At 49.1% G+C, this 112,729-nt stretch carries 132 protein-coding genes and 2 pseudogenes (2 of these 134 running past the window's edge); 57 read left to right on the top strand and 77 right to left on the bottom strand.

Going from position 1 to position 112,729, the window contains the following annotated elements; translation table 11 throughout:
* From FZP57_RS03015 to FZP57_RS09580, 9 genes are all read left to right on the top strand, one after another.
* Positions 1-350 carry the end of an FprA family A-type flavoprotein gene (locus FZP57_RS03015; RefSeq protein WP_074358710.1) on the top strand. It extends 880 nt beyond the left edge of the window, so the window shows 350 of its 1,230 coding nt (coding positions 881-1,230); its start codon lies off the left edge, out of view; the stop codon is at positions 348-350.
* Entirely contained in the window at positions 351-764 is a 414-nt protein-coding gene (locus FZP57_RS03010; protein ID WP_074358709.1) for a hypothetical protein, read from the top strand.
* A 224-nt stretch (positions 765-988) separates the two neighbouring features.
* Positions 989-2,626, top strand: coding sequence for a thermosome subunit alpha (gene thsA / locus FZP57_RS03005; protein WP_074358708.1), 1,638 nt, complete (start codon positions 989-991; stop codon positions 2,624-2,626).
* A gap of 150 nt (positions 2,627-2,776) precedes the next feature.
* Complete coding sequence (gene acs, locus FZP57_RS03000; protein ID WP_074358707.1) at positions 2,777-4,681, top strand: acetate--CoA ligase; 1,905 nt, start codon at positions 2,777-2,779, stop codon at positions 4,679-4,681.
* A gap of 45 nt (positions 4,682-4,726) precedes the next feature.
* A complete protein-coding gene (locus tag FZP57_RS02995; protein ID WP_191216440.1) occupies positions 4,727-5,320 on the top strand; it encodes an acetate uptake transporter in 594 nt (197 codons plus the stop codon).
* A gap of 106 nt (positions 5,321-5,426) precedes the next feature.
* On the top strand, positions 5,427-6,146 hold the full coding sequence (locus FZP57_RS02990; RefSeq protein ID WP_370518335.1) for a DtxR family transcriptional regulator: 720 nt from the start codon (positions 5,427-5,429) through the stop codon (positions 6,144-6,146).
* A 12-nt stretch (positions 6,147-6,158) separates the two neighbouring features.
* The gene (gene feoB / locus FZP57_RS02985; RefSeq protein ID WP_191216438.1) at positions 6,159-8,069 is read left to right on the top strand and encodes a ferrous iron transport protein B; all 1,911 of its coding nucleotides are present in this window, start codon (positions 6,159-6,161) and stop codon (positions 8,067-8,069) included.
* 226 nt (positions 8,070-8,295) lie between these two features.
* A complete protein-coding gene (xth, locus tag FZP57_RS02980; RefSeq protein WP_191216437.1) occupies positions 8,296-9,069 on the top strand; it encodes an exodeoxyribonuclease III in 774 nt (257 codons plus the stop codon).
* A 53-nt stretch (positions 9,070-9,122) separates the two neighbouring features.
* Positions 9,123-9,245: a hypothetical protein gene (locus tag FZP57_RS09580; protein ID WP_255477826.1), complete on the top strand. Its 123-nt coding sequence runs from the start codon at positions 9,123-9,125 to the stop codon at positions 9,243-9,245.
* Between the two features lie 15 nt (positions 9,246-9,260).
* On the opposite strand, the gene FZP57_RS09350 is transcribed toward FZP57_RS09580, so the two are convergent.
* The 8 genes from FZP57_RS09350 to FZP57_RS02955 form a co-directional block, all read right to left on the bottom strand.
* Positions 9,261-9,626 (bottom strand): hypothetical protein, encoded by a 366-nt coding sequence (locus FZP57_RS09350; protein WP_238337974.1) that lies wholly within the window; start codon positions 9,624-9,626, stop codon positions 9,261-9,263.
* Positions 9,627-9,649: 23 nt separating this feature from the next.
* Positions 9,650-9,808 carry a hypothetical protein gene (locus FZP57_RS09345; RefSeq protein ID WP_238337973.1) on the bottom strand — a complete coding sequence of 53 codons (159 nt, stop codon included), beginning with the start codon at positions 9,806-9,808 and terminating at the stop codon, positions 9,650-9,652.
* Between the two features lie 23 nt (positions 9,809-9,831).
* Entirely contained in the window at positions 9,832-10,089 is a 258-nt protein-coding gene (locus FZP57_RS09340) for a hypothetical protein (protein WP_238337972.1), read from the bottom strand.
* Positions 10,090-10,106: 17 nt separating this feature from the next.
* The gene (locus FZP57_RS02970; protein WP_340222553.1) at positions 10,107-11,456 is read right to left on the bottom strand and encodes an ATP-binding protein; all 1,350 of its coding nucleotides are present in this window, start codon (positions 11,454-11,456) and stop codon (positions 10,107-10,109) included.
* A 50-nt stretch (positions 11,457-11,506) separates the two neighbouring features.
* Positions 11,507-11,668, bottom strand: coding sequence for a hypothetical protein (locus tag FZP57_RS09695; RefSeq protein ID WP_315901945.1), 162 nt, complete (start codon positions 11,666-11,668; stop codon positions 11,507-11,509).
* A 14-nt stretch (positions 11,669-11,682) separates the two neighbouring features.
* On the bottom strand, positions 11,683-12,363 hold the full coding sequence (locus tag FZP57_RS02965) for a TIGR02253 family HAD-type hydrolase (protein WP_074358703.1): 681 nt from the start codon (positions 12,361-12,363) through the stop codon (positions 11,683-11,685).
* A gap of 249 nt (positions 12,364-12,612) precedes the next feature.
* Positions 12,613-13,281 (bottom strand): DNA polymerase PolB subunit 2, encoded by a 669-nt coding sequence (polB2, locus tag FZP57_RS02960; RefSeq protein ID WP_370518342.1) that lies wholly within the window; start codon positions 13,279-13,281, stop codon positions 12,613-12,615.
* Between the two features lie 50 nt (positions 13,282-13,331).
* On the bottom strand, positions 13,332-13,715 hold the full coding sequence (locus tag FZP57_RS02955; protein ID WP_074358701.1) for a 30S ribosomal protein S8e: 384 nt from the start codon (positions 13,713-13,715) through the stop codon (positions 13,332-13,334).
* 166 nt (positions 13,716-13,881) lie between these two features.
* Here FZP57_RS02955 and hypE point away from each other — a divergent pair, with 166 nt between their 5' ends.
* From hypE to FZP57_RS02920, 7 genes are all read left to right on the top strand, one after another.
* The gene (gene hypE / locus FZP57_RS02950; RefSeq protein WP_191216436.1) at positions 13,882-14,892 is read left to right on the top strand and encodes a hydrogenase expression/formation protein HypE; all 1,011 of its coding nucleotides are present in this window, start codon (positions 13,882-13,884) and stop codon (positions 14,890-14,892) included.
* A 19-nt stretch (positions 14,893-14,911) separates the two neighbouring features.
* On the top strand, positions 14,912-15,313 hold the full coding sequence (locus FZP57_RS02945) for an RDD family protein (RefSeq protein WP_074358699.1): 402 nt from the start codon (positions 14,912-14,914) through the stop codon (positions 15,311-15,313).
* A 93-nt stretch (positions 15,314-15,406) separates the two neighbouring features.
* Positions 15,407-16,030, top strand: coding sequence for a 5-formyltetrahydrofolate cyclo-ligase (locus tag FZP57_RS02940; protein ID WP_074358698.1), 624 nt, complete (start codon positions 15,407-15,409; stop codon positions 16,028-16,030).
* 299 nt (positions 16,031-16,329) lie between these two features.
* Positions 16,330-17,607 (top strand): DEAD/DEAH box helicase, encoded by a 1,278-nt coding sequence (locus tag FZP57_RS02935; protein WP_074358697.1) that lies wholly within the window; start codon positions 16,330-16,332, stop codon positions 17,605-17,607.
* Positions 17,608-17,803: 196 nt separating this feature from the next.
* A complete protein-coding gene (locus FZP57_RS02930) occupies positions 17,804-18,238 on the top strand; it encodes a hypothetical protein (protein ID WP_074358696.1) in 435 nt (144 codons plus the stop codon).
* A 27-nt stretch (positions 18,239-18,265) separates the two neighbouring features.
* A complete protein-coding gene (locus FZP57_RS02925) occupies positions 18,266-18,889 on the top strand; it encodes an energy-coupling factor ABC transporter permease (protein WP_074358695.1) in 624 nt (207 codons plus the stop codon).
* Positions 18,890-18,897: 8 nt separating this feature from the next.
* A complete protein-coding gene (locus tag FZP57_RS02920) occupies positions 18,898-19,371 on the top strand; it encodes a hypothetical protein (protein ID WP_074358694.1) in 474 nt (157 codons plus the stop codon).
* Between the two features lie 3 nt (positions 19,372-19,374).
* Here the strand turns inward: FZP57_RS02920 and FZP57_RS02915 are convergent, their stop codons facing one another.
* The 10 genes from FZP57_RS02915 to FZP57_RS02870 all read right to left on the bottom strand — a co-directional run bounded on the left by FZP57_RS02915 (position 19,375) and on the right by FZP57_RS02870 (position 29,389).
* Positions 19,375-20,073, bottom strand: a complete 699-nt coding sequence (locus FZP57_RS02915) for a CDGSH iron-sulfur domain-containing protein (RefSeq protein WP_370518334.1) — start codon at positions 20,071-20,073, stop codon at positions 19,375-19,377.
* Positions 20,051-21,448 carry an MFS transporter gene (locus FZP57_RS02910; RefSeq protein WP_191216435.1) on the bottom strand — a complete coding sequence of 466 codons (1,398 nt, stop codon included), beginning with the start codon at positions 21,446-21,448 and terminating at the stop codon, positions 20,051-20,053. Before FZP57_RS02910 ends, FZP57_RS02915 begins: the two co-directional genes overlap by 23 nt.
* A gap of 135 nt (positions 21,449-21,583) precedes the next feature.
* Complete coding sequence (locus tag FZP57_RS02905; protein ID WP_191216434.1) at positions 21,584-23,083, bottom strand: glutamate synthase-related protein; 1,500 nt, start codon at positions 23,081-23,083, stop codon at positions 21,584-21,586.
* A gap of 1 nt (position 23,084) precedes the next feature.
* Positions 23,085-24,155 carry a Coenzyme F420 hydrogenase/dehydrogenase, beta subunit C-terminal domain gene (locus FZP57_RS02900; RefSeq protein WP_191216433.1) on the bottom strand — a complete coding sequence of 357 codons (1,071 nt, stop codon included), beginning with the start codon at positions 24,153-24,155 and terminating at the stop codon, positions 23,085-23,087.
* Positions 24,155-24,844, bottom strand: a complete 690-nt coding sequence (locus tag FZP57_RS02895; RefSeq protein ID WP_191216432.1) for a GXGXG domain-containing protein — start codon at positions 24,842-24,844, stop codon at positions 24,155-24,157. The genes FZP57_RS02900 and FZP57_RS02895 overlap by 1 nt, the downstream gene beginning before the upstream one ends.
* Before the next feature lie 8 nt (positions 24,845-24,852).
* Entirely contained in the window at positions 24,853-25,770 is a 918-nt protein-coding gene (locus FZP57_RS02890; RefSeq protein WP_191216431.1) for a glutamine amidotransferase family protein, read from the bottom strand.
* Positions 25,758-26,336 carry a pyridoxal 5'-phosphate synthase glutaminase subunit PdxT gene (gene pdxT / locus FZP57_RS02885; RefSeq protein WP_074358687.1) on the bottom strand — a complete coding sequence of 193 codons (579 nt, stop codon included), beginning with the start codon at positions 26,334-26,336 and terminating at the stop codon, positions 25,758-25,760. The genes FZP57_RS02890 and pdxT overlap by 13 nt, the downstream gene beginning before the upstream one ends.
* 529 nt (positions 26,337-26,865) lie before the next feature.
* Positions 26,866-27,837 carry a malate dehydrogenase gene (locus tag FZP57_RS02880; protein WP_074358686.1) on the bottom strand — a complete coding sequence of 324 codons (972 nt, stop codon included), beginning with the start codon at positions 27,835-27,837 and terminating at the stop codon, positions 26,866-26,868.
* An 11-nt stretch (positions 27,838-27,848) separates the two neighbouring features.
* A complete protein-coding gene (locus FZP57_RS02875; protein ID WP_074358685.1) occupies positions 27,849-28,406 on the bottom strand; it encodes a HEAT repeat domain-containing protein in 558 nt (185 codons plus the stop codon).
* Positions 28,407-28,498: 92 nt separating this feature from the next.
* Positions 28,499-29,389 carry a lipopolysaccharide assembly protein LapB gene (locus FZP57_RS02870; protein ID WP_074358684.1) on the bottom strand — a complete coding sequence of 297 codons (891 nt, stop codon included), beginning with the start codon at positions 29,387-29,389 and terminating at the stop codon, positions 28,499-28,501.
* Between the two features lie 125 nt (positions 29,390-29,514).
* Between FZP57_RS02870 and aksF the strand changes: the two genes are divergently transcribed.
* On the top strand, positions 29,515-30,507 hold the full coding sequence (gene aksF, locus FZP57_RS02865; protein WP_074358683.1) for a homoisocitrate dehydrogenase: 993 nt from the start codon (positions 29,515-29,517) through the stop codon (positions 30,505-30,507).
* 141 nt (positions 30,508-30,648) lie between these two features.
* Here aksF and argB read toward each other — a convergent pair whose 3' ends face one another.
* The 10 genes from argB to FZP57_RS02815 form a co-directional block, all read right to left on the bottom strand.
* On the bottom strand, positions 30,649-31,530 hold the full coding sequence (argB, locus tag FZP57_RS02860; protein WP_191216430.1) for an acetylglutamate kinase: 882 nt from the start codon (positions 31,528-31,530) through the stop codon (positions 30,649-30,651).
* Between the two features lie 40 nt (positions 31,531-31,570).
* Positions 31,571-32,770 carry a bifunctional ornithine acetyltransferase/N-acetylglutamate synthase gene (gene argJ / locus FZP57_RS02855; RefSeq protein ID WP_191216429.1) on the bottom strand — a complete coding sequence of 400 codons (1,200 nt, stop codon included), beginning with the start codon at positions 32,768-32,770 and terminating at the stop codon, positions 31,571-31,573.
* 96 nt (positions 32,771-32,866) lie between these two features.
* Complete coding sequence (locus FZP57_RS02850) at positions 32,867-33,151, bottom strand: hypothetical protein (protein ID WP_074358681.1); 285 nt, start codon at positions 33,149-33,151, stop codon at positions 32,867-32,869.
* A 51-nt stretch (positions 33,152-33,202) separates the two neighbouring features.
* The gene (locus FZP57_RS02845; RefSeq protein ID WP_191216569.1) at positions 33,203-34,408 is read right to left on the bottom strand and encodes a hypothetical protein; all 1,206 of its coding nucleotides are present in this window, start codon (positions 34,406-34,408) and stop codon (positions 33,203-33,205) included.
* Positions 34,408-35,433 (bottom strand): Zc3h12a-like ribonuclease, encoded by a 1,026-nt coding sequence (locus FZP57_RS02840; protein ID WP_191216428.1) that lies wholly within the window; start codon positions 35,431-35,433, stop codon positions 34,408-34,410. Before FZP57_RS02840 ends, FZP57_RS02845 begins: the two co-directional genes overlap by 1 nt.
* A gap of 39 nt (positions 35,434-35,472) precedes the next feature.
* Positions 35,473-36,204, bottom strand: coding sequence for a metallophosphoesterase (locus FZP57_RS02835; RefSeq protein WP_191216427.1), 732 nt, complete (start codon positions 36,202-36,204; stop codon positions 35,473-35,475).
* A complete protein-coding gene (locus FZP57_RS02830) occupies positions 36,204-36,557 on the bottom strand; it encodes a nascent polypeptide-associated complex protein (RefSeq protein WP_013295449.1) in 354 nt (117 codons plus the stop codon). The genes FZP57_RS02835 and FZP57_RS02830 overlap by 1 nt, the downstream gene beginning before the upstream one ends.
* Positions 36,558-38,495, bottom strand: a complete 1,938-nt coding sequence (tgtA, locus tag FZP57_RS02825; RefSeq protein WP_013295448.1) for a tRNA guanosine(15) transglycosylase TgtA — start codon at positions 38,493-38,495, stop codon at positions 36,558-36,560. It abuts the gene before it with no gap.
* Between the two features lie 178 nt (positions 38,496-38,673).
* The gene (locus FZP57_RS02820; protein WP_013295447.1) at positions 38,674-39,879 is read right to left on the bottom strand and encodes a tRNA (5-methylaminomethyl-2-thiouridine)(34)-methyltransferase MnmD; all 1,206 of its coding nucleotides are present in this window, start codon (positions 39,877-39,879) and stop codon (positions 38,674-38,676) included.
* Between the two features lie 41 nt (positions 39,880-39,920).
* Positions 39,921-42,284, bottom strand: coding sequence for a PAS domain S-box protein (locus FZP57_RS02815; protein ID WP_074358675.1), 2,364 nt, complete (start codon positions 42,282-42,284; stop codon positions 39,921-39,923).
* Between the two features lie 92 nt (positions 42,285-42,376).
* Between FZP57_RS02815 and FZP57_RS02810 the strand changes: the two genes are divergently transcribed.
* Positions 42,377-43,513, top strand: a complete 1,137-nt coding sequence (locus FZP57_RS02810) for a glycosyltransferase family 4 protein (RefSeq protein ID WP_191216426.1) — start codon at positions 42,377-42,379, stop codon at positions 43,511-43,513.
* 34 nt (positions 43,514-43,547) lie between these two features.
* On the opposite strand, the gene FZP57_RS02805 is transcribed toward FZP57_RS02810, so the two are convergent.
* From FZP57_RS02805 to glmS, 4 genes are all read right to left on the bottom strand, one after another.
* A complete protein-coding gene (locus tag FZP57_RS02805; protein WP_013295444.1) occupies positions 43,548-44,489 on the bottom strand; it encodes a glycosyltransferase family 2 protein in 942 nt (313 codons plus the stop codon).
* Between the two features lie 98 nt (positions 44,490-44,587).
* Positions 44,588-45,724: a glycosyltransferase gene (locus FZP57_RS02800; protein ID WP_013295443.1), complete on the bottom strand. Its 1,137-nt coding sequence runs from the start codon at positions 45,722-45,724 to the stop codon at positions 44,588-44,590.
* Positions 45,725-45,757: 33 nt separating this feature from the next.
* Positions 45,758-46,636, bottom strand: a complete 879-nt coding sequence (locus FZP57_RS02795) for a bile acid:sodium symporter family protein (protein WP_191216425.1) — start codon at positions 46,634-46,636, stop codon at positions 45,758-45,760.
* Positions 46,637-46,641: 5 nt separating this feature from the next.
* Complete coding sequence (gene glmS, locus FZP57_RS02790) at positions 46,642-48,414, bottom strand: glutamine--fructose-6-phosphate transaminase (isomerizing) (RefSeq protein ID WP_191216424.1); 1,773 nt, start codon at positions 48,412-48,414, stop codon at positions 46,642-46,644.
* A 129-nt stretch (positions 48,415-48,543) separates the two neighbouring features.
* Between glmS and purC the strand changes: the two genes are divergently transcribed.
* The 8 genes from purC to FZP57_RS02750 are packed head-to-tail and all read left to right on the top strand — an operon-like array spanning position 48,544 to position 54,187.
* On the top strand, positions 48,544-49,290 hold the full coding sequence (gene purC / locus FZP57_RS02785) for a phosphoribosylaminoimidazolesuccinocarboxamide synthase (protein ID WP_191216423.1): 747 nt from the start codon (positions 48,544-48,546) through the stop codon (positions 49,288-49,290).
* Positions 49,291-49,299: 9 nt separating this feature from the next.
* Positions 49,300-49,554, top strand: coding sequence for a phosphoribosylformylglycinamidine synthase subunit PurS (purS, locus tag FZP57_RS02780; RefSeq protein WP_191216422.1), 255 nt, complete (start codon positions 49,300-49,302; stop codon positions 49,552-49,554).
* A gap of 3 nt (positions 49,555-49,557) precedes the next feature.
* Positions 49,558-50,208 carry a phosphoribosylformylglycinamidine synthase subunit PurQ gene (purQ, locus tag FZP57_RS02775; protein WP_191216421.1) on the top strand — a complete coding sequence of 217 codons (651 nt, stop codon included), beginning with the start codon at positions 49,558-49,560 and terminating at the stop codon, positions 50,206-50,208.
* Between the two features lie 29 nt (positions 50,209-50,237).
* Positions 50,238-50,954 carry a uroporphyrinogen-III C-methyltransferase gene (gene cobA / locus FZP57_RS02770; protein WP_191216420.1) on the top strand — a complete coding sequence of 239 codons (717 nt, stop codon included), beginning with the start codon at positions 50,238-50,240 and terminating at the stop codon, positions 50,952-50,954.
* Positions 50,920-51,714, top strand: coding sequence for a uroporphyrinogen-III synthase (locus FZP57_RS02765; protein ID WP_191216419.1), 795 nt, complete (start codon positions 50,920-50,922; stop codon positions 51,712-51,714). Before cobA ends, FZP57_RS02765 begins: the two co-directional genes overlap by 35 nt.
* 59 nt (positions 51,715-51,773) lie before the next feature.
* A complete protein-coding gene (locus FZP57_RS02760; RefSeq protein WP_238337971.1) occupies positions 51,774-51,986 on the top strand; it encodes a signal recognition particle subunit SRP19/SEC65 family protein in 213 nt (70 codons plus the stop codon).
* A gap of 12 nt (positions 51,987-51,998) precedes the next feature.
* The gene (gene recJ, locus FZP57_RS02755) at positions 51,999-53,393 is read left to right on the top strand and encodes a single-stranded-DNA-specific exonuclease RecJ (protein ID WP_191216417.1); all 1,395 of its coding nucleotides are present in this window, start codon (positions 51,999-52,001) and stop codon (positions 53,391-53,393) included.
* Complete coding sequence (locus FZP57_RS02750) at positions 53,393-54,187, top strand: MarR family transcriptional regulator (protein WP_191216416.1); 795 nt, start codon at positions 53,393-53,395, stop codon at positions 54,185-54,187. Before recJ ends, FZP57_RS02750 begins: the two co-directional genes overlap by 1 nt.
* A 30-nt stretch (positions 54,188-54,217) precedes the next feature.
* Here the strand turns inward: FZP57_RS02750 and FZP57_RS02745 are convergent, their stop codons facing one another.
* The 12 genes from FZP57_RS02745 to FZP57_RS02690 form a co-directional block, all read right to left on the bottom strand.
* A complete protein-coding gene (locus FZP57_RS02745; protein ID WP_013295432.1) occupies positions 54,218-54,649 on the bottom strand; it encodes an ACT domain-containing protein in 432 nt (143 codons plus the stop codon).
* A gap of 15 nt (positions 54,650-54,664) precedes the next feature.
* Complete coding sequence (locus FZP57_RS02740; protein WP_191216415.1) at positions 54,665-55,960, bottom strand: phenylacetate--CoA ligase family protein; 1,296 nt, start codon at positions 55,958-55,960, stop codon at positions 54,665-54,667.
* 177 nt (positions 55,961-56,137) lie between these two features.
* Positions 56,138-56,746 carry a superoxide dismutase gene (locus FZP57_RS02735; RefSeq protein ID WP_191216568.1) on the bottom strand — a complete coding sequence of 203 codons (609 nt, stop codon included), beginning with the start codon at positions 56,744-56,746 and terminating at the stop codon, positions 56,138-56,140.
* Between the two features lie 13 nt (positions 56,747-56,759).
* On the bottom strand, positions 56,760-57,437 hold the full coding sequence (locus FZP57_RS02730; RefSeq protein WP_074358660.1) for a peroxiredoxin: 678 nt from the start codon (positions 57,435-57,437) through the stop codon (positions 56,760-56,762).
* A 13-nt stretch (positions 57,438-57,450) separates the two neighbouring features.
* Positions 57,451-57,960 carry a ferritin gene (locus FZP57_RS02725; protein WP_074358659.1) on the bottom strand — a complete coding sequence of 170 codons (510 nt, stop codon included), beginning with the start codon at positions 57,958-57,960 and terminating at the stop codon, positions 57,451-57,453.
* Positions 57,950-59,125 carry an FprA family A-type flavoprotein gene (locus tag FZP57_RS02720; protein ID WP_074358658.1) on the bottom strand — a complete coding sequence of 392 codons (1,176 nt, stop codon included), beginning with the start codon at positions 59,123-59,125 and terminating at the stop codon, positions 57,950-57,952. Before FZP57_RS02720 ends, FZP57_RS02725 begins: the two co-directional genes overlap by 11 nt.
* Positions 59,126-59,287: a rubredoxin gene (rd, locus tag FZP57_RS02715; RefSeq protein ID WP_074358657.1), complete on the bottom strand. Its 162-nt coding sequence runs from the start codon at positions 59,285-59,287 to the stop codon at positions 59,126-59,128. It abuts the gene before it with no gap.
* A 15-nt stretch (positions 59,288-59,302) separates the two neighbouring features.
* The gene (locus FZP57_RS02710; protein ID WP_074358656.1) at positions 59,303-59,464 is read right to left on the bottom strand and encodes a rubredoxin; all 162 of its coding nucleotides are present in this window, start codon (positions 59,462-59,464) and stop codon (positions 59,303-59,305) included.
* A 316-nt stretch (positions 59,465-59,780) separates the two neighbouring features.
* Positions 59,781-59,969, bottom strand: coding sequence for a hypothetical protein (locus FZP57_RS02705; RefSeq protein ID WP_238337970.1), 189 nt, complete (start codon positions 59,967-59,969; stop codon positions 59,781-59,783).
* Positions 59,970-60,061: 92 nt separating this feature from the next.
* Positions 60,062-60,457: a universal stress protein gene (locus FZP57_RS02700; protein WP_074358654.1), complete on the bottom strand. Its 396-nt coding sequence runs from the start codon at positions 60,455-60,457 to the stop codon at positions 60,062-60,064.
* Between the two features lie 19 nt (positions 60,458-60,476).
* Positions 60,477-61,028, bottom strand: coding sequence for a flavin reductase family protein (locus FZP57_RS02695; protein WP_074358653.1), 552 nt, complete (start codon positions 61,026-61,028; stop codon positions 60,477-60,479).
* Positions 61,029-61,032: 4 nt separating this feature from the next.
* Positions 61,033-62,739, bottom strand: a complete 1,707-nt coding sequence (locus FZP57_RS02690) for an ABC transporter ATP-binding protein (protein WP_074358652.1) — start codon at positions 62,737-62,739, stop codon at positions 61,033-61,035.
* 113 nt (positions 62,740-62,852) lie between these two features.
* On the opposite strand from FZP57_RS02690, the gene FZP57_RS02685 reads away from it, so the two are divergent.
* The 7 genes from FZP57_RS02685 (at position 62,853) to FZP57_RS02655 (ending at position 67,555) form a co-directional block, all read left to right on the top strand.
* Positions 62,853-63,380 (top strand): nicotinamide-nucleotide adenylyltransferase, encoded by a 528-nt coding sequence (locus tag FZP57_RS02685; RefSeq protein WP_074358651.1) that lies wholly within the window; start codon positions 62,853-62,855, stop codon positions 63,378-63,380.
* Positions 63,381-63,429: 49 nt separating this feature from the next.
* Positions 63,430-63,861 (top strand): molybdenum cofactor biosynthesis protein MoaE, encoded by a 432-nt coding sequence (locus FZP57_RS02680; RefSeq protein ID WP_074358650.1) that lies wholly within the window; start codon positions 63,430-63,432, stop codon positions 63,859-63,861.
* A 14-nt stretch (positions 63,862-63,875) separates the two neighbouring features.
* On the top strand, positions 63,876-65,096 hold the full coding sequence (locus FZP57_RS02675; RefSeq protein ID WP_074358649.1) for an HD domain-containing protein: 1,221 nt from the start codon (positions 63,876-63,878) through the stop codon (positions 65,094-65,096).
* A 122-nt stretch (positions 65,097-65,218) separates the two neighbouring features.
* The gene (locus tag FZP57_RS02670) at positions 65,219-65,806 is read left to right on the top strand and encodes a UbiX family flavin prenyltransferase (RefSeq protein WP_074358648.1); all 588 of its coding nucleotides are present in this window, start codon (positions 65,219-65,221) and stop codon (positions 65,804-65,806) included.
* Entirely contained in the window at positions 65,803-66,360 is a 558-nt protein-coding gene (gene cbiT, locus FZP57_RS02665; RefSeq protein WP_074358647.1) for a precorrin-6Y C5,15-methyltransferase (decarboxylating) subunit CbiT, read from the top strand. Before FZP57_RS02670 ends, cbiT begins: the two co-directional genes overlap by 4 nt.
* A gap of 50 nt (positions 66,361-66,410) precedes the next feature.
* Positions 66,411-67,169 carry a hypothetical protein gene (locus FZP57_RS02660; protein ID WP_074358646.1) on the top strand — a complete coding sequence of 253 codons (759 nt, stop codon included), beginning with the start codon at positions 66,411-66,413 and terminating at the stop codon, positions 67,167-67,169.
* A 182-nt stretch (positions 67,170-67,351) separates the two neighbouring features.
* On the top strand, positions 67,352-67,555 hold the full coding sequence (locus FZP57_RS02655; RefSeq protein ID WP_074358645.1) for a pseudomurein-binding repeat-containing protein: 204 nt from the start codon (positions 67,352-67,354) through the stop codon (positions 67,553-67,555).
* On the opposite strand, the gene FZP57_RS02650 is transcribed toward FZP57_RS02655, so the two are convergent.
* The 14 genes and pseudogenes from FZP57_RS02650 to cbiM all read right to left on the bottom strand — a co-directional run bounded on the left by FZP57_RS02650 (position 67,545) and on the right by cbiM (position 78,605).
* Positions 67,545-68,099 (bottom strand): molybdenum cofactor guanylyltransferase, encoded by a 555-nt coding sequence (locus tag FZP57_RS02650; protein WP_238337969.1) that lies wholly within the window; start codon positions 68,097-68,099, stop codon positions 67,545-67,547. The genes FZP57_RS02655 and FZP57_RS02650 overlap by 11 nt on opposite strands.
* A gap of 56 nt (positions 68,100-68,155) precedes the next feature.
* Positions 68,156-69,637 (bottom strand): IMP dehydrogenase, encoded by a 1,482-nt coding sequence (gene guaB / locus FZP57_RS02645; protein ID WP_074359721.1) that lies wholly within the window; start codon positions 69,635-69,637, stop codon positions 68,156-68,158.
* 18 nt (positions 69,638-69,655) lie between these two features.
* On the bottom strand, positions 69,656-70,366 hold the full coding sequence (locus tag FZP57_RS02640) for a (5-formylfuran-3-yl)methyl phosphate synthase (protein ID WP_074358643.1): 711 nt from the start codon (positions 70,364-70,366) through the stop codon (positions 69,656-69,658).
* 102 nt (positions 70,367-70,468) lie between these two features.
* Positions 70,469-71,662 (bottom strand): LUD domain-containing protein, encoded by a 1,194-nt coding sequence (locus FZP57_RS02635; protein WP_074359720.1) that lies wholly within the window; start codon positions 71,660-71,662, stop codon positions 70,469-70,471.
* Entirely contained in the window at positions 71,655-72,344 is a 690-nt protein-coding gene (locus FZP57_RS02630) for a (Fe-S)-binding protein (RefSeq protein WP_191216414.1), read from the bottom strand. The genes FZP57_RS02635 and FZP57_RS02630 overlap by 8 nt, the downstream gene beginning before the upstream one ends.
* 103 nt (positions 72,345-72,447) lie before the next feature.
* Entirely contained in the window at positions 72,448-73,587 is a 1,140-nt protein-coding gene (locus FZP57_RS02625; RefSeq protein ID WP_074358641.1) for a glycosyltransferase family 4 protein, read from the bottom strand.
* 219 nt (positions 73,588-73,806) lie between these two features.
* Positions 73,807-74,136: a DUF2304 domain-containing protein gene (locus FZP57_RS02620; RefSeq protein WP_191216413.1), complete on the bottom strand. Its 330-nt coding sequence runs from the start codon at positions 74,134-74,136 to the stop codon at positions 73,807-73,809.
* The gene (locus tag FZP57_RS02615) at positions 74,137-74,835 is read right to left on the bottom strand and encodes a glycosyltransferase family 2 protein (protein ID WP_074358639.1); all 699 of its coding nucleotides are present in this window, start codon (positions 74,833-74,835) and stop codon (positions 74,137-74,139) included.
* A gap of 20 nt (positions 74,836-74,855) precedes the next feature.
* Positions 74,856-75,437, bottom strand: a complete 582-nt coding sequence (locus FZP57_RS02610; protein WP_074358638.1) for a flavodoxin family protein — start codon at positions 75,435-75,437, stop codon at positions 74,856-74,858.
* Positions 75,438-75,461: 24 nt separating this feature from the next.
* Positions 75,462-75,920: a riboflavin synthase gene (ribC, locus tag FZP57_RS02605; RefSeq protein ID WP_074359719.1), complete on the bottom strand. Its 459-nt coding sequence runs from the start codon at positions 75,918-75,920 to the stop codon at positions 75,462-75,464.
* A gap of 15 nt (positions 75,921-75,935) precedes the next feature.
* Positions 75,936-76,768 (bottom strand): annotated as a pseudogene (locus FZP57_RS02600) (ATP-binding cassette domain-containing protein).
* Between the two features lie 84 nt (positions 76,769-76,852).
* Positions 76,853-77,620 (bottom strand): cobalt ECF transporter T component CbiQ, encoded by a 768-nt coding sequence (gene cbiQ / locus FZP57_RS02595; protein WP_191216412.1) that lies wholly within the window; start codon positions 77,618-77,620, stop codon positions 76,853-76,855.
* Between the two features lie 22 nt (positions 77,621-77,642).
* Positions 77,643-77,927, bottom strand: a complete 285-nt coding sequence (locus FZP57_RS02590) for an energy-coupling factor ABC transporter substrate-binding protein (protein ID WP_074358635.1) — start codon at positions 77,925-77,927, stop codon at positions 77,643-77,645.
* Between the two features lie 3 nt (positions 77,928-77,930).
* A complete protein-coding gene (cbiM, locus tag FZP57_RS02585) occupies positions 77,931-78,605 on the bottom strand; it encodes a cobalt ECF transporter S component CbiM (protein WP_074358634.1) in 675 nt (224 codons plus the stop codon).
* A gap of 170 nt (positions 78,606-78,775) precedes the next feature.
* On the opposite strand from cbiM, the gene pyrF reads away from it, so the two are divergent.
* Positions 78,776-79,426: an orotidine-5'-phosphate decarboxylase gene (gene pyrF, locus FZP57_RS02580; protein ID WP_191216411.1), complete on the top strand. Its 651-nt coding sequence runs from the start codon at positions 78,776-78,778 to the stop codon at positions 79,424-79,426.
* Between the two features lie 101 nt (positions 79,427-79,527).
* On the opposite strand, the gene FZP57_RS02575 is transcribed toward pyrF, so the two are convergent.
* From FZP57_RS02575 to FZP57_RS02560, 4 genes are all read right to left on the bottom strand, one after another.
* Entirely contained in the window at positions 79,528-80,034 is a 507-nt protein-coding gene (locus FZP57_RS02575) for a hypothetical protein (RefSeq protein WP_238337968.1), read from the bottom strand.
* A 45-nt stretch (positions 80,035-80,079) separates the two neighbouring features.
* A complete protein-coding gene (locus tag FZP57_RS02570; RefSeq protein ID WP_074358631.1) occupies positions 80,080-81,000 on the bottom strand; it encodes a deoxyhypusine synthase in 921 nt (306 codons plus the stop codon).
* A 120-nt stretch (positions 81,001-81,120) separates the two neighbouring features.
* Complete coding sequence (locus FZP57_RS02565) at positions 81,121-82,002, bottom strand: CBS domain-containing protein (protein WP_074358630.1); 882 nt, start codon at positions 82,000-82,002, stop codon at positions 81,121-81,123.
* Between the two features lie 86 nt (positions 82,003-82,088).
* Complete coding sequence (locus FZP57_RS02560; protein WP_074359718.1) at positions 82,089-82,274, bottom strand: hypothetical protein; 186 nt, start codon at positions 82,272-82,274, stop codon at positions 82,089-82,091.
* A gap of 117 nt (positions 82,275-82,391) precedes the next feature.
* Between FZP57_RS02560 and FZP57_RS02555 the strand changes: the two genes are divergently transcribed.
* The 3 genes from FZP57_RS02555 to FZP57_RS02545 all read left to right on the top strand — a co-directional run bounded on the left by FZP57_RS02555 (position 82,392) and on the right by FZP57_RS02545 (position 85,119).
* Entirely contained in the window at positions 82,392-83,402 is a 1,011-nt protein-coding gene (locus FZP57_RS02555; RefSeq protein ID WP_238337967.1) for a B12-binding domain-containing protein, read from the top strand.
* Between the two features lie 101 nt (positions 83,403-83,503).
* A complete protein-coding gene (locus FZP57_RS02550) occupies positions 83,504-84,568 on the top strand; it encodes a sensor histidine kinase (protein WP_191216408.1) in 1,065 nt (354 codons plus the stop codon).
* A gap of 86 nt (positions 84,569-84,654) precedes the next feature.
* Positions 84,655-85,119 (top strand): NUDIX domain-containing protein, encoded by a 465-nt coding sequence (locus FZP57_RS02545; protein WP_191216407.1) that lies wholly within the window; start codon positions 84,655-84,657, stop codon positions 85,117-85,119.
* 1 nt (position 85,120) lies between these two features.
* On the opposite strand, the gene FZP57_RS02540 is transcribed toward FZP57_RS02545, so the two are convergent.
* On the bottom strand, positions 85,121-85,345 hold the full coding sequence (locus FZP57_RS02540; RefSeq protein WP_191216406.1) for a TIGR04165 family Cys-rich peptide: 225 nt from the start codon (positions 85,343-85,345) through the stop codon (positions 85,121-85,123).
* Between the two features lie 85 nt (positions 85,346-85,430).
* On the opposite strand from FZP57_RS02540, the gene FZP57_RS02535 reads away from it, so the two are divergent.
* Positions 85,431-85,940, top strand: a complete 510-nt coding sequence (locus FZP57_RS02535; RefSeq protein ID WP_191216405.1) for a nitroreductase family protein — start codon at positions 85,431-85,433, stop codon at positions 85,938-85,940.
* A 165-nt stretch (positions 85,941-86,105) separates the two neighbouring features.
* Entirely contained in the window at positions 86,106-87,095 is a 990-nt protein-coding gene (locus tag FZP57_RS02530) for an ATP phosphoribosyltransferase (protein WP_074358625.1), read from the top strand.
* Here the strand turns inward: FZP57_RS02530 and FZP57_RS02525 are convergent, their stop codons facing one another.
* Entirely contained in the window at positions 87,096-87,359 is a 264-nt protein-coding gene (locus FZP57_RS02525) for a hypothetical protein (protein WP_191216623.1), read from the bottom strand.
* A 173-nt stretch (positions 87,360-87,532) separates the two neighbouring features.
* On the opposite strand from FZP57_RS02525, the gene FZP57_RS09335 reads away from it, so the two are divergent.
* The 3 genes from FZP57_RS09335 to FZP57_RS09325 all read left to right on the top strand — a co-directional run bounded on the left by FZP57_RS09335 (position 87,533) and on the right by FZP57_RS09325 (position 88,392).
* Positions 87,533-87,862: a hypothetical protein gene (locus FZP57_RS09335; RefSeq protein WP_238337966.1), complete on the top strand. Its 330-nt coding sequence runs from the start codon at positions 87,533-87,535 to the stop codon at positions 87,860-87,862.
* An 81-nt stretch (positions 87,863-87,943) separates the two neighbouring features.
* The gene (locus FZP57_RS09330) at positions 87,944-88,174 is read left to right on the top strand and encodes a hypothetical protein (protein WP_238337965.1); all 231 of its coding nucleotides are present in this window, start codon (positions 87,944-87,946) and stop codon (positions 88,172-88,174) included.
* 125 nt (positions 88,175-88,299) lie between these two features.
* Positions 88,300-88,392: a hypothetical protein gene (locus tag FZP57_RS09325; RefSeq protein ID WP_074359716.1), complete on the top strand. Its 93-nt coding sequence runs from the start codon at positions 88,300-88,302 to the stop codon at positions 88,390-88,392.
* Positions 88,393-88,570: 178 nt separating this feature from the next.
* On the opposite strand, the gene FZP57_RS02515 is transcribed toward FZP57_RS09325, so the two are convergent.
* The gene (locus FZP57_RS02515; RefSeq protein ID WP_074358622.1) at positions 88,571-89,314 is read right to left on the bottom strand and encodes a SagB/ThcOx family dehydrogenase; all 744 of its coding nucleotides are present in this window, start codon (positions 89,312-89,314) and stop codon (positions 88,571-88,573) included.
* 53 nt (positions 89,315-89,367) lie between these two features.
* Positions 89,368-89,934, bottom strand: coding sequence for a heme-binding protein (locus FZP57_RS02510; protein ID WP_074358621.1), 567 nt, complete (start codon positions 89,932-89,934; stop codon positions 89,368-89,370).
* Positions 89,935-90,115: 181 nt separating this feature from the next.
* On the opposite strand from FZP57_RS02510, the gene FZP57_RS02505 reads away from it, so the two are divergent.
* Positions 90,116-90,268: a TIGR04165 family Cys-rich peptide gene (locus FZP57_RS02505; RefSeq protein ID WP_084531153.1), complete on the top strand. Its 153-nt coding sequence runs from the start codon at positions 90,116-90,118 to the stop codon at positions 90,266-90,268.
* A gap of 8 nt (positions 90,269-90,276) precedes the next feature.
* Complete coding sequence (locus tag FZP57_RS02500; RefSeq protein WP_191216404.1) at positions 90,277-91,287, top strand: TIGR04083 family peptide-modifying radical SAM enzyme; 1,011 nt, start codon at positions 90,277-90,279, stop codon at positions 91,285-91,287.
* A 128-nt stretch (positions 91,288-91,415) separates the two neighbouring features.
* Here the strand turns inward: FZP57_RS02500 and FZP57_RS02495 are convergent, their stop codons facing one another.
* The 3 genes from FZP57_RS02495 to FZP57_RS02485 form a co-directional block, all read right to left on the bottom strand.
* Complete coding sequence (locus FZP57_RS02495; RefSeq protein WP_191216403.1) at positions 91,416-91,703, bottom strand: hypothetical protein; 288 nt, start codon at positions 91,701-91,703, stop codon at positions 91,416-91,418.
* A gap of 260 nt (positions 91,704-91,963) precedes the next feature.
* On the bottom strand, positions 91,964-92,533 hold the full coding sequence (locus FZP57_RS02490; RefSeq protein ID WP_074358620.1) for a zinc dependent phospholipase C family protein: 570 nt from the start codon (positions 92,531-92,533) through the stop codon (positions 91,964-91,966).
* Positions 92,534-92,714: 181 nt separating this feature from the next.
* Positions 92,715-93,095 (bottom strand): hypothetical protein, encoded by a 381-nt coding sequence (locus FZP57_RS02485; RefSeq protein ID WP_074359715.1) that lies wholly within the window; start codon positions 93,093-93,095, stop codon positions 92,715-92,717.
* A gap of 221 nt (positions 93,096-93,316) precedes the next feature.
* Between FZP57_RS02485 and FZP57_RS02480 the strand changes: the two genes are divergently transcribed.
* A complete protein-coding gene (locus tag FZP57_RS02480) occupies positions 93,317-93,538 on the top strand; it encodes a hypothetical protein (RefSeq protein ID WP_074358619.1) in 222 nt (73 codons plus the stop codon).
* A 165-nt stretch (positions 93,539-93,703) separates the two neighbouring features.
* Here FZP57_RS02480 and FZP57_RS02475 read toward each other — a convergent pair whose 3' ends face one another.
* A complete protein-coding gene (locus FZP57_RS02475; RefSeq protein WP_074358618.1) occupies positions 93,704-94,252 on the bottom strand; it encodes an ArsR family transcriptional regulator in 549 nt (182 codons plus the stop codon).
* Positions 94,253-94,402: 150 nt separating this feature from the next.
* On the opposite strand from FZP57_RS02475, the gene FZP57_RS09320 reads away from it, so the two are divergent.
* The 3 genes from FZP57_RS09320 to FZP57_RS02465 are packed head-to-tail and all read left to right on the top strand — an operon-like array spanning position 94,403 to position 96,995.
* Complete coding sequence (locus tag FZP57_RS09320; RefSeq protein WP_238337964.1) at positions 94,403-94,654, top strand: hypothetical protein; 252 nt, start codon at positions 94,403-94,405, stop codon at positions 94,652-94,654.
* Positions 94,655-94,658: 4 nt separating this feature from the next.
* Positions 94,659-95,126: a tributyrin esterase gene (locus FZP57_RS09315; RefSeq protein WP_238337963.1), complete on the top strand. Its 468-nt coding sequence runs from the start codon at positions 94,659-94,661 to the stop codon at positions 95,124-95,126.
* A 9-nt stretch (positions 95,127-95,135) separates the two neighbouring features.
* Complete coding sequence (locus tag FZP57_RS02465) at positions 95,136-96,995, top strand: glutamate synthase-related protein (protein WP_191216402.1); 1,860 nt, start codon at positions 95,136-95,138, stop codon at positions 96,993-96,995.
* A gap of 437 nt (positions 96,996-97,432) precedes the next feature.
* Here the strand turns inward: FZP57_RS02465 and FZP57_RS02460 are convergent, their stop codons facing one another.
* The 3 genes from FZP57_RS02460 to FZP57_RS02450 are packed head-to-tail and all read right to left on the bottom strand — an operon-like array spanning position 97,433 to position 99,922.
* Positions 97,433-98,176 carry an MIP/aquaporin family protein gene (locus FZP57_RS02460; protein ID WP_074358614.1) on the bottom strand — a complete coding sequence of 248 codons (744 nt, stop codon included), beginning with the start codon at positions 98,174-98,176 and terminating at the stop codon, positions 97,433-97,435.
* Position 98,177: 1 nt separating this feature from the next.
* Positions 98,178-98,387 carry a DUF2180 family protein gene (locus FZP57_RS02455; RefSeq protein WP_074358613.1) on the bottom strand — a complete coding sequence of 70 codons (210 nt, stop codon included), beginning with the start codon at positions 98,385-98,387 and terminating at the stop codon, positions 98,178-98,180.
* Between the two features lie 35 nt (positions 98,388-98,422).
* Positions 98,423-99,922: a DUF2193 domain-containing protein gene (locus tag FZP57_RS02450; RefSeq protein WP_074358612.1), complete on the bottom strand. Its 1,500-nt coding sequence runs from the start codon at positions 99,920-99,922 to the stop codon at positions 98,423-98,425.
* Between the two features lie 322 nt (positions 99,923-100,244).
* On the opposite strand from FZP57_RS02450, the gene FZP57_RS02445 reads away from it, so the two are divergent.
* From FZP57_RS02445 to FZP57_RS09300, 9 genes and pseudogenes are all read left to right on the top strand, one after another.
* Positions 100,245-100,550: a DUF2769 domain-containing protein gene (locus FZP57_RS02445; RefSeq protein WP_191216401.1), complete on the top strand. Its 306-nt coding sequence runs from the start codon at positions 100,245-100,247 to the stop codon at positions 100,548-100,550.
* A 257-nt stretch (positions 100,551-100,807) separates the two neighbouring features.
* Entirely contained in the window at positions 100,808-101,503 is a 696-nt protein-coding gene (locus FZP57_RS02440) for a radical SAM protein (RefSeq protein WP_202879479.1), read from the top strand.
* A 102-nt stretch (positions 101,504-101,605) separates the two neighbouring features.
* Complete coding sequence (locus FZP57_RS02435) at positions 101,606-102,130, top strand: hypothetical protein (RefSeq protein WP_191216399.1); 525 nt, start codon at positions 101,606-101,608, stop codon at positions 102,128-102,130.
* 295 nt (positions 102,131-102,425) lie between these two features.
* A complete protein-coding gene (locus tag FZP57_RS02430) occupies positions 102,426-102,953 on the top strand; it encodes a hypothetical protein (RefSeq protein ID WP_191216398.1) in 528 nt (175 codons plus the stop codon).
* 94 nt (positions 102,954-103,047) lie between these two features.
* Positions 103,048-103,941 carry a hypothetical protein gene (locus FZP57_RS02425; RefSeq protein WP_074358608.1) on the top strand — a complete coding sequence of 298 codons (894 nt, stop codon included), beginning with the start codon at positions 103,048-103,050 and terminating at the stop codon, positions 103,939-103,941.
* 475 nt (positions 103,942-104,416) lie between these two features.
* Positions 104,417-104,575, top strand: a complete 159-nt coding sequence (locus FZP57_RS09310) for a hypothetical protein (RefSeq protein WP_238337962.1) — start codon at positions 104,417-104,419, stop codon at positions 104,573-104,575.
* Positions 104,576-104,631: 56 nt separating this feature from the next.
* Entirely contained in the window at positions 104,632-107,082 is a 2,451-nt protein-coding gene (locus FZP57_RS02420; protein WP_238337961.1) for an FmdE family protein, read from the top strand.
* Positions 107,083-107,513: 431 nt separating this feature from the next.
* Positions 107,514-107,573, top strand: a pseudogene (locus tag FZP57_RS09305) (hypothetical protein); the annotation flags it as partial.
* Complete coding sequence (locus FZP57_RS09300; protein WP_238337960.1) at positions 107,574-107,807, top strand: hypothetical protein; 234 nt, start codon at positions 107,574-107,576, stop codon at positions 107,805-107,807.
* Between the two features lie 84 nt (positions 107,808-107,891).
* Here the strand turns inward: FZP57_RS09300 and FZP57_RS02410 are convergent, their stop codons facing one another.
* The 4 genes from FZP57_RS02410 to FZP57_RS02395 all read right to left on the bottom strand — a co-directional run.
* Complete coding sequence (locus FZP57_RS02410) at positions 107,892-109,127, bottom strand: LL-diaminopimelate aminotransferase (RefSeq protein ID WP_202879485.1); 1,236 nt, start codon at positions 109,125-109,127, stop codon at positions 107,892-107,894.
* A gap of 281 nt (positions 109,128-109,408) precedes the next feature.
* Complete coding sequence (gene gltX, locus FZP57_RS02405) at positions 109,409-111,031, bottom strand: glutamate--tRNA ligase (protein WP_074359712.1); 1,623 nt, start codon at positions 111,029-111,031, stop codon at positions 109,409-109,411.
* 41 nt (positions 111,032-111,072) lie between these two features.
* Complete coding sequence (gene idsA / locus FZP57_RS02400; RefSeq protein WP_074359713.1) at positions 111,073-112,050, bottom strand: short chain isoprenyl diphosphate synthase IdsA; 978 nt, start codon at positions 112,048-112,050, stop codon at positions 111,073-111,075.
* Positions 112,050-112,729: the 3' portion of an RNase J family beta-CASP ribonuclease gene (locus FZP57_RS02395; RefSeq protein ID WP_074358606.1), read on the bottom strand. It continues 673 nt past the right edge of the window; 680 of the gene's 1,353 nt are visible here — the last part of the coding sequence; its start codon lies off the right edge, out of view — the gene reads right to left on this strand; the stop codon is at positions 112,050-112,052. Before FZP57_RS02395 ends, idsA begins: the two co-directional genes overlap by 1 nt.

The raw sequence follows: 112,729 nt of genomic DNA, 5'->3' as shown, positions 1-112,729 counted from the left end.
ATGATGATGAGAGGAGTGAAATCGTGAAGAATATACTTGAAAGCAGGGCCGTCTTCATCGGAAGCCCCACAATGTTTAACGGACCCTTCCCGAGCCTCGGAGACATCATGTACTATTTAAGGGGTTTGTCATTCGACAGGACAGGAATTAAAAGACTTGCAGTTGTCTTCGGGTCCAGGGGATGGGGAGGCGGTGCCGTGAAGGCACTCACAGATGAACTCTCCTCAACCGGTTTTGAGGTTGCTGAGACGGTCGAGGTCAACTATGTGCCTGGCGAGGATGAACTTGAGCGCTGCTACGAGATAGGTAAAAATATAGGGGCCAGGATAAAGGAGATGAAGGCGATTTGAATGGAGACCGTTGAATTTAAAGGTAGCCACGACCCTGAGAAGAAGATAGTGGTGAGTCTGTTCTGGACCGTGAGGAAGACCATAAGGGAAGAGGGCTGTGCACCCGTCCATATAAAGAGGATCAGAACATCAAGGAATGTCTATGAACCGGAGGGTAGGAAGCTCCTGAAACTGTCAGATGATATCATGGAGGATATACTCCGTGACATGGAGATGGGAAACACAGTTGAATTTGAGATGACAATGGGCACCGAATCCCTCAGGGTCCTCATTGATGATAAGCGGTTCTCTGTTGAGGCAACAAGGACGCCTGAAATCGAGAAGGAGATCGTTGAGAAGCTTGAACATGAGACCTCAAAGCTCACACCCGACTTCTGTCAGACGTTCCTCCCCAGGATATTCCCCAACCAGTGACCCTCTCCTTCATGAGACCGAAAATTAATTAAAAATCTTTATTTTTTTATTTAATGGAGCTGAACCACATATTAAACCATCTCAAACCCCTGATCAATACATTAAGCAGGAATCCATGAAAAATCACTGCACCCCTAAAACCACAGACCATAACTGCACAAACTATTTATAGAACCTCAAACCCATGGATAATTGCATACTTTATTTATTCAAGAGGTGATTGAATGGCACAGGGACAGCAGCCCATATTAATATTACCCCAGGATACAAGCCGTTACGTTGGAAAAGAAGCCCAGAGGATCAACATACTTGCAGGTAAGATCCTTGCAGAGACCGTGAGAACAACCCTTGGACCCAAGGGTATGGACAAGATGCTGGTTGACTCCCTCGGGGACATCGTGATTACCAATGATGGAGTTACAATCCTGAAGGAAATGGACATCTCCCACCCTGCAGCAAAAATGCTGGTGGAGGTCGCCAAGACCCAGGAAGACGAGGTGGGTGACGGGACAACCACAGCAGTCATAATAGCCGGGGAACTCCTGAAGGAGGCTGAAAACCTCATCGAGATGGGTGTCCACCCGACAATAATAGCGCTGGGTTACAGGCAGGCAGCACTGAAGGCTCAGGAGATACTTGACAGGATATCAATAGAGGCCAGTGACAGGGAAACCCTCAGGAAGGTTGCGGTGACAGCCATGACCGGTAAGGGTTCAGAGAGGGCTAAGGATAAACTTGCAGAACTCGTTGTCGAGGCAGTTCTTCAGGTTGAAGAGGACGGTGAAATGGACAAGGACAACATCAACATCCAGAGGATACAGGGAGCCTCAGTCAACGAGTCAAGAATAGTAAACGGTATAGTGATAGACAAGGCAAGGGCAGATAATTCAATGCCAAAGAGGATTGAAAACGCTAAAATAGCCCTCCTGAAGTATCCAATAGAGGTTAAGGACCTTGAAACTGATGCAAAGATCAGGCTCACCGACCCATCACAGATGCAGGCCTTCATTGAACAGGAAGAACAGATGATCCGCGACATGGTTGACAAGATAGTCAGCACCGGTGCCAACGTCGTCTTCTGCCAGAAGGGCATCGATGACCTTGCACTCCACTACCTCTCACGTCAGGGTATAATGGCCCTCAAGAGGGTTAAGAAGTCCGATATCAAGCGCATCGAAAAGGCCACAGGTGCAAGGCTCGTTACAAACATAGAAGACCTCACCGAGGAGGACCTTGGAGAGGCCGGAGTTGTCTATGAGAAGAAGATCTTCGACGATGTCCTTACCTTCGTTGAAAAATGCAGGGACCCCAAGGCCATATCCATAATCCTCAGGGGCAGCACAAAGCATGTTGCAGAGGAGATGGAGAGGGCCCTTGAAGATGCTATAGGCGTTGTATCAGCAACACTTGAGGACGGGCATGTTGTGGCTGGAGGAGGAGCACCTGAAGTTGAAATAGCAAGGGAACTCCGTGAATACGCTGAAACCATAAGTGGAAGGGAGCAGCTTGCAGTATCCGCCTTTGCAGACGCCCTTGAAATAGTTCCAAAGACCCTCGCAGAAAACGCGGGTCTTGACAGCATCGACATACTGGTGGACCTGAGGGCAGCCCATGAGGAATCACCCTACATGGGACTCGATGTCTTCAACGGTGAAGTTGTTGACATGGAAAAGGAGGGTGTCCTTGAACCCCAGAGGGTCAAGAAACAGGCTATACAGTCTGCAGCCGAAGCAGCTGAAATGATCCTCCGTATCGATGATATGATCGCTGCCAGGGGCTTCGATGTATCCTCAAAGGATGAGGATGATATGGAAGGAATGGGTGGAATGGGAGGCATGGGCGGAATGCCCCCCATGATGTAACACCCTTAATTTTTTAGATGTAATTAATAAAAAAGTTTAAATATATATTATATATCATGATTAATTACCTATCTATCATGATTAATAATAGTAAAATATATAAGTCTGGAAGAACTTACTACCATCTAAGAAACAATGGCGGTATGAAAAATGTCAAAGGATACCTCAGTTCTCCTGGAAGAAGACAGGGTGTTCAAGCCCCACTACACCATAGTGGAGGAGGCCCACATAAAAAACTGGGAGGCTGAAATCGAAAAGGGAAAGGACCATGAGAAATACTGGGAAGAAAAGGCCAGAATGTTTGACTGGTTCAAAAAGTGGGACATGGTCCTTGATGAAAGCAACAAGCCATTCTACAAGTGGTTCGTCAACGGCAAAACCAACATGACACACAACGCCGTTGACAGATGGATCGAAACCGACAAACGAAACCAGGTCGCCATCCTCTACGTGAATGAAAGGGGTGAGGAAAGGAAACTCACCTACTATGAACTCCACCGTGAGGTCAACAGGACCGCGAACGTGCTTAAAAGGCTCGGGATCAGGAAGGGCGATGCGGTGGCAATGTACCTGCCCATGTGCCCGGAACTCGTAATATCAATGCTTGCATGTGCAAAGATCGGAGCTGTGCACAGCGTCATATACTCAGGCCTCAGTGTCGGTGCCCTGGTGGAGCGCCTCAACGATGCAAAGGCCAAGATAATCATAACTGCAGATGGAACCTACAGGAGGGGCAAGGTAATCAAATTAAAACCAATAGTGGACGAGGCAATACTGCAGTGCCCCACCATTGAAACAACGGTTGTCGTGAAACACACTGACATCGAAATTGAAATGTCAGATATAAGCGGCCGTGAAATGCTCTTCGATAAACTCATTGAGGGGGAGGATGACGAGTGCGAGACAGAGGAAATGGATGCAGAGGACCCCCTCTTCATACTCTACACATCAGGGAGCACAGGCAAGCCAAAGGGGGTCCTCCATACAACAGGGGGATACATGGTCGGTGTTGCATCAACCCTCCAGATGACCTTTGACATCCACAACGGGGACCTCTGGTGGTGTACGGCAGATATTGGATGGATCACAGGACACAGCTACGTTGTCTACGGACCCCTGCTCCTTGGAACAACAACACTACTCTATGAGGGAGCCCCCGACTACCCTGACCCAGGGGTGTGGTGGAGTATAGTTGAAAGGTACGGTGTCACCAAGTTCTACACAGCACCCACCGCAATAAGGCACCTCATGAGGTTCGGTGATAAACACCCCAGGAAGTACAACCTCAAATCACTGAAGATCCTCGGAACCGTGGGGGAACCCACAAACCCCGAGGCATGGATCTGGTACTACAAAAACATTGGAAGGGAAAGATGCCCCATAATAGACACCTGGTGGCAGACAGAAACAGGAATGCACCTCATAGCACCGCTTCCCGTAACACCGCTGAAACCAGGATCGGTCACAAAGCCACTGCCGGGTATAGAGGCAGACATAGTTGATGAAAACGGTAAACCCGTCCCCCTGGGTAAGGGCGGATTCCTTGTAATCAAGAAGCCCTGGCCGGCAATGTTCAGGACACTCTTCAACGATGAAGAGAGGTATATAAACGTCTACTGGAAACAGATCCCCGGAGGGGTCTACACCGCGGGTGACATGGCAAGAAAGGACGAGGACGGTTACATCTGGATCCAGGGAAGATCAGATGACGTGCTTAACATAGCAGGTCACAGGATAGGCACCGCAGAGGTTGAATCAGTGTTTGTAGCCCACCCTGCAGTTGCAGAGGCAGCTGTTATAGGAAAGGAAGACCCTATTAAGGGGGAGGTTATAAAGGCCTTCCTTATACTTAAAAAGGGTCATCAGCTGAACGCAGCCCTCATAGAGGAACTGAAGAGACACCTGCGCCATGAACTTGGACCGGTAGCGGTTATAGGTGAAATGGTCCAGGTTGAACAGCTTCCAAAAACAAGGTCCGGGAAAATAATGAGGAGAATCCTCAGGGCAAGAGAGGAGGGCAGGGACCCTGGAGATACCTCAACACTTGAGGAGTAAGGTTCCATGTCTAGTTTAAATGGTAAAATGCATAGGTGAAAAACAATGACAGATAAAGAAGTGGTTATATCTGACAGAACCGCCAATCCAGCTCCCCTCGGGCTTCTTGGGTTCGGTATAACCACTGTACTGCTGAACCTGCACAATGCAGGTCTTTTTCCCATAAACAGCATGATAATTGCAATGGGGTTTGCCTACGGGGGTATAGCCCAGATACTTGCAAGTGTAATGGAGTACAGGAAGGGTAACACCTTCGGGACCGTGGCCTTCGGTTCATATGGACTTTTCTGGTGGTCACTGGTACTCCTACTGATGATACCGAACATCAGGTTCATTGAGACAACTGGTACGGCGGCGGCCGCAGCAGACCCCACCTCAATGGCAGCTTACCTATTCATGTGGGGCCTTTTCACGCTGGCGATGTTCATCGCAACACTCAAACTCAAAAGGGGAATACAGGTGATATTCATAAGCCTTGCCATCCTGTTCTTCCTGCTTACAGCCGGTGAAATCACAGGTTCAGCCATGATAACAATGGTTGCAGGTTATGAGGGGATATTCACGGGTGCTGCTGCCATGTACGTTGGCCTTGCAGAGGTCATCAACGAAGCCTATGGAAGGAACGTGCTCCCAACATGAATATCCTTTCCAAACTCCCCCTTTATTTTTTAGATTAACCATATTTAGAAAGATTTATATTGAATTAGGTTCAACTAAATCAACATCAGGGATTTAGGTGAACCTAATGAAGCATCTCAGTGAAAGTATAGAGGAATACCTTGAAACCATTTACAGGCTCATTGAATCTGGAAGGACCGCAAGTACCACGGAGATATCAAGAACAATGAACATAGCACCCGCCAGTGTCACCCAGATGCTCAAAAAACTGGATTCCGAGGGATATGTGAAATACTCACCCTACAGAGGAGCCGTGCTGACCGAGAGGGGATACAGGGTAGCCCGCAGGATGACAAGAAAACACAGGATACTTGAAAGGTTCCTCCATGACATACTTAGAATAAAAAGGGAAAAGATACACAGACAGGCCTGTGAAATGGAACACTCCCTATCTGATGATGCTGAAAGGGCCCTCTGCCATCTTCTCAACGTACCAGGGGAATGCCCCGATAAAAACCCCATCCCCGCATGTGACTTCAAATTCAGCACCTGCGAGGAATGCCTTGAAATGAAGGACGCGGACATCGAAGAGATAGGGTGCAGGGATGAGAAACTCAGATCCCTCAGGGAAATGGATGAAGAAGAAACAGGAAGAGTGTCCTTCATAAGGGGAGATTACAGGGTCGTTAGGAGGCTCATGGACATGGGGATAACCATAGGAGTGCCACTGAAGGTAATCAAGAAGGCCCCTCTCAACGGACCCGTTGAGGTGGAGGTCAGGAGTTCAAGGGTGGCCCTTGGAAGGGACATAGCAGACAATGTATTCATAGACACAGAAGAAGAGTGAAGGGTGCCCTCCATGAAAAAATCAGAGATAACCGTTGCACTTGCAGGGAACGCAAATGTGGGTAAAAGCGTGATCTTCAACCAGCTGACAGGATCCAACCAGATAGTCGGTAACTGGCCCGGTAAAACCGTTGAAAGGGCAGAGGGCTATCTCCAGTTCCACGGTCGCAGCATCCACATAATAGACCTCCCGGGCATATACTCATTCTCAACATACTCAATGGAGGAAATAGTATCCCGGGACTTCATAATCAAGGAGAAACCGGATGTGGTGGTTAATGTCCTGGATGCATCGGTACTTGAGAGGAACCTCTTCTTCACACTCCAGCTAATTGAAATGGAAGTGCCGATGGTCATATGCATCAACCAGGTGGACATGGCAAAACAGAAGGGGATAGTCATAGATGAGGAGAAACTTGAAAAGGCCCTGGGAGTCCCTGTGGTGTCCACGGTGGCTGTTAAGGGTCAGGGACTCCAGGAACTTCTCAGGAAAACCCTTGAAGCTGCAGACAAAAATATAAAACCCCATGTAATAGAATACGGGAAGGAAGTTGAGTCAGGAATAAGGGAACTCATGGAGCACCTCCCCGAACTCCCTGAGGGATACTCAAGGCGATGGGTGGCTATAAAGCTCCTTGAAAATGACCCTGAAATAACAGAGATGATGCCCTGTGAAGTCAGGGACCTTGCAAAAAGACTCGCCGGGGAGGTTGAAAGGATACATAATGAACCATCCTTCTCTGTTATAACATCAGAGAGATATGCTCTGTCAAACGTGATAGCCTCAGGGGCCCAGGAACAGACTGACATCAGCACATCCTTCTCAGAGCGACTTGACAGCTTCCTGACGCATCCCGTCTATGGCTACATATCCTCGGCCCTTGTTGTGGGCGGCCTCCTCCTCTGGACCTTCGTTGTTGGCGAATTCTTCTCAGACATCCTCACAGGGATATTCGGGTTCTTCCAGCCAGTCGACCCCCAGTTCTCAGGTTCAGTAACATCAATAATATGGAACGGTGCCTTTGGAGGCGTGGTCGCCGGACTGACCCTTGTCATACCCTTCGTCATACCCTTCTACCTCATGCTATCCTACATTGAAAATTCAGGACTCCTGACAAGGGTCGCCTTCATGATGGACGCCTTCATGAGGAAGATAGGGCTCCACGGGAAGGCGCTTATACCCCTCATCCTCGGATACGGGTGCAGTGTCCCAGCCATCGACAGCACCAGGATACTGGAAACCCAGAGGGAGAGGCTCCTTGCAGCCTTTGCAATATCCTTCGCCCCCTGCGCGGCAAGGACCATCCTCATACTTGGACTTGTAGCACTCTTTGTGAATGTATGGTGGGCCATAGGACTCTACGCCCTAGACCTCCTCATAATATTCATCATGGGAAAATTCGCCCTCAAGGCACTCCCAGGGGAAACCACAGGCCTTATAATGGAGATGCACGCCCTGAAAATGCCCTCATTCAGGGTGATTGCAAGGCAGACATGGACAAGGACAAAATCCCTCATATACCTCGTATTCCCCATATACATAGTTGGAAGCGCCCTGATACAGGTACTCTACGCCTTCGGAGTACTGGACCCAATAAGCAGTTTCATAGCCCCCCTGACGGTGGGGTGGCTTAAACTCCCGGTGTTCGCAGGTATACTTCTAATACTTGGTGCAGTGAGGAAGGAGTTCATACTGCTTGGCCTTGTATCCCTTGTAGGTACCAACATCGGCGCAGCCCTCACAGCCCAGCAGATACTTGTACTGACACTTGTGGGGATGCTGTACTTCCCGTGCCTCTCAACAATCGCCATACTTGCAAGGGAATTCGGGTGGAAGTCAACATCGGTGATAACCCTCGCAAACCTTGGATCAGCAATACTGATTGGGGGTATATTTGCAAGGATACTGCCCTTCATCCTATAGTAGTGACATTACCCGGTGACCTCATAATACCACAACCCATTCACCGCCCTCGAGTGATCGGCCGTACTTGCATTACCCAGTGACCTCATAATAGCACATAGAAGAAAGAAAACACCACTCAATGCCCCCCCCCAGAATACCATCCTCCTATAAGAGGGATAAAACCACTCGGTGATCCTCCAAAGATTTTAACCATGAGACACAGAAGAGATAAACAGTGATCCCCATGACCGTCATAAGGATAATATCATGGAACGTTAATGGTTTGAGGGCTGTCTATCGTAAGGGCTTCCTTGACTGGTTCCTTGAGGAAAAACCGGATATTCTATGCCTCCAGGAGATCAAGGCAAGGCCTGAACAGTTACCCCGAAGACTGAGACACGTTGATGGTTACGGGAGCTTCTTCACCCCATCATCAAGGAAGGGATACAGTGGAGTTGCCATGTACACCCGCCTTGAGCCTGAATCACTAAGGGATGGCTTCGGTATAGAGAGGTTCGATAATGAGGGCAGGATTCAGATAGCTGATTTTGATGACTTCCTCCTCTACAACATATACTTCCCCAACGGTAAAATGTCAGAGGAACGGCTTAAATATAAACTCGAATTCTATGATGCATTCCTTGAGGACGTGAACAGGGAGAAGGACTCCGGTAGAAACGTGGTGATCTGCGGTGACCTCAACACGGCCCATAAGGAGATTGACCTTGCAAGGCCAAGGGAGAACAGCAACGTCTCAGGATTCCTGCCGGTTGAAAGGGCCTGGATTGATAAATTCATTGAAAACGGCTATGTTGACACCTTCAGGATGTTCAACAAAGAACCTGGTCAGTACACGTGGTGGAGTTACAGGACCAGGGCACGTGAAAGGAACGTTGGCTGGAGGCTCGACTACTTCTTCGTGAATGAGGAATTCAAGGAAAAGGTTAAAAGGTCATGGATACTCTCTGATGTGATGGGTTCAGACCACTGCCCCATAGGACTCGAAATAGAGATATAGATGCGCCCATAAAAGCAAGAAAGAACTGATGCCCCTGCAGGTAACCGGAAAGCATGAGACATCCAGAAAACATAACTTCACAGGACCAACCTGGAGGAGAGGTCACATGGAGGGTGTGCAGTAGGGTGAACATCCATGATGAACTTGGAATAGGCAGGGAGCAGATGACGCCATGAACTCAAAAAACAGGTTCATTGAGATTCAGAGATACCCTCACCGCCTTTCCATGAGAGAACAGAGGATATCACCTCATCCAGATAGGTTACCGCGTCCTCATGGTCACTGAGGGCTGCTGCCAGCTTACCCCTCATTTTCCTGTCATCAGTTACCTGGAGGTAGACGATTATATCCCTGAATATGTCCTCCTCAGAGTACTTCTCAGGCGGTTCAAGGCCCCAGAGATTCACAAGGGCCCATTCCTGACTGTGACTTTTAAGGTTCTCCAGGTCAATCTCCCTGTTACTGAAAACCCTTTCCTGCACGTATTTCAGTATATCCCTGTTCCTTATCGCCCATATCCTGAAATCAGAATACTTATCCCTGAGGTCCAGAAGCATGTTCCTTTTATGATTCCTGAGCCTTATGAACTCCTCCTCTTCCCGGTTAGGGTAAAGTGACCTTGACCGTCTGCCCTTCCCTGTGACACCATTTTATCCATCATCTCCCTGGCAGCCTCAATATGGAGTATCTCATCATCGTTCAGCTCCCTCATCTCCATGCGTTCCTTCTGGGACTCCACCTCCTCCTTCCACCTGGAGTACTTTAAAAGTTCAAGTTCATGTATCCTTGAATTGAAGAGGTCCCTGATAACTTCAAGGCCATGAAACGCTTCCAGGGTGAGCCCTCAAAGAGGAGTTCAAGGTAGTATGCGACCTCAATAATGTTACCTGGCCTTGACCTGAGGTGCGCGGCAAGTCTTCCTGCCTCCACCGGCATCAAAACAGGGATGAATTCAAGAATAATCCATACTCCAATGGATACTCCGGCAGAAACAGCTGCAGCGAGGATCAGATAATTCATCCAGACACCATGCCCTCTCAGTCCCTGTATTCAAGGATGGTCTTCTTGATCTCACGCTGTGTCTCCGAGATCACCTCAACCCTTTCAGCGGAAACACCATTTACCTGAAGATGTTCAAGGAGCTGTGATGGGCTTATGGAGTCCTCAAAGTCTGCAAGAACAGCCCCCTTCTCCAGGGCAACCGTAAGGGCCCCGTAGAGTTTCAGTACCTCCACGGCCCTCTCAGAATCTCCTGTTATGATCCGGAACGTCCTTATACTGTGATGGACCTGGCTTATGTCAATGTCCATCCTCTGGAGTGCTATGAGGACATGTTTTTCAAGGGCCCTCTCAATAACCTCAAGGTCTATCCTATCCCTTCCCATGTTTATCCTCACGGCCTGTGCTATCTGGGCAATGTCCCTTGCATGGGCATAACTTGGCTGAAGACCCTCCCCTCCATCGGCAACAGGAGTGTATACCCTTTTAAATCTCTCAATAACCTCCTCATCGTATTCCTCACCGGTATAATCTAGGTTTCGCCTGAAAACCTCTGCAACGTTCTCAACCGGGGGATGCTTGAGGGATATGTGCATGGGGGCCCTTCTGAGGTGGGCTTCATCCATTATGCTGACATCAAGGTTGGTTGAGAAGGCTGGTATGAAGTGTGTGTGGAATATCACCGGAACGCCCCTCACATATATGACATCCTTCCGGTTCTCAAGGGGGACTATGAGGCGGTTCAGGATAACCTCATGGTCATCGCGCTGTCTCCCGAGGTCATCAATGAGCAGCACACCACCATTGGCCTTTATGAGGGGTGAGGTTTCATAGACACCCTTGTTCATGTTATAGGTCGTCTCGAGTTCATTTAAGCTGAGCTCCGATCCAGTGAAGACAAAGGGTGCGTGTATCTTAATCCACCTCGGATCATCAGGCTCCTCAGGGCAGGGCCTGTGGAAGTCAGGGTCAAAGATCTGTATAACCCTTCCGCTGAACTCTATGAAACGCGGTATAACGATTGGGGGTAAGAGGTCCGATGCCTTGCTGATTATGAAGGTCTTGCCGGTCCCAGGGGCCCCATATACAAATATACCCTTACCTATGGTGCATGCCTCAACAAGGCACTCCTTTGCATAGGAGAGCCCCACAACATCCCTGAATGTTTTTTCAATAACCTCTTCAGGGATTTCAATTGGAAAACGGTTCTTAAGCTGCTTATCCATAAGTTCAAAGTACCTGTCGTAGGGGACTGGTGCCATTCCCATGTAAGGGTTTTCCTCCATGACAAGCCTTGCCTTCTCTACCCCCCTGGGTGTCAGGGTGTACTCAACACTTGAGAAGAGGAAACTGCCGCCTACCTGGGCGCAGAACCCGTCCTTCTCCATCTGGTTAAGGACTTCCTCAAGTATGTCAAGGTGTATGCCTGTGATCTCAGTTATTCTCTGGACCTTAAGGTGCCGTAGGTTAACATTATCTTTAGAACAAGATCCCTGACAAAGAAGTAGGACAGTCCAAGTTCTTCAAGCGTCTTTGGTTGCTGGAGATCCTCAAAGGTCTCCTCCATGTTTTCATCATGATAGTACTCCATGCAGTTCAATAAAAACACCCCCCCTAAAGTATCTCCCTGATCTCACCGATTTCCTGGACTACGGTAACATCAAGTCCCTCCCTCTTTATGCGGTCCCTTTCATCATCGCTGAGCTCTGAGTTAACGAGTATGGCTGACATCCCCGCATTTATGGCTCCGAGTATATCCTCAGTGAACTTGTTACCCACCATGACCGACCTTTCTGGCCTGCACCCCATCCTCCTGAGGGCCTCCCTGAATATCTCTATATCCGGTTTCTCGGAGTTCACCTCCTCTGATGTTACCACCTCATCAAAGAAGTGGTGAATCCCGAGTCTTATCAGTTTCTCCCACTGCTTTATTGTTATACCGTTGGATATTGCGCCCAGCCGGTAGCCCTTCCCTTTAAGGTGGATCAGGGTGGATATTGTGTTGGGGAATGGTCTCAGGAGTGCGAACTTAACGTTGTGGTATGTTATCATGCCCAAAGCGATGAGGAGCGGTTTCTCCTCACCAAGGACCCTTTCTGTGAGTACGTTGAAGTGTTTATCATAGTTGGATCCCTTCTCGGCGATTATCTCCCGCAGGAGACGGTAGGCCTCCTCCCTTGATAATGGAAGACCGGCATCTATCATCACATTCAGGGCCGCCTTTCTTGCGAGCCTGGCAAATCCCGAGGTATCATAAAGGGTGTCGTCAATATCAAAGAAAACCGCCTTGAGCATCTTCCCACCTGCCGTGTGTAATGAAACTTCTATAATTACTCAATTATAATATTGTTGGTTTGGCTTCGGATATTAAAAAACCGTGAGATATGACTAAAACCAGACGACACAGACCGAAAATGAAGAAACTACATCCAGTAAAATAAAAAAACCAAAAAACATGAAAATACAGCTAAGAAACAGCCCGGATAGATTACAATGTTAAAAAAATTAATTTAATTGAAAACCGATTCAATATGGAGTTTAATGTTAGAAAAAGGCGTCAAGACTGCTCTGCCTTTCACTGGAGCAGAGGGAATTCATATCCTCGGTTGAGTAGCCGAGGGATGACATTATACGTGACACAGCAGCCATCACCTGGTTTTCAACATAATAATCAGGGTCATAGTCCATTCCGGCGGCGTCCTCAACAGGAACCGCCCTCTGACTTATGGGACCCCTCCCCTTCACAATGATGTATCTAACTATGGAGCCCGGTTCGATGCGTCTTCCCCTCTCAAGGGACCTCTTTGCGGCTATCACATGGGGGCCTATCTGGCGGTACTCAGAGAGCTTCCTTGTGATCTGGGTGTGGATAACAAGGTCATCCATCTCAATCTCACCGCTCTTTATCCTCTTTACAACTTCCCTTATGATTTTCCTGGCCTTTTCAGGTGAACCATCCTTTAGAAGTGCCAGAAGTACTTTTCTCTGAGTCTTTTTAGCTATGGGTGCCCAGTCACGCCTTACAAGTTCAAGTCCCTTTGCAACAATCGTGTCATCTTCAATGAGGGCGTACCTCTTCTTGGTGACAAAGAAGCCCCTCCTGTAGAAGCCCTCGAACTCTAGCTCCATACCCTCGGGGAGGTTGCTGTTGATGTAGCTGAGAAATTTTTCAACCTGGGAGAGTATTTCACCCTCCAAGTCTTCCCTCAAAATAAACACCCTGGAGATTCAGAACACTGGAGAGTATTTACACCCTCCACTGCCTATTCCCTGATGAGAACCCCGTTTATAACACCGTCCTGGCCAGGCCTTGATGTTACCCTGACGTTTCCAAGGTCTGTTTCAACAACAGCACCCTTTGTTATGATGTTCCTCCTTACAAAGTGGGGGTTTGCGGTGTTCTCTATAACATTCCTTATCTCTGCAACCTCAACCTTTCCTGTTTCAGGGTCAACGACGTTTATCCTTGTATCGGCTGCAAGCCTCACCTTATGGTTACCTCCACGTGTCCTTATCATCCTGACGCGCCTGTCACCAATCTTTGTCTCGGCAGGCTCTCTGCCCAGTTCATATTTCCTTTTACCACGGTTCATCTTGGCTCTTCCGCCGCTTGGTTTTTTCATTGACTTACCTTGCCAAATTGCCATTATTTCACCTCATAATCATTCTATGTCAGAATCAGTAAAACTGAGTTGAGCTTCTGGCTCAGTATAGTATAATATAAATCCCTCATTTAAAAAGATTGTGCTTCCATGAAAGGTTTTATATCATCAGCAAGATACCTTAATCAGCAAGAGATGCAAAGGTGAATCTATGAAAATCGGCATGTCCCATGGTGCAGGCGGAGAACTGATGCAGGACCTGATATCAGATATAATATTATCAAACATCAGGAATACAAGGGTTAACGGGGGAGTGGGCCTCGAAGACCTTGATGATGGTGCAAGCATACCCCTGGGTGAATATGAAATAGTCATAAGTACAGATGGTCACACCATTGACCCCCTCTTCTTCCCTGGAGGGGATATTGGTAAAATAGCTGTTGCAGGGACCGTGAATGACATATCTGTGATGGGTGCAAGGCCCATTGCAATTGCAAGTGCAATGGTCCTCAGTGAAGGTTTCAGGGGCGAGGAACTTGAAAGGATAGTCCGGTCCATGGATGCCGTCTCAGAGGAGACCGGTGTATCCATCATCACAGGCGACACCAAGGTCATGGAGAAGGACAAACTCGACAGGATGATCATAACAACCACAGGGATAGGTGTTGTGAAGCGTGGCGAGATAGTAAGGGACTCTGGACTGCGGCCAGGTGACATGATAATCCTCACCGGAAGCGTCGGGGACCATGGGATGGCCCTCATGGCATTCCGTGAAGGCTTCGGCTATGACACCGAACTCGAATCAGATGTTGCGCCGGTATGGGAGATGGTTGAAGCCGCCCTCAGCACCGGCGGTGTCACCGCAATGAAGGACCCCACCAGGGGTGGTATAGCCAATGCACTCAATGAACTCGCAGAAAAGTCTGGTGTGGGTATGGTTGTTGAGGAGGAGAGGATCCCTGTTAAGGAGGAGGTCCTGGCTGTTTCGGAGATGCTGGGTATAGACCCCTATGAGGTTGCAAATGAGGGCAAGGTCATCATTGGCGTTGACCCTGAATATGCTGATGAAGTCCTCGATGCAATCAGGAAGACCAGATATGGAGGGGAGGCCCAGATAATCGGTGAGGTTAACAGCGAGCGACATGTGATCCTTGAAACACGCCTTGGAGGCAGGAGAATCCTTGAGGCCCCCGTGGCCGATCCGGTGCCGAGGGTCTGTTAAGTTTTATGGTGGTGTCTTCATGGAGGAACTTACAAAGAGAAGGGCCTATGCATTCATCATAGATTTCCTGATTGTAACCCTGATTATGTACGCCCTGACCATCATAGTCTACCCCTTGGTGCTCCTGGGAGGCTTTTTTTCAGTCTACGGTTACTGGTTTATCCTCCTGGGGATTGTCACACTCCTATACTTCAGCTACCTTGAGTACCGTGGAGGCACCCCTGGTAAGAGGCTGCAGAAGCTTACCGTTGTCTCAGAGGAGGGTGAACTGAAACCCTGGCAGGTGGTTGTAAGGAACCTTTCAAAGGTGCTCTGGATTCCTCTCATCCCTGATATCCTCATTGGATACTTCACCTCCTCATTGAGGCTGATGGACTCCCTAGCAGGCACAGGGGTTGTGATGGCTGAAAGGGTTAAGTAAATTGGGAGAAAGCCTCATGGGCTGGGTGAAGAGGATAAAGTGTGGATCATGCCACCGATCCATGGCCATGAAACTGAAACCAGCTGAAGGGAGATGGGATTGAAGGAAAAGGTTGATCTCCGCGGTTACATCTGGGATCTTCTGAAGAGGAGGGGTATTAGCAGAAGACCCCATGGCCGCATACCAGACTTCACCGGATCATGGGATGCTGCCCGGAGGCTTTCAAGGACCATCGAATGGAAAAGGTCTGTTAGGGTGTTTTCATCCCCTGATTCTGCACAGCAACCTGTAAGGGAGCTTGCCCTGAGGTGTGGAAAGGACCTTATAATGCCAACACCCAGAATAAAGGATGGGTATCTCTTCATATCCCATGAGGTCCCTGATAAGCGTGCTGCGTCAACCATACAGGGTGCCTATCGTTACGGTTCATCCATTAGGGATTTCCCCAGGGTTGATCTTGTGGTTGAGGGATCCGTGGCCGTTGATCTGAGGGGTAACCGCCTTGGTAAGGGTGGTGGCTACGGCGACCGGGAGCTCCATGAACTGAGATCCCAGGGCGCCATTGACAGCAGGACACCCGTGGCAACCACCGTTGATGAACTTCAGATAGTTGAATCGGTGCCCTCCGAGGAGCATGACGAGAAAATAAACATGATCGTAACCCCCCTGAGGGTTATAAGATTATTCCTTGATGAGAGGATACCCATCGTGAGGTGAAAACGTTATTACCCTAAGAAAACCGGTGGATGCTCATCATCAGATGGTTATTAAGATACGGATGCCCCCACATATAAACCATCCACTCCAACAATCCCATGATACCGGGAATCCGGGAGAACATGGAAAAAATGCTCTACTTTAAATACCAGCAGATACAATATCATACTGTGCTGATTTTTAATTATTTTTCTGCGGTGGCAGGAATAGTTGACAGTCCGGTCAGGTCCTCAATTATACTCTGCCAACTGGCAGTTTAATAATTGATAATCGATTTTTAAGAATTTAAGGAAGATAAAATGATAGGATTAGAATTCAGTGAATTTGACATCTCAGGGGAGGTTAACAGGGCCCTTGAGGATATGGGATTTGAGAGGACAACTCCGATCCAGTCAATTACGTTACCTGTTACACTTGATGGTATGGACGTCGTTGGAGAGGCCCAGACAGGGACCGGGAAGACCGCGGCATTCTCCATACCTATACTTGAAAATCTTGAACCTGAAAGGGTTGTCCAGGCCCTTGTGCTCTGCCCGACCCGTGAACTCTGTCTCCAGGTCTCAGAGGAGATCAAAAGGATAGGGAAATACATGAATGTCAGGGTGCTTGCTGTTTACGGTGGTCAGAGCATAGGTAACCAGATATCACAGCTCAGGAGGGGTGTCCATGTGGTTGTTGCAACACCCGGAAGACTCCTGGATCACATTGAAAGGGGCACCGTGGACCTTGGAAGTGTCTCAATGCTGGTGCTTGACGAGGCAGATGAGATGCTCAACATGGGCTTCATTGATGATATTGAAAGGATACTAAAGAATGTCCCTGAAAAGCGCCAGACAATGCTCTTTTCTGCAACCGTGTCAAAACCAATACTCAGGATCGCCGATAGGTACATGGACAAACCACAGGTCATGCGTGTTGAGAAGAAGCACAGCCCTAGAATAGAGGAGTTCTACTTCAAAACGAGGGAAGAGGATAAAATCGAACTCCTTGACTGGATAATCTCATCAAATGACATTAAAATGGGCCTGATATTCTGTAACACCAAGAAGAGGGTTCAGAGACTGCGGAAGCAGCTGGAACGTATGGGTTACTCTGCAGATGAGATCCATGGGGATCTTTCACAGTCCAGGCGTGAGCGTGTCATGGACCGGTTCAAGAAGGGACGTTTCAACCTCCTTGTTGCAACTGATGTTGCAGCCAGGGGTATACATGTACCCGATGTTGAGGCCGTGATAAACTATGATCTCCCCTTTGAGAACGAGTACTACCTCCACCGTATCGGGCGTACCGGACGTGCAGGTTCAAGCGGAAAATCATTCACCCTTGTTGTTGGAAGGGAGGTTCACCGACTCAGGAGAATCCAGTCCTTCACAGGAAACAGGATAAAGAGGAAGAACATGCCTACGAGGGAGGAGATACGGAGGGACTATGAGAGGGACCTGAGGGAGATCCTCAGGAAGAACCTTGAATCAAAGAGTTACACCGACTCTGAACTCATAGGCGACCTCAGGGGTGAGGGCTACAGTTTCAGGGATATCTCCCATGCCCTCCTGGATGTACTTGAATCCTCAAAGTGAACTCCCCCCAACCCCTTTCATCCCGGGATTAACAATCAACCGGTTGACAATCACCACCCCCTACTTATTTTTCATGCGCCCATGAGCCTCCATGACAGGTTAACGGCAGATAGTATTACTTTTTCCATGAATACCTCCTGAGAGTAATAAAAGATTTTATATATTGAAGATTCAAAATGGTTCTAATGGTGATGATATGAAAAGGTTCCTTATACTCCTGATTGCCGTGGCACTGGTACTCAACATTTCAGGTCATTCAGTGGCGCACCCGGGCCACGGATACTACATTGAAGAGCCATCCGACCCAGGTGATAAGACATCAGACACATCAACTTCAACGTCCTCAGGCACATCAAAGAACTCTGCTACATCAACAACCGGCAGGTCTTCATCCTCAAAACCGGCCACCGTCAGCCATGAAACAGGTTCCACAGTTAAAGATCCGGTGGAGGTTTCAGATCACGGAGAGCAGAGCAAAAAGAACGAAACTTCCTCAGATAGGAATGAGAGCCGTGAAGAAAACATCACAAGTGATAATAACCATGTAAATGGCGGCTATGGATTTATACCTGCTGTAGCAGGGCTCTGCCTTGTTTTTGGTTTAACCGCCCTGAAATTTCCAAGAAAATGAAACATCCCCCTCATGGAGGTTGATTGATTGCATATACCCGACGGAATCATACCATTATGGCAGTCCGCAGTCTACTGGGCTGTGGCCCTCATTAACATAGGCATATTCTTCTATATATTCTCAGATAAACCCGGAAAGGATAGGAGAATGGTTGCAACAGGACTCTTCGCGGCTGCAGCGGCGGCTGTCTCCTCAGTATCTGTACCCTCACCCCTGGGTGTCCCGGTGCACTTCTTCCTCATACCCCTTGCAGCCATAATCCTCGGCCCCATGACAGCGGTCCTTGTCGCCACACTCTGCCTCATCATCCAGTTCTTCATACTGGGGATGGGTGGAATCACGAGTATGGGTGCCAACATCCTCACAATGGGTATCGGGCTTGGAATAGGCACATACGCTGTTTACAGGGTTGTCAGTGAACTTGACGGTACACTGGCCGTCTTCTCAGCCACATTCCTAGGTATAATGGCTGCAGCCGCACTTCATATCCTGATACTCCTTGCAGCCGGTGTTGCCGGTCCTGAGATACTCATGGCAACCCTGATACCCTTCTACATATTCGTGGCTGTGGTTGAGGGCGCTGCCAACATATTCATAGTCTCATTCCTTGAAAGGGTGAAGCCGGACCTAATAGCAATGGAGAAGGTGTAGGTGATTGGATGAAAGAGGCGTTCACTGTACTTTTAATGTTCCTCCTTGTTGGTGGCGTGGCTGCCCATGGAATCGAGATAACACCCGAGTCCTTCATTGTAATAGCCGATAACTCAACAGGAAAACTGGCGCGTTCAGTGGCCGATGAAACAGGGGTCAACGTAACCGTCTACAGGTTCCAGAGCGCCGCAGACGTTGAACATGAACTTGAACATGCCCTGGGAAACCCCAACAAGAAGATACTTGCAGTTGCCTACCAGGAGACGGTTAAAGAATTCCTCAACAGGCACCCTGAGCTTTCCGACCGTGTGGCCTACTGCAGTGCAGATGAAAACTCCATAAGGGAGAACCTCCTTAAACTGGACTCTGCAGATGTGGGTGCCGGGAGTGACTTCCTCACACCCTTCTCATCAGGGGCCCTCATAGGGGTTATACTCGGGATGGTCCTAGGTGCCCTGTGGATGAAGAGGAAGATATCATGATGTTTATTCAAGGCCCCACTTCCTTCTGAATTTAATTTTCTCCTCAGCATTCATCCAGTGGCTGCCATCACAGAAGGGCTTGTTTTCAGATAGCCCGCAGCGGCAGAGGGTGACCCTGTTCCTCACCTCATAGATGGTTCCATCGGATGATTCTATGGGTATGCCCCCGCGGACCCAGAGGGGCCCCTCACACTTCTTCTGCCTGTCATGTACAACCACGATGGACTTTTCAAAGTCCCTCTCATAGGGTTTTCCTGTTTTCCTGTCCCAGAGGACCAGCCTCCCGGATGGACAGATCATGGCCTCCTCGATGGCCATCTGGATGCTCTCAGGGTCTCCCTTCTTTAAAAGTTCCCTTATACCTCCTGCCCTGAGACAGAACCTTGAGTGGTCGCAGAGTTCCGGGACATCTGTAAGTTCAAGGTCCCCTGAACTGAAGACCCTGGCCCTTTCAATGTAGGGCTTCCTTGATGCGGTCTCTGTACCGTCAAAGCCTGTTTCAAGGTGTGTACCGTCACAGTAGGGTTTGTTACCTGATTTTCCGCATCTGCAGAGAACATATTTCTCCTTCAGGGGGAACTTTCGCTTTTCAACAAATTCCCTTGTATGTCCCGCCTCATCGGTTACTATAACCTCCTCGTAGAGGGGCACCGACCCCTCAACAAGGTATGGTCCGTCCTTAAGAACCTTTATCCTTTTCATGCGCATCATTCCTCCTGGCTATTGCGGCGAATATGCCTATAAAGCACAGGACACCAAAGATCAGGAAGCATATCCTGGTGCTCTTTATAAGGAGCTCATAGTTGGCGGGTGAGATGGGGACCCTTCCTATGAGGAAGGCGAAGATAAGTGTAACAATACCTATGCTGAAGGCCTGACCGATAAGCCTCATTGAACTCACGGTTGCAGATGCTATTCCATAGTCCCGCCTCTCAACGGACCCCATTATCGCATTGGTGTTGGGTGATGAGAAAAGTCCAAACCCGAGGCCAAGGATCAGCAGTGACAGTATTATCATGGCAACGGGGGTTCCCCTTCCAAGGAGGCTCAAGCTTATAAGGGCCACCGATATTATTGCCATGCCCAGACCTGCAAGTGTCTGGGGGTTGAACCTGTCAGAGGCCCTCCCTGCAAGCGGTGCAACCAGGGCCATGACAACAGGCTGTGTTACGAGTATAAGGCCGCTTGAACCCGGGTCAAGTCCCTTGATGTACTGGAGATGATAGCTTAGAAGGAGGGAGACTGCAAATGTGGCGCTGTAATTTATAAGGGCCGCGAGGCTTGAGAAGGCGAACCTTAAATTTTTAAATAGTCTGACATTGAAGACAGGGCTTCCTGAGGCAAGCTCCATCCTCAGGAACACCAGAAATGCCACAACACTCATAAGTATCATTATCGCCCCAATCATATCAGGGAGGGCTGAGAAACCGTACATGAGGAGGAAGAGGAATATGCAGTAGGTGATTGAACCCGGGACATCGAATCTTTCACCTGCAGCATCTGCCCACTCACCCCTGATCCTGAAGACCGTCACCGCAAGCACCAGCAGTGTTAAGGGAATAGTTACAAGGAATATGCTCTGCCAGCCAAGGAACCTTGTGAGGAAGCCTCCAAGGACCGGACCCAGTGATAGGCCTATGTAAACCGCCGCCGTGTTTATACCTATGGCCTTACCCCTCTCCATTGGCGGGAAGACCCTTGTGAGTATGGCAAGGCCCGTTACGAAGATCATTGCAGAGCCCACACCCTGAATTGCCCTGAATATTATGAGGGCGACCGCAGAGGGTGAAAGGGCTGAGAGTAGTGACGCCAGGGTGAATATGATGTTGCCGTAGATGAATATCCTCTTCATGCCATAAATCTCGGATAACCTACCAAAGGGGACCGCAAATATGGCCGCGGCAAGTAAAAATGCCGTGGGTATCCATGTCTGGAGTATGGCATCAATCCGGAACTGAAGCGCTATAACGGGTAGAGCCACGTTGATGGAAGAGCCCATGAAGGGTGTTAGAAATGATGAAAGGGTTGCCGCAATAAGAACGTAAAGTCTGAGTGATCCCTCAGTTTCGCCATTCAAATGTAATCCCTCCAGATGAAACTGGTTATTACTATCAGCCGGGGCATTTAAATAATTTCTCTGGAGGTGAAAAATAGAAAAATTTAAAAAAGAAGTTGGAATCCTGATAATTTCCCATTCTAAAATAAAAGGTGGTTAGAATCTGACGGGGGCCTCCATACCCGCCATCTTAACCCCTGTGAGGGCCGATGCCTCAACGGTAAGGGCCCTGAGGTCATCCTTTTCAAGTTTGCTCACGTCTGTGTTACCTGCCTGCTGGGTCAGCATGCAGACCTCCTCAGTCATGGCCTCTATGTAGCGTGCAACGTTCTTACCTGCCTCCACATAGTCAAGGCGCTTCCTGAGGCCAGGGTCCTGAGTTGCGATACCCTTCCTGCATGTTCCCGTGTAGCACATCTGGCAGACCCGGCAGCCGATTGATACAAGGGCTGCTGTTCCTATGTACACTGCATCAGCCCCCAGGGCTATGGCCTTTGCAACATCCGCCCCGCTCCTTATACCTCCAGCTGCAACGAGGCTGACCTCATCCCTGAGGTTGACCTCCTTGAGGGCCTCGTCGGCCTCCACAATAGCGGCTATGGTGGGTACGCCTGAGTGCTCGGTTACAACGTCGGGTCCGGCACCCGTACCCCCCTGCATACCGTCCACCACGACGATGTCTGCACCCGCCTTTGCAGCTATCTTTACATCGTCACTCACACGACCGGATGTGAATTTGACCATTATAGGGACCTTCCAGTCTGTTATCTCACGGAGCTGGGATATCTTCATGCTCAGGTCTTCGGGTCCAACGATGTCCATGTGCCTTGCGGGGCTGAGGGCATCTGTGCCCTCGGGTATCATCCTTATCCTTGACACCTCGGCAGTCACCTTCTCTGCAAGGAGATGGCCTCCCATACCTGACTTGGCACCCTGACCTATCTTTATCTCAATGGCGTCTGAACTGTTAAGGTACTCTGCCGATACACCGAAGCGTCCTGATGCATACTGTGCAATTAGCTTTGATGCGTACTTCCTCTCTTCAGGGAGCATTCCGCCCTCACCGGTGTTTGTCGCGGTGCCGGCGAGGCTTGCGCCCATTGCAAGGGCTATCTTGGCCTCCTTGCTCAGGGCGCCGAAGGACATGGCGGCTATCATTATGGGCGTGTCAAGTTCAAGGGGTTTCTCAGCGAACCTGTCACCCAGGACGACTCTGGTGTTGCAGGGCTCCCTGTACTTGTCTATCGGTGGCCTTGAAACCTGTGCCGGTACAATGACAAGGTCATCGAAGGTTGGTATGCGCCTCACGGCACCGCAGCCCCTGACCTTGTAGGTGCCCTCCCTTGACTTGCGCTGTATCTCAAGGAGGTCTGTGAAGGACCAGACGTTTCTCCTGTCCTCGGGTACAGCGTTAACCTCTATGGCCTTGTTTGGACACATCTCTTCACATATACGGCACCCTACACAGTTTTCATGTCTTAAGGGTACAGGTTCACCGTTTATTATCTCGTAAACATCATGCGGACAGTTATTGTAGCATGAATAGCAGTTTGCGCAGAGTGACTCGTCCCTGTTGTCGCACATGTACCAGCAGCAGCCGGGACGGTCAAAGTTCCTCTTACATACCTCTTCCTTTCTCTCAACTTTAAAAGGCATATCAATCCCCCTCCTCCTTCAGGACCCTGAAGATAGGACATGCTGAGTACTTTGTGCCTGCAGCCCCCACTATATCCTCAGGATCCTCTGCCAGTTTCGGTACCGGTTTCCATGGTCTCTCAGCCTCTTTATCAACCACGATGGCTCCGTCAACCATCCCTTCCTTCACTGCAAAGGCCAGCAGTGCCGTTGCAACACCACCATCCTGTCCCCTGAACATGGGTGCCCTTGCAGAGAGTACCTCCATGTACTCGCCCAGGGGTTCTGATGCGGATTCACGGCTTACTATGCTGTCGGGTACATAGGTCCTTGGACAGGCAAGGTAGCAGATGTTGCAGCCCGGCGGGCATTCTCCCCTGACCTCCGGTTTCCTGTCCTCTATCCCTATTATGTCCTCGGGGCATGATGCCAGGCAGGCCCCGCAGAGTACGCATGCACCCACATCGATTACATCAGAGCGGAGGTCATCGAACTGGTAGTCCTTCACCTCCTCGGTGTATTCATCGTCGGGCATCACGCGCCAGTACATGACCGGCCTTGCAACGGACTCCCTCATCTTTATCTCCTCAAGGTTCTCCTCCTTCTTTCCTGCTGCAAGCTTCTCAAGGAGTCTGAGTCCGCTGTCCTTTATGGGTTCCGTCTCGATGTACCCTGCCTTTCTTGCCTTTTCAACAAGTTCAAGGCCCTTATCCGTCCTTATTATGATGGTTGACCATCCCTCGGGTGAGCCAACTGACCCTACTGATATATCTGACTGTTCTGATGCGAAGTCCATGCATACCGCGCAGCTCTTCCTCATTGCGGACCTTGCCCTTTCAAGGGGCACCGCCACGGTGCTTCCATCATTGAGCCTGAACCAGAGCTTCCCCTTCTCTATCCTGCACTCTGAAACATCAGCCAGATCCACACCCTCCTCCATGGCAAGCTGACTGAGGTAGGTGTATGAGAAGTTCTCCATGCAGAAGAGCCCTATTTTGATTTCAACAGGGAATTCTTCGGTGTAATTTTCCATGAGGGCTGCTGCGGTTATCTGGCAGGGTGTCCCAGCCATCGCATACCTTGATTTGCTCATTATCCTTCCTCCGATTCTTCACCATAAAATGGCCTTTTACTCCTTGGAACTATCTTTCTGAAGGCCCTGTAATCATCATCCTCCAGGTCGAAGCCATATCCTGACAGTAGTTCCCTCAGTTCATCCTCCTCCTCAGGGGTTATCCCTTCAACCTTCGCGTTCTTACCGAGGCTTTTGATCTCTCCGCGGACATAGATCTTCCCCCTTATGATGGATTCCCCTGCATCCTCTGCAAGGTCCCCCAGGACCACTATCCTGCCGCCCATCATTAAACGACCTGTCATGAAGCTCGAGTTACCGCCGATTATGATGGTGCCGTTCTTCATTATCTCCCCGGTCCTTGAACCGGCATCTCTCCTTACTACTACGGTTCCGCCGTATATTCCCTGACCTGCACCGTCACCGGCGGAGCCCTCGATGATGACCTCACCCTCTGTCATGTTATCTGCAGGGAACCATCCTGCATTACCCTTTATGGTCACCCTTGGACCGTGGATCATTGTGGCGGCGAAGTATCCTGCCGATCCATCAATGATGAGTTCAACATCCTCTGTGAGGCCGGCTCCCAGGTAGTGCATTGCATTGGGGTTTCTGACTATTATCCTGTCATGGTTCGGTGCAAGGCTCTTTATCTCCCTGTTAACCTCCCTGGGGGTCTTTGATTCAGCATTAATTATGGCTTCCATCATACTATCACCTATATCTCGTACACCCTCACCTCTCCGGGGGATATCTGTTCAACCTCGGTGGTGTCCATTACCTCCCTGAGGGATACCTCCTCGGATGCCACGGCAAAGACCTCATCGTTTTCTGCCATGACCCCTGGCCTGAGGCCCAGCTGGTCCTTGGCTATTCCAACACCCTGAGGTGTCCCTACAATGTATGAGAAGGGACCGTCCATGTCCTTCACGGACTGTTCAAGGGCTTCTTCAAGGCTGTAGCCTGATGCCAGTTTATCTGCCACGTAGTGGACTATGCACTCCGTGTCGTTGTTTGTCTCGAATATGTGGCCCTTCCTCTCAAGGGGTTCCCTTATCTTCCAGTAGTTTGTGATCTGGCCGTTGTGGACAACTGTTATGTCAGGGATTATGTAGCTCTGGAAGGGGTGTGCATGGTAGCGGTCGACTATGCTCTCTGTTGAGAACCTTGTGTGGCCTATTGCATGTGTCCCCTTCTTTGACCATGTATCGTATCTGTCAGCTATTTCAAGGACCGATCCAACGTCCTTTATCATCTCAAAGGAGTGGCTTCCATTGAGGACCATGACGTCTTCAAGTTTATCTATGTCCATTATGAGTGGTTTGAGCTGTGAGAATGATTCGAGCTGGATCCTGCAGCGGTATATTATGTAGTTTTCAACTGATGGGATGATCTCATCTGCCCTGATGGGGCTTACCGTTTCAACAGCTTCCCTGACAGTGTCTAGGAGGCCTGGTTTTTCCCTGACCTCAATGTTAAGAAGGTACTCGTTTTCCTCAAGTCCGAGTCCCCCGTATATTGAGAATCCTGCTGAATCAGGTCCCCTGTGCTGCAGTGCATGGAGCATCCTTGTCATGTCTGCTCCCACAGGGTGAAGTTTCCCATCCTTGTAGACCACTCCTGCTATTCCACACAATTTAATACCTCCTTTATAAAGTATTCATGAAGCCCTGTGTCCTCTCCAAGTTCAGGGTGGAAGGCCAGCGCCATGTTGCATCCCTCCTTCACGGCGATGATCTTATCGTTGAGCCTTGACAGTACCTCAACTCCCTCACCGGTTTCGGTGACGGCAGGTGCCCTTATGAATATTCCCCTGATTTCCCTCCCAAGTATCTCTATTTTTTCTTCAAAGGAGTCCCTCTGTCTTCCGAAGGCGTTCCTCTTAACCTTCATGTCTATGAGTCCCAGGAGGGGCTGCTGGTAGTCTGTTTCTCTTGCAAGGAGGATCAGCCCTGCGCATGTTCCCATGACTGGTTTCTTTTCCCTGATTATGACGTCCTTTATTCCTGTCTCCTCCATGAGCTTCCCTATGACGGTGCTCTCGCCCCCGGAGATTATTATTGCATCGGATGATGAGGCTTCGCTGGCTGTTCTCACCCTCACGGCCTCTGCATCTATACCCATCCTTTCAATGGCCTTCCGGGTCATCTCAAGGTGTTCAGAAACATCTCCCTGCAGATCAAGAATACCTATCCTTATCATGCTGTCTCCTTTTAGAGTTTTTAAGTAATCTTTTAAACACAGGACCATATAAAACTACCGGAAAATAATTGCCGGCTACTGTTTTTTCTGAACTTCAGATCCCACAAAGAAACTCGGATGTACAATGTTCAGAAATCAGGTCTTGAATAAACTTATAATTGAACAATTATATAAAAGTTTCCATGGGCCTCTTCCATCAACGGTATGATATGCCATAGATACATTCTATGGATGTAATAAAAAAACTGATGAACCGACCATCAACAGTATGATGTGCCATAACCCCGCCAATGGTTAAGGGATGAAGGAAAAATCGGATCATCATAGGACATCCAGAAAGGGAACCATAAAAATACCAAGGAGCAGAGTTTCAGTGACTCCTCCTTCCACTAACGCGCCTCTGACGGAACCATAAGAAAAACGGTATTAGCACCCATAAACAACCGGAAGGGCAAGTGGATGAAGAGCCCGCCCCCTACAGTGACAGTGTTATCCGCACAGAACATGAAGGGTCAGGGGGAGGGGAAACTCAGAGTTCATCTTCAAGAAACTCCATCACCCTGTAGGTGGAGCTTTTAACATAATCAGCAGCTTCCCTGAAGGCTTCCCTCTCATCCCTGTCCATTAGCACAGGTACAACACCCTCAATACCTTTTTTGCCAAGTTTAACAGGGATCCCCAGGCATACGTCCCTTATACCATCAATTTCACCCTCCATGAGGGTTGATACCGTGAGTATCCTTCTCTCATCATTCAGTATTGTTTTAACTATGTTTGAGATTGCAAAGGCAGGTCCGTACTCGGTGGCCCCCTTCTTACTTATGATGTTGCTCCCTGCATTGATGACCTTATCAATGGTCTTTTTAAGGTCAAATCTCTTGTAGCCAGAGAAGTAATCCCTGCTGGAATAGTGTTCAATTGGTATTCCTCCAATGGAGGTGGAGCTTATCAGGGGGACCATGTAGGGGCCGTGCTGCCCTATAACCCTAGTGTGGACCTCACTGACATGGACGTTGAAGTGCCTGGCCATGTAGTTCTTTAGGCGAAGGGAATCCAGGTGGTTGCCAAGGCCAAAGACCCTGCTTGGATGGAACCCTGAATACCTGAGGGCCACATATGTCATCACATCGACGGGGTTGGTGACGACAAGTATAATTGAATCGGGGGCGAACCTTGCTATCTTCCTTGCGTATTCTGCCACTATTTTTCCATTCTGAAATCCTAGGTCATCCCTGTCCATCTCTGCCGTCCTTGGAACCCCAGCTGTTATTACAACTATCCTCGAACCATGAATGTTCTCAATATCTGCGGAGTTCTCAAGTTTGACAGATACGCCCTTGGCTGCAAGGGCATCGCTCATATCAAGAACCTCTCCGATGTTCTGCTCGAGGCTCTCCTCCCTTGATATAAGGTGAAGGGTATTGACGGCCTCTTCCTCTGCAAGACAAAGTGCTGTTGCCCTTCCAACACGCCCTGTTGATCCAATTATACTAACCTTCAAATAAGCGCCTCCTAATGTGTTTCAAGGTAATTAATGGCCACCTTTTTTGCAAAACCGCTTCCAGTCTCTGCCAGTTTCTCCATTTCAACCTTAACCTTCTCTCCACCGATTTGTTCAAGTGAACGGGCGGCTCCACTCCTTACAAATCCACTGTCATCTTCAAGGAGCCCGACAAGGGGTTCAATGGCCCTTTCATCCTTAAAGTTCCCTATGATCCATGCTGCAGCGCCACGTATCTTCCAGTCATCACTTGAAAGGCTCTCAAGGAGAGGTTCAAAGGCCTCCTCCCCCATCTTTGAGAGGGCAGTTGAAACTTCACGCCTCACCCACTTGTTCTCATCTTCCAGTGCCCTGATAAGTGGCTCCACGGCCCGGGGGTCGCCTATATTACCCAGGGCAGCTGCAGCACCCCTCCTTACAAGTTTATTCTCGCTGTCAAGGGCCTCAATGAGCTGATCAACCGCTGGTTCACCTATCTCTGAGAGAAGCTCAACAACCTGCACCCTCATATGTTCATCATCTTCCTTCAGCTGCTCAATGATCCTTTCAATGTTCTCTCTCCTCTGCATATTATCAACCTCATATGAATTATGTTAAAATCTATACAAATAGTTGCCGTGAAGTACTCAAAACAGGAAAAAATGGGATCCTGATGAACTAACTACATCCTGCTGAGGGTGTTTATGATCTTCATGGCAACCCTCTCGGCATCATCAAGTTCCAGAGATCTGAATGTTGCAAGGGCCTCCTTAAAGACCCGGTAGAGGTTTTCACGTTCATCCATGATGAAAAGTACTATCCCTGTTATAACACGCGAAACAGCAAGTCCCTTCATGTCACCGGTCTCCTTAAAGAGCCTGCTGGACCTTTTAATGAACCTCAGGGCATCATCAATCCCTCCCTCCTCGAGTTCATGCTTTCCAGTAAGCAGGTTGAGGACGGCCCCTGATGAACCATCACCAATGACCGCCGCAGATTCAAGGTTATCCCTCAGGAAATCCATGTCCCTGCAGCTCCATGCATCCCTGTATGTTTCAAATCCATCCACGAATTCAAGGAGTTCATCAGAAAGCCTGAACAGGGTCTCTGCTTCAGATGAGACCTCCATGGCAAGTTTATCCTCAGCAGAGTCCTCAGATTCATTTTCATCTTCAATGGAGGATATGGCCTCCCTGATCTTACCTGCCTCGTATATCTTCTCCCTGATGTCATCTGCAAGTGGAGATCTGATCTCAGAGTAGATTGACAGAACATCAGAGTAGCATGAAAGGGCCCTTTCAAAGTCCCTCATGACCATGAACGAATCCCCGAGGAGTTCTGATGCATAGGCAATACCCTCCGGGAAATTAAGTTTCCTGTAGTTTTCAAGTGCGGCCTCAAAGTTCTTCGCAGCCTTCTGTGGCTCGCCACGATCAAGGTAGATCACACCTATATCTATGAGAACCTCGGCTTCATGTTCCTGATACTCATGGAGCTTCTGCTTGTAATGTTTGAGGGCCCCCCCTTTATTCCTGAGCGAATCAAATATGCTTAAAAAATTCAGCCGAAACATGCAAATCCCCCAGTCTATATTTATCAGGACGGAGTTAAATAGATATTCTATCTTTACTGTAGAGTACTTGAAGGACTTCAAAAAGATGCATGAATTTCCCCCAGTAGATCTTGAAGGTGTTATTAATGTACAGGATTACGGTTATACCCGGTGATGGTATTGGCGGTGAGGTTATGGATGCTGCCCTCACCGTGCTGGACGCTGTTGACCTTGAATTTGAATTTACACTGGCAGAGGCAGGAGACGGGTGCTTCAGGAGGTGCGGTGAGACAATACCCGATGAGACCATAAGGCTTGTGAGGAAGGCTGATGCAACACTCTTCGGAGCAGTTACCACCGTGCCGGGGCAGAAAAGCGCCATAATCACCCTGAGGCGTGAACTGGACCTTTTTGCGAATTTAAGGCCTGTAAGGTCTCTTCCAGGGGTTCCGTGCCTTTATCCGGACCTGGATTTTGTGATTGTCCGTGAGAACACCGAGGATCTCTATGTTGGTGATGAGGAGTACACGTCTGATGGTGCTGTTGCAAGGCGTGTTATAACCAGGGCTGCCTCCGAGAGGATTGTGAGGTTTGCCTTTGATTACGCGGTGGGTGATGGCCGCGGCGGTGTTACGGCCGTCCATAAGGCCAACGTCCTCAAGAAGACAGACGGCATATTCAGGGAAGTCTTCTACGAGGTCGCCTCCAGTTACCCCCAGGTGGAGGCCAATGACTACTATGTGGATGCCACAGCCATGTACCTCATCACACAGCCCCATGAATTCGATGTCATCGTCACAACCAACATGTTCGGAGACATACTCTCAGACGAAGCCGCAGCCCTGGTCGGAGGCCTCGGAGTAGCACCATCAGCAAACATAGGCAAAAAAAACGCCATATTCGAACCAGTACACGGATCAGCACCACAAATAGCCGGAAAAAACATAGCCAACCCCACAGCAATGATACTATCAACAGCACTCATGCTAAAACACCTCAAAAAACCACAAGAAGCCCAGAAAATACAGGAAGCACTTGAGAGGGTTCTGAAGAAGGGTGTCATGACCCCTGACCTGGGCGGGACTGCAACCACATCCGGGATGGCCGATGCTGTGAGGAAGGAAGTCCTTGAGCTGTAATCCTCAATGGATACTGTGGACAGTTACTGCCCCTGAATCACCGTGATTAAAAGGAAACCGTATTTTTCATCATCAAAAGAAGTTATAAAAAAGGGATATGCTGGAAGCTGCATATCACATTGAAAGGCATGAGATACCGCTTCACCCGGTTATCATGGTGCCTATTCCCTTCTTTGTGAATATCTCAAGGAGGAGGGAGTGTTTAACCCTTCCATCGATGATATGGGCTGATGAAACACCCTCATTGATGGCCTTTATGCATGTGAGGGTCTTGGGGAGCATCCCGCCCTCTATAACACCACTCTTTACAAGGTCGCTCAGTTCATCAACGCTTATCCTCCTTATGAGGGTTTCAGGGTTCGATGGGTCCTCAAGTATACCAGGGACATCCGTGAGGACTATTAGTTTCTCAGCGCCTATACCCGATGCTATCTCACCTGCAACGGTATCAGCGTTCAGGTTGAGGGTGTTGACGTTCCTGTCAACACCTATAGGGGATATGACAGGGATGTAACCGTTCTCCGTTAACATGTCGATTATTCCGGTGTCAAGGGATTCGATCTCCCCTACCAGTCCAAGGTCTATCTCCCTCTTCTCACCGGTCTCATCATCCCTGATCACGTGGGGCGCCTTCTTCCTGGCCAGGAGGAGGCTGCTGTCCTTACCTGAGAGGCCAACGGCCCTCCCGCCATGGTAGCATATCCTTGACACGATGCTGGTGTTTATCTTACCAACCAGGACCATCTTAACTATCTCCATTGTCTCCTCATCCGTAACCCTGAGGCCCTCAATGAACTCTGGCTGCTTACCCATCTTGTTCATGGCCCTTGAGATTTCGGGTCCTCCGCCATGGACAACAACAGGTTCCATGCCCACATACTTCAGCAGGACGGTGTCGCGGGCTGTTGAGTCCATGGCTGCATTATCTATCATGGCGTGGCCGCCGTACTTGATCATTATCTTCTTCTTATGGAATTTCTTGATGTAGGGCAATGCCTCCACAAGGATATTTACTGTTTTCATTTAAACACCTGATAGAATGATTCCGGTAAGTTAATCTAAATTACGTTGTATATTCTGCATTTATCCTCACATAATCATATGTGAGGTCACATCCATATGCTGTCGCGCCTGAACTTCCCGCTGCAAGGTCAACGATAATCCTTATCTCCTTCTCCTTCATTATCTCCTCTGCAAGTTCAAGTTCCCCTGTATCCTCAAAGGCAAGTATTTCACCCCTCCTGACCACCGTGACCGAACCCGCATCTGATTCCAGGGACACGCTGATATCATCAGAGTTAAATTCCGCGCCCGAGTAACCTGCAGCCGCAACTATACGCCCCCAATTGGGGTCCGCTCCAAATATGGCTGTTTTAACAAGGGATGAACCTGCAATTGCCCTTGCAGCTTTACGTGCATCTTCACTGTCCTTTGCATTTACCACGTCCACCATGAAGGACTTTGTGGCTCCCTCCCCGTCCCTGGCCATCATCCATGCTAGTTTCCTGCATACCACCTTGAGGGCCTCCTGGAAGTTCCCATCCATCCTCCCTGACCTGCAGGTGGATGTTATTATTACCATGTCGTTGGTGCTCTCATCACCATCGATGATGAGCATGTTGAAGCTCTCATCAGCAGCCCTCCTGAGGGCCTTTTTAAGCTCGGAGGGTGTTGCATCAACATCCGTTGTTATGAATGCCAGCATGGTCGCCATGTTGGGGGCTATCATCCCTGATCCCTTGGCAACCGCACCTATACGTGCCTTTTTGCCATTTTTAAGTTCGAATTCCACTGCCACTTCCTTTGGATATGTGTCTGTGGTCATGATGGCTTCAGCAAGTTCACGGGATGCCCTGGGAGAATTTTCAAGTCTCCCTGCAGCATCATCTATGAGCCTCTCTATGATTTCCAGTGGCATCCTCCTTCCGATAACACCGGTGGATGCAACGGCAACATCATCCATGTCAACCGAAGCAGCCTCCGACACCCTCTCTGCCATCCGGACAGCGTCATCCATCCCCTCCTTTCCTGTGAAGCAGTTGGCATTACCGCTGTTTGCAACGATTGCAGAGAGTTTACCGTCCCTCATGACCTTCTCTGTGAGTTTAACCGGCTCAGCCCTGACGGTGTTTGATGTGAATATGGCTGCTGCATTTGAATCTTTACTGATGATTATTCCAACACCGTATTTGCCTTCACGGCAACCCGATGCAAGCACGCCATCAACGGCGCACACTCCACCATCTATAAACTTCAGTTCCATAAGCATCACTACCCTTTAAATCATACCCTTCAGCTTCAGGACAGGGTCGCGTGAACATCACCCCCCTGAAAAAAAGTTCACCGGGACCCCCATGTGTCAGTATGTTGTGTTGTTGGCGGATCCCTGTTCATTGACAACGTTGACTTCCCCATCGCCCCTGGCAGCATCCATTCCACGATCCTTTATACCCGTCATCGGCAGGGTGTTGGTGTTGCTGGGCACGAGCTGAGGGTTATCATTGCTAGAACTATTATTGACAGCAATATCCATAACGGTGCCATTGGAAAGACCTATTGCAATGCCCAGACCTGAGCCACAGCCAAAGGCGATGAGGGAAATCAGAAAGCCGATTATTATTCTGGCCTCAGTTTCAGGTCTCATTTTAACTCCCCTTATTAGTTTCAATTTAATATCTTAAATAGATTTCCAGCATCAAGCAGTTACAGCGTAGATGACAGCCAGTAGAATGGCTATTAAACCGAACTCCCAGTGTCCCATATTCCAGCCAAGGAAGGTCGCCGTGAATACGAATATGAATATCAGGAGCACAGCTGCCTTCCTGTTCATGAGGAAATCCATAACCGACCGTGTGAAGGGGGATGGGATAAAGTAGCCATAGATCCCATCTGCAACATCAAAGACCATGATGGATGTGGGGTTCCACAGCTTTATGTTATCTGCAAGCTGGGCCCTCTCCCCAGCCTCCCTCCGAGTCCTTCCTATACCCACCCTTATGTTGGCGCCGCTGTCCATCGCATGCCACGCAGAGTCGATACCCGCCCTGAGAGCCATGTCCTTGGTGGGGAAATTGGCGATTAGGTCATCCCCACCCTCCCTGTAGCCCTCTATCTTCCCGTGGCACTCCTTTTCCATGTAAACCTTTATATCATTCATGATCTCAACCAGGGTGTCGCGTCCATGCTCCTCTATGAACCCTGTTGAGTCCATCACGTCTATGAAGAGGTAGTTGTCCCTGTAGGAGGGCTCACCCTTGGAGGGTTTGAATTCGTTTGTGAATATTATTGCAAATTCCCCTCCAAGCTTTGTGAAGCCCACCCCCGGAACCTCACCTATCTCCCTGTTGAGGTTTATGGCCCGTTCAATTGCAGCGGCACCTGTCATCCCGGCAGCAGCCCTTACATTTATCCCCCTCTGGCTCCCTGCCCCTATAATCTTTATAGCTACCCTTATGGCGTCGTTCTTTGACAGGAACCTTGCAAGGACTTCCTTCGGGCTCTTCTCTATTATCTTCCCATGTTCACCGGTGATTATCTCTGCGAAGTCATCGGTTATGCGCCCGCCATCGAACACCTCAATGTAGAGGTAACGGTCGCTTCCCATGATTATATTGCTCAGGAGGGCGTATTCATCCACCCGGTTCTCTGCAGGTTTCAGTTCAATGAACTTCCGGTTCTCAGGCAGGTTTTCTGTTCCGATTTCCTTTGTGAGGTTGTCGAAGATGTTGCTGGTGTTTATATGGGCCCTTTCTATCTCTATGAGCATCGTCTTGGTGTAGTTCAGCATTTCAACGTATTCCCGTTCCGTGCTGTTCGTTGGCATGTACTTGGTCCCGATACTCAGAACCCTGTGTCCTATGAAAAATCCCAGTATCTTCCTTAGCAGATAATCCATGACCATCAATCATTGCCTCCCTTCTCCAGAACTACCTCGAATTCTCCGGGTTTCTCAAGAAGCATGCTTGGTTTAACAGAGACTATGGGGAACCTCCAGGACCCTATCCTTGCAGCGATGGTGCTTGCTATGTTCCTTGAGTTCTTCTTAACGAAGCTGTAGTCATGATCATTTATGGTTATGTTAACGTTGTAGGGGGCCTCCTCCATGACATCCTCAGAGTACATTATGTTCAGTTCAAATGTGCCTGGTTTCAGGAAGAGGTCGTTCCTTACAGCCACCAGGGGGGCGTGCTCCAGTTTGAGCCTGTCACCCACAGTCACCGCAATGTTACCTGCGTACTTCACCGCCTCCCTGTAGTCCCTGGGGTGCACCAGCACGAATATTATGTAGTTGCTGGTCCGCTCCACCTCCTCCACCATGCTCATGAACTTCTCAAAGAGGGGGAGCTTCATGAATATACCCTCAAGCTTGGGTTCAAGGCCTTCCTCCTGACTCCTGCTTATTCTGTCAATGGCCTCCTTGGCTATGGCTATCCCGCTTAGTTTCTTGCCCCTTTTGGCCTTATATGAGTCTATCCTCTTCTTCTCGAATTCCTTGAGGGCCTCGTTACAGATTTTCTGGAGGATGTTCTTAACCTTCTTTGGCTTTCCAGAGGTCCCTATGAGGATCCTGTCATCCCTGAATGTGTAGGGTATCCTCCTGCTGTTTATGTCCTGAAACTCGTCCTTGTACTCCCTGAATACATCATTTGAGAGTATCTTGGCATCCTCCTCCTCTGCCATCTTGAGTATGAAGTGATCAGCCGTGGTACCTGAGGGAACCTGCTGGAATTTCCCCTCCTCAAGGAGTTTCCTGAACTTCTCCTTATCATCTATCTCATGTCGCAGGGATGCATCGGCAATTATAACAGGTTCATAGCCGAGTTTTTCAAGCTCCTCTGCCGCTGACAGTATATTCTCTATGCATGGCCTATCATCGTCGTTTTTCCTTGAATGGGCGACGTTCGATGCATCTATAATGACCCTCAAGTAACCACCTTTAAGATTATTGTGAACCCTTCAATCCCCTTAAATGCTGCGGGATGCCAGTTCCCTGCTCTCCCCCTGCACCTCATTGAGAACTATTCTTATAGAATCCTCAGTAATGTAATATGTATTATATGAATTAATATCTTTACCCCTCAGTTTAAGGGATGAAACCGTCCCGGCGGTTACAAAGAAGGTGTCCTCAACCCTCCAGACATGGGGGACATGCTTGTGGCCTGATATCACAAGGTCAGCGGCGCCATTTATTATTGACTGGAGCACGTCACCGGCATCTGCAAGGACGTTCCTCTCACGCCCCGTCTTCGGTACGGGTATTATGTGGTGGTGGAGGGCTATAACCCTGAAATGTCCCCTCTCTGAGGCCCTCTCAAGTTCCTCCTCCATCCATATCTGCTGGGACCTCCCTATCTTGCCGTAGTCGAGATCAGGCTCACTGCTGTCAAGTCCTATTATTGTGAGGTCATCCATCACAAAGGTCCCCTTCCTGTACCTGAAGACATCCTCAAAGGTCTCGTTTCCCACATGTCTTGCATCATGGTTCCCTGGAACAAATATGTGGGGCCCCTTGAGGTCGCTGAGGTACTCGGCGGCCTGCAGGAATTCAAGGTAGTAGCCGTTATCTGTAAGGTCACCGGTTATAACGGTTGCGTCAGGTTTAAGCTCATTTATCTGTCTTATGGCCTCAAGGAGTATGTCCTCCTTGAAGTTGGGTGCGCCCACATGGAGATCCGAGATATGGGCTATTAAGACCATCAGCTCAACCTCATAATGGCCTCTGCCAGGTCACCCCCGGTTTCCTGAAGGGCCCTGGTGGCTTCCTCCCGGCTTACACCGGTCTGGTTCATGACAAGTTCAATGTCATCATCGGGTATCTTAACCTCAGCTTCAAGGTCACATTCACGGGCCTTGCCGGTCACCTGATAGGTCTTCTGGCCCATGAAGTCCATGACATTCACGCGGGGATTTTTTATTATGATCTCCTTCTTCTTGAGTTTGATCACAACCTCCTCAACGCCACGGAGGTCCTTCATATCCATTCCCATCTGCTTCATTGCCCTCTGCATCTGTTTCAGCTGCTTTGGGTTCATTCCCATGCCCGGTATCATTTAAAATCCTCCTTTCCTGGTTTTCACTGCCTGACCATGGTTGAGGTCCATCATCTCCTCGGCACAGAGAAGTGCCCTGCCTGTGGCCAGAAGTTCATCATGAGCATTAACAATTAAAACTTCATCACCGGCCCTTATATTATTGTCGCAGTCAATTATAAACTTTGCAAATACACTCCTGCCCTCCCTTGCAAATGGTTCAGACTCCTCATTCACGGCCACCCTGCAGCGGGGGTAGGCTGTGCCATCATGAAGCCTCCTGGCACCCTCGGCTGAGAGCACGAATAGGCCGTCAGATGCCCTCATGGTGCATATCAGTTTCTCTCCTGAGTAGATGTGCCTTATCTTCCCTGTGTTACGGCTTCTCTCAATCCTCACATCATCAGGGAAAAGGGCATCGCCGGCCCCCTCACCGAACTGGTACTCTGCAATCATCCTTATGCGGTCAAGGTCATCAACATAGGTCTCCACCTCCCCAGAATAGGGGTGTGGAAGCTGAAGTCCAAGTTCACTGCAGAGGTCCTCACTGATGATCACGTCCCCCTCAAGGTCGAGTATCAGTTCCCTCAGGAAGTGCCTGGCCTCCAGATCCATGATACCCGGCGCATCGCTCTGGGCGAGTGGATAGACCTGATCAAGTTCAAGGGGTATGAGGCCAAAGGGTACGTCTGCAACCACAACACTCCATTCTCCATCAGCCTGGGGCTTCATTGAGCGAAAACCACTGATACTGGAGGGTAAAGTGGATGAGTAGGGTTTCCTTGATGGGCCTGCGATGGCCATCCTTCCCTTCAGGTTTTTCTTAACCCACTGAAGATGCCTGTGAACCTCAACACGCCCCAGTGATTCTGGTCCAGTGTAGAAGAATGCTGAGCGTTTGGACCTTGGCTCGAATCTCTCAGAGAGTTCAACGTAAGCCGACATCCTCCTGTATCCCTCAAGGAGCCTTGGATGTGCCCTGCATCTCTCCTCAACAAGTTCCATTAGGCTCCCATCATAAATTGCCTGGCGGACCTTCCTTATCTCTGCAAAGCTCACATGGAGGTTGTGTTCAGCTATGAGGTTCCTTCTATCCTCAGCCTCCATCCCGCGGAGCTCAGATGGGGTATAATCCGTGCATACCCGGCATGAGCACGGCATTTCCTGGAGGTTCTCAAGTTTATATGTCCCCTCTGTGCTCAGAAGACGATCATCCTCTGCATAGAGTATGTAGGCCGCCGAATCAAAGAGGTCGCATCCCATGGAGGCAGCGAGGGCGAATATCATTGGATGCCCAGCCCCCATGAGGTGCCTTGGCCTTGATGGTGGAAGTTCTGAAACAGAGGATAGTACAGCGTCAACCAGCTCCCTGTACCTGTAGGACTCCATGAGAGGTACGACGGCACCTATGGGGTGGAGCTCCACCGGGAGCTCTGCAAGCTGTGAGGCGCAGTACCTTCTGAGGTCAGGGTGGGTTGATCCCTGTACAACGGCGTTGAGCATCATCCTCTCCCTGTACTCAAGGGACTCCCTCGCCCTTTGAAGTGTGATTTCAACCTCCTCAAGGGCCCTCCTGTGGCTCACACCAGGCGGTGTTGGTATATCCAGGGACGTCCCTATGTCTGTTCCTATCTCATCCTGGAAGCGGACTATTTCATGGTTCTCAACCTCAACGTCGCCGTACTCTGAGAGCTGGAATGAACCTGAATCCGTCATTACAGGTCCGTCAAAGTTTATGAGTCCATGGACACCCCTCCGCAGTGCCTCGTCCCTGAGTTCAGGGTTCCTGTAGATTATGTAGGCATTGGTTATCACGATCTCAGCGCCGAACCTCTTAACGTCAATGGTCTGCTTACCTGGATGTATAACAGGCATCAGCGCCGGTGTCCTGACCTCTCCGTGTTCTGTCTTGAGTACACCAGTTCTTCCCAGGTTGTCCTTTGACCTTATCTCAAACATGAAATCCTCCCAATATTAAACCATTAAACTCATCGAATCCGCTCTGAAAAATATGAAATTACCTTATGTTAACATTAAACTCAGTGAATCCGCTAATAAATATGCAAGTATCAATTCTTATATTAACGCATTGAATCCTCTAATATGAATTTACAGTAGAACACTAAAACCCGATGAACTACCAGATTGAATTCTCCTGTATCATCCCTCTGAAACTGGCCACTTCCAGCAGTCTCCTCCTCATTGAGAGTATCCTTTCCCTGGAGGTTGTCACCCTTTCCTCGCCACAGCCACATACACATTCATCCAGCTGGGGGCATATTATGTAGAGTGCCTCCCCTCCCTTCAGATCGGATATGCCCATCCTCTCAAGGTTCCGCCGGACTCTGCGCCCGATCCTGTCCCCTTCAACAGAACCCCCAAGGTAGATCGGGGTTTTAACCGCGGATGATATCCTTGTAACACCACGAATTACCATGCGCTCAAGTCTACGTCTCTCAATTATGGTTTCACCATCTGAAGAAAGTGTGGGATCCCTGTAGGGTACCCCTGCATCGCTGAGGGCCACCATTCTCTCATCCCTCCAGTCCAGGGGCTCTTTAATCTTTGAGGGATCCATTGAGGCCAGTGTACCTGCAGATTTCCTTCCAAATACCGGGCCGGCCCCAATATGGAACCCCACATCTATAAGGGCGGATCTCAGGGGAGCCGCGGAGGTGTAGGTTGCAAGGACTCCATCTGGCTTTATAACCCTGGCTATCTGTGATAGAAACTCCACCGTGTAGAGTTCAGGTGAAACCCCTGGACTGAATGCGTCAAGGAAGACGGCATCATAGTATTCAGCCTCAAGTTTCTGGAGCGTCTCCCTTGCATCCCCGCAGTGAACCCGCAGGGTGACCTCAGGGGGCAGTGGGGGAGATGCCCTTACGCTGACGATTCCCATATCCATAAGGCGGTCCTCATAGGCAGCCCTGACAAGTTCATGGGATTTTACCGGCGAGGGGACGATAAGGGCCGCTGCCATTGTCTCAGGGGAGACCTCCACCATGTCCACTGTAACCTCACCGGCAGATGTGAATTCAAGGAGCGCCGCTGTATTATACCCGAGGCCAGAACATAGGTCGAGAACCCTGATTTCCTCTGCATCAGGTGGTATCGAGGGCCTTACAAATTTTTCAAAGGACTCTGTTATGGCGCCGCTCCTGGTGTGCATGGCCTCCCCACCGGAATCTGACTCCAGGGTGTATGAGCCATCAGCGGTTCTTATGAAACTATCTGAAAGTGAACGCCATACTTCAGTGCGCCTGTTTCTCCCATCCTGGCGCTCACTTTCAAAGTAACTTCTAACCGCCCTCAGAACATCATCCCTTGGTGTGAGTACCATGTTAAATGATCCAGTGCATTTTAACTTAAAGTTTGCCCTTCCTATATTCTGGGCCTGTAGGGCACAACCGAGAATCTTACCCTGAATTGGGTTCCATCCTCCATATCCACTTCAAGGTCCCCGTCCAGCTGATCCACAAGGCCACTTACAAGTTTCAGGCCCAGTGAATCAGACTCCTCAAGTACAAAGTCAGGTGGAAAACCCACACCATTATCTGAGATGGTGAGTATGAAATCATCACCCTCTGATTCCAGTTCCACTGTGATCTCGCCCCCCTCACTGAATGCATATTTCACGGAATTTGTGATGAGCTCATTTATTATGAGGCCCAGGGGCACGGCTGTCTCGATGGGGAGAGTCACATCCTTGGCCGAGACATTCAGTTCTATTCCCGCTGCATGGTAGCTGTCCAGGATGGATGATGTGAGCCTCTCAATGTAGCGCCTCATGTCGATACTGGTAATATCCTCAGATTCATAGAGGAGTTCATGTACTAGGGCCATGGATTGAACCCTGCTCTGAAGGTCCAGGAGGGGTGCTGGGTCCTGGATTTCAGATAACTGGAGGTTTATGAGGCTGGATATTATCTGGAAGTTGTTCTTGACCCTGTGGTGCACCTCCCTCAGAAGCGCCTCCTTCTCCCTTAGGGAGGATCTCAGCCTCTCCTCATACTCCTTTCTGAGGGTTATATCACAGTATATTATAACAACCTCACCTGTTGAAAGCCTGTATATGTACACTTCAAGCCATCTCTCACCACGTTTAACCTCAGGGAGGTGCAGTGGTCCATCCTTCCCAGTCACCCCTTCAAGGGCTTCTCTGATACTGGATTCTGCGATTCCTGGAAGTGCCTTCTCAAGTTCCATTCCCTTCACGTCCCCGCAGACGACACCCTCCATCTCCTCAGCGGCAGGATTCATGGATAAAACCCTGAACCCTCCTTTAAAAGGAGTTAAAGCGATTACCCCTGCATTCATGTTCCTGAAAAGCTCCCTGAACTTCTCCCGGCTCACCCTGAGGGCCTCCTCTGCGAGTTTATGTTCATGTATATCCCTCAGGCCGAATACATAGCCACTGATACCACCATCTCTGCGGATGGGCCTGTCAACGTACTCCACCCACCTGTAGCTCCCATCTGGCCTTTTTATCCTGAATGTTGCCCTGTGCATTTCCTCATCACTCATGATAAGGTCCCTGACATTTTCCCGGTCATCGGGGTGCACGTAATCCAGGAAATCGATGGCGGACCTGTTGATGAGGTGCTCATGGCTGTAACCTGTTATGTTCTTCACTGATGGGCTGAGGTATCTGAAGTTGAAGTCCCTGTCAAATTCCCCGAGGCCATCAGCCATGTGCTCTGTGAGCAGCACAAGGCGTTCCTCCCTCCTTTTAAGTTTTTGTTCCATCTCCTTTATCGGCCTTATATCTGAGCCTGTGAAGAGGAGGCCAACGTGTTCACCTCCACTTCCATGAATGTGACCAGCGGATACAACAACAGGTACCAGCCCATCCCTTGATTTCAGGGCTGACTCCGCCATGGATCCCATCATTTCAGATAGTTTACCCTCAAATTCCATGACCTCATCTATCCTTCTTCCCAGAAGTTCCGCTGCACTGAAACCCGTTAACCTCTCAGCTGCCGGGTTAACGTAGGATATCCTGAATTCAAGGTCTGTTATGATGAGGAAACTGTTCATGCTCCTTACAATGTCCATCGCTGCATTTATTGGACTGAGCACTGGTATGTGAAACCTGAGTACCCCGTAGGCTATTATTGCCACCCCTGCTGCGGCAGCAGGGTTTGTGAGTGATGGGACCTCAATACCCGTAAATGGGAGCATGAAGTCAGTCAGGAACCCAGTTATAATGGGAAGTAGGAGGCCCGTGAAAAGGTAGAGTCCCTGGGTCCTCCCTTTACTGGAGGATGACTTGAGGTGAATCACAACAAGTATAAGTGCAATCAACCCCACGACGAGTCCCCAGATGGTTGAAAGGTCATATGCTGGTGATCTGGATGCTGCGAAGGTCCATCCCCATGGTGTAAGCAGCGGGCCCGCCGTTATGAGGCCAGTTGTAAGCTCAAGGACTGAAAATATAAATGCAGGTACGTAGAGTGCTGCGAGAGTGTACCATCTTCTCATTCTTCCCGTGAATATCATTACCATATGGAGGATCACAGGAACCACAAATGGCCAGAGGAACCCCATTCTGACCCAGAGGGCTGCCATCCCATAGGATTCTGAGATGTAAAGGCCGAAATCTGTGAGTGAAAGGTATGCGACAAGTGCCGAAAAAGCAAGGAGTGTCCTGTTGAAACGGCTCTCAGGGTTCTTCACAAAGATGTATATTCCAGATAGGGTTGCAGTCACAAAAGCAGTGATTGAAATCAGGGCCAGTGGATTCATGGGACCACCCGGGTATTATTATCACTATTTATCCATCATAGATATATAGTTAAGGAAAGTGAATCAATCCATGGAAGTGAGACGTGGGTTTTATGAGGATTCTAATAGTGTCAGATTTCTTTGTACCCCATTACAATGGAGGAGGGGAAAGGCGATACTTTGAAATTGCAAGGAGACTCGTAAGGAGGGGACACGAGGTTGACGTGATTTCCATGAGAATTCACGGTGTCCCTGATCATGAGGAAATTGAGGGTATCCATGTGCATCATGTTGGCCCCAGAATAAGGAAGCCTCCCATCAGAAAACCCCTTGACTTTATGAGGTTCATGCTGGCTGTATTCCTATGGATATGCAGGAATGATTATGATATAATAGACGCCCAGACATACTCGCCGCTCCTACCATCCCTACTTGCAGCAAGACTTCGTGGGATCCCAATGGTTGCAACCATCCATGATGTGAGCTCCTCCAATGGAGACCAGTGGTTACAGTCATCAGGGCTGGCATCAATCCTCGAGAGGATCCTCATGAGGCTACCCTACGATGGCGTCATCACGGTGAGCAGGAGCACTGCATCTGCGCTGATGGAACTATATGGTAGATCCCCCGAGGGTATACATATCATTCCCAACGGCGTGGACCTTGAACTGATAGACTCCACGCTCCCAGCCACCGGAGACTACATAATATTTGTGGGTAGACTCGCCCCACACAAACATGTCGATCACCTTATTGAAGTCTTCAGATCCCTTAGCAGTGATTTTCCAGGTCTGAAACTTGAAATAATTGGAGATGGAGTCGAGAGAACCCGGCTGAAAGGGATGGTTGATGAATATGGAATAGGCGCAAGGGTGTCATTTCATCACAGCCTGAGCTACAGGGAGGTCATATCCCTTATTAAAGGGGCGAAGGTGCTTGTCCTTCCCTCAACAAGGGAGGGCTTCGGGATGGTCCTTGCAGAGGCAAACGCCTGTTCTGTGCCGGTTGTGGCATACAGGTCAGGGGGTGTTGTTGAGGTTATAAATGATGGTGAAAATGGATTTCTTGTGGAACCCTGTGATAGAGATTCACTCAAGGAAAAAATCCGCTTAATCCTTAAAAACGATGATATTAGGGTCAATATGGGTAAAAAAGGAAGAGAAAGAATTGAAAAATATTTCCTGTGGGACATTTTAGTGAATTCCCTAGAAAACATCTACAAAAATCTAGCAAATAAAATTACAAAATAGTAGAACCTCGGAGTGAATAATATATTTGATCCAGTTAAAATTCACCAGGAGCTACTGTAATCCCTTTTTTTAGAGTATAACCTTCTCTAAAAGCCCTTAATATTTTTTTAATATTTTTTGGATTCTTTGAAGCGTATATAATGATGTATTGGAGGAGTGTTCTTATTGGCCTTAAGTATTTGGTAGAAAGGTTTTCACCATACTTTCTATCTAGATAAACAATATTCCTTATAAGGTAATGTGTCTTCCAGTTGAATTCTGGATCCGCCACAACCTTTTTTATCATCTTCGCTTCTGACACCATATAAATAGGAGCATATTTTTTGAGCCTTATTGCATAATCAGTATCGTCTGCTATTATAAAAAGATCCTTATCAGGAAAACCTATCTCCGCAATAGCATCTGCGCTTATCAGGGGACCCTCAAATGATATCGCTGAAACCTCAAAATATTCATTAATAAGATCATCCTCTGAAATTATACCATATGTGAAATTCCTTAAAGGATTTTTAAAATTAAATTCTTTTGTCTCAAGATTGAAAAGCGAACCATTAAAAAATCTTACTGGTACAAGGGCAGATTTTTTTTCTATAGAATTTCCCACTTTAATTAAATTCTCAAGAGTATTGGGTAAGGGCTCTACATCATCATCCATTAACCATACCCAGTCATATCCATCTTCATAAGCCATTTTGACTCCTTCATAGAAACCCCCAGCTCCTCCAATGTTTCTTGATAGTCTAAGATGGGTTATCCTTATCTCCTCCTCATTGTAAAGGTTTTCAATGGTCAATGTTCCTCCATCAGGGGAGGGGCTATACCCCTCCTTTTGTAGTAGTTCTGGTGTCCCATCAGAGGATGAATTGTCAATTATATATATGGCTTCAAGTGGTCTTGTTTGACTTCTTAACGCATTAATGCATTCCAGAAGCAATTTTTTACGGTTAAAGGTGACAACAACTGCGCATATTTTCATAATATCCCTTTTAATCCTCTAATTATTAGATGTCTGGTTGGTTAAATAAATTAAAAATAATTTGTATAAATGAATTTTTCTTAAGTCCATAGTATGATTCATAGTTTTGTCTTAAGAATATTTTCAAGGCTATTTGATAATCTGGACCAGTCGTAGAGCTTAACAGATCTCATTAAAGCCGATTTGTCGCAATCAATCTCTATAGCCATTTCAACTGCATTTCTGATATCTTTAATATCATCAAAAAACACTGTGTTACCAAATTCTATCCTTCTAACTTCTTCAAGAGGAGAAGAAACTACCTTTAATCCCGCCGCTGAGTATTCAAAATATTTTATAGGGCTAGCAGCATCAGTAAACGGGTATTTTCTAAAAGGAAGTAATCCTACATCAAATGTTTTCATAAGAGAAGGAATATGCTGATGTTCAACCATGCCGGTCAATATTACCCTATCAGATCCTATTTTTCGCAACTTATCAACTTCAGGACCAACTCCGGCTATAATAATTACAGAATTTTTTTCCTCAAGAAAAGGTATTAAGTTACTCACTGTTTCATATAGATTTGACCATTCACCAAAATAACTTACATAGCCAAGGACATAATCATAATTATCTAAATTAAATTTATCAATAAACCTATCCGGCTTTGCCATCCTGAATTTATTAATTTCAACGCCGTTGGGTAAAACAGATGCTTCTTTTGATAGATTTTTATATTTATCTCTCAGAACAGATGAAACAAAAACTGTATGGTCTGCTTTTTCTATCTGTTCACCAATAGAATCTTCTATTCTAAGAAATTTACTCATAAACCTCATCATTAGAGGCACATTTTTATAGGAATCTACATGATCATCTACCAGATCATAAATAACAGGAACCTCATCAAATGGAGGTACTAAATCCCATATGAAACTTTCAGAAAATATAACATCAATAGAATTTTTATCTATTATGTCCCTTATCTGAGCATTAACAACCCCCCTGTTAAGAGGTGGTAAAATAAAGGTCCTGCCCACATGATGAACAAATATATTATCTTCTATGGAAGTTGTATAATTTTTTATAATACTACTAAAATTTCTTATTCGATTAAATGTGAGGGGATATGGCATGTCCCATGACAGCACATGAATTTCATTATTTTTTTTCAGATTTTCAATAAAAAAGTTGGATCTACCAGGTATATTACATACCGTATGAGGTACATGTGGTATTATTAGTATATTCATATAAACACCCTTTAAAACATCTTTCTTTATTGATTAAGCTTTATAGTAAACAATTCCCGTGAATACTGGCATCACCACAAGTAAAATCGTGGCAGGAAGCGCAGCTGCAGGTGAAAAGTAGGTGAGGGCCACGCCAACAGGGATCACACCATCACGCATACCCGCCGTGTAAACATATGCTGCCCCATCATGTCCCATTAGCCTTCCAAGAATAAAGCCATAGGTGAAACCTGCAAGTAGCATCACAGATACCATAAGGACAATCTCCATCACACCACCACTTCTCACCGAACCTGACATGTGGGCAACCGCAACAACTATTATCACAAGTCCAAGTATCGCCGACAGGAAGTTAAGGTTCTTTCTTGCAGGTATAAACCTCTCCTCCTCAAGCCTCAGGATGAGTGCAGCGACTGCAGGCAGGAATACTGTGAATACAAGCAGTTCAAATACCCTGAAAGCCACTGAAAGTGAGGCCACACCCATGAGGTAGAGGACAGCAGGGTAAACTGCAACAGATAGCAGCATCGATGTAAGGGCAGCTGAAAGGGCAGGGGTGCCGTCACCACCGGATAGCTCCGTCCAGAGGGCCGCAACAACAGGTGATGGAGCAAATGAGAGTAGTATGATCCCCGAGACAATATCACCGCTGAAATTGAATGTTTTAATAAAAATGAACCCCAGAACTGGATATAGCAGAAAATTGGACACAGAGACCAGACCAAGAAACTGGGGGTGGTGGATGATCCTCCCAAAGTCCTCGAGACTGTGTTCAATGACAAGGGAGAACACCAGAAATGCGAGAAGCAGAGGCGTGTAGCCTGATAAAACTGAAAACTGGGGGAATAATAAACCTGTAAGGACGCATAAAAGCGTCAGGGCCCCATAGTACTTCTTTATTCTTTCTGTCATCTCCATCATTCAACGGTTACACACTTTGCAAGGTTCTTTGGCTTATCAGGGTCAAGTCCCCGCTCAACACTCACATAGTATGAGAGGAGCTGCAGGGGAACGATGTACACGAGGGGTGAGAGTACCTCGTCCACCTCGGGGCTTAGACCTATGAAGTCATCGGCCTCCTTCATTAGGGCCTCATCAAGGGTGCTCCCGACACCTATAACCCTGGCACCCCTCGCCCTGACCTCCTCAACGTTGCTCAGGGTCTTGTCATGGCATGGCCCGGGGGGTGAGATGGCAACAACAGGCACCCCATTATCTATGAGTGCCAGGGGCCCGTGTTTGAGTTCCCCTGCGGCATAACCTTCCCCATGTATGTATGTTATCTCCTTGAGTTTAAGGGCTCCCTCAAGGGCCGTTGGATAGGAGAATCCGCGCCCTATGAAGAAGAAGTCGCTCACGTTGCTGTAGCGGGATGCCAGTGCCCTTATCTTATCCTCATCCCCAATGGCATCCTCCATTATAGCTGGGACCCTCTCAAGTTTTTCAATTAGCTCAGGGGCGCCCATGGCAGCCACCAGCATGTATATGATGGTAAGCTGACTCACATACGTCTTTGTGGCTGCAACACCTATCTCAGGACCTGCCCTCGTGTAGAGGACATGCTGTGCCTCCCTTGTTGCTGAACTTCCAAGGACATTGACTATCGCCAGGGTCTTGGCCCTTGAATTTGCAGATCTCAGTGCGTTCAGGGTGTCGGCTGTTTCACCGGACTGGCTTATGAATACTGCAAGGGTCCTGTCTGTGAGTGCGCGTGCAGAGTACCTGAACTCACTTGCAAGGATGACATCGGTGGGTATTCCCAGGATGCTTTCAAACAGGTACTTGCCGACCAGTGATGCATGGTAGGAGGTCCCGCAGGCAACAAAGCATACCCTTTCAACCTCACCTATCTCCTTCACCACCCGCATAACCTCATCCATCTCTGTGAGGGTATCTCTGACGGCCCCTGGCTCCTCATGTATCTCCTTGATCATGAAGTGATCGTATCCTGCCTTTTCGGCCATGTCCGCTGTCCAGTCAATTACATGGACTTCCTTCTCCACCGTGTTACCCTCAAGGTCCCTTATCCTCACATCACCGTCAATTATGACCATCTCACCGTCATCCAGGTATATGATGTTCTTTGTGTGGTTCAGGATGGCCGGGACATCAGATGCCAGGAAGAACTCGCCATCACCAGCACCCACTATGAGGGGGCTCTCCTTCCTTGCACCAACCACCCTGCCGGGTTCCCTTGAGGATATGGCTGCAATGGCATATGCTCCCTTAAGTTTACTGAGTGCTGTGGCTGTTGCGGCTTCAAGGTCCATCCCCTCATCCATGTACTTCTCTATGAGGTGGGGTATCACCTCTGTATCTGTCTCGGACCTGAAGATATGGCCCTCTGATTCAAGTTCCTCCCTGACCTCCAGGTAGTTCTCTATTATCCCATTGTGAACAACGGCTATCTCCCCGGTGCAGTCTGTGTGTGGGTGGGCGTTCTCAGCGGTTGGAAGACCATGTGTGGCCCACCTGACATGGGCTATGCCAATGCTGCCTGGTAGATCAGCAAGATCCAGCTCTGAGTCTACCTCGTCGATTTTACCCCTGTCCTTCTTGATATTTATCATAGGATCTGCCGTTGCAATACCTACAGAGTCATAGCCCCTGTACTCAAGTCTCCTGACGCATTCAAGGAGTACCGGCGCCGCCCTGTTATCTTTGAGTATACAAGCCACAATGCCACACATTTAACCACCTTAGAAGCATGATAAGGTTCACAAGATTATATAACTGAATCGTAATATAACTCTAATAAGATTTACACATATATAAGTCTTAGAGGAGAGATTTAATCTCAAGGCTTTAAAAGTGATAGCATGAACGTGAAAATAAACGGCCCACTCTACAGTGGTAAGGCGAAGGATGTTCTCATGACAGATGACCCTGAAATCGTTGCCGTGAGGTTCAGGGACGATATAACTGCAGGTGACGGTGAAAAGAAGGACACCCTTGAAATGAAGGGCTACTATAACTCTGTTATTTCAGCCAAAATATTTGAGGTTCTTGAGGGGGCCGGTGTGCCAACCCAGTACCTGGAACTCCCAGAACCCGGCTGCATGCTTGCAAGGAAACTTGACATGATACCCATAGAGGTTATACTGAGGAACATTGCAGCGGGAAGTATTGTTAGAAGGTTCCCCTTCACTGAGGGACAGAAATTCAGGCCCCCAATCATACAGATGGACTACAAGAGCGATGAACACGGCGACCCCATGCTCAATGAGGACATAATCCTGGCCCTCGGGATAGCAACCAGGGACGAGATCTCAGAGATAAGGAGGATGACACTGAAGATAAACGATGTCCTTGTGGAGTTTTTCAGAGAAAAAGGCATAATTCTACCTGACTTCAAACTGGAATTTGGAAGAGATTCCTCTGGAAGGATACGCCTGGGGGATGAGGTGAGCCCTGACACCTGCCGCCTCTGGGACATGGAGACCGGAAAACCCCTGGACAAGGACATATTCCGCCGGGGAGAGGAGGGGGTTGTGAGCGCCTACAGAAGGGTTGCTGAAATGATACTTGAGATGGAAGACATTGAAAGATGGAACGTTAAAATCTGAGGTGATGGGATGAAATTTATGGTTGAGGTCAGAATAAGGCTCAAGAAGGGTATGCTCAACCCGGAGGCGTCCACGATTGAGAGGGCCCTTGCACTCCTGGGGTATGAGGTTGAAAATACCGATACAAGTGACATCATAACATTCACCATGGATGAGGAGAGTTCTGAGGATGTCAGGCGGGAGGTGGAGGATATGTGTCAGCGCCTCCTCTGCAACCCGGTTATCCACGACTACGAGTTCAGTATAAAGGAAATGGAAGGCTGAAACATGAGGGTGGGAGTTATAAGGTTTCCTGGATCCAACTGTGACCGTGACGTTTACCATGTCCTGGAACTTGCCGGGGCAGAACCCGAGTATGTATGGTGGAATCAGCGGGACCTGGGACACCTGGACGCGGTTATAATTCCTGGAGGCTTCTCCTACGGGGATTACCTGCGTGCCGGTGCAATCGCAGCCATAACCCCCGTTATGGATGCTGTTAAGGAGCTGGTTAAGGAGGAAAAACCTGTTCTCGGAATATGTAACGGTGCACAGATCCTGGCAGAGGTCGGCCTCGTTCCAGGGGTCTTCACCGTGAATGAGCACCCGAAATTCAACTGTCAGTGGACCAGCCTGCAGGTTAAGACCACGAGAACCCCCTTCACAGGGCTCTTCAGAAGGGATGAGGTTATAAGGATGCCTGTTGCACATGCAGAGGGGAGATACTACCACGAAGACGTCAGCGAGGTCTGGGATAACGACCAGGTCGTGCTGCAGTTCCACGGTGAAAACCCCAACGGCTCCCTTGATGGAATAACAGGGGTCTGCGATGAATCAGGACTGGTATGTGCTGTGATGCCCCACCCGGAAAGGGCCTCAGAGATGATACTCGGATCAGATGACGGTTTCAAATTCTTCAGTGGCATAATGAAGATCTGATTCCCGCCAGTGAAAAAGAGGTGATGCTCATGGTGGTTTATCTTGTTGGGGCGGGTCCAGGGGACCCTGAACTCATAACACTTAAGGCCATAGGGGTTCTCGAGAGGGCTGATGTCGTTGTGTATGACAGACTGGCAGGTGAGGAGATACTTGGATACGCCCCTGAAGACGCAAAACTGATATACGTAGGTAAGAAGGCCGGTAAACACCACAAAACACAGGATGAGATAAACAGGATCCTGGTTGAGGAAGGAAAGAAGCATGAAACAGTGGTCAGGCTCAAGGGCGGCGATCCATTCGTTTTCGGAAGGGGAGGCGAGGAACTCCTTGCGCTCAGGGAGGCCGGAGTTGAGGCCAGGGTCATTCCCGGTGTGACCTCCGCTGTGGGCGTTCCCACATCTGCAGGGCTTCCTGTGACCCACAGGGGCGTTGCAACATCCTTCACTGTTGTCACAGGACACGAGGACCCCACAAAACCTGAAAAACAGGTGCACTGGGATTACAGGGCAGATACCCTCATAATACTCATGGGTGTCGGTAACGTGGAGGAGAACATGAGGGAGATAATGAAGCACCGGCCCCCTGAAACCCCTGTATGTGTGATTGAAAAGGGGACAACGGAGAATGAGAGGGTCATCCTGGGCACACTCGAGGATATAGCAGAAAGGGATCTGAGGCCGCCTGGAATCATAGTGGTTGGTGAGGTTGTTAATGTCTACCGGGAAATTAGAGGGTCTCAGGGGTAAGACCATCGCCCTCACAAGACCCGCTGAGAGGGTATCTGCCGCTGTTAAACTGATAGAGGGTGCCGGTGGAAAAGCCCTTGTCGCCCCAACCCTCGAGCTGAAGATCCTGAAAACAGATTCCCTCAGGGAGGTGTGCAGGAGGGCCCCTGAATGGGACCTGGTTATATTCACCTCCCCATCGGCTGTTGAATCCCTGTTCAGCACCTGCAGGGACTTCCATGAGAAACTCAGGGATGACTGTATTGTTGCGGTTATAGGGCCCAAGACTGCCCGTGCAGCGTCTGAAATGGGTCTCAGGGTGGATCTTGTGCCGGAAGATTACACCGCGGAGGGTCTCCTGGAGGTCCTCAGGGAATACAACCTTGAGGGGATGAGGGTGGCCCTTCCAAGGACGCTCTCTGCAAGGAGGGTCCTCCCCAGGGGGCTCGAGGAGATGGGCGCAGAGGTCCTTGTTGCAGAGGCCTACCAATCCGGGATACCAGAAGATACAGCACCAGCAGAGGAAATGATAGAGGGCATAATCAAAGGGGAGGTGGATGCGGTTACATTCACAAGTCCCCTTACAGTGGAAAACCTCTTTAAAATTGCAGGTGACAGAGAGAGTGATCTTATCGATGCCCTCAGGGGGATACATGTGGCTGCAATAGGCCCCATAACCCTCAGGAAACTTGAGGAGTATGGTCTTGGTGCAGTCATCCCGCAGAGGTACACGGTCAGGGACATGCTAGCCGAACTTTCAGAAAGGATGATGGAGGAGTAAATGTGATAATATGGCCAGCCTATCTGGATTCACGGAAATCACGGAGCCAGGGGCGAAGGGTGCCCCTTGAATACGCGGTTGAATCCCCCACCGCCAGTGAAATACTCAGGGCTGCAAAAAAACTCCAGCTTGAAGCCCGTATGGAATCTGATAAGTCATACCCTCCCTCCTGGTGGGAATCATCAGGGAGGGTTCTTGTTGAATATGAGGGGAGTAAGAGGGAACTGCTCATAAAACTTGCAAGGCTTGTGAGGTCCTCAAAGAAGAGTTGAGGGTATGTAATAATGAACATGGACGAACTTGAAGGGGCGCTCAGAAGGGCCCGTAAGCTGGTTGAGGAGGCTGAGACGGTTACAGTCTACAGCCACACAGACTGTGATGGTATAACAGCGGCAACAATCCTCAGCAAACTCCTTGAGGGTCTCGGGAAGGACCATGAGATCAGCATAATAAACATCAATGAGGTCACCGAGGTTGAACCCGGCCCGGATCTAACAGTGTTCAGTGACCTTGGATCCGGACAGAGGATCCATGAAAACATGGAAAGGAGTTCCCGTGTTCTCATACTCGACCACCACCCCCCAGTGCGAAATAGAAACTTTGAACCTCCACGGGGTGAGCTCCTTGAAATAAATCCCATCTTCTATGGAATGGATGGTTCAACCAGCATCTCAGGTGGTGGCCTATCATATCTACTTGCAAGGCAGTTCGGATACACTGAGCTCAGCTGGATGGGTCTGCTTGCAGCAGTGGGTGACATGCAGAACATCAAGAAAGGTAAGATGGTTGGGGCCAACCGGGTGATCCTTGAGGACAGTATAAGGGAGGGTGTGGTTGACTGCCGCAGTGACCTTACGATCTACGGTAGACACACCAGATCCATCGTAAGTGCCCTCTCATACTTCGGGGATGTTACCCTGCCCACAACAAACAATACCAACGAGTGCATAGCAAGGCTTAAGAATCTGGATATACCCCTGAAAAACGGCGAAACCCAGAGGAGGCTCTGTGACCTTACAGATGACGAGAAAAGAAAACTCTTCAACGAGATATACCGTATGATGGTCAATGAGGTCCCCCGGAGGTACCATAAATACCTCCCCATGCTCATACTCGGTGAGGTCTACGAGTTAAGATCAGAGGAGAGGTACACAGTATTCAGGGACCTCTCAGAGTTCTCAACCGCAGTTAACGCATGTAACCGCAACTCAAGGTGGAAGCTTGCAATGGATATCATCGGGGGGAACCGCCATGGAAGGCTGGATGAACTTGAGGACATCCTCAGGGAACACAGGGCCTACCTGGCGGTCACCCTTGACCGGATAATGGACGAGGAACTCATAAGGGATATGGATAACCTCCAGTACTTCCATGCGCCGGAAGTGAAGACCTCGGTGGTGGGTACGGTTGCCGGTATGCTCCTGGGCTACGGTGACTGGAGGAGGCCCATGATAGGGCTTGCTGAAACCGATGATGGGCTCAAGGTTTCACTGAGGTGCTCTCGCCTCCTGGCATTTGACGGTATACACTTCGGTTCAATCATGCAGAGGGTGGCAGAGAAGGTCGGGGGTAGTGGCGGTGGTCATGCGACCGCCTGCGGAGCATACATACCCTCTGAGAATGAGGAAGAATTCCTCAAACTCCTTAACAGGGCCATAGAAAAGGTGAAGGTGAATTGATGAAGGCTTTCAGAAAGAAGGGAGAACTTACACGTTTCCAGGTGCTGAGTGAGATAGCGAGGCGTCAGCCCTATGTGAGGCAACGGGATATAGCAGATGAACTGGGAATAACGGTCCAGGCAGTGTCTGAGAACATAAAGAGCCTCATAGCAGAGGGCCTTGTGGAGGCAGGAAGTGGAAGGTCCCACTACAAGATAACCCGGAGGGGTGGTGAGAAGCTCAAGAGTGCTGCTGTGAGCCTCAGGCAATACGCCGATGAGGTCCTGGAGTACATGAGTTCCTACAAGTCCATCTGGCCAGCCATCGCCTGGGAGGACCTCAACGCAGGTGATGAGGTCGAACTGTTCATGGACGACGGCGTCCTCTACGCCCGGAGGAGGACCAACGGGGAAGCCCACGCCACAGTCATGAAAAGTGCCTCAGAGGGCGAGGACGTGGCCCTCACAGAACTCAGCGGCACCATACCTCTCCAGAGGGGAAAGGTGACCATCGCGGTTCTCCCGGGGATATCCGAGGGCGGTTCAGGGGCAGCGGACCTTGAAAGGATAAGGGAACTCGCCCATGGTCAGGACAGGATAGGTATAATGGGGACAGTTTCAAGGGCCGCAGCGACCAGGTTAAACTTAAATGTTGATTTTGAATTTGCAACCCCCCATGCTGCCCTTGCAGCCGCAAAGAGGGGTCTGAATGTCCTCGTACTTGCAGTTGGTAAGATGAGCAGAAGCATAACAAAGAAACTGGAAGATGAGGGCATAGAGTACTCGGTTGAGGATGTCAGGGTTAAGGGGGAGTAGACCCCAGCCCGACATGGTTGAATATTCCGCTCAGAGGGAGTAGACCTCCTCTGGTGGGACCATCCGGATCCCGGCATCCCTCAGGGCCCCTTCAAGGGCATCCAGATCCTCTGTACTCATGAAGAGTATCGCCTTATCCTTTTTTTCATGGACAAATGCGTATATGTAGTCAAGGTTCAGGTCATAGTCCTTGAGGACCCCAAGGATTGATGCAAGGCCCCCTGGTCTGTCATCCATCTCAACTGCGACAACATCCTTCAGCTTAACAACAAAGCCGCTATTCTCAAGCACATCTGCCGCGCGTTCAGGTTCAGGTACTATGAGCCTGAGTATCCCGAATTCTGATGTATCTGCAAGTGATAGGGCCCTCAGGTTTATATCTGCCTCTGCAAGTGTACTCAGTGCCTTCCAGAGCCTTCCCTTCTTGTTTTCAAGAAATATTGATATCTGCTTAACCCTCATGGTATCACCATAAATTTAAAGGTTCCTCTTATCTATCACCCTTACTGCCTTCCCCTCACTCCTTGGTATCGTGCCTGGTTCAACCAGGGTCACCTTAACCCTGAGGCCTATCTCGTTTTCTATGAACTCCTCGATCCGGTCCCTGGTCTCTACCATCTGCCGGATGTCATCTGAGAAGAGTTCAGGGGAGGTCTCCACCCTCACCTCAAGTTCATCCATGAGGTGGGGCCTTGTCACTATTATCTGGTAGTGGGGCTCAATACCCTCTATGCGGAGGAGCGCCTTCTCTATCTGGGATGGGAACACTGAAACTCCCCTGACCTTGAGCATGTCATCGACCCTGCCTGTGATCTTTGAGATCCTTGCAAGGGTCCTGCCGCAGCCACATGGCCCATAATCTATTGAGGTTATATCCTTTGTCCTGAACCTTATAACCGGCATCCCCACCCTTGTGAGGGTTGTGAGTACCAGTTCTCCGCGTTCACCGGGTCCCAGCCTCTCACCATTCCCATCTATTATTTCAGGTAAGAAGTGGTCCTCTGCAATGTGAAGGCCGTTCTTCATGCTGCACTCCATTGCAACGCCGGGTCCCATGATCTCTGTAAGGCCATAGATGTTGAATGCAGGTGCCCTGAACCTTCTCTCTATCTCGGCCCTCATCTCCTCTGTCCACATCTCGGCCCCGAAGCCTATGGCCTTTATCTTTGATTTTTCAGGGTCAAATCCCTCCTCCTCTGCAATTTCAGAGAGGTAGAGGCCGTAGGAGGGTGTGAATATCAGTACCGTGGTGCCGAAGTCCTTCATTATCTCTATCTGTCTCCTTGTCTGGCCCGTTGAGATGGGGATCACCGTTGCACCTATCTTCTGTGCACCGTAGTGTACGCCGAATCCTCCTGTGAAAAGGCCGTAGCCGTGGGTGTTCTGTATAACATCGTCCTCGGTGAGGCCCATCATTGTAAGCCCCCTGGCAACCACCTCACTCCATATTTCAATGTCCTCCCTTGTGTAACCTGAAACCACTGGTTTTCCGGTGGTCCCTGATGATGTGTGGACCTCAACTATTTCACTCCTTGGAACGGCGAACATTCCAAAGGGGTAGACCTCCCGCAGATCATCCTTTGTTGTGTACGGGAGTTTAACTATATCTTCAAGGGTTTCTATGTCCTCGGGGTGGACGTTGTTCTCATCAAACTTCTCATGGTAGTAGGGAACGTTCTCGTAGGCCCTCTTCACGGTATCCTGAAGTCTTTTAAGCTGCAGTTCCTCGAGTTCATCCCTTGATATGCATTCCATTTCCCTATTCCAGATCATTCGAATCAATCCTGAATCAGTGCAACTGTAATGGTTTATGGTGCCCCTGAAAATAAATCTTACCCCGGGCCATAAGATCCCCAGGGGTATGGATCCCCTAAAAATGAACCATAAAAGACAGGTAGGGTACAGTTAAGCGCCCTGAAAGTGCCCATCAAAAAAAAAGAAAGTTTTTTATTAAAAGAGGTCCTCGAAGCGCTTTTCAACTTCCTTCCAGTTGACTATGTTCCAGAAGGCTTCAACGTAGTCGGGCCTTACATTCTTATAGTCAAGGTAGTAGGCGTGCTCCCACACATCAAGGACCATTATGATCCTGAAGTGGGGTATCACGTTGACATTGTGTTTCTCTACCTGCATTATGAACAGCCTGTCGGTCCTCTGGCAGTAGGTCAGAACGGCCCATCCTGAACCCTCTGCACTTATAGCTGCCTGTGAAAACTCCTTCCTGAACCTTTCAAAGCTTCCGAAGTCCTTTTTGATGTATTCCGCAAGTCTTCCTCCGGGTTCCCCTCCGCATTCAGAGGCGGGTCCCATGTTGCCCCAGAAGAAAAGGTGCAGTACGTAGCCCCCTACGTGGAATGAGAGTTCCTTGAGGGCTGCCTTGATGTCCACCTCTGAGTCGTTCTCCCTTGCCCCGTCAAGTTTCCTGAGGAGTGCGTTGGCACCATCAACGTAGGCCTGGTGGTGCTTCTGGTGGTGCACCTTCAGCTGCTCCTCTGATATGTAGGGTTCAAGGGCATCATACCCATATGGCAGTTCAGGTAGTTCATAGAATTTTTTCTCCATCATATCACCCCCATCATATTTCCCGGTGGCAGAGCCACCAGTCATAGCATTCGTATTCCTCCTTCCTCTTCCTTGCGGTTTCAACATCAGAGGCAGGAGGTACTATTACGCGTTCACCTATCAGCCCGTTATCAGGCCAGTTGGCGGGTGTTGCAACACCCTCCTCGTCTATGACCCTGAAGGCCCGGATCATCCTCAGGATTTCAGGGATGTTCCTTCCAAGTTCCTGTGGATAGTAGAGTATGGCCCTTATGATCCCCTCAGGGTCCACCACGAAGACGGCCCTCACCGTGTTTGTGGGCCTTGCAGGGTGTATGAGTCCCAGGGTGTCTGCAACCCTCCCTGTGTCTGCAATAACAGGGAACTCGATCTCAACTTCAAGGTTTTCCCTTATCCATTCGATCCATTTTATGTGGGAGAAGACCTGATCAACGCTCAGGCCCACAAGTTCACATTCCATCTCCCTGAGTTCAGGGTATGCCTCCTGGAATGCCAAAAACTCCGTTGTGCATACCGGTGTGAAGTCTGCAGGATGGCTGAAGAGGATGAACCAGCGTCCACTGAATTCCTTGGGGAGCTTCATCATCCCGTGGGTTGTCTGAACCTCCATTTCAGGGAACCTGTCACCTATGAGGGGCATCCCCCTCCCCTCTTTCTTTATCTTTCTGAGTTCGTATATCTTCTCACCCATAGATTAACCCCCATCATTCATCTGCCGGTTGGTTATAGACTCGCTGGCCCAGTTCAGAGTCCAGCATGAGGAGTGCGCTTGGTGAGTCCGCTGCAAGGCGTACCTTCTGGAGGACCGCCCCTGCAGATTCCTCCTCCTCAACCTGTTCAGCCACAAACCACTGGAGGAAGTTGTTTGTTGCATGGTCCCTCTCAGAGACCGCCAGGTCCACCAGGTCGTTTATGAGTCCGGTGACCTTCCTTTCATGTTCAAGGACGTGCTTTGACACCTCAAGGGGGGACTCCCATTCGAAGGGTGGTTTCTCTATCTCATCAAGGACAACCCTGGCCCCCCTCTGGACCAGGTAGTCGTAGAACTTCATGGCATGGGAGAGTTCCTCCTGTGCCTGTACGCGCATCCAGTTTGCAAATCCTGGCAGGTCTGAGGCCTCATAGTAGGCTGCCATTGCAAGGTAGAGGTATGCTGAGTAAAGCTCAGCGTTTAGCTGCCTGTTAAGGGCCTCCTGCATACTTTCACTTACCAAAATATTCACCCCCTAATTCACTTATCTTAAGTGCAAGTTCATCCAGTCCCTCAAGGTCTTCATCCCCTGGAAGGCCCTTCACAAGGACCGGGTCAAGGTATTCAAGGTTAAGGCGGGAGAGTATGCCCTTAACCTCAGATTCAATCCGGGTGCCCCATCCATAGGATCCTACGACTGCGGCGTACTTTATGGGCGGCCTCATGGCGCCTGTAAGGTAGAGTGCTGCTGCAATCTTAGGGTGGGGCCCGGTGAGTACCGTTGGTGATGCTATAACAAGGAATGATGCATCCACCAGTTCCGTTAAAAGTTCACCGGAGTCTGCTGATGCAACGTTTAGGGGTCTCACACTGACATCATGCTCCATGAGGGCCTCTGTGAGTCTTGATACCATTATCTCGGTGCTCCCATGCATGGTGACATGGAGTATGACCGTCTTTCCTGAGCCCCCTGAGGACCAGTGGCTGTAGGCATCCATTATCATCCCGGGCTCCATGATGAGGGGTCCGTGGGATGGTGCGATGATGGATATGTCAAGGTCTGATATCTTCCTGAGGTTGGACCGGACCATCTGAGGGAAGGGCATCATTATATGGGCATAGTACCTTCTGGCCTCCCTCAGGATTTCTCCGGGTCTTTCCTCCATGAGCTCTGATGTTGCAAGGTGGGATCCGAAGAAGTCGCAGCTGAAGAGTATTCCCTCCTCCTCAAGGTAGGTTACCATGGTGTCCGGCCAGTGGACCCATGGCGTTACCCTGAATTCCAGGGTCTTATCCCCGAGGGAGAGCTTCTCACCGTCCTTTATGGCCCTCATATCCCCTCTGAAGTCCAGGAGATTCTCAAGGAGTTCAAGGCATGGTGCGGTTCCGAGAACCTCAGCATCAGGGTACCTTTCTATGAGTTCAGGGAGGGCTCCTGAGTGGTCCTGTTCTGCGTGCTGTGATATTATGTAGTCTGGTTCCACTCCCACCGAATCAAGGTTTTTAAGAAGTTCCCCTGCCCTTGAGGGCTCGGTGGTGTCTATGAGTGCTGATGCACCGCTTCCCCTTATGAGGTAGGAGTTGTAGCTTGTACCCCTGGGGATCTCCACGAGTTCATCGAAGGTCCTGCGATCCCAGTCAACCGTGCCAGTATAGTAGACCCCGTCAGCTATCCTTTTGACGGTCATTTAATCCATCTTCTTGAACTGGTCCTTTCCAACGCCGCACACAGGGCATACCCAGTCGTCGGGGAGTTCCTCAAAGGGTGTTCCTGGTTCTATACCTGAATTCGGGTCTCCCTCTTCAGGGTCATAGATGTAACCGCACATCTGACACACGTATTTATCCATTCAGTCACCTCCAGTCTAATCCAGTGGTTTGAACATTTTCTTCTTTGCACCGCATGACGGGCATCTCCAGGTATCGGGGAGTTCCTCGAAGGGTGTTCCCGGTGGAGTGTCTGTCCTTGGCTCTCCCTTTTCAGGGTCGTAGATGTAGCCACATATCCTGCATTTGTACCGCTTCACATTCAACACCTTGTGAATTTCCTTGGTCTATTTTATTATCCTTCTAAAATTTATAATTATCCAATCCATTCAGAACAGAAGGTTAATTAGCCAGGAAAAAAATGTGGTTTTTTCAGATACTGCCTTCATTTAAGTAGTGGTGACAAGCCAGGATTGCAAAAAAATGTATAAAGTTCTACACACTCACCGTGAACCAGGGATCCATGTGACAATCCAGGGCCTGCACAAAAAATTTATGGGCACTGAAAAGTGGTTATTCATTAAAAAGAGCCTATGAAGGTTCGGGAACTTAACTCAGAAATAAAAAATGGGTTTTTCAGTCAAGGTATTTCATCCTTACAACGTTGAAACCCACAACGCATCCAACAAAACCCATCCTGAGGTAGGGGCTTACGGGTGCATAGACTGCAATGGCAAGTATCATGACCCCTACGAGGGTGTGGGTTAGAAGGTTCTTCCAGTCTGTAAGGTATGCCTTTATTCCACCCAGAATCTTTCCCAACATAACACCTCATATATCAAATTTTGATATATCAGATTATAAAATACCAGTATATATAGTTTGCCATTACCCCTGAAAAGATGAAAAATTAGGGTTCACTTCACCAGTAAAACAGGTACCGTGACCGTCTTGAGGGTCGTCTCAGCCACGCTGCCCATGAGGATCTTCTCAAGACCTGACCTTCCATGGGATGCTATAACAACAAGGTCCGCCCCTGTCTTATCAGCAATCTTCTTCATGTCATGGGCCGGACTCCCGAATACAAGGACCTCATCGACCCTGACACCTGCCTCACGCCCCTTCCTCTGTACTGCCCCGAGAATCTCCTTACCCTCCTCCTCAAGGACCTCAAAGGGGTAGATCAGCTTCTCATCAATAACATGGACGGCCACAACAACCGCACCGAGGCGCCCGGCAAGTTCAATGGCAATATCCTCAGCCCTTGCAGCGTATTCAGAGCCATCCGTTGGAACCATTATCTTCTCAAACATCCATTCCACCACGTTTAGATCAATCAACACGCCTCACATGATCCCCTATAACAAACTCCTTACCCCCAACATGGAGCACAGGCTTCACAGCCTCAACATCAAGTAGACCATCCTTCATGCACCCTGAGGGTACTGATGCACTGACAACACAACCCGTTATCAGGTTATGGTCACCGATCTCACTTATCCTCAGGAGTTCGCATTCAAGGTGCCCGGCAGCCTCCACTATCCTTGGGGGCTTCACCTTCTCTGATGGAATCCATGTAAGTCCTGCTGCCTCAAGTTCGTTCTGCCCTGCGGGCATGCTCTCTGCGGTTATCCACATCTTATCAAGTATCGCGGCGGGTGTTATGTTCATGACAAACTCATGGGTCTTCTCGATGTTCCCTGCCGTATGGTGGCCCGGTGCAGATGCAAAGGCAACAATCGGCGGGTTAATGGAAACTGGCATGGTGAAGGAGAAGGGGGCCGCGTTGATGTTCCCCTCCTCATCCACGGTTGTTACAATCACCGTGGGTCTTGGTGTCAGTATTCTGTGGGCATTTTCAACCGGAAAATCTTCAAAATCCATTCAATCACCCCTTAACCTTCTGAAGGTATCTTGCATGACTCCTGTTAACAAATTCATCACACAGTGCCCCTGGTTCACCATCCATGACCAGCCTGCCATCCTCAATCATCACGGCCCTGGTGCTGAGCTCCCTTATAAAGTCAACATGGTGGCTCACCATTATGATGGTTGTCCCGAACTCCATGTTTATCCTCTTAAGGGAGTTGGAGACCACCCTGAGTGTCAGGGGGTCAAGGTCCCCGAAGGGCTCATCAAGTATGAGTACATCGGGTCCTGATGCAAGGACAAGGGCAAGGGTCGCCCTCACCTTCTCACCGCCGGATAGTTCATAGGACCTGCGGTCAAGTATCTCCATTGGAAGGTCCAGTGCCCTGAACACGGGTTCAGCATACCTTTTAACCTCCCTGTCAGGGAAGCTGGGGAAGAGATCCTCAAGTATCTCAGGTGAAAGGCCGAGCTTCTCAAGGCGCTGCCGGGCCTCTGTTTCAGGCAGATCAGTGAGCTGGTAGAGGACGTCCAGCACCTGGTCGCTTATACCCAGCTCCTCAGCCCTCTTCCTTGCCTCATCAACAACATGCTCCCCCTTAACACCGAGCCTTGCAGCTATCTGGCTCCTTATGGTGGCATGGTGTGTGAGGGCGAACTCCTGGTGCATGAAGCCCATCTTCCTCCTTATACCCATCCGCATGACACCGGGCTCGTGCATGTTAACCCATTCACTGTTGAGCCTGAACTCCACGGTGCCGCTGTCAGGGTAGTCGAGGCCTCCGATCATCCTCAGGAGAACCGTCTTACCGGCCCCGCTCGGCCCTATTATCGAGACTATCTCACCCTCATTTATGTCAAGGTTAACATCCTTCATCTCAAGGACCTCACCACCCCTCAGGAGGACGAACCTCCTTGAAATATCGCGGACCCTGAGAATCTTCCTGTCAGAGGCAGACGGTTTATAATCAACCGGGGCCTCCATGTCCCCCATGAACTCCTCTATGATCCTGGAGGGTTCCCCCTCATCGATGATGCGCCCATCCTCCATGAGAACGACCCTGTCTGCAAGGTACTCGTGGACCTCGGGCAGATGGGATACCAGGACAACCGTCACTCCCAGTTCCCTGTTGATGTTCTTTATGGCATCAAGTATCTCCTGCTTCGTCCTTGGACAGGACATGGTGGCGGGTTCGTCCAGGAGGAGGACCCTGGGCTTCTTTGCAAGCTGCCTGGCCATGATGAGCCTCTGCTTCTCACCGCCGCTGAGGACCGGTGCGAAGTGATCCGCCTTATGATCCAGTCCAACTATCCTGAGGAGTTCCATGGCCTCATCACCGAACTCGTCAAAGGCGTACTCGAAGTCTGTCATGGACTCATCACCATACCTTGCAGCGTAGAGTTTCCTTATAACGTTCTGTATGGCTGTTTCAGACCAGAGCCCGAAGGACCTCTGGAGATGGATGGCTGTCTTCTTCTTGAGCTTTGAAAAATAGTACTGACTGGATGATGCCTCGACGGTCACATCATCAAGGGTTATTCTGCCTGAATCAAAGGGTTCAACACCCCTGAGGATCCTGAGTAGGGTTGTTTTCCCTGACCCGCTCATGCCGATTATCCCGAGGATTTCACCCTCCTCAACTTCAAGGTTAACGTCCGAGAGTGCCCTGAATTCCTCTCCATTTTCAAGTTTATAGGTCTTTGTAAGGTTTTCCACCCGTATCATTGAATCACCTGCAATCCCTGATCCTGAAGATTTTTATCCCATGAGTATATAATCTAGAATCATTATATTTCTAATAGTTTTACTGACATAATAACCTTTATGCGGTGATATCAATGAGGGGATTGCTGGTTGGAAGGATGCAGCCATTTCACAGGGGGCACCTGCAGGTCATTAAAAGGATACTCAGGGAGGTTGATGAACTCATAATATGCGTCGGGAGCGCCCAGCTGAGCCACAGCACCAGGGACCCCTTCACCGCAGGTGAGAGGGTTATGATGCTGACGAAGGCCCTCAGTGAGAACGGAATCCCCGCATCAAGGTACTATATAATCCCTGTGCAGGACATTGAATGCAACGCCCTCTGGGTGGCCCATATAAAGATGCTTACACCACCCTTTGACCGTGTTTACAGTGGAAACCCCCTTGTCCAGAGGCTTTTCAGTGAGGACGGCTATGAGGTTACAGCACCCCCACTTTTCCACAGGGAAAAATACTCCGGCACGGAGGTCCGGAGGAGGATGCTTGATGATGGTGACTGGCAGTCACTCCTCCCTGAGTCTGTTGTGGAAGTTATAAATGAGATAAGGGGTGTTGAGCGCATAAAACACCTTGCACAGAAGGAACTGAGTGAACTTGTATGATGCTGGATAGAACATCCCTAACCGAATGAACCGATATGAGGTGCCATGAATGATCGTTAAGGTGACAGATGAAGCAGGATCCTTCAGGATGGAGGATCTCATCGAACATTTAAAGAAGAGCCCCTACCTTGATGAGTGCGGAGCAGTGTTCACCTTCGAGGGAATCGTCAGGGGAGTGGATGATAAGAAAACAGAGAAGCTCGTGCTGAGGACCCCTGACCCAAAAAGAACCCAGAAGGGCCTTGAGGAAATTGTGGAGGACGTTAAGAAGAAGTACCCTGTCAGGGACGTGGCCGTTGTCCATTACATCGGCGAATTCTACACCTCAGACACCCTCTTCATGGTCGCGGTTGCAGGTCCCCACCGGAGGGAGACCCTTGATGCCATGGCGGAGATAATCGAGAGGACAAAGCATGAGCTTGACTTCCAGAAGGAGGAATACACCGACAGCGGGAAGAACATCATCATGTCCGGGGGTTAAGGGGCTGTGATCTGATGAAGTTCATAAGGGACAGTGTCCACGGCAACCTGAAGCTCAGTGAATTCGAGGTCAGGGTTGTGGATACACCCCAGATTCAGCGGCTCAGAAGGATAAAGCAGCTGGGATTCACCAGCCTCATCTACCCTGGAGCCAACCATTCAAGGTTCGAACACTCCATAGGTGCCATGTACCTTGCATCAAGGCTTGGAGAGCACCTTGGCCTCAGTGAGGAGAAGACTGGTATTCTGAGGCTGTGCGCCCTTCTCCATGACGCCGGCCACGGTCCATTCTCACATGTATCCGAGGGTGTACTTGAGAGGTCCCATGAGAGCCTGACCCTTGAACTTGTAGGGGAATCAGAGCTCTCAGATATAATATCTGAGGAATACGACCCTGCCCAGGTGATGAGCATACTCAGGGGTGAGGGTGTCCTTGGTCAGGCCATCAATGGAGAGCTTGATGTGGACCGGATGGACTATCTCCTCCGGGACTCCCATTACACGGGTGTGGCCTACGGTATAATAGACGTTGAACGACTGATATACAATATGAAGATGGAGAACGACCTTGTCCTTGACAGGAAGGGTGTTCAGGCTGCGGAGTCAGCTCTGCTTGCAAGGTACTTCATGTATCCCAGCGTCTACCAGCACCACACCACAAGGATCGTTAACTCAATGTTCAGAAGGTGCCTCAGGAAGCTCATAGACCAGAAGGAGCTGGACGCATCAAGGATCTACATCTATGATGACATGGACCTCATAGTGATGTGCAGGAACCATGAAGGATTCATAGGGGACATGATGAGGAGGCTGGACAACAGGGACCTCCTCAAGATGGTTGAATCCGTTAAACTGAATGAACTCGAGGACCCCCACCGTGTCTTCAAAATCACGGAAACCGAGATAAAGAGGGCTGAAGAGGAAATCGCAGAGGACATGGACCTGGACCCTGACTATGTTATCGTGAACCTTCCCAAGTACCCTGCCTTTGATGAGATGAGGACCCAGGTATCTGTGGGGGACTCCATAGTCAACCTGAGCCACATATCAAGCCTTGTAGGGGCCCTGAAGGAGGCCCGGTTCAACCATGCAGATATCTGCGTCTACGTGCCAGGGGAAAATGTGGATTCATTCAGGGACTTCAGCCTCCATGACTACATGGACCTTCCTGAAAGAAGACCCTCCCATCCAAGACAGCTTCGCCTGACGGTCCCGGATTACCTTAAATTCAGGTGATGATGCATTATGGAGGGTTCCCCTTCAAATCAAAAAAAGTCGGGAAAATGTCCCTGTAAACATGTGGTGAAGGTCACGGCGGGCGGGGAAGGTGAAGGTTAAACATTAAGGTAGTGATATGGATGATAATAGTTGCCATGACAGGAGCAAGCGGCGTTATTTACGGTGAAAGGATCCTTAGGGCCCTCAGGGACCTCGACCAGAAGGTTGGCCTTATGATAACAGACACCGCCAGGGAAATAATCCGCTATGAACTTGGTAAGGAACCTGAGAGCCTTGAAGAGTTGGCTGATGAATGCTTCGATGCTGATGACTTCACATCCCCGGTTAACAGCGGCTCATCACCCTTCAGGGCCATGGTGATAGCTCCCTGCACAATGAAGACCCTCTCATCCATTGCAAACGGCTATGCAGGGAACGCCCTCACCAGGGCCGCCGATGTATGCCTCAAGGAGAGGAGGAAACTGGTGGTTGTGCCAAGGGAAACACCCCTCAGGAGCGTTCACCTTGAAAATATGCTGAAGATTTCAATGGAGGGCGGTATAATCCTCCCTGCAATGCCTGGATTCTATCACAGACCAGCATCCATTGAAGAGGTGGCTGACTTCATAGCAGGGAAGGTCCTTGATGTCCTTGGAATAGAGAACCAGCTATTCAGGAGATGGACCGGTGACATTGATCAGAGGAAGCCTGAAGGTGATATGAGTTGATACCCGATGATGAGTTCATCAGGGACCCCCATGTCCCTGGACCCACAAAACTTGAGGTCAGATGCCTTGTAATGTGCCTTGCCGGTCTCAGGGGCCATGAGGTTGCGGTTGATGTTGGATGCGGAACAGGCGGGATAACCCTTGAACTTGCAGAGCGCGCCTCAAGGGTCTATGCAATTGACAGGGACCCCAGGGCCATCAGCATCACAGGAAGGAACCTTGAGAAACACGGACTCGGCGACAATGTCAGTTTAATGAACCTTGATGCTGTCGAGGCCCTTGAGGGCCTTGGGGAAATTGACCTTGCAGTCATAGGCGGGAATGGAGGGGAACTCAGGAGGATACTTGAACTTGCATCCGAGAGGCTCAGGGACGGTGGACGGATCATTGTAACCGCCATACTACTTGAGACAAAGTACGAAGCGTTAAGGTGCCTCAGGGACCTTGGATTCGAGGTGGGGATCACGGAGGTCAGTGTCTCCAGGGGCCGGATGCTTGATAGGGGAACCATGATGGTGGCCCAGAACCCCATCTCAATAATATACACCCTGTGAAAACCGGAATCATGTCCCTATTAAAGTGATAAATACTCAATGGTGATCCTATGGGAAAGCTGAACTGGAAGGTTAAACTCTCTGCACTCCTAATACTTGTTTCGGCCTCAATCTACCTCATAATATACCTGATCTTTCATAAACCCGAAACAGAACTTTTCTACATCGGCATAGACCTTGCATTCGTACCCCTTGAGATACTGATTGTTGTCATCGTGGTTGAAGCCGCAATATCCTCAAGGGAGCTTGCAGAAAGACTTGAGAAACTGAACATGGTTATAGGCGCATTCTTCAGTGAACTTGGAACAGAATTCCTCAGGGAGGTGTCCGGATATGAATCCATGAGCGGAAGAATCGCATCCATACTCAGGATAGACACTTCATGGGAGAGCAGGGACTTCAGGGAACTGGGTTCCAGGATAGCTGACATGGAGTTCAGATTCAAGCTTGGCTCACCTGAAACCATCAAACTCATGGAGTACCTTAAAGAATTCCTTATATCCCGGAGAGGATTCCTTCTCGGCCTCCTTGAGAACCCCAACCTCCTTGAACATGAGAGTTTCACGGATATGCTCTGGGCTGTCTTCCATCTTATGGAGGAACTGGAAGCAAGGGATGATCTTTTAGGTCTTCTTCCGGATACAGATTACCAGCACCTTGCAGGTGACCTTACCAGGGCGTACTCTGGGGTTGTCAGTGAATGGGTGAGGTACATGGAACACCTCAGTGAAAACTATCCATACCTCTTTTCCCTTGCAGTCAGGAAAAACCCCTTCAACCCCCGGGTGAAGGTTGAAATAACAGAGTGAAACCCACATAAACCCTTACCCCACCAAGGAAAGGGGCTTGAGGTCAGCTGATGGTCCATGGAACCCCAGGATTCTTCATAAATAAATTAAAAATTTTAATATTGACATTAACTGAAAACAAAATCGTATAACTTATATATTAGGAGAAAGAGATTATAGAAAAACTCCAATGGTTGGTATCCATGGATCGTTTGACCCTTGAGCAGTATAGGGAAATGGTTAATGAGATAATTGAATTTAAGAACATATACGGGTCTCTTCCCGACTATGCGCTTGTTGATGGAAATAAAATTCATAAAGAAAACTACATCGACATGATTGAGCGCGTTAACAAATTTGTTCTTGAAATGGGAAGAAATCCACGCACAGTAGACATCAGATCCTGAGATCCTCCGGACGGTTGAAGTTCCTGAAACTTTCAAGGGACGGATCCAGTCTGATGGCCGGTACAGGGCAGGAGTTCACGGATTCAATGAGCTCCCCTACCCTCCTTTTATTTCTGGATAAGAGTAGCCTTATGTCTCCCCTGAGACTCCTTGAGTAAACCGCGTGGAGTGGTTCCAGCCTCCCCCCATTTTCAGGTACTATCACATCACACGAAGACCCCATCTCAGAGAAAACAACCTTCATGTTAACCAGGAATTCCCCTGTAATAAGGGGAGAGTCACAGGGTACAAAGAGGGCTGCCATGGTTGAGATGTTCTCAAGTCCCGTAAGTATACCCCCGAGGGGTCCGAGGCCAGGGACCTCATCAGTAAGCAGGCGGATGGATGGATCAAGGATATCGGCATACATTCCCATCTGGTCTTCATCACGGAATACTGCAAGGACCTCCTGGAAGTGTTCCATGAGCCCCCATGAGATCCTTACTATGAATGGTTCTCCCTCAATTTCAAGGAGGCCCTTCTCGGCACCCATCCTCCTTCCCATACCCCCACAGAGGATTACTGCAGATTCAAGTTCAGGTCCCGTCATGAAAAAGAGAATTATTTTAGTGTTGGATAGTTCGGGCTCTCATTGGTTATGAGAAGGTCGTGGGGGTGGCTCTCCTTGATACCGCTTGAGGTTATCCTGACAAGCCTTGCCTTCTCCTTCATCTCATAAAGGTTCGCTGCGCCGCAGTATCCCATGGATGCCCTGAGACCTCCTATAAGCTGGAACAGCACCTCATTCACCGTGCCCCTGTAGGGTACAACACCCTCAACACCCTCAGGGACGACCTTGGTGTGCTTCATGTGCCCCCTGGGTTCCTGGAAGTACCTGTCTGTACCGGCACCTATGCCCCCGGTCATTGCACCCAGGGACCCCATTCCACGGTACTGTTTATATTTACGGCCGTTCATGACAACCACATCCCCCGGGGCCTCATAGGTACCTGCAAGGAGGTTGCCGAGCATCACACAGTCTGCGCCAACTGCTATGGCCTTTGCTATGTCACCGGAGTACCTTATCCCTCCGTCCGCTATTACAGGGACATCGTACTCTGCTGCAACATCAGCAACCTCGGCGATGGCTGTGAGCTGGGGCACTCCCACCCCTGCGATTATCCTTGTGGTGCACATTGAACCGGGACCTATGCCCACCTTGAGGCCGTCAACGTCCTGTGCGATGAGGTCCTCGGCGGCCTCTGCAGTTGCAATGTTACCCACTATGAGGTCTGCGTCTATCTCCCTCTTCATTTTCCCGGCATTCTTAACAAGGTTCATGTTGTGTCCATGGGCGCTGTCAATGGCCAGTATGTCGGCGCCTGCCTCATCAAGGGCCCGGGCCCTTTCAAGGTCAAAGGGTCCTGTTGCAGCCGCAACCCGGAGGTAGCCCTCAGGGTCCCTTGAGGCGTTGGGGTACCTTTTCCTTTCAAGGATGTCCTTCATCGTCAGGATACCCACTATCCGGCCGTCCTTGACAACAGGCAGTCTTTCAACCTTGTTCTCATATGCAATGTCAAGGGCCTCTGAAGGGGTTATTGATTCATCCACAGTCACAACGTCCCTTGTCATGACCTGGTCGACCTTCCTGTCTGCATCTGAGTTGAATATCGGCTCAATGTCCCTCCGGCTTATGATTCCTATGACCATTCCATCCTCAACCACCGGAAGTCCGCTTATCTCCTCCTGATCCATTATCTCATGGGCTTCCCTCAGGGTTGAATCAGGGGAGATGGTTATAACGTCCCTTATGGTAAGTTCCCCTGATCTTTTAACCTTCTTAACCTGTTCAACCTGGTCCCTTATGCTCATATTCCTGTGGATGACCCCGATACCCCCCTCCTGTGCCATGGCTGTGGCCATCTCGTACTCAGTGACCGTGTCCATGGCGGAGCTTATGATGGGTATCTTGAGTTCAATGTTCCTTGAGACCCTGCCGCCGGTTTCAACGTCCTTTGGTTCCACATATGATGCCTGGGGAAGAAGGAGGAAATCATCAAATGTGTAACCGGTTTCTGCTTCCTTTAATTTTTTCAGATACATGCTACCCTCCCACATAATTCAGAGGCTGTTTATAAGCTCCTTAAGTTCCCTTACAGCGTCCCTGTGAATCCTGCCTGTGTTACGGTCTCCGCCGACGCATGCAGCCCCCCTGATACCAACAACATCGCATCCAATCTCCTTCAGGGGCTTCAGGTGCTCCCTTCCAACCGAACCTGCAAGGGCTGATTTCAGGCCATGTTCAGATGCCATTGAAACGAATGATTCAAGTTTATCCATGTCCATGAAATCAAAGAGTGTTTTACCATCCTTAACTGCAGTGTCAAGCATTGCAAGGTCGGCTCCGGAGTCAGCCGCCACTCCTGGTATCTCCATGGGATCAACTGCACCGACACGGTGGGCGTCTGCATATCCTGCCGCAACGACTATCGCGTCTGATTCATCCTTCACGGTCCTCACAACGTTCTTCATGACATGCACCGCCTCATCATAGTTCCTTGTACCGTAAAGGCCCACCTTTATGTAGTCTGCCCCTGATACAAGGGCACCCATGGCTGCAAGTGAAACCGTCCCTGGCTTGTAGGGTACATCACCCAGGGTTGCGCTTACCAGCATGTTATCAGGGGTCATTTCACGGACCTCCCTTATCACCCATGGGAAGTTAGCCCCCAGGGAGCCCTCGGATGGGTTCTTAACATCAACTATGTCTGCACCGCCTTCTATGGCTTCAAATGCCTCTTCAGTGTTAATTGGACTTATCAATAGAAGCAATTCAATAACCTCCTGGTAAAAATTATGGAATGATATTCCCGAGAAACCATGACATGATAATTTTTATTTTATTTAATGGAGCACCCTTTTATATCTTTCTTTTCAGAGGGGTGAACCCCTTTTCCTGATCCTCTCAGCTATCTCCCTGTGGGCCCTCCTGCTTAATCCCTTCCTCTGACACTCGGCCCTCACCATCTCAACCAGATCGGCCGTTGGCAGTGACACCGGACATTTCTCGCTGCAGAGCCTGCAGAGGGTGCACATGTAGAGCCCTGACTCCACAGCACCCTCCCCATCATCAAGGTAACGCCTGAGCACGGCACCCCTACCTCCAAGGTATCCCCTGTACCCGAAGCGGTTCCCGACTGACCCGTAGACGGGACAGCTGACTATGCAGCTGCCGCAGCCAATGCAGAGGAGTGACTCGGCCGGTGCAGATGACCTCCCGTTATCGAGGGCTATTGCAACAACCCTGTCCGGGCCATACATTCCCCTTATGAGCATTTTTTCTATATCCGCAGTTTTGGATGGCCCTGAGATTACATTTATGTAGGATGGGACCCTGGTACCTGTTGCATAGACCGTTTCAAGTTTCACAACCGATACGGCATCCTCAAGGGTGGGTACCAGCCTGTCAATCCCGAAGACCATGATGTGGGTGTCCATCAGTGAGAGTCTTCCAATGTTCCCCTCGTTATGCACGATGACCGCTGACCCGTCATATGCCGCAACCGAGTTGGCTCCTGTGATACCGGTACTGCAGGATTCAAGCCGTCTGAGGACATCTGATTTAACCGCTGCCATTATCTCAAGGGGATCATCAGCCACATGGACCCCCATCTTCTCCCTTACAATCCCTGCTATTTCACCGGTGCTGAGGTGGAGGGCTGGTCCCACAGGGTGCGCGGGTCTGCTTTCCCCTGCCAGCTGCAGTATACGGTCCCCCAGGTCTGTTTCAACAACCTCCATCCCCCTATCCCTCAGGTGCCCTGAGAGTCCTATCTCTGAGAGTGCGTTTGATTTTGACTTTGCAACAGCATCCTCACCCGCCACGATCCCTGATATCAAGCTACATGCCTCATCAGCATCCGCTGCAAGGTGAAACTCAACACCATTTTCAGTGAAGGTCTTCCTGGCAGTCCTCAAGAGTTTATCCATATTCCTGACAGATTCCTCCCTGATTCTGGTGACCCTGTCCCTGAGTTCCTGGATTTCAGGTTCATCAAGGAGTTTGAGGCGTCTTTCATCAAGTTTCCTGAAGGACTTCTTCATCTGGATTATGCTGTCCTCATTCATTTCCATGCCTCCCCCTAAGGGCCCTTTCCATGAGTTCTGTTATGTCAAGGACCTCGACTGTGTCTGATTCAAGGTTGAGTCTGCAGAAGGGGCATGCCGTGCACAGTACATCCGCACCTGTCTCCTTGGCCTCCTTAAGGCGCTCAGAAGCCACCTTATCTGATATTTCCGGGTGGGCTGACCTCACACCTCCACCGGCACCGCAGCACCTTGAATCCGCCCCATGGTTCTCCATCTCAACAAGTTCAGCGAATTTACCTATAAGTTCCCTTGGGGCCGATGTCTCTCCTGTGTGCCTTGAGAGGTGGTAGGGGTCATGGTAGGTTACCCTGATGTTGATTTTATTCAGATCCAGTCTCCCCGATTCAATGAGTTCCAGGAGGAGCTGTGAGATATGCTTCACCCTTACAGTGTACCCCTCCCTGGCGTAGTCTGTCTTAATGGTCCTGTAACATCCGGCGCATGAGACAACAACTTCACTGTCGCCGAGCTTTGCTGCGGTATCATCCATCTGTCTCCGGGCCTCTTCAAGGAATCCTGTTCTAAGTAGAACAGAACCGCAGCATGTTTCATCATCAAGTACCCTGTAATCAACCCCGGCCTCCCTGAGGAGTGATTCTGTGGCATCCGAGATGCTTTTAAGTTTCTCCCTTGCAAGACATCCCCTGAAATAGATTAGCATTCCCATTCTCCTTCCATTCTACCTGTTAAACATTGATTTAATCTAGAACCACATGGCACCTCATCCACTCAAGCAAACATTCATCATGAACGGGGCACTGCACCTATTCATTCCCTTTATGGTGGGTGACCTCCATGAGGATTTCCTCAAGTTTTTCTCCTATGGCGTCTGCACTGTATCCACTGAAAACCTCAGCCCCCTCTGAGCTGAGTCTTGAGCGGAGCTTACTGTCTGAGAGCAGGAGTTTGAGTTTATCCCTGAGGTCCCTCCAGTCAGAGGGCCTGAAAAAGAGGCCTCCCCTTCCCTGACTTGCCTCCACCACGGGGGGTATCTCTGCAGCAAGGAAGGGTGTGCCGCAGCCCATGGCCTCAACAACCACTATCCCGAATCCCTCAACAACGCTCGGAAGGCAGAAGACCCATGACTCTGCAACAACCCTCAGGACATCCTCGTGTCTCTCAACAAATCCCAGGAACTCCACGTTCTCATCCGCACCCTCCTGGAGTGCAAGTTTCCTGAGGCTCTCCTCAAGGGGTCCTGTACCGATTATCCTGCACCTTATATCTGGGAATTCATCCCTGAGATCTGCAACCGCCCTTATAAGGTCCTGTATCCTCTTATACTCCACAAGCCTGGAGACGCAGGAGACCGAGGGGCCGGGTGTCCTTTCAACCTTCGGGGCCCTGAAGTCCACCATGTTGTGGACAGTTGACACCCTCTGCCAGGGGTACCTTTCAAGGACCTTCCCTGCCGTGTACCCTGACACCGTGATTATCCTGTCAAATCTTCTTGTGAGGGTGTACCTTTCAAGTACCTCACCCAGGATCCCGGATAATCCAATGTTCTTTATCCATTCACCGAGCCAGACGTCATGGTAGCGTGCAACCGCGGCGGCATTCCTCCTCTCTGCTATCCACCATGCGACGGGGTGGGTTATGAAGTTGTAGCCTATAACCACGTCAGGGTCCAGTTTAAGACCCCTCCTCAGGGCTGAAGCCATGAATCTGAGCCTCCCTGTGATGGAGCCCGCCTGGACGTATCTCCTTTCGGGTCCGCACACCATTACCTGCATGTTCCCTGCTGTGTAGTCCCCGGGGTTTTCAGGTGTTCTTGATGTCAGGACCGTGACCTCATGTTTCTCGGATAGCATCCTGGCCTCATTGTAGGCGCATGCCTCGGCCCCTCCCCTGATATCAAGGTCCTCGCCACCTGGAAAGTACTCTGTTACAATGCATATCCTCATCCAAACCACCTGAATAGATGGAGTTCCTGTATCTTGATGGAATATTCCCATTTACACTCTGGAGAGGATCAAGTATGCTCCCTGTCTTGATGGAATCCATCATCATCTGAACTAATCAAGTATGTATCCGTATCCACAGAACCCTTATCCATCCACTTCAAGGGGGAGCCGGCTCCGTCTGAAGGACAGGATTCCAGTGTGCCTCCAATCTGTGAACATTCAATCATCTCTCTTATCCCTCAGAGCTATCTCATGGACCAGTTCAGTTATCTCCTGCCTCAGGGCCTCTATCATAAGGTAAATTCTGAATAGAAGGTAGTATGATCCAAGTATACCTGCTATGAGGAGGAAGTCGAGTCCCCTTCCAATTCCAAGGAGATTGGCTATCTTCGTCGATGATGCAGGGTTCAGGGAGAAGAATATCATTGAGAACCAGAGGATCAGCCAGAGCAGAAGGCCCCCAGGTGATGTCCTGGCCTCCCTGAACCTTATAAGTGATATTATTATGCCAGCTATCCCTACAACTATTCCAATAACCTGATATATCATTTAAATCCTCCTGAAGAGATCCAGGACGAGCTTAAGGAGTATCCGGATCCCCACAGATGTGTTAGTACCCTTGGCTATGGTTTCAGGCGTGTATATCGTTTTTATGTTCACCTCTAACATTTTAAGGTTCTTCCTGCCTATTTCACCGATTATCTCAGAGGAGACACCGTAACCCACATTTCTTATATCAAGGAGGGATGCTGCCTTCCTGGTGAATGCCCTCAGCCCTGACTGTGAATCCGAGACCCTGCAGCCATAGAAGATGAGGGTGAGGATGTTCATGATGGCGTTACCCATCCTCCTTGATACCGGCATCTCACTGAAGTCCCTGCTGCCTATAACAACGTCTGCTCTGCCATCAAGAAGCGGCTCCAGAACACCACTGATGTCGTCGGGGTCGTGCTGTCCATCGGCATCAAATGTTACGATGTAGTCGGCCCCCTCAAGGAGAGCCGCCTTTATACCGGTCCTGAGGGCTGCTCCAAGCCCCACATTTATAATGTGAGTGTAGACCGACACCTCCCTGCTTCTGGAGGATATCCGCCCCAGTATCTCAGGTGTTGAGTCCCTTGAGCCATCATCAACCACAAGGACCCTGTAGCCCCTTTCAAGGAGGGATCCGACAACACCTTCAACCGTCTCCTCCTCATTGTATGCGGGTACAACAACCATTACCTTCCTGGCCACATCATCATCCATGGAATTCCCTTGAAGTAAGTTCATTTCATCTTCATTGCAACTGATGCCACCTTTCTTCCAAGATTACCTGCTGTTTCAAGGCCCTGGGCGTCCTTCTCCGTATCTCCCCTGGCTCCGCCGACACCTGTTCCGCCGTAGTGTGCGGTTGGGGCGGTATCACCCACCACAACCGCCTCGTGGATCAGGAAGAAGTTGTGGATGTCGTTGCATGCTGTCTCCTGTCCACCGTTCCTTGAACCCCCGACGGTGACCGCCCCTCCAACCTTGTCTGAGAGCCTGAAGCCACTCCTGAGGGGTCTTGTGCGGTCCATGAACATCTTTGTCTGGGCAGTAACCGAACCGAAGTATACAGGGCTTCCTATGATTATACCGTCTGCAGATGCAGCCCTTTCAATCACATCATTGAGGTCATCGTCAATGGCGCATTCACCGGTCTTCTTGCATGAATCACATGCCCTGCACGGGTTTATATCAAGTCCCGCAAGCCTTATAAGTTCAGTTTCAGCACCACAGTCTTCTGCAGCCCTTAGTGCCTCCCTTAGAAGTATCTCGGTGTTACCGTTTTTCCTCGGGCTTCCACAGATCCCTACAACCTTAACCATATTCATTACCTCCATAAGCTGATATTAGAGTGGACCCACGTCCGGTTTGCCCTCACGCATACCCATACCCGCCTGTCTGGTCATCTTCTCAGGTTTGAACAGCATCATGATGAGGTTCTGGGCATGCTCCCTTGCCCTGTTATCTGCAAGGGCCTTGAGCTCCTCGGGGTCCTCCTCCTCATCTTCATGTACAAAGACCTCAAGTATATGTCTGTTTGTCATGAGCTGTGCCTGTATAAGGCCTGTTGATGCTTCATGGGCGCATATCTTGTCCTTCTCTTCCGGTCCCGGCATCCCCAGGGCCATTACAATCTCACACCCCTCCTCCTCTATCAGTTTCTTGCATGCAACAGGAAGGTCCTTTATCCCGGGGACGGTCCTCCTTATTATCTTTATACCTGTCGTGTGCTTCTTAAGTTCATCGATTGCAGCGCCACCCATATCGTACCTTGCGAATGTGGTGTCACATATACCCACCCTTATCATGGTATCACCTCTCTACCTCAACCTTTCACGGAGCTTCCTCCGGGCCTCACCGATCGTGAGGGGATAGTCACCGAACTGGATGTCGTCCTCCTTCTGGAGTATCTCAATGAGGTGTGCTATCCGTGGGAGGCGGAGGTCCGCGCCCCTTACCGTCTCTATGTCCGAGAAGACACTGTGGGGTGTGCCCTCACTGATTATCTCACCATTACTTATTACATATACCCTGTCAGCATACAATGGTGTCATGTCAACGTCATGGGTTGATATTATTATGGTCATCCCTGCATCGTTGAGTTCATGGAGAAGTCTCAGTATCTGTGATGCCCCCGGGGGTCAAGGCCGGAGGTTGGCTCATCAAGGACCATTATCTCAGGTTCCATTGCAAGTATGCAGGCTATTGCAACCCTCTTCTTCTCACCGCCGCTGAGGTGGTGTGGGGGCCGGTCCTCATATCCGGCCATACCAACCCTCTCAAGGGATTCCCTGACCCTTCTTTCCACCTCATCCTCAGGGAGCCCCATGTTCAGGGGTCCGAAGGCAACGTCTTCAGCAACCCTTGGTGCGAATAACTGGTCATCAGGGTTCTGGAATACTATCCCCACCTTCTGACGGACCCTTGAAAGTCCTGATTTGCTGTAGTCGATCTCCTCACCATCCACCACCACCTTACCGGAGGTTGGTCTCAGTATCCCGTTGAAGTGAAGGAAAAGTGTTGATTTACCGGCGCCGTTGGGGCCAAGGAGGGCTATCATTTCCCCCTTCTCTGCATGGAAGTTTATTCCCCTGAGGGCCTCTGTGCCATCCGGATAGGTGTATGTGATGTCCACTGCCTCGATAATCCTCATGTTCACACCGTCATCATTGTTGGATTAACTATTGAGTTACTCTAATTTAAGTGTGCAGCACCATGGTGCATCAGAAGAAAAAGTTCAGAAGATGGTTAACCTTGAGGTTAAGATTACGCCAAGAACCAGGAGTCCGTCGAAGAGTAGAAGAAGGGCCAGTTCCCCTGGACTTGTGGATGTCTGTTTCCCCATGGAAGGGAGGTTTCCCTGGTAGCACCTTGACTCCATGGACCTGTAGAGTGCCTCGCCACGGAGCCATGACCTTATAAAGAGGTTCCCTGCAAGCAGCCCAAGGGACCTGTAGGAGTTCCTGATGCCGCTGTATCCGAGTCTGGTGTCCTGGGCATGGTATATTACAGACGCCTCCTCAAGGAATATGAATACTGACCTGTACATGAGGAGGGCTATCTCGGTGAATGCCCTGGGGACCCTTAGTCTTTCAAGTTCCTGGAAGATCTCATTGAGGGGTGTTGTGAGGGCAAGGAATGCGAGGCAGGTGAAACCCCCCATTATCCGTGAGAATACCAGTAAACCTGTGTTCAGACCATCACTGTAGACTTTAATACCCATCAGGCTCCAGACGGGGTTAACACCGAAGAATAAAGCCATGAGTATCAGTGTGAGCAGTCCGAAGCCTGCCGGGACTGCTGCGAATTTCAGGTAGTAAGCTGGAGGGATGTCTGCAAGTAGGAGGATGATGAGGGTCATGAGGACTGCGACAGTAAATGGGATCAGCGGAGTGGGTGATGCCAGGGATATTATCATGGTGATGAGGGCCAGGGCCATTTTAAAGGCTGGGCTGGTGTTTCTGAGTCCGTTGGTATGTGCATAGTAATCCACAGAGACGTTCATGTGCATGTCCCCATAAAATGTTTTATTCGGAGGCTCCGCGCCCCCTGTAGTATCCGAAAACGTACCCTATTATGAGTGCTCCGATGGCTGCCTGGACAGCGAAGAGGAGACTCTCTATCTCACCGCTTGGAGGTTCCCATATAGGTTCAAACCATGGTTCATAGCCTGTTTCGGCTATGGCGTCACCTGCACTGTCATCCGCACCTCCAAAGTAGCCCTCCTCCTCGCCAAGGCCGCTGTAGATTATGAGGGGGAGTACGCTTATTATAACAACAGCAAGGATCATCACTAAGTGTCTCTTCTCCATTTTTCAGGCCTCCTGTCCTGGTGATGGTTTCCCTATTAACTGGAGTTTCTCCATGATGTCGGGTTTGAGCTTAAGTATGTTCTCGAATATGACAACCGTCAGGAGTCCCTCTGCAACTGCCAGGGGGAGCTGTGTGTAGGCGAATATCACCATGAACTTCATCAGGGCCTCTGAGAAGCCAGGGATCGGGAATGCCATGGCCAGCTGAACCGAGGTTGTGACGTAGGTCATGATGTCCCCGAGGAACGCTGCGAGGAAAACAGCAACCGAGGATGAAAGGCCCTTACCTGCCAGCCTGTAGATGCCCCATGCAAACACTGGGCCGACGATACCCATTGAGAAGACGTTTGCCCCCAGGGTTGTGAGTCCGCCGTGGGCAAGGAGAACAGCCTGGAATATAAGTACGATGAGTGCCATTACAGATGTGACTGCGGGTCCAAAGAGCACCGCCCCGAGACCGTTACCCGTGGGGTGTGAGCAGCTCCCTGTTACCGATGGTAGTTTAAGGGATGATAGTACAAACATGAATGCACCGCTCACTGCAAGGAGTGGTTTTGCCTCTGGATTCTCATCCGAAATCCTGATTATCCTCATGATACCGTAGATTATAACCGGTGCTGAGATAAGATACCAGAAGAGGCACCACTGCCATGGTAGAAATCCTTCCATGATATGCAATTTATCACCTTCTTGAATCCTGTTAAAGTAAAATTTAATATCTCAGTATATAATATTTTCTATTAATTCTGATGTTAATTAAAGGTTTCTTGAGAGCCGGTGTCCCTGAAAGAAGGAACTCCCAGAGTAGTTAAAACACTTAATAGAGGGGACATCCAATAATTCACATCATGGATGTTAAAAACAGGATTATACTGGCAATGGACCTTATGGACCTTGATGAAGCACTGAGGGTCGCCGAGGATGTTTCAGGTTACATCAACACCATCAAGATCGGCTACCCCCTTGTCCTGTCAGAGGGTCCGGATGTAATGGGTGCCTTCAGGGAGAACTTTGACTGCAGGATAATAGCTGATTTTAAGGTTGCGGATATTCCAGAGACCAATGAGAAGATATGCGCTGCAACATTCAGGGCAGGGGCCGATGCAATCATAGTCCATGGATTCACGGGACCTGACAGCGTGACATCCTGCATGCAGGTTGCGGATGAAATGGGAGGGGATATCTTCCTCCTTACCGAGATGTCCCATCCAGGCGCCGAGATGTTCATACAGGGTGCCGCGGATGATATTGCAAGGATGGGGGTTGATCTGGGCATCAGAAACTTCGTGGGACCCTCAACAAGGATAAAACGTCTTTCAAGGCTGAGGGAGATAATAGGTGATGACTCCTTCCTGATATCTCCTGGTGTGGGTGCCCAGGGCGGTGACCCGGCAGAAACACTTGAATTCGCAGATGCCATAATCGTTGGAAGATCAATTTACCTTGCAGATAACCCTGAAGCCGCTGTTAAAGGGATAATAAAATCAATAAAGGGTTGAACATCCCCCATTTCCCAACCTGACCTTTTCCTTCATGAAGGGACCGCCCATAATGACAGAATGCCTTTATCTGCAGCTTCAAAAGTACCTGTTAAAGGAACCTAAGACCCTTTATGGATGCTGATCCTGCCTGCAAGTTCATAGGCTGCCTCAAAGAGCAGGAAGAATATAAATGTTTCGGGTCTGAAGCCCGTGCCCGCAGCCATCCCGCCCAGGGATAGAAGAGCAAGGATGGCTACCGCAATTTTAAGTGAAAATCTGTATCCAAAGAATATTCTGAAAAAGGATCCCCTGCTGTAGATTCTAGGGTTGTCGTTTCCATATTCATCGATGTATGCTGCTGCCGTGCACACGGCAAACCCTGGAAGCCAGAGACCTGGAAGACCGCCAGCTACAATAACCGAGATGAAGACCATCGCCGCGAGGATGTGGCTCGGACAGTCTATCTTGAGTGAGAGAAGAGTTCCCATGAATATCCCGAGGAACAGGGAGGCTGCGTCAGGGTCATTGAGTGCCAGGACCCCCACTGAAAGACCGCAGAGGCCCCCTGCCATTAGGCCCTGGAGTCGCTTCCCTGAAACATCCTCTGAGTCATCAGCGGTTTTCATCAGAAATCCTGAAACAGGATAGAGGATCCAGTACATACAATCACATCATAATTCTGCACGGGAGAGGGCCCCTGTAAGTATCAGAGGGAAGAGTGCCGTTGCATCACCTATCACGGTTACAAGGTTTGATCCTGCCCTGGCCTTTGCCCATGACTTTGCCTCCTCAAGGGGGGCCCCGCTGAGGCTTCCTGTTTCACTCCGGTCCATGGTTATCTGGACCGCGGCATCAACACCGCCCCTCAGGATGGTGGATGCCAGGGTGTAGTGCTTTGGGAGGCCCCCGCCAAGTATAACCGCACCTATCCTCTCTGAGCTGAAGACAAGGTCTGAGAGGCTGTGCATGTCCCTGACAGCGTCAAGGCACACCCTGTTATCCTGGGTGTACATCCAGAGCTGAAGTCCCAGCATGCTGTCAATGAGTCCCGGGGCATAGACAGGGACCCCCCTCTGATGGGCTGTTGCTATTATCGATTCATCATCGGATATGTAACCCCCGATTTCATGTAGCAGTTCCTGGATGGAGAGGTGGGGCTTTGAGCTGAATATACATGAGAATATTTCCTGTATATTTGATTCAAAGACTTCAAAGTCCTCTGACCTTGTATATACATCACCTATACGTCCTATTCCCTCTTCATGGAGCCTTTCATCATCAAAACCGCGGCCCCTGTAGTGTGCACCCCCGAAGGCCTCCAGGAGGTCATGAGTTATGTTGGCCCCGCTTGTGATGAGGGCGCTGATTATGCCCTGATCTATCATGTCCCTTATGATGCTCCTCATACCTCCAGGGACAAGGGGTCCTGCGACGCTCATGAATATGGCCATTTCATCGTCAAGGATCATCCTCTCAAGCAGCCGGGTTGCCCTGTAGACCCTGCCAGCGCCCAGGACACCTGAACGGCCCATCTCCGCTATAAGGTCAGTTATCTTCATTTCTGGTGTAATCTTCATGTGATTAACCTTCAAAATAAACACTCCTCAATTATATGATGGAATAAGCAGAATTCATGGGGCCTGAACTATCATCAGCCCCGTCATAGGATATGGTTTTAGGGTTTATAAACCTTGTATCAGATCCCTGAAAAATCAGTCAAGTCCTGCAATACTATCCAGGATGTCTGTGCGTGTTATGATTCCTGCAGGTCTCCCCTCCTTATCAGTGACAATAAGGCGGCCGATTTTATGCTTGTTCATGACCTCTATTGCATCGGATATCATCATCTCGGGTTCCACGGTTATAATGTTCTTTGACATTATCTCGGATACCTTCAGTTCCTCTTTATCCTCTGCTATGGATGATGTTATATCACTGAGGGTGACTATACCCATAACCCGGCCTTCCTCAACTATCGGCGCCCCCTCTATTCCAAGGGATGAGAGTTTTGCTGCGGCCTCCTTTACCGTCATGTCAGGGTCAAGGGTTATAAGGTCCTCTGTTGCAACTTCCTTGACTGTCCTTTTGGGTATGCTCCTTATTGCGGTGGTGTCAAGGAGTATTATGTTGTCCATGTCATCCCTTCCAACCACGACGCCGTCAACAACGAGTTTGTTGACTGGTGTGGGGCCTATCCTTACCCTGTCACCGAGATCAAGTTTTCTTATGCTCCCCACCAGTTTTATGGCGGCCTCGCATTCACCGGGATCAGGTATGCTGGTGAACTCTATCTTTGCCACAGAAAGATCATCTATCCTCTCACCACCCCTGTATATCGGTACGGCTGTTTCCCTGCCTGTAGATGAGATGTTGAGGTGATGGTAGGCCTTTATGGTGGGTTTGTATCCGCCCCTGGGCCCTGGAACCCCCTTTACCAGTCCAAGGCTGCGCAGGGACTGCATCTGATTTCTTATTGTCCCTGGGTTGCGGTTCATTATCGCGGCTATCTCCTCCCCCTTTATGGACTTTCCGCCTGAGTTCCTGTAGAGGTTGATGAGTGTCTGGAGTATCTCCTTCTGAACAGAGGTAAGCATTCTAACACCTGAATCTATTATGAATAATAATTATAATTTATTATTAATATGTTTTTTTATCATAGACACCTGATTCTGATAATCTGTTAATCTTCATCAAGTTTTTTGTCCCTCCTGAAGTATATGCAGTGAGAAGGGTTTCCCGGACCCCTTGGATGCCTGCAGTACATCTTAACCTCCATGGTATCCTCAAGAACAGCCTCACATCGATAAACACATTCCGGACATTCACTGGTCGTTGATATTATTCTGTATCCTTCCATTGACTTCATAATGATCCTCTTAAGAAAGATAACCATTTTATTTACATTCCATCCTAATATATATTGGGGGTGTACTGTTGGCTGATAATCTAAAAATCCGGGGCACGATAAATTGGGGGAATGCAGGTGTCTATCAGGAAAAAACAGGAAAGTATAGCATCAATGGTCTACAGTGACCTTAAGGAAAAAGGTCTGGCCAGGGAGGAGGATAAAGAAATCTGCATGCAGGACATAAGGTACCATCTCCAGTATCTTGACGAGGCCGTTAAAAATTCAAGTCCCGCACTCTTCAATGACTATGTGCTCTGGGCTGATATACTTCTATCAAACCTTGGACTCCCAGAAGAATGCCTGAAAGGCTCCCTGCAGAGCATCAGGAATGCAATACTGGCCCTTGATCCTGAATCCGCAGAACCCGCATCGGAATATATTGAAGAATCCCTTAAAATCCTTGAAATGGAGCGCTTGTCAGAGAGTTGCATTACCGAGCAGCCCCTGAAGGAACTTGCAGAGAAGTACCTTGAACTTGTCCTCAGCACAGAGGCGGGGAAAGCCAGAGAGCTCATACTTTCATCCCTTGATTCCGGTGTGAAGGTCCATGACATCTACCGCTATGTTTTTGAACCGGTACAGCATGAGATCGGAAGGCTCTGGCAGATAAATCATATCTCGGTTGCCCATGAACACTACTGTACATCTGTGACACAGATGATCATGTCAGAACTCTACCCATATATCTACAGGGCTTCCGAGAGGAAAGACCTGAAGCTTCTTGCCACCTGTGTAAACAATGAGCTTCATGAAATTGGAATAAGGATGGTTAGTGACTTCTTTGAGATGAATGGCTGGGACTCTGTTTATCTTGGATCAAACACGCCCCCCAATGACATAACGGGGATGGTAAGTGAAACAGAACCTGAAGTCCTGGCAATTTCCGCAACAATGACATTCAACATAGGCCATGTGAAGGAAATAATAGATAAGGTAAGGGAACTTGATCCGGAACCGGCTGTAATGGTAGGAGGCTATCCCTTCAACATCGACACTTCCCTCTGGAAAAAGGTTGGTGCCGATATGCATGCAGTTAACGCATCAGGAGCAGTGAAGGTGGCTGAGGAGTTCCTAGAAGTCGGATGAGATTCCAGGTTCAGAAAAAATGGTTAAAACGGGTGCTCTAATCACGAGACCCCTTAAACCCTTGGTTATGCTATGCGCCGGTTAAAAAAAAGGTGAGATCTATGGTAGATGTTAAAGGACTTTTCCTGATCATGGACCATGGCGGCATCATTGAGAAAATTGTAAACTATGGGGTAAATATTCCGCTGCAAAGGGGCTCTTTTCTTAATATACTTGACACTGCATGTCATGAAAAGGCCTCAAGATTTATAAATGAGATCAGAAATAAAAAAGCGGCCTATGACTGGGAAATGAACTTGAAAAACCTTGAAATGTATCATTTTTCCGGTTTCAGTGACGGAGAAAGGATTTATGTTGCTGGTTCGCCTGAAAGGGAGGGTATGATAAAGATATACCGTGCAGTTGAGATTGATGCGCCGTGGAGGGGTGGTTTAACGCCCTCAAAAAAGGCAGATGTCAATATTGAACTTTTCAATGAACTCACAAGACTGAACAATGAGCTTTCAGCAGCACGAAGAGAACTCTTAAAGAAGAATACTGAACTTGAAAGGACCCTTAAAGAAAAGGAAATGCTTCTGAGGGAAATAAATCACAGGGTCAAGAACAACCTCATGATCATATCAAGCCTCCTGAACCTGCAGTCAAGGTATGTGAAGGATCTTGATGATCTCATGCTCTTCAAGGAGGCCCAGGCAAAGGCCAGATCCATGGCCCTCCTCCATGAGAGACTCTACCGTTCAGGAAAACATAAGAGAGTTGAATTCGGAGAGTACCTCCGGGGACTTTTAAAGGACCTCTATTACAGCTTCACTCATGAAAAGAAGCTTAAGCTTGAAACTCATATAGATGATGCTGAACTTGATATAAACACCGTTGTTCCGCTGGTCCTTATATTGAATGAACTATTCACAAATGCTGTGAAACATGCTTTTCCAGGTGAATCTGAGGGAACGGTGAGCGTATCATTTAAGAGGATGAATGGAACCTACAGGCTTGAATTTAAGGATGATGGTGTTGGGCTGCCGGAAGGTTTTGACTGGGAGACCTCATCGACAATGGGGATGCGGATCATAAAGAGCCTCGCAGAACAGTTAAACGCTAATTTAAACGTTAAATCTGATAACGGGACCTGCTTCTCCATTGAATTCAGGGACTGGAAATGTTGAGTATCTTCCACGTTCAGGAGCCGCATGAAAAATAAATTAATATGAAATCATAATCTTTAGAAGATAACCCTGAAGGAACAGTTAACATGGTTGGAAGCGTTTATATAATCGCGGTCCGTGCATTGATTGAGGACAGTGAAGGGAGGATTCTCCTTATAAAAAGATCATCAAACTCCAAGACAAACCCCTCAACATGGGAACTGCCTGGAGGTAAGGTGGGTGCGGGTGAATCCATTGAGGAGGCCCTTAAAAGGGAGGTGAAGGAGGAGACAGGCCTTGAAATTACTCCCCACCAGGTTGTGGGTGTTGCTGAGCAGAAGTTCCCGGTTATAAATGCTATACACATCATAATGAGGTGCGGTGCCGGTGGAGAGGTGGAACTGAGCCATGAACATGAGGGCTTTGCATGGGTTGAGCCGGGGGACATTGGCAGTTATCAGCTGGCAGACTGGCTCAAAGATTTTATGGAGAAGAACCTGAATCAAGGAACTGTTGAAGAGGATTCAGGGCTTAAAAGAATTATTGGTTTGATGAAGGGGTTCAGGAGGTGACTCAGTCAAGGGAAACCTTCCTGACCTCTATTTTGCAGGTGCCTCCGGCACAGTACTCAAAGACGTATCCACAGTTACTGCACTTTATGGCGCCTACGATTTCCTGGTCCTCAGGTATCCCTGCTTCTTTAAGCTTCTCCTTTTTCTGCGGGTATTTAACTGTTGAAACATCCTTATCCACAGCTCCGCACTCAGGGCATGGTTTCTTCAGATCCTCGACCCTCATAACATCACCTGTTCGTATTCTATAAAACAATATGTACCTTCCATCATATAAAGGTTCACATACAGATAACACTACGGTGATAGATATGGAAGTCCTTGAAGCCATAAAGACAAGACGCAGCATAAGGAAGTACCAGGAAAGGGATGTGCCCGATGAACTCCTGCAAAGGGTCCTTGAGGCTGGGATGTGTGGACCATCAGCAGTGGACCAGCGGCCCTGGCACTTCCTGGTGGTAAGGGATAAGGAGATGCTCAGGAAGATCCCGGAGGTGCACCCCTACGGTGCAATGGTGAAGGACGCACCGGTTGCAATAATAGTATGCTGCGATACAAGGCTTGAAAGGTTCCCTGGTTTCTGGGTACAGGACTGCTCAATCGCATCACAGAACATCCTCCTTGCAGCCCACTCCCTGGGACTTGGAGCAGTATGGACAGGAGTATACCCCCTTGAGGACCGTGTTGAGGGTATAAGGAAGCTCTTCGGGATACCGGACCATGTCATCCCCTTCTCAGTAATACCCATCGGATACCCTGCAGAAGACCCGGGTAAAAGGGACCTCTTCGACCCCGACAGAATACACCATGAAAAATGGTAGTTAAACTCCAAGCTTTAGATGATCATGGAATATGATAGATAAAGAAACCTCAAATGACCCATAATGGTATCTGATATCTGCACAGATTCAGTGGTCGGCAGGTTAAAAAGGGACCGCAAGAGATTTGAAAAAGAAGTAGGATAATTCAGCACATCAGGTGAAATTATGAAGAAGATAATTCTAGGATTGCCAAAGGGTAGTTTGAATAATGTTAACAGGGGTAACACCTACAGGCTCTTCACAGACGCCGGCTATGAAGTTAAGGGATATGAGCCCGGCCGTGAGGAGAACGAGATTGAGATAACAAATGACCCCGAGATAAAGGCCTATCTTACAAGGCCCCAGAGCGCCCCCGTTGAACTGAACCGCGGGATGCTTGATATTGCAATAATAGGAGAGGACTGGGTCCGGGAAGAGTCCATAAACAGTGGTGATGAAAGCATAAAAAAGATAGGTGACCTTGACTATGGCCAGACAAGGCTCATAGTTGCCGTGCCCATGGACGACCCCTACAGTTCCCTCGAGGATTTCTTCCTGGAAAACAGGGAACGTGAAACCCCGATACTCTGCTTCACAGAGTACCCCAACCTGACAAGGGACTTCTTCATGAAGAACCCCGGCTACAGGGAGGTCTTCGGTGACAGCATCCCCGTGGTTCAGATAAGGGGACTCCGGGACGGTGACAATGAGATGGTCCAGATAATAAACTCAGACGGTGCAACCGAGGTCTACATCGCCAAGGGCGCCGACCTCATAGTGGACAACACCCAGACAGGCAGCAGCCTACGAAAGGCGGGTCTCAAGATAATAGACACCATAATGGAGTCAAGCGCAGGCCTGTATGCTGGTCCATCATGCACCGGTGAAAAACTGGAGAAAGCCAAGATGATATTCAAGCAGCTCTACGGGGCGACCAAAGCCCGGAAGTACTTTGATGTTAAGTTCAACATAGCAAACCACAGGGCCGGTGATGTGGCTGAATTCCTTGTATCTAAGGGTTACTGTTCAGACGAACCAACAGTTGTAAGTGGCAGTGAATTCTCACAGATAAACGTCCTCATAGAAAAGAACAGATTTCCTGAGATGCTCGAAGAGATAAAGGGATTCGGTGCATCGGCCATAGTCAGGGAAAACGTGAAACAGTACATAGAATAGTTAAATATGGGGTGTGGATGTGCTGAACTTACAGATCCCCACCCTCAATTGAAAATTTTTCATTAAAAGGTGTATAAAATAAAAAATTTGCTCTGAAGCCCTCTCTTTTTTGAGGATGCTGTTGAGTGACCTCAGCAGTTCAAGGTCCTCCTCAGAGTCTAAACTTGCTGTCTTGTTCTTGCTCCCACAGTGGGGACATATCTCGTTTCCATCAATCCATGGTTCACCACATATCATGCACTTCTGTTCTATCTCAGGAACCAAATTATCACCATTCCAGTAGATCAGAAAAAAATCTGGACTTAAATGTAGACCCTCATCTTATATAACATTTTCTGAAAAACTATTTTAGAATTATGAAAGATAATATCAGTTCAGCTGATAGCTTGCAGCTGAACAAAATTTTTCTTCTTGCAGCTGGTATATTAATTTTTTCAGTGGCGATAGGTGATGTCAGCGCAACGGAGATATTCCTCACCTCAGACTGCATATCCTGTAATAAAACATGTGACGTTGAAAGCCTCAACATCATAGCTGAATCCATAGAAAAACAGAGCGAGCACACTGTCAAGGTGGACCCCCTCGCCCCGAAGCCTGGTGAATGGGGAAGAGCCGTGTCCAGTGCACCTGATAATGGCGTGGCGATTTATCTTGCAGCCTCCTGTCCAGGGGCAATGATGGAGGTTGCTAAGCTTGCCAGCGTATCCTCAAAGGGCGTCATATTCATCAATACAGCAGCCTCGACCTTAAAAAAACCCTTTCATTAGAGGGCATGGGATGATAACTTCTCAAACAAGTACTTTGCAGGTATAAAGGACCCCTACAGGTTCCTTACATCTGCAGGTGTGATGATAATACAGCCCAATGTTGACTGTCCTCATGGGTCCTGGGAGGATAAGTGCCGGTTCATAGCATCTGAGATAATCAGGATACTCTACGAGAAGCCTGCAATTACATCATGCAATGGAAGGTTCTATAACACCCAGCTGATAGCATACCACAGCGTTGACCCTGCAAGGATGGCTGTGGTGGCTGATGGATATACAGGACAATCCGTTCCGGAAGAAACTGAAGAGTAGTTACTATGGCTACAGCCCCCATAAATTCCTCCTCATGGTCACAGAATATATGAACGGACCCATAAGGCCCCTGAATGTTAAAGGACCCCTTAACCCCCGTGTAAAAACCACCTTCAGGGGGTTACATCTCAAGAAAGGAATACCGAAGCATTGCAAGAAACATTAACAGTTACATGAGGAGGTATCTCAGGGCCCCCCCGCTACATAAAGCTCGGTGAAAAGGTAATGGGCTACAGGACGCTCCTCAAGATGTACTCTGGGATTGTAAAAACCCACACGTCCCATAAGAGGATGCAGCTCCCATCTTCAGTAAAAATCCAAATTCTTTATTTTCATTTTTTTAGACTGCTGAATCCCATGAGACACTATCTCCCCAAGGAAAAAATCCATTTCATGTTATACCCTGCCAACAGGGGCCATGTAGATGGCAAACTCGTCATCACCGTCAACGCCAAGGACCTCATCAAGGTACTCCTGGTCATAGGCTCCAACAGCACATGTACCCACCCCTATGGCCTCACATGCAAGGTAGAGGTTCTGGCAGACGTGACCCGCGTCCATGAGTATCACCCTGTGGGCTGCAAGGCCATACCTCCACTCCATCCGGTAGGGTACGGTGGTCCATATGAATGTGACAGCAGATTCACCCGTGAACCTCTGATGGAAGGAAGCCTCAATTATCCTCTCTGAGAGCCCTTCATCACGGTATTCAACCATCAACCTGTGTGTTGATGGGATGTACCTGTAAAGTCCCTGATCCAGTCCATCAACATTGAAGACTGCAAGGTAGGTTTCGAAGGTGTGTCTGCATCCCGCAGAAGGCACGTTCCTGAAGGCCGTGTTACCGGATACCATCCTTATCCCCTGTGTTGCCCATAGAAGGAATGAGAGTTCCTCAAGGGATACTGGGGCGTCCCTGTAGCTTCTTCTGCTCATCCTGTTCCTTATGCAGCTTACGATGTTAACGTCAATGACCTCGGCCCAGTCACGGACCGGGAGATCGATAAGCTCTGCATCGGATGGCACCGGTTTTTCAAATGGTGGTGCCTCAACACCCATGCTCTGTGGCGTCCTTGAGAAATCTATTCTTTTCCTTATACTGTCCTTGAGGAAGTAGCGGTTCCTTTCAATTTCATTCAAGTCAAGTCACCTCCAGTCAACATGCAGGGACTCTCAAATTGATCCATGTCTGACTAAACCTTTACAAGGATCTCATTTTTCCTCATAAACCCTGGTACAGCAGGGTGGTTGTACTGCGCCACTATGAATCTTGACCCTGGCTCAATGGAATTTTTCCTGAGCCACTCCCTGAGTTCAGCTATCTTCTCCCGTGCCATCCTGCTGTTAACCCTGCCTGAAAACCTGTAGGCTGCCATGCGCTGATTCCTCTCCTCCCTGAAGCTTATACGATCATCCACCGGTTCCGGGAGTGTTTCAAGGGTATATTTTGATGGCATGGTAAATGATATCCTGTAGGTGCCCTCCTCCACATCATCAGGGACCTCCTCTGTAACAGGGACTGCCATGGGTATCCTCTCAGAGGAGCCCCTCTCAACAATGGTCACCGGTGATGTCATAGGGAGTTCCTCCTTCCTCCTGTTGTTCCCGAATATGTAATCTGCAAGTATTGAAAAACCCTTCAGCAGGGCATCCCTGAAATCCCCCTCAACATCAACCTGGGCCAGTATGTATCCAGGGTAGAGTCTTACTTCAAATTCTCCATCCTTCACTTCAACATGATAATCCGGACTCTCGGTCAAGATACAGCCCCCCATTATGATATTTTATATATCCCTCCCCATATATCTAGTTACATGATGTGGATAGTGCATGCATACTGTGATCTCTGCATGGCAAAACACCCTACCATATGGGTGACAGGATAGAGGAGTGTCCATGTGGAGGCGGTTACGTTGTTGAGGAGATAATAGAGGTCTGAAAATGAATTTAGAGGAAATTCTGGCAGAATGTCCTGTCTGCGGGTGCCGGGACAAGGTTGTTAAGAGGAGATTCATGGATGAACATAAATCCAGGACATCCATGAAGGAGATCGTCTGTGAAAAGTGCGGCCATGTCTTTGAGACTGCAGATTAGGTGATCCCATGGCGTTTCATGTTATGATCATCCCATCCATGAACTGCCCCTCCGACTGCAGTTACTGCTGGGGCGTGGACCGTGACTCAAAGGTCATGGACATTGAAACCATAAGGGATACCGTTGAATGGCTCCGTGGATTCAGGGATGAACCTGCAACCTTCACCTTCCATGGAGGGGAACCCCTCCTTGCAGGTTACGATTTCTACCGTGAGGCCCTCAGGCTCATATCAGAGGAGCTCTCATTTCTAAGACCTGCCTTCGCCATACAGACGAACCTCTGGCTCATGACAGATGAACTGGCAGAACTCTTTGCAGAGTACAGCATACCCATAGGTTCAAGTCTTGACGGACCTGAAGAGCTCAACGACTTCCAGAGGGGTGAAGGATACTTTAAGAAGACCATGAGGGGCTATGAAATAGCAAAGAGGCACGGCCTGAAGGTCAGCTTCATAAGCACATTCACATCCTATTCAATAAAGAGGAAGGAGGAGGTCTTCAACTTCTTCCTTGAGAACCGGATGAACATGAAGCTCCACCCGGCCCTCCCCTCCCTTAAAAGTGAGGATCCTGAGGAGTGGGCTATAGGTGCAGAGGAGTACGGTGAACTTCTCCTCTACCTCCTTGATGAGTACCTTGAACACTTCCATGAGATTGAGATACAGAACATTGACCATTTTGCCAAGAGTTCCTTCTTAAGGCGCGGAGTCGTATGCACCCATGCAGACTGCATCGGCAACACCTTCGCGGTGGACCCATACGGCGACATATACCCCTGCTACCGCTTTGTTGGGATGAAGGAGTACATAATGGGTAACGTGTCTGACAGGCCCTCCATGGAGGAACTGGAGGAAAGTGAAGCCCTTAAATCCCTTTATCAATGGAGGGGGCTTGTTGATGAGGAATGCGGGGACTGCGAGTTCTACAGGTTCTGTCTTGGCGGCTGCCCCTACAATGCCGTGACCATAGAGGACGGGAGGATGAGGATTGATGGTGTTGACCACCAGTGCGAGGCCTAGAGGATGATCTTCACCGAAATCAACAGGAGGGCTAACCGGGAATTTCTTGAGTCAGGGATCCTTGGAGGAGAGAAAAAGAAGAGAGGACATGGGGTCCTCGATATAATGATGAAATAAGGGTCTTAAAATCAAAAAAAAAGGAAGCCCTTGATATGAGGCATTCCCTTAAAACAGTTTTCAGTTTTTGGTCTCACCTCGGCCATAATAACAACCCTTGGCCTTATGGTTGGACTGCACTCAGGAACCCATTCAAGACTTGCGGTTATCGGAGGGGTTCTGACGGTAGCAGTAGCGGATGCCTTCTCAGATGCCCTTGGAATACACATTGCTGAGGAGGCCGAGGATAAACATACACACCTGGAGGTCTGGGAGTCCACCATCGCAACCTTTGTAACAAAGTTCTTCTTTGCAATCAACCTTCATTATCCCTGTCCTTCTCCTGGCCCTTCATGCTGCCATTATTGTATCTGTAATCTGGGGATTGGTCCTTCTGGGTGTTCTAAGTGTTCATATTGCCCGTTCGCAGAACGCCCCTGTGATCCGGGTCCTTGGTGAGCACCTGGTAATGGCCATCATCCTGATAATAATAACACATTACACAGGAGACTGGATCTCCTCAACCTTCGGTTGATTATAAATTAAAAAGGGACTATATGAACCAAGAATAACTCAAAAGCTAGAAGTATCCGATAGAGTTCATTATCTCCCTGTATGACAGGCCGCATGCCATGTCCAGGGCATCGCTGATGTATCTGTCATCACCCTCAAGGACCCATTTCCTCCAGAGAATGGCTGCCTCTTCATGAGTTTCGCCCTCGGTGTAAGCCATTCCTGGTTTGATCATCATCGCCCTCAGTTCATAGAGGGTGTGGAAGTAGCGACTGGACCCGCCTGATGTGTGGGGACCGCATACGCCATCGGATATGTAGTGGCTTGCAACACCAAAACAGTAGCTGGCATACCTGTAGTTGCCTGACTCGTAACTGATTTTTCCCTGGTTTAACCAGAAACTGGCCTTCTGGGTAGTGTAGGGATAGGTGTGGTATTTAAAATCAAAGAATACTGTGTCGGGGTCATCTGCACCGTTCTTCATCTCATCAAGGCTGAGCTTTGACCTTACATCTTCAGGCATTGCATGGTAGACGCTCTCTGCGATTTCATGGTGATTTTTTATGGACCATGCATGTGCACCCTGAATCTGGGACGCTGCAAGAATAAGGACTGCGGCTAGAATGATGAATCTCATCTTAACCTCAGTGAATTTAATAAAAATTATTTTAAAAAGAGTTGGCTCTTCGGTTATATAAATCTATGTGTGATAATACGTTCCAGGTCTTAACAGTTATACTGAATGTCTTCTTTCCACGGCGAAAGTTGAAAAAATACGTTCATGTTACTGGAGTTATATGAATCCATGTGCACATACATCATAAAATACGTTCAAGTTTCATGTTACCGTTGCATCTGTAGACCTCTGCGGCAACTCCAAAGGCCTCTATACGTGTCCTTACTGAATCAACTGACCTCTGGGGGGCTATGATCCAGAATCTTTTTCCATCGGTGCTTGCGAATCTTTTCCATTTTCTCATATCAGGATCATCAGTCAGGATCTCAACTATTATCTCATCAGCACCATTTAATGCGTGGACATCAGGCATGAACCCCTTAAGGGTTCTTGGCCTTATTTTCTTCTTGCCGTTATTTATCTTCACATCGTATCCCCTGCTCCTGAGGTGTTCTGTAACTGTTCCTAAAATATTAAGGTATTCTGAATCCATCTTATTGTAGTTTAAAGGTTTTTTAAACATTTCAGGCCCCTTAAGTCTTTTTCCGGTTTCAGTTTTATTATACTTTAAAGGTTTTTTAAACATTTCAGGCCCCTTAAGTTTTTTCAGACAGAATCCTGAAGAATTCTTTCTGAACATTGTATATAGTATTGTCGAAGGTTGTATAAATACTTATAGGGTTCTGGGTTTATGATACAAAAACTATATATGTATCCAGATTATAGTAAATATTGGTGATTTTGATGGGTGTGCTTGATGATGAAACCATTAAGATGAGGTACATTGAACTTGTCAGGAAGGGGATAATCGAAGGGGATGAATGCGCCTCCTATGCAAACAAGGAGGATTTGAAGCCGTGCATGAAGCGAAAGGTGGCTGAATTCGATGACTTCTTTGTACCCGGCACCGTCCTTATAAGTGAAAAGGCATCCTACAGGCTAAGGGTCGGGTACCCTATGGAATGAACCCTTCATTTTTAACTTAATCCCCCAGCATTAAATTCTTTTTTACCTGGAAAAATCGCACTCCAGAGGTTATGAAAGCTCTGGAATCCTTTAATAACTGCAGTAACCGGACAGAAAACCTCTAATCATATGCTGGCAGGCATTCTTTCACTCCCCTGGAAGTGTTCATATTATTACAAGTTTACCTGCATCCGTAATGAAATACCTGTCAAACATCTCTGACTGCTTTACAAGTCCCATCTCAATTAGCCCCGCAAGGTGTTTGTAGACCATTGCCCTTGAAATTCCAACTTCCCTTGATATCAGGACCGCATTCAGGCTTTCATTTTCAAGGGCCTCAAGTATCCTAAGTTTAGTATCAGATATATCGAGCTTCAGGGGCGGCATTCTCACTGCAGAGTCAGCAAAGCATGTGTAAACAGCGTCGACACATTCCCTGTAGCCTATAAACGAAAGGATGCTACCGAGACCGCTTCCATCAGCCGCCACATAAACCTCCCCATGTTTTTTAGCGCCCCTGATAACTTCAGAAATCTTTTTAGCCGCTTTAACAGGGTTCTGTGTGCCAATTACAATCACACCTCCCTTTATGAACTTCTCAAGGCATGAATCATTGAAATTTTCAGACTGGACAGATATCAGGCCATCGATCTGGGTCTTCATTGCAGCATCAAAGAGGCACCTTCCCCGCAGGTTACTTACAAGGGTCTTCATTATAACCACCATAGACTATTCTCATTATAATGTATAATATTCTCTTTATCATATTTATCCTTATACCCCATGTTTTCAGAAATGGGAATCCTTAAATTATGATGATTTGAAGATGTTTCATTAAAGAGCAAAAATAACAGGGGATGTTAGATGACTGTTCAGGAATTGAAAATTGCCGGTGATGACCTATCAACAAGGGACATCAACAGAAAGATAAAGGAAGCCCTCAACGAGAACATAAGACGGTTCAGCATAGAGAGCAACGCTGAGCTTGATTCCATCGTTGTGGGCATAAGGGAGGAAGCAGAATTCATCCTCAATGGAAGGTTCGGTGACTTCGTGGGAGCCCTCAACCACGGTCCAAGGATAGAGATCCACGGGAAAACCGGTATACGTTGGTAACAACATGACCTCCGGTGAAATAGTGGTCCATGGAAACGCCGATGACGGTGTTGGCTTCGGTACCTACAATGGAACAATAGTGGTCCATGGAAACGCCGATGACGGTGTTGGCTTCGGTACCTACAATGGAACAATAGTGGTCCATGGAGACGCCGGAGACGGCATCGGTCAGCTAAACAAGGGTGGTGTGATAATCATCGAAGGTGACATAGGAGACCTTGCAGGCCTCTACATGCTGAGCGGGGACCTTATAATAACAGGTGACGCCGGTAAAGACCTTGGTGACTGGATAATCGGCGGGAACATATACGTGGCCGGAGACTTTGAAACAGGGACAAATGCAAAGGTTGTTGAACCTGAAAAGGAGGACGTTGATAAACTTTCAGCACTCTTCAATCAGTATTCCGTGGATGCCTCACCAGAAGAATTCAAAAAGATACAGAGAAAGGAGATACGTCCCTTCTATGGATAGGTGGTTTAAATGGTGCAGATACTCTTAACAGAACCTGAAAAATGTGATGGATGTAACGAGTGCATAGAAGCCTGTGAAAAGGTCCTTGGAAAGAGCGCCCTGTTCCTGAACAAGATGGACAGCGGATACCATGCAATTGTCTGCCAGCAGTGCATTGACCCATCCTGTGCAAGGGGCTGCTTCAGGGACGCCATAAAGAGGGAAAACGGCACCGTGAGTATTGACCAGGAATCCTGTGTTGGCTGCAAGCTATGCATGCTCATGTGTCCAATTGGAGCGATAACCTACACAGAGGATGGTATGGTTAAGTGTGACCAGCAGTGCATCCAGAACCCCGGCGACACCCCTGCATGTGTGGCTGCATGTGAAAAGGGCTGCCTTGAAGCCATGGACGTCATGGACTATGTGAGCGACATCCAGAGGGGCTTTGAAGTTAAAACACCGGGTTCCAGTTCAATCACACCATCATCACCATCATCAGACCTTGCAGCTGCAACACAGGGCCTCTGTGTGTTCTGCGGGACCTGTGAAATCGTATGCCCAACAGACGCCATAGAAATCGTTGATAACAGTCCTAAGATAGATAAGACAAGGTGTATAATGTGCGGATCATGCCTTGCTGCCTGTCCGGTACTCCTGCCCACAGGGGCCGGAAGTATCTGGGACCCCAGGACAATCGCGGATATCAGGTACACATCCAAGGCAGGAAAGTACGTCCTGAGGGGTTTCGGTACCGAGAGGAGGCTCCCTAACTTTGATAACATCATTATCCTCCCAGCACAGGCATCAATCCCACCGGTGGACAAGTACAGGGAACCATGTAACACCAGCGTCGTCCTGGGTGACAGGTATGCCGAGGAACCGCTGGTACTCCAGACCCCGGTACTGATTGCGGGTATGTCCTTCGGTGCCCTCAGCAAGGAGAGTAAACTGGCGATGGCCAAGGGTTCGGCCATGGTTGGTTCCTGTGCAAACACGGGTGAGGGTGGAATGCTTCCAGAGGAAAGGGAGCTTGCAGACAAGCTCATGGTGCAGTACTCCAGTGGAAGGTTCGGTGTGTCCTCTGACTACCTGAACGTCGGGGATGCCATTGAGGTTAAAATCGGACAGGGGGCGAAGCCCGGGATGGGGGGTCACCTCCTTGCAGAAAAGGTGAGCCCTGAAGTTGCCAGGATCCGTAGGATCCCCGAGGGTACAGACGCCCTCAGCCCGGCACGTTTCCTTGACGCCACAAGGGAGGGTGACCTTGCAAAGCATATAGAACTCCTCAGGGAGGTCACAGACTGGAGGGTTCCGATTGTTGTGAAGCTGGGACCCGGCCGTGTATATGAGGACGTTCAGATCGCTGCAGAAGCCGGTGCAGATATAATATCCGTTGACGGTATGGAGGGAGGTACCGGTGCTGCTCCAGAGGTCGTGATTGAACATACCGGTGTACCAACACTCGCAGCCCTTGTACAGGCAGTTAACGGCCTCAATGACATCGGACTCAAGGAAGAGGTGGACCTCATAATAACCGGAGGTATAAGGAGCGGTGCAGATGTTGCCAAGGCAATGGCCATGGGTGCCGATGCCGTATACATAGGTACCGGTGCGATGATTGCCATGGGCTGCAGGGCATGCCGTATGTGCTACACAGGCAAGTGCCCCGTTGGTGTTGCAACCCAGGACCCTGTCCTCAGGAAACGCATGGACGTTGACCTTGCAGCAAGGAGGGTTGCAAATTACATAAAGTCCATGACTGAGGAGGCCAAGATGCTTGCCCAGCTTGCAGGACACGACGACATACGGAAGTTCAGTCCAGAGGACCTCCGTGCACTTGACACCAACACGGCAGCCATCACTGGTTTAAAACTCATAAACCAGTGATTCAACACCATTTTTCCGCCTCTGAAATCTTCTGCAAATAGAAACCACAAATCAAATTTTATTTTAAGGGCTTATCCATGTCTCATGGCATTGGTTCAGCAGCGTATTTTCTAGAGTGGAGTTTTATGATAAAGCATTTTGAAACAAGTCTGATGGGCTTGTGATGGTTATCCGTGATATTAGTGGAGTTTTATGATAAACCATTTTGAAACCGCATACATAGGGACACCTTTCCTCCAGGGAGCAGAGAAAGGGTAGGGCATATCGGTTCAGTATTTGCTTTCCCATCAATTCAGGCCATCATCATGCCTGAACGGTAACTCGGCGGCGCTGGCGCTTTCTCATCAATGTAACTACAGCAATGGTATTGCCATGACGTTCATCCTCTCCCTTTTCCTGGAGGGAATGGGAACGGAGGCCGTGAAAAAATAAAATATTTAGGGTTCTGATGTCAGGTACACGTAGGTCATGGCTGCCAGGACCGCTCCAGCTATGGGTCCTATGACGTAGATGGGGAAGTACTTCCAGAGGTTTGTACCTGCAAATATCATGTCATTGAGGTATGGTCCGAAGGTACGGGCCGGGTTCAGTGAACTTCCGCTGATGTTACCCAGGGTCGTGATTATACCTGCAACCGTGAGGCCTATTATGATCCCTGCAAAGCCCTTTGGGGCCCTCTCATCCACGGCGATGCCCATTATTGTGATCATGAGAAGGAATGTTCCCACTATCTCTGCAAGGAGTGCCTGCCAGTAGCTGATTCCCGGGAACGGTGCTGTTGCACCTAGCCCTCCGACTGTGGCTGCTGCCGGACCCGCACATTGGAGGAATATGAAGCTACCGAAGGCTGCTCCCATGAGCTGTGCGATTATATAGGGCACAACATCCCTTCCCGGAAACTTCCTGACCGACCAGAGGCCGATGGTCACCGCAGGGTTTATATGGCACCCCGAGATGTTACCCATGGCATATATGCTTGCAGCTATTGCAAAACCGAATGCAAGGCCCACTGCAACCCAGTCACCGAGTCCGCCCAGCAGGCCGATGCCGATGTTGAAGGGGTTCGGGGCCGTGCCGCCGGATGCTATCATCAGGGTTATTGCTGCTGAGCCGGCACCGAAGAATACAAGGAAGAAGGTGCCTATAAACTCGGCGATGCACCTCTTTGTAAGGGATACCATCCTAGTCCTCCTTCATCACGTTATAACAGTAGGGACAGAGTATCCTTGGAAGTGTGCCCTTGACCTTCTCTGAAGGGAAGGGATAGCCTCCACTCCATATCTCGGTTTCCTCACGTATCGCGTGCTCGGTGCAGAGTCCCATTCCACATACGATGCAGATTGCAACAGCATCCGTGTCCTTTCCCTGCTCCGCGCATACATAGCATTTCATTTAAACCCCCCTGAAAAAAATTTAAGGTTCAGAAGCTATACAGCTTCTCTCCACTGGCAGTGGTTGTGCCTGAAGTCCACAAGGGCTGCTGCTGCACAGTTCTTACATGTCCTTGCAGGTGAAGCCGCGCTCTCCTTGTGAAGTGCTATTATGTTCGTCATGAGTGTCGCGGTCACAGGTTCGCTTGTAAGGAGGCATGGATAGTCTGCAAGCCTCATGAGAGCTGAGAACCTGACTGTTATTGCACATGCAGGGTAGGTGTAGCGCTGCGGGTTCATTATGACCTCGTTTTCATGTATCGGTGAGAGGTCAACCCTGTAATCTCCAACCATTGGTTCGAGGGGTCCCTCTGATCCGTTGAGCATCCTCCTTGTCTTATCAAGGTGGATCCATCCACGGTAGATCATGTCCATGAAGTCACTGTTGTGGAGTTCTGCTGCCGCCCCCCTTGTCGGGTAGAGCTGTACATAGTTATGGAACCTCTTTGTAAGGAGGTCAACCACGCCTATGGCGTTGAACCCGTCAAGTTCCAGGATGTATTCAACTGCACATGCTGATGAACCTGTTGCAAGGCTCAGGACATCGTATTCGCTCTTGAAGGATCCCACTGCACTGTTGAGGGTGCTGTCCATGACCTCGGTGGTTGCCTCGATTATGGCCATGACAACATCATCCTTGCACATGTTGTAGGTGGACTGGGCAATGTGGTGTGATATGTCCCCGACACAGTATGCTGGAACCGTGAGTATGTTACCGTAGTGGACGCCATCGTCCATTGCTGCCCTAACTGTTCCCTCCATTTGGCTCTTGTAGCGGGACATGTACTCCCTTACATCAAAGGATTCATGTCCAAGGTCATCCATGAGTTTTGCCTGTGCCTCAACAGGTTCCTCATAGATGTATTTGACCATCTCTATTTCCTTCTGGGCTGCCTCTGCAGCTGTTGCTCCGTTCTCAAGTTCATTAGCGAATACCTCGCCTATACCGTAGGAGGTGTTCATGCCCCATGATTTTGCTGCGAGTATTGCCTGCTTGTGCATTTCGGGTATGTCTGTCCCGGCCAGTATCCTGTTTACAACGTTACTTGTGCTGCCGGGCATGAGGGCAAAGTCGACGACACATGTTGGACCGTAGAATCCTCCATATCTCCTTATTGCCTCCCTTCCAATGAGGGCTTCGGCTTTTCCTATGGCATCTATGAATGCCTCAAGGCTCTTCTCAAATTCACTGTCCTCTTCCCTTAAGATTTCAAGGACTACCGGTGTCTGGTAGTGTTCCACGAAGGGGTCGTCCTCGGGTCTTATGGTGTCTGTAAGGCTGTCAAGGATCTCGTAGTGTGCCTTAACCGAGTTCTTGTGCAGGTTTATAACTGCCTCGCTCTGGTTGTCCACGGCTTCCATGTCCTGCACAACGTCCAGGTAGGCCTTCGTATCCTTTATCTTAAACTCCTTTCCTCTATTCTTTTTTATGGTTTCCACATCGGCTTTCTGGGCCATCATGGCCTCTTTTACCATTTTTTCATATATTTCAGCCATTAGATCACCTTCGGTAGAAATGCTCCAGGATGGATCCTGGTGACTTACACTCTACCAATAACAAATGGATCTTTAGCATTAATATTGTTTTCTGAAAGTTACAAGACAAAAGATTTAAATATGGACTATTTTTTGAAAAAAAAATTTAATTTATCATGATTATTAATGAAATTTTTATTTTTTCGAAAATTTGAACCGCCTGGAGGGACAACATATTACTGGGTGATGCTGGTTTACACCACCAGGATTTCATGTAGATATGGTGGAGGCCCATAACCGTTACAATATCATCAAAGTTTCAAGTAGATATGGGGATGATACAATGGGAGTTGAATTCAGCATGGAGAACATCAGGAGGTGCCTCTGCCTTGAATGTCCTGTCCAGAAGAGGAGCAGGTGCGTGGCCGATAAAAAGAAGATCATGCTCCTCATAACACAGCAGGACCTTGACAGTGCCATGCGCATGGATACCGACAGGGTTCCCGGGGTCTACTGCTCAACAGGCAGGGCCATATGCAGGGACATAGACCCTCATGAGGTCTGCCTCTGCAGTGAATGCGAGGTATGGGATGAACACGGACTCGGTGAAGGCAGAGTCACTGATTACTTCTGCATCAGGGAAGAGTGAACTACCCCTCCTGGGCTTCCGGCAGAAAAGTTAAAAGATAAGCTTTAATCATTAAATTGATTGTGATATGGAAACATGGTGAAGGATGCCCACCCCAGTGGTATGAAGTTCCAAGGGGTGCAGATAAATTCGTTATATAGGGCTATAGCGAAGTTAGGACCCTGGCGCAGGACCATCCTCAGGGGAGAAGATGCCCTGAATGACCGGAAAGTGACGGTTACATATATACCGGTCAATCAAAATAGAAGATGTTAGAGGTGAAAGTTATTCTCATATCCCACATATCCATAAGCGACGTGATAACCCTACTCACACCAACATGTAACTTCAGGTGCAGTTACTGTTTCTTCAGGCCCATGGGGTGCAGATCGTACACTCCATCCAAGGTGGCGGACGTTATCATTGATGTTATGGCTGAATCAGACACCGACACTGTGCTCATTGCAGGGGGTGAACCCACACTACAGTCCGATCTCCCGGAGCTCACAGAGATCCTACACCGAAATGACCTCAGGGTGATCCTTTCAACCAACGGCACCAGGAGGGATGTCATAGAGAGGTGCGCCCTTGATGAGGTGCACGTGGACCTCAAGGCCCTTGACGATGAAAAGCACAGAAGACTCACAGGATCATCAAACCGGGAAGTCCTTAGGTGCATAGAGGCCCTTGCATCCTCAGATGACTTCCTCCTTGAAGTTGCAACCGTCTTCATCCCCGGTATCGTGGATGTTGATGAGATTGAGGATATAGCATCATTCCTCTCCCCACTGAACGTCAGTTACAGGATAACCGGTTACATGGAGTACGGTAACGAACTCGGGGCACCCCGACCAGGCCCTGAACTGATCATGGAGGCTGCTGAGGTGAGCAGGAAGTACCTGGACCATGTTACAACATCCCTTGATTTCCGGAGGCACAAACCAAGAAAGAGGATAATAACTGACCTCAGGTAGCCCAACGGTCCCCCACCATGATAGTACGAGGGTATGGCCTGGAAAAATCGCAAAGTTTTTTTAAGATGAACCTGATTATTTATAATATCGAGGTTTGGGACGATGAAGACAGAGACTCTATCTGTAATTTCACTTTTCCTTCTTGTTGCTGGAATCTTCGGGGCTGCGGCAGAAAATGACACCGTGAACAACACAACGGACCTTAAAAATGCATCAAAGGGCCCCACTGTTCAGCCCCTTTCACTTAGTGTGTCGGTAACGGCTGAACCCTCCACGGTAAACCTGGGGACCGTTTACCCGGATGGTGTTGAGAGGAGCTATACGAACATCGTGAACGTAAGGGTCCGTTATTTCCTGTCATTAGGAGATACACTTTCTGTAAGGGCCTCAGGTGACATGATAAACACTGCAGACAGCTCCCAGACGATCCCCCTTTCAAATCTTAAATTCAGCACGCCTTCTGTTGCCAAGAGATCATTCACGACCAGCGATTATGTTATAGCAACATACGGCGGTATTTTTGATCCTCGGGGTTCTAGAGAGGTTCCCCTGAGCCTATACATAACGGTACCTCCCTACACTGACCCCGGCACTTACTCGGTTACCTTGATATACACTGCAACATAACACCAGACCTTGTCGCACCCAAGCCCCCCACACCCCATATACACCACAACATAACACCAGACCTTATTGTCCCCAATCCTCCCCTCCTACACCCCATATACACTGCAACATAACATTGAACCCTGTTACCCCCACCAGCACACATCACACTGACGTACACCTCAACCATCCAAAAACATTTTTGTGACTCTGGTCACTGCTTCATGGTATATGGGTTTCCATGGTCACAAAACTCGAAAACTTTATATATGATCTATGGGAGAACTAATTCTATCAATAAAATCGGTGACTTGATATGAAAGAAAAATTAATGGGGATAATCCCACTGATTGTTGCACTTATGTTTGTGGTGGGAATCGGGACATTCAATGGACCATCCTACGCTGCAACCGCAACCCAGACTGTGACAGTGACAGTTCCTGAAGCTATCTCAATACAGGTTCCAGATGTAAACTTTGGAAGTGTAGCTGCAGGAAGTACAGGGACAAGCCCATCCTTCACTATAAATAACACGGGTAACGTTAAGATAGACCTCTACGTCAGGGCCGATGCTTCAGCATTCACAAGTCCAACCGCAACAGACACCATAGGAATTGAGAACTTCAGCATATTCAGTAATGTAACCGGAAGCTATCTAACCTTCCTAACGAGCTCACAGAAGATATATGACAACATGAACAAGGCACAGCAGGGAACTGGTAACCCAGCAACATGGAGTACAACTCTAAGACTCACAGTACCATCATTCACAGAGGACGGTGTCTACACCATAACAAACACATACACCGCAGTTAAACACAACGGAGCAGCACCTTCACCATAAACATTCAATTTTTTAAACTACCCCCTTTTTTCTATTTATAAAATAAATTTTTAAATACCCTTAAATTAGACTCTTTCTATGGAAGGTTGATACCATGAAGCTAAGGAACATAACAGCCCTCTTAACGGTCATACTTATTTTCGGCTCCATTGCACCATCAATTGCAACCGGACTCTGGGCCTCACCTGCAGAGTTCCGCTACAATCTCCAGCCGAATGGATCTGTAAGCGGTGAGATAACGGTGAGGAACACTGGGAAGGAACCGGTCAACGTCACCCTTGAGAAGAAGAGGCTTCTGATGGACAGCGTAAACCTCGTCTACTCTGATAGGGGGATAGCAGAGTGGATAACCATTGAGGGCAACACCACATTCATAATGAAGCCCGGTGAATCCAGGAAGGTCAGGTTCACGGTAAACGCGCCATCAAAGATCAACTACCTTGATGCCGCCGGTGCGGTGGTGATAAGGGGTGTCCCCCTCCAGAACACCACCAGGGGACAGATACAGATAACTCAGGGAGTTGAACTGGTAATCCCCATCTACGTTGGTCTGCCAGGACCTATAATAGAGTCACTGAGGCTCCTTGAACACCGGGCACCCTCAGTACTTGTTAGTTTCATGCCAGGGAAGTTCACCTACCTGCTCCAGAATAACGGTACGGTGCAGGCCAACATGACAGGAAACATAGAGATCAGCGGTATAACCGGGAAACAGAGGGTTCCCATCTCAGGTGTAGTCTACCCTGAAGACAATTACACCCTCATGGAGACCTGGAAGCCTGGATGGCTTGAGTTTGGATTATACACCGCCACCACAGAGATCAACTATGGACGTTACCATCAGACCAGGACAATAAGGACCACCGACACAATCCTCGTGATACCCGCATGGCTGATAGTTCTCCTTGTCCTTGGAGCCACGGTCTGGGTGATCCGCAGGAAGGGAATCGAACCTCCAATCTCAATAAAGGTTGAGAGGAAAAAATAACTTCCTTTTTTTATTTGTTACCAGATAGTACCCCCAGGATACAATAAGCTGCATATGGATGAATCCTTACCCCTAATAGTCCTCGGAGCTTCTTCTCCCGGCATGTAATTCTAAAAAACCTGATCCTGCTGCATTGATTCCCCAGATTTTAGTACTTCTTTCTAAAGTGACGCTTTTAGTTTGTTCATTCATGACCAGTCCATGCCATGGCTACCTGATATGTTCCTCCACAATGCATGAAAAAGGTATCAAGTGAGATAATCACCTTAAGGCTGAAAAGGGTCCCATGAATCTGATTTCACTGAAACCCCCAGAGCGCAGCCTGGAGTGATCCTCTATTTCCTCACATCACCCCCACTTTAAACTGCTTAGTATTACAACATCCCTGATTAACATGGAAATAGTAATAATAAATATTTATATGTTAGTAACATCATTATTTTTAATGATAAAAGATTTAAGGAGGTGAAATGTTATGGGAAGACAGTATTTCATGGTTTTCATGGTTCTTCTCTTTGCTGTTGAACTGACAGGTTCGGTGAGCGCAGTGGATACAAACTGTGAGGTGGGAATCAGGGTAAATTATGAATACGCCGATGATAATGGCAATATAAATCCTGATACCCAGAATTAACAGATGGTAACGGTATAAAGGTTAACTTCACCACGACATTTGACCCTGCAGCCAATATGACAAAAATCAAATTCAACTATGAAAACATAACCGAAAACACAGTGTTCACGGTAAAAATCAGGGCCCCTGGTTACAGGGAACTCTCACACACGTTCAAGTTAGCCAGCTACGGCACAGGATATGCAGCCCATCTATCACTGCAGATGAACGCCACCGACGCCTACAAACGCGGAAGGGAAATAACAAAGAAGGCCGATCAATTGCTGAACTTCACAAAAACAGGTGAAGTCCTTGTGATAACAACAGCCGGAAGCGCCTACTACAAGAACCAGACAACGGAAGACGTCCTTGAGGGTATACTAAACCAGGGACGTGGAATAATAAGCTATGGTAAAGGAAATCTGCTGATGCTCAGGAAAACCAGGCTTGACCCGCTGGACTTTGCATTCATAGTGAGGAAGGGCAACGACCTTATACTGGCCTACTTCAAGAATGCAAGTATGACACCCCTGTATGTAGGGACTGTCAGCCAGAATATGACCCTCACACAGTACCAGACGCTACAGAAAAAGCTGGGAGATGACACATTCCCCATAGCAAGCCTTGCCAATGCATGGGCCATCGGACTATCACCGGACATCCTACGGGAAGCAGCATTCCATGGACACGTCTGCATGGGAACAATATGCGGATACGCCATGATAGAAACACTCCTCAAATATTATCCGGCGACAAATGAATTCGGCCTCCCCCTTGAGGGTGTAAGTTACCAGGTTATCGGTGTGCCCGGCGGCTCAGATGACGACGTATTCATATACGCCATGGACGCAACACCCGGTAAAAGGGCCTACGTTGGATTCAACACAACCGAAGACACAAACATCGTGGGTTTCATCAGATGGAATTCAAAGACAAAGACGGGTACGCTTATCATAATGGCCTACAACCTCCAGGAACTTATAAAGAAATACAAACAGGAAACCTATGAAACAGCAGTATCCGAACTTAAATTCAATGCATGGGCTGTTAAAAAACTTAAAACAAACCCCGAATCCCTTGTGGATATCCTCTACGCATTCGACAATCTCACAGAGGAACAGGTGCACTATCTCATGGGATATGAACCAAACAAGGGAAACACAACCGTCGCAGCAGCCGGCCTTGACCTCAACTACATCCTCAACCAGACAAACCTGATAAATGCAACCCCCTCAAGCAGAACCTACAGTACAGGTACTCTAACATATGACGACTTGAGGAACATCGGTCGACTTGCAGCAGAGAAGGCTATCGAACTCTTCCGAGCCATCGGCATAACACTTGAGAGGGATGACTATCAGTTATTCGTCCTCACATCAGCGGGTTACGTCAGGCTCAACGGTCAGGACACCAGTCCTGTATGGGATGGGATCTACGACGTCCTTGGATCAAGACTCAGCAGAAAGACCCTCCTTCCTGTGCACGCACCACTCTGGGGAAACCTTAAATTCGACTTCTGCCTAGTTAACGGTACACAGAAGATAATCAAATCAATCTACTACAACGTAACAAGTGGAACATTCACTGTTCAGAATTCAGCTAGCTACATAATAGAGGAGGTACTTCCATATGATCCTCCCTTCGATGTGCTGATGGGATGGCTCTTCCATAACCATGTCTGTGGTGGAAGCTCACCCGGTTACCTGATAGCAGACTATATCTTCAACAATTACCCCAAGGGTGAGAATGAGAAGTACATCTACGTCACGACACTCGACAACTGTAAGGACGATATACTCTTCATGCTCCTTGGTGTTTCAGCTGGACAGGGAACCTATGCAAACCAGAGGCTTACAAGTGAGGAGACAACACTTGAAACAACAGGCGGGGGAATGAACGGAATGGTGGGCTACATCATAGTATGGGATGAGAAGACCAACACAGGAAGGGTTGCCATCATCACATGGCAGAGTCCACGATTCGTCCCGGGATCCAACAGCTATGAGGAGTACATCCGACTCTACAAGCATGACTGCTCATCACCGAACCTCGTCTCATTACCTACCGTCAGTACAGCGGCAGAGCGACTGATAAACCGTGAGGAACTCGGCATACTCCTTGCAGGCGGAACAGGATCCATGAATGCACTTCAATACATCTTCAGCATCCCCGCCAACAGGACCCTGGCTGACCTTGTACAGGTGGACAATGGAGGATCACATGATGGAAACCAGGGCGGTGTTCCTGGTGGTGTGCCCGGCGGTTCAACAGGTGGTGTTCCCTCAGGATCATCTCATGGTGCTACAGGAGGACATGCCGGTTATTCTCCAGGTGAGGATATCAGCGCCACCCCTGCAAGTGTTAGTGCAGCATCCGAGGTCTCAGAGGAATCTTCAGTTGAAGGTAAAAGGGTCTATGAGGTTAAGAATGCAACCCCCCCGGTAGCGACAGCGGTTCATCAGCATGGTACGTCTACGGTATCGTTGGTGTCCTTGCTGCAGCAGGTCTCGTGGCATTCGGGTTCCTGAAAGGCGGAGCAGGAAAATAGAACCATTTTTTATCTAATTTTTTATTTTAGCTACAGCACCAGAAAACTTCCTTTTATCAACTTCAAACCTCCGAAAGGCTTATACATGTGAATATATAGACTTACATGTGGAGTTTTTAACATGAATTTGAAGGGTGTGTCCTTAATACTTGTGCTTGTCATGCTACTTACACCCTCCGCCTATGCATGGAAGACGGTGACCCACTACGACACCGCACAAGTCATCTACGAGAAGCTGCCATCCTCCAAGAAATTAAAGCTGAATGTTAACGTCATGGTTGACGGATCCAACGACCCCGATGAAAAGTTCCATGCCACGGTAAGGCACAGCTTCCCAGGAGCTTCACCGAAGCTAAGAAGTGGCTTGACCGTGGCAGGAGCGCCTACAAAAACAGGAACTACAGGTATGCAAGCTACTGTTTTGGTGTTGCAAGCCACTACATAACAGACACCTTCTATGCACCTCACTGTGTGAGCAGGGAGTCCTCATCACTTCATTCAAGCTACGAGAGGCAGGCAGCATACCTTAAACCCAGGATAAGTTACATGTCAGGAGATCTCTATACACTTATGCAGCGCGGATACCTCAACGGAAGAAACAACTGGTCAGCCTGGACCCGGACAAGGAGCCCGTCAATAGTCCAGAGGGACCTCAACACAGGTACAAGTGTCGCCTACATTGCAATAAACAGGGCAATGAATTAAAAAAATAATTATTTTTTTATTTTAAAGGTCTGGAGAAGTTACCTCTTCAGATAACCCCTCCACCACCACACACGGTTCTTTAACTCAGAAGCTCAGCTCAGATAACCTCTCCATAGCCCTCACAGTGTTCTTGAGGGAGTTGAAGGCCGTGAGACGGAAGTAACCCTCACCGCTTGGACCGAACCCGACGCCCGGTGTTCCAACGACCTCCGCATCATTGAGGAGTCTGTCAAAGAACTGCCATGAGTCCATACCCTCGGGTGTCCTGATCCATATGTAGGGGGCGTTAACACCACCATAGTACCTTAAACCTGCCTTCTCAAGGCTCTCCCTTATTATCTTAGCGTTCTCCATGTAGTAATCGATTGATTCCCTTATCTCCCTCTGGCCCTCAGGCGTGTAGACAGCCTCCGCAGCCCTCTGGACCGGATAGGATACTCCGTTGAACTTGGTTGTCTGGCGCCTGTTCCAGAGATCCTTCAGGGCGTGCATCTTTCCCTCACTGTCAGGGACCTCAAGCTCCTCGGGCACCACCGTGAAGGCACACCTTGTACCCGTAAAGCCCGCGTTCTTTGAGAAGCTCCTGAATTCAACCGCAACCTCCCTCGCACCCTCTATCTCATAGATACTGTGGGGTATGTTATCCTCCTGTATATAGGCCTCGTAGGCTGCATCAAAGAGTATTATGCTTCCAGCATCCCTTGCATAGTCAACCCATTCCGCAAGCTGTTTATGTGTCAGGGCTGTTCCTGTGGGGTTGTTGGGATAGCAGAGGTAGATGAGGTCAACCTTCTCCTCCGGCAGAGGGGGTATGAAGTCGTTCTCCTCTGTGCATGGAAGGTAAACGAGGCCCTCATATCTTCCAGACTCATCCATGGGTCCTGTTCTCCCTGCCATTACATTGCTCTCAACGTATACCGGGTAGACGGGGTCTGTGACTGCAACCACGTTGTCTAGTCCGAAGATCTCCTGGATGTTTCCGGTGTCGCACTTGGCACCGTCGCTTATGAATATCTCATCCGGGGTGACATCAACCCCCCTTGAGGCGTAATCGTTCTCTGCAATGGCTTCCCTGAGGAAGGGGTACCCCTGTTCCGGTCCGTATCCCCTGAAGGTTTCCTCACCGGCCATCTCATCCACGGCCCTGTGGAAGGCCTCCACAACTGCCCCTGGAAGGGGCCTTGTCACATCACCTATACCCATCCTGATTATATCTGCATCAGGGTTTCTGGTCTGGAATTCCTCAACTCTCCTGTTTATCTCAGAAAAGATGTAACTGCTTTTAAGAAGCAGGTAGTTCTCGTTTACAGTCACCATGATCTAATACCTCCCGAAGGATAATCCATAAGAATATTATCATGTAGTCCTGGGGAGCTAATAAAAATTGCTGTACCATCCCCCGGATGAACCCCCAACCGATAAAACTGATTCAGCGTGCAGCACTCACCGGATCAACATACATGAATGCAATTTCCATACAAATCTATTCAAATAACTGCAGTACTCACCGGAAACAATAAATTACCCCACCACATCCAGTCAGTCCACGGAATGGTCTCTATTACCGAAAAATGTTAAAAAAGATGCCCTGATAAACCGGATCACCTGTGGGCATAGTAGAATATCATTCCATCATCAAGGGAATCCAAGCGGGCGAAGCCGAACCTTTCAAGCTGTACAACATCATCCACCTCAAGCACCGAGGCGTCGGCTTCAATGACCCCTGAAAGAAGTGATGCGTCGGGCATCACCACCCCTGCCTCGATGGCGGAGTCTGCCGGGACCCAGTGTATCATTGAAGCACCGAGTTCACGCGCCTCATGGATGCCCTCACTGTGGTACCTGAGCTCACCATCCTCATAGATCACGTTAACAGCATCTATGAGCCTGAGGGGTCCCTCCTTAAGGTCCTCCCCTGGCAGGTAGACCTCCCAGGTGAGTTCAAGTACACGGTTCCCCATCTCAGGGTGGTCAGGGTGCAGGGGCCTCTCAACCATCACAGGCCCCGGCAAACCCTTTATTTCAAGTTTAACAGGCTCCGCGGCGAAGAAGTACCTCCTTGCGGTCCCCTCGAGGATGGTCCTGTTGAGGCCGTGGATCTTCTTCCAGCTCATGGTTGAGTCTGCTATCTTCACCCCGATTTCTATCATGAGCTTCCTCAGTGCCTCCGGCCTTATACCCCTCCTTGCAACTGCACGCAGGGTTCCGAGGCGGGGGTCGTCCCAGCCGCTGTAGAGGCCCTCCTCTATACCCTTACGGGCCCCTGAAGTGCTGAGGGCTATGTCCTCCATTTTAAGGCGTCCGTAGTGTATGAATACAGGGGGCTCCCATCCAAGGTGCTTGTAGAGGTACTCCTGTTTTTCACTGTTCGCCAGGTGGTCCTTGCCCCTGAGCACGTGGGTGACGCCCAGTAGGTGGTCGTCCACTGCAACCGAGAAGTTCATCATGGGGTAGACCCTGTACTCTGATCCGGTGCGCGGATGCTCCGCCTCAACTATCCTCATGGCAACCCAGTCCCTTATGGCAGGGTTGGGGTGTTCAAGGTCTGTTTTCACCCTTACAACAGCTGATCCCTCCGGCATCTCGAACATCTCATGCCAGCGGTTAAGGTTCTCCTTAACCCCCAGGTCCCTGCATCTGCATGCCTCTCCCCTGTTTTTAAGTTCCCTGAACTCCTCAGGGGTGCATGTGCACACGTAGGCTCCTCCCTTCTCAATGAGCTTCCCTGTGTATTCATAGTAGGTTTCCATTCGGTCGCTCTGTATCACGGTCTCATCCCAATCCACGCCGAGCCATTCAAGGTCCTCAGGGATCATCCTGTAGGCCTCAGGGTCAACCCTCCTTGGATCAGTGTCCTCTATCCTCAGTATAAGCCTGCCCCCGTATTTCCTGGCGTATTCATGGTTGAGGATGGCCGCCCTTGCATGGCCTATGTGGAGGGGGCCGCTGGGGTTCGGGGCGAACCTCAGGACCACCTCTTCACCTGCATCAGGGAGGTCCCTGAGGCCCTTCCGCTTCTTCTGTTTCCTCTCCCTTATCTGAAGGCCGAGTCTATCCATTTCATCCTTCTGTTCAGCCGGCTTCATGGAGTTAACCCTCTCCACAGCGGCTTCGACCGCGGCTTTCACCTCCCCGGCCCTTTTCCTGAGTTCGGGTTCATTACTCATTATGGCTCCCATGACAGCGCCGGGACTGGCCTTCCCCTTATGTTTAACCGCATTCATGAGGGCATACCTGTAGGCAAGGTCCTCCACCCTATCACCACCTAGTGTTCCCTTTCAAGGACGAAGTCAGCTATCCTCATGAGGGCTGCCCTTGCATCGGAGTCTTCAAGAACCATCAGGCGTTCCTTGGCCATCCTCACATGGTCCAGTGCAACTTCATGGGCGTAGTTGATTGAATCGTAGCGTTCAAAGATCTCTATGGCCTCTGATACAAGTTTCTGGTCCTTTGCCTGGAGGATGGATATCAGTCTCTCCCTGTCCTCGGCGGATGCCCTTTCAAGGGCCTTGACAACCATGAGGGTCATCTTACCCTCTGCTATGTCGCTGCCTACGGGTTTCCCCAGGGATTCCTCGTCACTTACAACGTCAAGGTAGTCGTCATGGATCTGGAATGCCAGTCCTATGAATTTACCGTAGTCCTCCAGGGCCGAAACCTCCTCAGGGGTTCCTGAACCCATTATTGCACCGGCCTTTGTTGCTGCGGCTATGAGGGCTGCGGTTTTCTTGTAGATCATCTCCATGTACTCTTCCTCTGTCACATCGAACTTCTCCTCGAATCCCATGTCAAGGGCCTGGCCCTCACATATCTTGACGCATGAGTCAACAACCACTGCAAGGGCCTCCCTGACCATGGAGGGGTCCCCGTTTTTTATAACGGCCTCGAAGGCCTTGGAGAAGAGCACGTCCCCTGCCAGTATCGCCATCGGTTCTCCCCAGATCACATGGACCGATGGCTCACCGCGCCTCATCTCATCATCATCCATTATATCGTCGTGGATGAGTGAGAATGTGTGGATGAGTTCTATGGCTGCCGCGACGCCTGCAGCATCATCCAGGTTGCCTCCAACGGCTTCACAGCTCAAAAGGGCCAGTGACGGTCTTATCTTCTTACCGCCTGCTGTTATCAGGTGCTCCGAAGCCTTCAGGAGTGTTTCGGGTGTTATGTCCCTGATGACTTCCCCTATTTTTTCATCAGCTAGGGCAGAGTACCTTCTGAGAATATCGGTCACTTCCATCATCATCGGATACCTCCATTAAAAACCTGTGCCTGTCCGTTCCTCAGTATGTGGATGTCGTTACCCAGCTTGTATCCTTCCTCCTCAGCCACCTCTGCATAGGCAGAGAGCATGTTCAGGTCACCGTGGGCCGGTATTATGTGCATGGGGTTAAGCATCCTTATGAAGTCCCTGTGGTCCTCCCTGCCTGCGTGGCCTGATACATGGGCGTTTGTATAGATCCTTGCACCGCTGGAGGCCAGTCTGCGCTCCATGAGGTTCCTGTTTGCCACGTTCATGGGGTTCGGGATGACGGGGGCTGATATTACCACGTTATCCCCCCTCTGTATCCTGAACTGGGTCTTTGCATTGGCTATCCTCGGGAGGAGGGCGTCGGGTTCCCCCTGATGGCCCGTTGTTATGAGGAGGTAGTCCTCGCGTTTCGCCTCTGCACGGGCAAGGGCCCTGTTAACTGCCTTGGGGCTTCCGTATATGCTTGCATTTTCAGGTAACTTGAGTATGCCCATGGCCTCTGCAAGTCCACAGTAGCGCTCCATTGACCTTCCAAGGAGCAGCATCTGCCTGTCGCTCTTGGCGGCTATGTCACTTATGGCCTGGATACGTTCCATGTGGGAGGAGAAGGTTGTTACGATCATCCCTGTCTTCTCCTCGAGGGGGTTCTTCATTATATCCTCGAGGACTA

The sequence above is a fragment of the Methanothermobacter sp. THM-1 genome, assembly GCF_009914355.1.
Lineage (GTDB): Archaea > Methanobacteriota > Methanobacteria > Methanobacteriales > Methanothermobacteraceae > Methanothermobacter > Methanothermobacter wolfei.
The sequence above is the reverse complement of the archived record's forward strand: the minus strand, read 5'-3'. Positions and strand labels throughout refer to the sequence as shown.

What these genes read in the sequence shown, in the direction of transcription:
- FZP57_RS02940 (WP_074358698.1), top strand. Translation starts at nt 15,407, where the DNA reads ATGGGATTGAAGGAAAAGGTTGATCTCCGCGGTTACATCTGGGATCTT.
- FZP57_RS02565 (WP_074358630.1), bottom strand. Translation starts at nt 82,002, where the DNA reads ATGCTTACCTCTGTTCAGAAGGAGATACTCCAGACACTCATCAACCTC.
- FZP57_RS02485 (WP_074359715.1), bottom strand. Translation starts at nt 93,095, where the DNA reads ATGTTTAAAAAACCTTTAAACTACAATAAGATGGATTCAGAATACCTT.
- feoB (WP_191216438.1), top strand. Translation starts at nt 6,159, where the DNA reads ATGAAAAAATCAGAGATAACCGTTGCACTTGCAGGGAACGCAAATGTG.
- purC (WP_191216423.1), top strand. Translation starts at nt 48,544, where the DNA reads ATGAACGTGAAAATAAACGGCCCACTCTACAGTGGTAAGGCGAAGGAT.
- FZP57_RS02930 (WP_074358696.1), top strand. Translation starts at nt 17,804, where the DNA reads ATGAAAAGGTTCCTTATACTCCTGATTGCCGTGGCACTGGTACTCAAC.
- FZP57_RS09350 (WP_238337974.1), bottom strand. Translation starts at nt 9,626, where the DNA reads ATGCTTCTGGACCTCAGGGATAAGTATTCTGATTTCAGGATATGGGCG.
- recJ (WP_191216417.1), top strand. Translation starts at nt 51,999, where the DNA reads ATGAACATGGACGAACTTGAAGGGGCGCTCAGAAGGGCCCGTAAGCTG.
- FZP57_RS02550 (WP_191216408.1), top strand. Translation starts at nt 83,504, where the DNA reads ATGGTAGATGTTAAAGGACTTTTCCTGATCATGGACCATGGCGGCATC.
- FZP57_RS02425 (WP_074358608.1), top strand. Translation starts at nt 103,048, where the DNA reads ATGAAGCTAAGGAACATAACAGCCCTCTTAACGGTCATACTTATTTTC.
- tgtA (WP_013295448.1), bottom strand. Translation starts at nt 38,495, where the DNA reads ATGTTTGAGATAAGGTCAAAGGACAACCTGGGAAGAACTGGTGTACTC.
- FZP57_RS02800 (WP_013295443.1), bottom strand. Translation starts at nt 45,724, where the DNA reads ATGAATATACTAATAATACCACATGTACCTCATACGGTATGTAATATA.
- idsA (WP_074359713.1), bottom strand. Translation starts at nt 112,050, where the DNA reads ATGATGGAAGTGACCGATATTCTCAGAAGGTACTCTGCCCTAGCTGAT.
- FZP57_RS02730 (WP_074358660.1), bottom strand. Translation starts at nt 57,437, where the DNA reads ATGGGTGAGAAGATATACGAACTCAGAAAGATAAAGAAAGAGGGGAGG.
- FZP57_RS02655 (WP_074358645.1), top strand. Translation starts at nt 67,352, where the DNA reads ATGGATCGTTTGACCCTTGAGCAGTATAGGGAAATGGTTAATGAGATA.
- hypE (WP_191216436.1), top strand. Translation starts at nt 13,882, where the DNA reads ATGAAAATCGGCATGTCCCATGGTGCAGGCGGAGAACTGATGCAGGAC.
- FZP57_RS02920 (WP_074358694.1), top strand. Translation starts at nt 18,898, where the DNA reads ATGAAAGAGGCGTTCACTGTACTTTTAATGTTCCTCCTTGTTGGTGGC.
- FZP57_RS02630 (WP_191216414.1), bottom strand. Translation starts at nt 72,344, where the DNA reads ATGCTAATCTATTTCAGGGGATGTCTTGCAAGGGAGAAACTTAAAAGC.
- cobA (WP_191216420.1), top strand. Translation starts at nt 50,238, where the DNA reads ATGGTGGTTTATCTTGTTGGGGCGGGTCCAGGGGACCCTGAACTCATA.
- FZP57_RS09580 (WP_255477826.1), top strand. Translation starts at nt 9,123, where the DNA reads ATGAGACATCCAGAAAACATAACTTCACAGGACCAACCTGGAGGAGAG.
- aksF (WP_074358683.1), top strand. Translation starts at nt 29,515, where the DNA reads ATGTACAGGATTACGGTTATACCCGGTGATGGTATTGGCGGTGAGGTT.
- FZP57_RS02705 (WP_238337970.1), bottom strand. Translation starts at nt 59,969, where the DNA reads ATGTTGGGAAAGATTCTGGGTGGAATAAAGGCATACCTTACAGACTGG.
- FZP57_RS02660 (WP_074358646.1), top strand. Translation starts at nt 66,411, where the DNA reads ATGGGAAAGCTGAACTGGAAGGTTAAACTCTCTGCACTCCTAATACTT.
- FZP57_RS02830 (WP_013295449.1), bottom strand. Translation starts at nt 36,557, where the DNA reads ATGATACCGGGCATGGGAATGAACCCAAAGCAGCTGAAACAGATGCAG.
- FZP57_RS02720 (WP_074358658.1), bottom strand. Translation starts at nt 59,125, where the DNA reads ATGACCGTCAAAAGGATAGCTGACGGGGTCTACTATACTGGCACGGTT.
- FZP57_RS02815 (WP_074358675.1), bottom strand. Translation starts at nt 42,284, where the DNA reads ATGAATCCACTGGCCCTGATTTCAATCACTGCTTTTGTGACTGCAACC.
- FZP57_RS02460 (WP_074358614.1), bottom strand. Translation starts at nt 98,176, where the DNA reads ATGGTATCCCTTACAAAGAGGTGCATCGCCGAGTTTATAGGCACCTTC.
- cbiQ (WP_191216412.1), bottom strand. Translation starts at nt 77,620, where the DNA reads ATGAACGTCTCTGTGGATTACTATGCACATACCAACGGACTCAGAAAC.
- FZP57_RS02820 (WP_013295447.1), bottom strand. Translation starts at nt 39,879, where the DNA reads ATGGTACTCACACCAAGGGATGATGTTCTGAGGGCGGTTAGAAGTTAC.
- FZP57_RS02420 (WP_238337961.1), top strand. Translation starts at nt 104,632, where the DNA reads ATGACAAAAATCAAATTCAACTATGAAAACATAACCGAAAACACAGTG.
- FZP57_RS02945 (WP_074358699.1), top strand. Translation starts at nt 14,912, where the DNA reads ATGGAGGAACTTACAAAGAGAAGGGCCTATGCATTCATCATAGATTTC.
- gltX (WP_074359712.1), bottom strand. Translation starts at nt 111,031, where the DNA reads ATGAATGCGGTTAAACATAAGGGGAAGGCCAGTCCCGGCGCTGTCATG.
- argJ (WP_191216429.1), bottom strand. Translation starts at nt 32,770, where the DNA reads ATGGAACTGAAGTTTATAGATGGTGGAGTGTGCGCCGTTGATGGCGTG.
- FZP57_RS02740 (WP_191216415.1), bottom strand. Translation starts at nt 55,960, where the DNA reads ATGATCTGGAATAGGGAAATGGAATGCATATCAAGGGATGAACTCGAG.
- pdxT (WP_074358687.1), bottom strand. Translation starts at nt 26,336, where the DNA reads ATGATAAGGATAGGTATTCTTGATCTGCAGGGAGATGTTTCTGAACAC.
- FZP57_RS02680 (WP_074358650.1), top strand. Translation starts at nt 63,430, where the DNA reads ATGATCGTTAAGGTGACAGATGAAGCAGGATCCTTCAGGATGGAGGAT.
- FZP57_RS02610 (WP_074358638.1), bottom strand. Translation starts at nt 75,437, where the DNA reads ATGGTTAAGGTTGTAGGGATCTGTGGAAGCCCGAGGAAAAACGGTAAC.
- glmS (WP_191216424.1), bottom strand. Translation starts at nt 48,414, where the DNA reads ATGTGTGGCATTGTGGCTTGTATACTCAAAGATAACAGGGCGGCGCCG.
- FZP57_RS02850 (WP_074358681.1), bottom strand. Translation starts at nt 33,151, where the DNA reads ATGAGACCTGAAACTGAGGCCAGAATAATAATCGGCTTTCTGATTTCC.
- FZP57_RS02970 (WP_340222553.1), bottom strand. Translation starts at nt 11,456, where the DNA reads ATGGAGAAGGACGGGTTCTGCGCCCAGGTAGGCGGCAGTTTCCTCTTC.
- FZP57_RS09320 (WP_238337964.1), top strand. Translation starts at nt 94,403, where the DNA reads ATGACTGTTCAGGAATTGAAAATTGCCGGTGATGACCTATCAACAAGG.
- FZP57_RS02530 (WP_074358625.1), top strand. Translation starts at nt 86,106, where the DNA reads ATGAAGAAGATAATTCTAGGATTGCCAAAGGGTAGTTTGAATAATGTT.
- guaB (WP_074359721.1), bottom strand. Translation starts at nt 69,637, where the DNA reads ATGTATCTGAAAAAATTAAAGGAAGCAGAAACCGGTTACACATTTGAT.
- FZP57_RS02955 (WP_074358701.1), bottom strand. Translation starts at nt 13,715, where the DNA reads ATGGCAATTTGGCAAGGTAAGTCAATGAAAAAACCAAGCGGCGGAAGA.
- FZP57_RS02480 (WP_074358619.1), top strand. Translation starts at nt 93,317, where the DNA reads ATGGGTGTGCTTGATGATGAAACCATTAAGATGAGGTACATTGAACTT.
- FZP57_RS02535 (WP_191216405.1), top strand. Translation starts at nt 85,431, where the DNA reads ATGGAAGTCCTTGAAGCCATAAAGACAAGACGCAGCATAAGGAAGTAC.
- FZP57_RS02540 (WP_191216406.1), bottom strand. Translation starts at nt 85,345, where the DNA reads ATGAGGGTCGAGGATCTGAAGAAACCATGCCCTGAGTGCGGAGCTGTG.
- FZP57_RS09315 (WP_238337963.1), top strand. Translation starts at nt 94,659, where the DNA reads ATGACCTCCGGTGAAATAGTGGTCCATGGAAACGCCGATGACGGTGTT.
- FZP57_RS02765 (WP_191216419.1), top strand. Translation starts at nt 50,920, where the DNA reads ATGTCTACCGGGAAATTAGAGGGTCTCAGGGGTAAGACCATCGCCCTC.
- FZP57_RS02490 (WP_074358620.1), bottom strand. Translation starts at nt 92,533, where the DNA reads ATGAGATTCATCATTCTAGCCGCAGTCCTTATTCTTGCAGCGTCCCAG.
- FZP57_RS02505 (WP_084531153.1), top strand. Translation starts at nt 90,116, where the DNA reads ATGAATTTAGAGGAAATTCTGGCAGAATGTCCTGTCTGCGGGTGCCGG.
- FZP57_RS02735 (WP_191216568.1), bottom strand. Translation starts at nt 56,746, where the DNA reads ATGGAGAAAAAATTCTATGAACTACCTGAACTGCCATATGGGTATGAT.
- xth (WP_191216437.1), top strand. Translation starts at nt 8,296, where the DNA reads ATGACCGTCATAAGGATAATATCATGGAACGTTAATGGTTTGAGGGCT.
- FZP57_RS09310 (WP_238337962.1), top strand. Translation starts at nt 104,417, where the DNA reads ATGGGAAGACAGTATTTCATGGTTTTCATGGTTCTTCTCTTTGCTGTT.
- FZP57_RS02965 (WP_074358703.1), bottom strand. Translation starts at nt 12,363, where the DNA reads ATGCTCAAGGCGGTTTTCTTTGATATTGACGACACCCTTTATGATACC.
- acs (WP_074358707.1), top strand. Translation starts at nt 2,777, where the DNA reads ATGTCAAAGGATACCTCAGTTCTCCTGGAAGAAGACAGGGTGTTCAAG.
- FZP57_RS02475 (WP_074358618.1), bottom strand. Translation starts at nt 94,252, where the DNA reads ATGAAGACCCTTGTAAGTAACCTGCGGGGAAGGTGCCTCTTTGATGCT.
- FZP57_RS02625 (WP_074358641.1), bottom strand. Translation starts at nt 73,587, where the DNA reads ATGAGGATATGCATTGTAACAGAGTACTTTCCAGGTGGCGAGGACCTT.
- FZP57_RS02990 (WP_370518335.1), top strand. Translation starts at nt 5,427, where the DNA reads ATGAAGCATCTCAGTGAAAGTATAGAGGAATACCTTGAAACCATTTAC.
- FZP57_RS09330 (WP_238337965.1), top strand. Translation starts at nt 87,944, where the DNA reads ATGATAATACAGCCCAATGTTGACTGTCCTCATGGGTCCTGGGAGGAT.
- FZP57_RS02445 (WP_191216401.1), top strand. Translation starts at nt 100,245, where the DNA reads ATGGGAGTTGAATTCAGCATGGAGAACATCAGGAGGTGCCTCTGCCTT.
- FZP57_RS02875 (WP_074358685.1), bottom strand. Translation starts at nt 28,406, where the DNA reads ATGCAGAGGAGAGAGAACATTGAAAGGATCATTGAGCAGCTGAAGGAA.
- argB (WP_191216430.1), bottom strand. Translation starts at nt 31,530, where the DNA reads ATGAAAACAGTAAATATCCTTGTGGAGGCATTGCCCTACATCAAGAAA.
- FZP57_RS02995 (WP_191216440.1), top strand. Translation starts at nt 4,727, where the DNA reads ATGACAGATAAAGAAGTGGTTATATCTGACAGAACCGCCAATCCAGCT.
- FZP57_RS02450 (WP_074358612.1), bottom strand. Translation starts at nt 99,922, where the DNA reads ATGGCTGAAATATATGAAAAAATGGTAAAAGAGGCCATGATGGCCCAG.
- FZP57_RS02695 (WP_074358653.1), bottom strand. Translation starts at nt 61,028, where the DNA reads ATGGATTTTGAAGATTTTCCGGTTGAAAATGCCCACAGAATACTGACA.
- FZP57_RS02935 (WP_074358697.1), top strand. Translation starts at nt 16,330, where the DNA reads ATGATAGGATTAGAATTCAGTGAATTTGACATCTCAGGGGAGGTTAAC.
- FZP57_RS02675 (WP_074358649.1), top strand. Translation starts at nt 63,876, where the DNA reads ATGAAGTTCATAAGGGACAGTGTCCACGGCAACCTGAAGCTCAGTGAA.
- FZP57_RS02620 (WP_191216413.1), bottom strand. Translation starts at nt 74,136, where the DNA reads ATGATATATCAGGTTATTGGAATAGTTGTAGGGATAGCTGGCATAATA.
- FZP57_RS02635 (WP_074359720.1), bottom strand. Translation starts at nt 71,662, where the DNA reads ATGAATGAGGACAGCATAATCCAGATGAAGAAGTCCTTCAGGAAACTT.
- FZP57_RS02810 (WP_191216426.1), top strand. Translation starts at nt 42,377, where the DNA reads ATGAGGATTCTAATAGTGTCAGATTTCTTTGTACCCCATTACAATGGA.
- FZP57_RS02430 (WP_191216398.1), top strand. Translation starts at nt 102,426, where the DNA reads ATGAAAGAAAAATTAATGGGGATAATCCCACTGATTGTTGCACTTATG.
- FZP57_RS02795 (WP_191216425.1), bottom strand. Translation starts at nt 46,636, where the DNA reads ATGACAGAAAGAATAAAGAAGTACTATGGGGCCCTGACGCTTTTATGC.
- FZP57_RS02650 (WP_238337969.1), bottom strand. Translation starts at nt 68,099, where the DNA reads ATGGGAAGGAGGATGGGTGCCGAGAAGGGCCTCCTTGAAATTGAGGGA.
- FZP57_RS02700 (WP_074358654.1), bottom strand. Translation starts at nt 60,457, where the DNA reads ATGTTTGAGAAGATAATGGTTCCAACGGATGGCTCTGAATACGCTGCA.
- thsA (WP_074358708.1), top strand. Translation starts at nt 989, where the DNA reads ATGGCACAGGGACAGCAGCCCATATTAATATTACCCCAGGATACAAGC.
- FZP57_RS03010 (WP_074358709.1), top strand. Translation starts at nt 351, where the DNA reads ATGGAGACCGTTGAATTTAAAGGTAGCCACGACCCTGAGAAGAAGATA.
- FZP57_RS02900 (WP_191216433.1), bottom strand. Translation starts at nt 24,155, where the DNA reads ATGAGCAAATCAAGGTATGCGATGGCTGGGACACCCTGCCAGATAACC.
- FZP57_RS02845 (WP_191216569.1), bottom strand. Translation starts at nt 34,408, where the DNA reads ATGGTCATGGATTATCTGCTAAGGAAGATACTGGGATTTTTCATAGGA.
- rd (WP_074358657.1), bottom strand. Translation starts at nt 59,287, where the DNA reads ATGGATAAATACGTGTGTCAGATGTGCGGTTACATCTATGACCCTGAA.
- FZP57_RS02455 (WP_074358613.1), bottom strand. Translation starts at nt 98,387, where the DNA reads ATGAAATGCTATGTATGCGCGGAGCAGGGAAAGGACACGGATGCTGTT.
- FZP57_RS09340 (WP_238337972.1), bottom strand. Translation starts at nt 10,089, where the DNA reads ATGAATTATCTGATCCTCGCTGCAGCTGTTTCTGCCGGAGTATCCATT.
- FZP57_RS02435 (WP_191216399.1), top strand. Translation starts at nt 101,606, where the DNA reads ATGAAGACAGAGACTCTATCTGTAATTTCACTTTTCCTTCTTGTTGCT.
- FZP57_RS02915 (WP_370518334.1), bottom strand. Translation starts at nt 20,073, where the DNA reads ATGAAAAGGATAAAGGTTCTTAAGGACGGACCATACCTTGTTGAGGGG.
- FZP57_RS02750 (WP_191216416.1), top strand. Translation starts at nt 53,393, where the DNA reads ATGAAGGCTTTCAGAAAGAAGGGAGAACTTACACGTTTCCAGGTGCTG.
- FZP57_RS02805 (WP_013295444.1), bottom strand. Translation starts at nt 44,489, where the DNA reads ATGAAAATATGCGCAGTTGTTGTCACCTTTAACCGTAAAAAATTGCTT.
- FZP57_RS02745 (WP_013295432.1), bottom strand. Translation starts at nt 54,649, where the DNA reads ATGAGGGTTAAGCAGATATCAATATTTCTTGAAAACAAGAAGGGAAGG.
- FZP57_RS02590 (WP_074358635.1), bottom strand. Translation starts at nt 77,927, where the DNA reads ATGGAGAAGAGACACTTAGTGATGATCCTTGCTGTTGTTATAATAAGC.
- pyrF (WP_191216411.1), top strand. Translation starts at nt 78,776, where the DNA reads ATGGATGTTAAAAACAGGATTATACTGGCAATGGACCTTATGGACCTT.
- FZP57_RS02690 (WP_074358652.1), bottom strand. Translation starts at nt 62,739, where the DNA reads ATGATACGGGTGGAAAACCTTACAAAGACCTATAAACTTGAAAATGGA.
- purS (WP_191216422.1), top strand. Translation starts at nt 49,300, where the DNA reads ATGAAATTTATGGTTGAGGTCAGAATAAGGCTCAAGAAGGGTATGCTC.
- FZP57_RS02670 (WP_074358648.1), top strand. Translation starts at nt 65,219, where the DNA reads ATGATAATAGTTGCCATGACAGGAGCAAGCGGCGTTATTTACGGTGAA.
- purQ (WP_191216421.1), top strand. Translation starts at nt 49,558, where the DNA reads ATGAGGGTGGGAGTTATAAGGTTTCCTGGATCCAACTGTGACCGTGAC.
- FZP57_RS02575 (WP_238337968.1), bottom strand. Translation starts at nt 80,034, where the DNA reads ATGAAAACCGCTGATGACTCAGAGGATGTTTCAGGGAAGCGACTCCAG.
- FZP57_RS02545 (WP_191216407.1), top strand. Translation starts at nt 84,655, where the DNA reads ATGGTTGGAAGCGTTTATATAATCGCGGTCCGTGCATTGATTGAGGAC.
- FZP57_RS02465 (WP_191216402.1), top strand. Translation starts at nt 95,136, where the DNA reads ATGGTGCAGATACTCTTAACAGAACCTGAAAAATGTGATGGATGTAAC.
- FZP57_RS02835 (WP_191216427.1), bottom strand. Translation starts at nt 36,204, where the DNA reads ATGGTCTTAATAGCCCATATCTCGGATCTCCATGTGGGCGCACCCAAC.
- FZP57_RS02500 (WP_191216404.1), top strand. Translation starts at nt 90,277, where the DNA reads ATGGCGTTTCATGTTATGATCATCCCATCCATGAACTGCCCCTCCGAC.
- FZP57_RS02895 (WP_191216432.1), bottom strand. Translation starts at nt 24,844, where the DNA reads ATGATGGAAGCCATAATTAATGCTGAATCAAAGACCCCCAGGGAGGTT.
- FZP57_RS02560 (WP_074359718.1), bottom strand. Translation starts at nt 82,274, where the DNA reads ATGAAGTCAATGGAAGGATACAGAATAATATCAACGACCAGTGAATGT.
- FZP57_RS02685 (WP_074358651.1), top strand. Translation starts at nt 62,853, where the DNA reads ATGAGGGGATTGCTGGTTGGAAGGATGCAGCCATTTCACAGGGGGCAC.
- FZP57_RS02615 (WP_074358639.1), bottom strand. Translation starts at nt 74,835, where the DNA reads ATGGATGATGATGTGGCCAGGAAGGTAATGGTTGTTGTACCCGCATAC.
- FZP57_RS02905 (WP_191216434.1), bottom strand. Translation starts at nt 23,083, where the DNA reads ATGCCTTTTAAAGTTGAGAGAAAGGAAGAGGTATGTAAGAGGAACTTT.
- FZP57_RS02870 (WP_074358684.1), bottom strand. Translation starts at nt 29,389, where the DNA reads ATGTTTCGGCTGAATTTTTTAAGCATATTTGATTCGCTCAGGAATAAA.